Source organism: Methylobacterium sp. J-088, from assembly GCF_022829295.1.
Lineage (GTDB): Bacteria > Pseudomonadota > Alphaproteobacteria > Rhizobiales > Beijerinckiaceae > Methylobacterium.
Genome location: NZ_JAKSYH010000179.1, coordinates 1 through 109,871, shown reverse-complemented (window position 1 = coordinate 109,871; position 109,871 = coordinate 1). Strand labels below are relative to the sequence as shown.

Here is a 109,871-nt window from a genome sequence, read left to right as displayed (position 1 = left end):
CTGCGGCTGGTGCGCGGCGTCAGGAACGGCCCCTCCCCGGCCTGGATGCAAGCCCGGCTGCGGGCCATCGGGTTGCGCCCGATCAACGCGCTGGTCGACATCACCAACTACGTCACCTTCGACCGCGGCCGCCCGCTGCATGTGTTCGACGCCGCCAAGGTCTCCGACAGGCTCGTTGTCCGCCGGGCGCAGGACGGCGAGAGCCTGCTCGCCCTCGACGGCCGCACTCACACGCTCTCCGGCGATACCGTGGTGATCGCCGACGGGAACGGCGTCGAATCCATCGCCGGCATCATGGGCGGCCAAGCGTCGGGCTGCGATGAGACCACCACGGACGTGCTGATCGAATCGGCCCTGTGGGATCCGACCAACATCGCGCAATCGGGCCGGCGCCTCGGCATCATCACCGATGCCCGCTACCGCTTCGAGCGCGGCGTCGATCCGGCCTTCGCGCTCCCGGGACTCGATCTCGCAACTCGCCTCGTGGTCGACCTCTGCGGCGGCACGCCGAGCGTAGCACAGATCGCCGGCGAACCGCCCGAATTCGAGCGGATCATCGACTTCCCCTGGACCGAGGTTCGCCGCCTCGCCGGCCTCGACGTCCAGCCCGGCGAGATGCAGCGAATCCTGGAGACGCTCGGCTTCCACGTCTCCGACACCGGCGAGCGGGTGCAGGTCCACACCCCGTCCTGGCGGCCCGACGTGGAGGGCAAAGCCGACCTCGTGGAGGAGATCGTGCGTATCGCCGGCCTCGACCGAATCGTGGCGACGCCCCTGCCGCGTCTGGCCGGCATCGGCGGTGCGCTGCTCACGGTGATGCAGAAACGCACGCGGACTGCCAAGCGCGCCCTGGCGAGCCGCGGCCTGTTGGAGGCGGTGACGTGGTCCTTCGTGTCGCATGACGATGCCGTGCTGTTCGGCGGCGGCGGCGCCGACCTTGCCCTAGCCAATCCGATCGCCTCCGACCTGTCGGACATGCGCCCAAGCCTCGTGCCTGGCCTGCTGCGCGTGGCGCAGCGCAACGCGGACCGCGGCTACCCGGATGCCGCCCTGTTCGAGGTCGGCCAGTGCTTCGCCTCCGACGAGCCGGAGGGCCAGACGATCCGCGCGGCGGCGATCCGCCGGGGCAGCGCGACCCTGTCGGGAGCCGGGCGCCATTGGGATGGCGCGACCGAGACTGTAGACGCGTTCGACGCCAAGTCCGACGCCCTGGCGCTGCTTGGCAGCCTCGGCGTGCCGACGGGTGGGCTTCAGGTGACGGCCGGCGGACCGTCCTGGCTGCATCCCGGCCGCTCGGGGACGCTGCGGTTTGGGCCAAAAACCGAGATCGGCTGGTTCGGCGAGGTGCACCCGCGGACGCTTCAGGCCCTCGATCTCAAGGGCAGCCTCGTCGCCTTCGAGATCGTGCTCGACGCGCTGCCGCTCCCCAAGCAGAAGCCGACCAAGGCCAAGCCGGCGCTCGTGCTCGCCGAATTCCAGCCCCTGTCGCGCGACTTCGCTTTCGTGGTCGGCCGCGACGTGCCGGCCGGCGACCTCGTCAAGGCGGCCCAGAACGCTGAGCGCAAGCTGGTCACGGCGGTCGATGTGTTCGATCTCTACGAGGGCCCAGGCGTGCCGGAGGGCGCGAAGTCGGTGGCGATCGCAGTGCGGCTGCAGCCGGTGGACCGCACGCTGACCGATGCCGAGATCGAGGCCGTGAGCGCCAAAATCGTCGCCGAAGTTATGCGCCGGACCGGCGCGACGCTGCGCGCCTGAGGGGAACCGCATGGACCGGACCGCCCTGCTCATCGCGGATCTGACGGCGGCCGAGCGCCGGCCGACCGCGGCTCTGCGCGAGGCCGTGAAGCATCCAGCCGCGATCGCCGAGGCGACGCTGCCGCTGCTCGAGAAGGCGGCAGACGAGCGCGAGCTGACCCCGGAGGAGGCCAACCTCCTGTTCTGGGGCCTGCACGTCATGGCCCAGGCCCGGGACACGCGGGCCCTCGCGCCCCTTCTGCGTCTCCTGCGGCAGGACGAGGAGAGCCTCGATGCCGTGCTGGGCGATGCGCTGACCGCGACCCTGGCCAAGGTGCTGGCGAGCCTATTCGATGGCGATCCGCAGCCGCTGTTCCGCCTGATCCTCGACAGCACCGTCGACGATTTCGCCCGTATGGCGCTGCTCTGCGCCTGCACCTTCCTCACCCTGGAGGGCCGCATCGACCGCGCCGCGATGCACGACCTCCTCGTCCGCTTCGACGACGCGCAGGCCGCCGTCGAGGAGGCTCCAGCCTGGACCGGCTGGGAGGAGACGATCGCGCATCTCGGCTTCCGGGACCTCGCCCCCCGGGTTGCCGCGGCCCGCGCCGACGGGCGCATCACCGACGAGGTTAGCGACGCCGAGTGGTTCAAGGAGGCCCTGCGCAAGGCCGAGGCGAAGCCCCACGACCGGGAGCGGCTCGGCCCCTATCAGTACGGTTACTTGGACGATGCGATCGACGCCCTCGACTGGACCGTGGAAGGTGCCGGCGAGCCGCAGCGCAATCCGTTCAAGGATGTCGGGCGCAACGATCCCTGCCCCTGCGGCTCGGGCAAGAAGTTCAAGAAATGCTGCCTCGGCAAGGAGCAGGCCGAAGGGCCCTGGATGCCCCCCGGGCCCCTATTCGGCTGACGTCCCGCTGCCGCTGAGCGGATTGTCCGGATCCCACGCATAATGCAGCGTCTCGAACCGCATCGCGCGGGCATCGACCATCAGCAGGCGCCCGACCAGGGGCTCGCCGAAATCCGCCACCGCGCGGATGACCTCCATGGCCATCAGCGAACCCATCACGCCTGCCAGCGCTCCGAGAACGCCTGCCTCCGCGCAGGCGGGCACGCTGCCGGGGGGCGGCGGGTTCGGGAACAGGCAGCGATAGGTTGGATTCGGGTTCCCGTCCGGGCCGGTCTCGTGCGCCCGGATCGTCGTGAGCGTGCCGTCGAACCGGCCTAGAGCTGCCGTCACCAGCGGCCGGCCCGCATGGAAACAGGCATCCGAGACGGCGTATCGGGTGGCGAAATTGTCGGACCCATCCGCCACGAGGTCATAGCCGCGGATCAGGTCGACCGCGTTGTCGGGTGTGATCCGGGCCGGATGGGGGCTTACGGCCACATGCGGGTTGAGGCGGGCCACGGCATCGGCGGCGCTCTCGACCTTCGGACGACCCAGGTCCGGCGTACCGTGGATCACCTGCCGCTGAAGATTTGAGAGGGCGACCACGTCGTCATCGACGATACCGATCGTGCCGATCCCGGCGGCGGCGAGATACTGGATCAGCGGGGCGCCTAGGCCTCCCGCCCCGATGACCAGCACCCGAGCCGCCTTCAGGCGCGCCTGACCGGGACCACCGACCTCGGCAAGGACGAGGTGGCGGGCGTAGCGTTCGATCTCATCGGGAGCGAGGGCCATGCGCAGGCCATAGGCCGTCCCGGCGGCCGGCGGAAGCACCGATCCGGCGGGTGTTCCATGTCCGGTCGGACGCCGAAACGGAGCGCGGACGATCAACAGCGCTGGGACCAAACCGTCCCAGGCCGCGAATCAGGATCATGACGAGCAGGGCCGCGGCTCGATCAGCGCGGGGCCAGAATCATGATCATCTGCCGACCTTCGAGCATCGGCTCGCTCTCGACCTTGGCAATCTCGGCCGTCTCGTGCTTCACACGCTCCAGGAGGCGCAGGCCGATATCCTGGTGAGCCATCTCACGGCCACGGAAGCGCAGGGTCACCTTGACCTTGTCGCCCTCCTCGAAGAAGCGGTGAACCGACTTCATCTTGGTGTCGTAGTCGTGCTTGTCGATGCCGGGGCGGAGCTTGATCTCCTTGACCTCGACTGTCTTCTGCCTCTTGCGGGCCTCGTTCTGCTTCTTCTGCTCGTTGAAGCGGAAGCGCCCGTAATCGAGCAGCTTGCAGACGGGCGGCACGGAATTTGGCGCGATCTCCACGAGATCGAGGCCGGCTTCCTCGGCAAGAGTCAGCGCGTCGAAGAAGGCAACGACACCGCGGTTCTGGCCGGTATCGTCGATCAGCTGCACCTCTCGCACACCGCGAATGTCGCGGTTGGCGCGCGGCCCGTCCTTCTGCGGGGCCGGCATGGCTCTCATCGGTCTACGAATGGCTTTGGTCTCCTGCTGCAACGACGAAATGGCGGACCCGACAATCCCCTGAAGGATTACCTGGCCGCCGGCCGCTCCGGTCTCTTCCGGACATACTACGTTGGGGGAAGCGCGGCCAGAGTCAACGGCTGACCGAGGCGCGGACTGAAAATAAAGAGCCGATGCCGCGCGTCATCCGTGCCCCCAAACCGGGCTTTGATTAACGGGCTCCCCCGCGCAATTCGGCATAAACCGCGAGGGTGTCTCCCACCATGCGATCCAAGGAGAAGTGGGTCTCCACATGGGTCCGCGCTCTGCGCGCCATGGCGTCCCGGGCACTCGCGCCGAGCGAGAGGGCTTCAGTCAGCGCCGACGCGAGAGCGGCGGCATCGCCCGGTGGGACGCGCCAGCCGGTGCGCTGTCCGGCCGGGACATCCGGCGGTGCCAGAACGGTCTCGGGGACAGCCCCGAGATCCGAGACGACCACCGGTGTCCCGAGCGCCTGCGCTTCGACGGCCGACCGCCCGAACGCCTCGGGCTCGATCGACGGCACGGCCACCACGGAGGCGGCCCGGAAGGCCGCCGGCATGTCGGTACAATGCCCGACCCGGCGGACGACGGCACCGAGATTCCTGGCCGCAATCAGCGCGTCGAGTTCGCCCTCGTAGGAGGTTCGGCCCTGGGCATCGCCGGCCAGCACGACAGCGATATCCGGCACGCCCCGGTCGCGCATCTGCGCGGCCGCCTCGATCAGCACGCGATGCCCCTTCCAGGCGGTGAGGCGGGCCGCCAGCAGAATCACCCGCTCGTGGGGCGCAACGTTCCAGGCTCGGCGCAGGGCCTCGACCCGGCCGGCACCGACTGCCACAGGGTTGAAAACGGCGAGGTCGGTACCCCGGTGGATCACCCGCACCCGGTCTCCGGCCTGCTCAGCATGCATCCGCGTAATGAGATCGGCCGTGTAGCGCGAGTTGGCGATCACCACGTCCCCGCGGGCCATGACGGAATTGTAGAGCACCTTCACGCTGGTCCGGCCGGAATAGCTGCCGTGATAGGTCGTGACGAACGGCAGGCCGAGCCGGCGCGCGGCAGCAAGCGCCACCCAGGCCGGCGCGCGCGAGCGGGCATGGATGAGTTGCACGCCCTCGCGGCGGCAGAGCATCATGAGCCGCACGACGTTGACCGCCATCGCCGCCGGGTTCTTCGAGGCCGCTGGGAATCGGAGCCAGTGGCCGCCCTTCGCCTGTAGCTCGCCGACCAGACGCCCGCCCTCGGTCGCCACCAGGGCACGCGCCCCGACGGACGCCAGGGCGCCCGCGACATCGACCGTCGTGCGCTCGGCGCCGCCGGCTTCGAGTTCGGGGATGATCTGGAGGATCCGAGCGCCCGCCAGGACACCCACTTCGCTGGGAAAGCCCGTCAGGCCGCGCGACTCGGCGCCCGTCCGCGGTCCCTCGGCCAGGACGCGCATGCCGCCCGCCGGTATCTGCCAAATGCTCGCTGCCATTGCTTCAGCATCACAGCCGCGCTTTACGGTCCGGTAAACGGATGTTGAAGCGAACCGTATCAAGGACGGTGTTTCTTCACGCTTGGATGGGGATATCGAAGATCAGGATGCCCGATATGGAGCCAAGCTTCCTCACAGTCGGCACCGGCGACACGCAGCGTCGTATCGCAGTGCGCGCGCGACCCGGCTCGGGGCCGCCGGTGGTATGGCTGGGCGGTTTCCGCTCGGACATGAAGGCCACGAAGGCAACCGCCCTCGATCAATGGGCTGCTCAAGCAGGGCGCGCCTTCGTCCGGTTCGATTATGCAGCCCACGGCGAGTCGAGCGGCACGTTCACGGATTGCACGATCAGTTCCTGGCTGGAGGACGCGCAGGCCGTGTTGGGTACCCATATCGGCGAGCCTCCGATCCTGGTCGGCTCCTCGATGGGCGGCTGGATCGCCTGCCTTGCAGCCCGCGACCGGGCAGCGGGTGGCGCGCCAAATGCGGGCCTCGTGCTCATCGCCCCGGCTCTGGACTTCACCGAAGATTTGATCTGGGAACGCCTCACCGAGGCGGGGCGCGCCATGCTGATGCGCGACGGTGTCCTGCGCAGACCCAGCCACTATGCGCCCGAACCGGACCCGCTCACTCTGAAGCTGATCGAGGATGGTCGCCGGAACTGCATGCTTGGGAGCCCCATCGATCCGGCGTGCCCGATCCATATCCTTCAGGGCATGCGCGACACAGATGTACCGTATGCCCACGCCCTCAAGATCCTCGGCCGCCTGCCGGCCGAAGGTACGGTGATGACGCTGATCGCGGATGGTGACCACCGCCTGTCGCGACCGCAGGATATCGCACGGCTCGTGGCGGCGGTGGCCGAGATAACCTGACGGGCCGGAGCCCGCTTGGTTCAGTGCAGACTGACCGGCTGCAGATCCTGCGCGGCAGCATTGGCCAGAACGACAGCACGGGAATCGGCAAGCATGATCGGTGCACCGCTCGCCGAGAGCAGCGCGAACAGATGGAGTCCGGGCGTCAGTTCAGGGGCCTGCGGGAAGAAGCGGCGCACCTCGTCGGACCGGATCGGCCGCACGTAGGCGATGTGCCCCTCACCGAGCGCCGCAAGATCGGCCGGCTGGAAGTCGGCGGGATCGAGATCGGCGGGGGTCAGGGGCGACGGATTAGGAACGGTCATCAATGCCCTCCTGGCTGGCAGAGCGTCCGCGGCCGGTCCCGAAGGCACCGACAGCACCAAGCTCATGTGGGGATTGCTGCCGTCCGATCAATCTCAACCGCGCGCGCCGATATCGATCTTGCGCACAATTCGATCCGGCTCTGGGCGAACGAGGTCAATCGACAGCAGGCCATTGGCCAGATCCGCGCCCAGCACCTCCATGCCGTCAGCAAGGAGGAAGGTGCGCTGGAACTGCCGCGCCGCGATGCCGCGGTGGAGGAAATGACGCTCGCGCTCGTCGACCTGCCGGCCGCGCACCACGAGCTGGCTGTCCTCCAGCATCACGTCGAGCTGCTCGCGGGTGAAACCCGCGACCGCGAGCGTGATGCGGAGCCTTTCAGGCTCGCTCTCGGTCCGAGGCAGGCGCTCGATATTGTAGGGTGGATAGCCATCGTTGGTGGCTTTGGAGACCCGGTCGAGGGCCTGTTCGATCTCGTCGAACCCAAGCAGGAACGGATGCCCGAAGGGCGAAGTGCGCGTCATCGCGGCCGTCATCCAGAAAGCGAGGCCTCTGCCCCCGGGGCCTGCCGCCGCCCCGCAATGCCCAAGCACCTCGTCGACAGGGAGCCCACCGGGGCAGCGCTCCGCCGGACGAGACGCTGCCGGCAGTAGAGCGATATGGCCACGGTGGTGCTGGCCATCAAGGGACGCCTCTCGTTTAGTCCACCACCGGTCGGCACAGCCGTGCTGGGCATATTCGGCAATGATAGTTAGGGAATACTGGCAAGTTTTTGAGCCGTCACGCTTCCGACTAACAGTTTGGAACTGCTCTGATTTTTGAGCTGGGCCTTGATCAAGGCCGCGCCGGTGGCTTACTGCCGCGGCTGGCGATCGGACGATCACATCGGGCGATCGCTCGGATTTCAGCTGCGACGCGAGGCAAAGCGCCCATGGACGCGCCCCAGACCCTGTCGGACCGTGCGGCGCTGCAGCGCGTGGTCGACGTGTGCGGCGACGAGGCCGAGATCCTGGCCTTGGCAGTGGCTCGTTTCGTTGCAGCCGGCTACATGACCAGCGATGTGGCCTGTTGGAATGCTGCGTTCGACGGGGCCGAACAACTACTCGGGCCGGCGGAAGGGTGCCGGTTCGTGGCCTGCGTGGTGGCGATCATCCGTGCGCTACGAGTGGAGCGCGAGGAGGATTGGTCGTTCATGCCGGCGAGTTGCTGCCGCGTGACCGGTCATGAATGCGCGCTGGTCAACCTGATCAACCGGGGCCGGAAACGGCTCTGGGCGGATCTCGAGGAGGCGGCAGCGGAGATCACCGGGCGGGACACGGCACCGCGGCTCGTGGCGGCGGTCCGGGCGGCCGTCGATCCGCTCGATGCGGCAGCCGAGCGCTTGGCGCCGACATCCTGCCGCGGTGGCGTTGTACTTCACTGAATCCCCTCCGGGATCGGGCGGGAACGGCGGGCGCAGGCCCCAGGACGAGGAAGAGGATGACGGTTCGGTGCTTGCCTTGAGCGTTCCCCTGTACCGCCGGCGGATCGGGCGTATCGCCCTCGACACGGCGGCCTGCGTCGCGCTCTCGGCGCTCCTCGTGGTCTCCGCCCTGGCGCAAGACGCGCCCGAGAAGGCCGGGCCGCTGAAGCTGCAGCTCAACAAGGTCGAGACGGCCGCTGAGGCGTGCCGCATCACAATGGTGATCGACAACACCAGGGGGGCGAGTCTCAAATCCTACAAAGTCGATCTCTTCGCCTTCGATACGGACGGAGTCGCACAGAAGCGTGTGGCGGTGGAACTCGGTCCGCTCCCACCCCGGAAGACCCTCGTGAAGATTTTCGATTTCCCCGGGATCGCCTGCAACAAGGTAGGGCGCGTCCTGTTGAACGACGTCCTGTCCTGCGACGGAGGCGACGCCGGCCGCGAAGCGTGTCTCGAACGGACCGAGACGGATTCGAAGGCCGGCATCCCATTCGACCGCTGATCTCGCGACCGCTGATCCCGGCCGCTGGACGGACGAAGCGGTGAGACCGTCCGGCGGCAGGTATCGCCGGGCGGTCAGCGGCATTCGCCGCACCCCGATAGGACGGCGGCGCAACGCCGCGTGAGACCAAGACGCCAGGAGCCCGCGATGGACCCGACACAAGCGCCGATCGAGGCCGCCCACGACTTCTCGTTCCTCGGCCTGTTCCTTCAGGCCGATCCGATCGTGAAGGTTGTGATGATCCTCTTGGTCGTCGCCTCGATCGCGTGCTGGACCGTAGTGTTCGAGAAGATCATCCGCCTCGCCGCCGCCCGGCGTCAGGCCAAGGAATTCGCCACGCTGGTCCAATCCGGCGGCAAGCTCGACGGCGAACTCAGCGGCATCGCCGGCCACATCGCGCGGGCCGGCATCGATGCATGGCGCGATCAAGACACCTCCGAGACCCGGGCGGAGCGCCGCGAGCGGATTGAGCGGGCGATGAAGGGCGCGCTCACGATGGAGGTGAAGCGCCTGCGCACCGGCCTGTCCCTGCTGGCGACCTCCGGGTCGACCGCACCCTTCGTGGGGCTATTCGGCACCGTCTGGGGCATCATGAACTCGTTCTCGTCGATCGCGCGCAGCCAGGACACGTCGCTGGCCGTGGTGGCGCCGGGCATCGCGGAGGCGCTGTTCGCCACCGCAATCGGCCTCGTGGTCGCCATCCCGGCCGTCATGGCGTTCAACAAACTGTCGGGCGACGTGGGCGCGATCCAGAGCACCTTCTCGTCCTATATCTCGCTGCTCGGCAACCGTCTGGCGCGCGACCGCGCCGGCACACCGCACCGCGCCGCCGCCGAGTAGACGCCTCCCACAGAACGCCCGCTGCTCCGTCGCGCGCAGAGGGAGGGCTCCCGGTGATCGGGAGTCTCGTGAGAGGCTCTGAGCCGCTTGAATAGGACCGCCCACGCGTGGGCTGAACGCACCGAACCGGAGACGCCCGATGGCGATGGGATCCATTCGCGCGAGCGACGACGACGATCTCGAAGACATGCCGATGTCCGAGATCAACGTGACCCCGATGGTCGACGTGATGCTCGTGCTGCTGATCATCTTCATGGTCGCAGCGCCGTTGATGACCACGGGCGTGCCGGTGCAGCTGCCCAAGACCGCGGCCCCGAAGGTGGCGCAGTCGAAGAAGCCCCAGGAGGTCACGGTCGACAAGGACGGCAAGCCCTCGATCGCCAAGGAAATCTTTACCATGGAGAGCTTGGTGCCGCGCCTGCGCGAGATGGCGGCGGCCGACAAGGATCAGGTCATCCTCGTGCGCGGCGACCGGGACGTCCCCTACGGCAAGGTCATGGAGGTCATGGGACTGGTGGGGCAGGCCGGCTTCACCAAGGTCTCGCTGATCGCGCAGTCGCCCGGCGGCGCATCGGCGCCCCCGTCTGTGCCGGCCGCTGCCGCCCCTGCCGGGACCGCCCGCTGAGCCGATGAACACGTTCGTATCGACGGATGCGCCCGAGGGGTTCGGGCAACGCCGCCCATCCGGGCTGGTCGTGGCCTTCCTGGTCGCTCTGGGGCTGCATGCCCTCGTACTGGCCGCCGCGATGGTCCTACGGCTTGCGCCCCCGACGCCGCCCGGCGAGCAACAGATCACCGTGGATCTGGCGCCGATCATGACGGAGGCGCCGACGGAGGCACCGTCCGAGCAGCAAATGAGCCAAGCCGCGCCGCCGGAGACGAAGCCCGTCGACCTGCCGCCCGACGAGGCGGTCCAGCCGCCGCCACCGACCGAGATGGCCGAAGTAAAGCCGGACGAGACCCCGGTGGTCGAGCCTCCGCCGCAGGCCGAGGCGGTCGAGACCCCGAGCCAGGTGATCACGTCGAGTTCGGAGGAGGCACAGCCGCTGACGCCCCCGCCCGCCGAGATCGCTAAGACCGAGGAGCCGCCGAAGCCCGAGCCCGATCCCGCCAAGCTCAAGGCCGTGCGGGAAGCGAAGATTCGCAAGATCCGGGAGGAGAAGCTCCGCGAGCAGAAGCGCGAGGAGGCGCGTCAGGAGCGTCTGGAGGACATTCGCGAGGCTAAGGCGAAGGCCGCGCGGGAGGCCAAAGCCCGTCAGGCGAAGGCTCAGGAGGGCGCCGAAGCGCGCAACTCCGCCTCGGCGTCACGCCAGAACGCGGCGGGCCGCGCCGCGGCCGGTAGCGATCCGAGCGCCCTGCGCCAATGGACGGGTGCGATCAGTGCGGCGATCCACGGGCGCATGAATGCGGGCGCCGCCAACGGCACCGGAGGCGGAACGGCGGTGGTCCGCTTTACCGTGATGCGCTCAGGCCAAGTTACGGCTGCAGGCCTCGCACGCTCCAGTGGCGTCGGGCAGATCGACAGCGCCGCGCTCTCGGCCGTCCGCGGCAGCCTTCCGGCCGCACCGGCAGGCGTGACGCAGCCTAGCCTGTCCGTCTCCATCCCGCTCAACTTCCGAGTGAGATAAGCCTTGCCTCACAACGCGTGGATAAGAACGCCGGAATCTGGACTGGTCTGAGCTTCCGGTGATCCTGGCGAATATTGTGCGCTGGCATACCCGGCGAGCGTTGCAGATTCGCCTTCGACCCGACGGGCATGCTAAAGCCAGCTTGAACACGCGTCCGTGTGCCTTCGGCGACGGGACACGGGTGTGAAGATCCGGCCTTGCCCTCCCCCTCCAACAGGCCGGACCTGCCCAGTCGCCGTCCCGCGCAGGTTGCGAAGGGTCGGATACGCTGCGCTGGGGCGAAAGGGACAGGATGAGCGACGAGACCGAGTTCGACCTCGACGAGGAGAATGCAACGCGCGACGCGGAAGCGGAGGCGAAGACACGGGCCGACAATCGCATCGAGCGGGCCGAACGCGCCGAGCGGATGGCGCGCGAGGGTGCGCAGGCGATGGCGGAGCATCACGCGGCGATCAAGGCTGTCGATGAGAAGACCGTCAAGTTGCGGGCGCTTCGACTGGCCAAGGAAGAAGCCGAGGCCCAGACCAAGGCGGCCGAGAAGGAAGCCAAGGCTGCCGCGAAGGTCGCGGCCAAAGGTGCTGGGAAGGGCGCAGCCAAGAAGGCTGCGCCGAAAAAGACCGCCGCAAAGGGTTAGAGGCCGATGGCCGAAGATCGCAATCGCCGCCGCTTCACCGATCCGCGCGCGGCAGCCGAGGCGGCTTTCCGTGCCGCGACGTCTCCGAAGCCGGAGGCTCCCCCGCAGCAGGCGGCACCCAGGACCGCAACGCCCCCCGGTACGCGGGAGACGGTGAGCCTTCGCCTCGACAGTGCGGTACTCGCCCATTTCCAGAAGGATGGGCCGGGCTGGCAGGACCGCATCAACGCGGCGCTCAAGACGCTCATTCCTGCCGCTCAGGACTAACGCAGGATTTGAGCTTGGCGCGTTGGCGCCCGCGCATCACGCGTCGCGGGGGCGCTCGCGGAGAATCCGGTTCACCGCGCGATCAAGAGCCGACAGGAAGGCCGACCTGTCGGCGCGCGAGAATGGTTTCGGACCGCCGGTGATCGTCCCGGCCTCTCGCAGGGACTGCATCAGGTCGCGGGTCGCGAGCGCCATGCCGATCGACGACTCGCTGAACGGCTTGCCGGTAAAGGCCAGCACCGTCGCGCCGGTTTTGACGCACCGTGCGGCGAGCGGCACGTCGGCTGTGAGGACGATGCTTCCAGGGCCGGCACGCTCGGCGATCCAGTCATCGGCAGCGTCGAGGGCAGAGCCGACCACGACGCGCACGATCCAGGGTTCGTGCGGCAAATTCAGGATGCTGTTTGCGACCACGTGGACGGTGAGCCCGTAGCGGGCCGCCACCCGGTAGGTCTCGTCCTTGACCGGGCAGGCATCGGCATCGAGGTAGATCGGCGGCCCCGCCGTATCGGCGCTCACGGTCGCGGCACGAGCTTCGACGTGAAGCCCGCCACGATCAGGAGCACCCCCAGGGCGAATTGCCAGTGCTCGATATCGCCGCCCACCGAGATCAGGATGGCGTGTCCGAAAACCAGCAGGCCGAGCAGCGGCAAGCCGAAGCGAAGTCCCATCTTCGCGGTCGTCAGGATGGCGGCTCGGGGTGCCTCCGTGCGGGGCATCAGCGGGCTGCCGCCACGCGACGGGGTTCCAGATCCGTGACGGGCAGCATATCGCCGTGACCGCGCTCGAGCGTAGCGACCGCGAGCGGAGCGCCGCGCCCTCGCAACGCGTGGGCACCCAGCGAGCGGGCGCGAACGCCATCCGGAAGCCGCGTCAGCCGGTCCAGGAGATCCTGCGAGATCAGAATGCCGACCCCGAGCGGACGGCATAGGGCTTCGATCCGCGAGGTAACGTTCACGGCATCGCCGAAATACGCGATCTTGTGTCGGTCGACTCCGACTTCGGCCGTGACGACCGAACCGCCGTGCAGGGCCGCCCGAAGGCGCGGCACCGTTCCGAACCGGGCCGTCCAGGCCTCTGCATCCGCCTCGATCCGGTCGAGGACGTCGAACAGGCACGTCACGCAGCGCGCATCCTTCAGGCCCCGGGCGATCGGCCAAGTGATGATGGCCAGATCCCCGACATAATCATCGACGGAGCCGCCGTTGCGGCGCACCGGCTCGGCCAACGTCGCGAAGACGGCGCCGAGATATTCCTGGGCTCGGAGGTCGCCGTGCGCCTCCGCGAAGGCGGTCGAGCCGACCACGTCGAGGAACAGGAACACCCGCTCCTCCGCCACCGGCTTGTGATAGCGGCCGATCATAAAGTTCACGAACACTTCGCCGCCGATCAGGTCGCGCATTCGGATTACGAAGACGAGGAGGCCGGACACGGCCAGGGCATAGGCGAGCACCCGGGCGGTCATGCGTGTGGCCGAGGTGAGGTCGTCGGTCGTCAGCGCAAACGCCCAGACCAGCAGGCCACCGAGCGCGTTGCCAGCCATGATCATCAGCACGTAGGCAAGTTCGGCCGCAACTACGTAGAGCCAAGCCGGAAAACGGCGGATCCGCGCCTGCAGGCCCGCCAGGATCAGGCCGCGGTCGAAGGCCAGCACCGTCGCGCCCATGCAGAGGCCATACGTGAATCCTGCAAGCGGGGACGCGCCCGCCACGAAGATGATGTTGTAGAGGAGCCCGGCGCCGGCCGCCGCCAGCAGGATCAGGACCCAGAACATGCGGTGAGCGGGCAGCATCGGCGCAACTCCAGCATGGCCAACCGAGCGACCGCGCACCGGACCGGGTTTCACGGGTTTGACCCTATAGCGCAGGCACGGCGAGCCCGCGCAGCATGACAGCAGGCCATGGCCTGAAGTGCAGCGCCGTCTTTATGCGCCCTGCCTTGCTCAACAATCCATGATGGCGCGAGTAAGGCGTGGAACGGCAGGGTCGCGGCGCCGGTGCCCATCGCCGGGGTCGCTCTCGGAAAAGCGCCAAGACAGGGAAGGGAACGACGCCATGCAGGCCAGGAGCTTTGGTGCAGCCCGCGCCCCGGTCTCGGTGATCGGCCAGGGAACGTGGCACATCGACCGGTCGGACCGCGGCGATGCGATCGCCGCGCTTCGGGCCGGGATCGATGCCGGCATGACCCATATCGACACGGCCGAGATGTACGGCGACGCGGAGGCGATCGTCGCCGAGGCGACCGCCGATTGCCGCGAGGAGGTCTTCCTCGTGTCGAAGGTCGTGCCTGGAAACGCGACCCGCCGCGGTGTCGTGCGCGCCTGCGAGGAGTCGCTGCGGCGATTGCGGACCGACCGGCTCGACAGCTACCTGCTGCACTGGCCCGGCCAGCACCCCCTGGAGGAAACCATCGCGGGGTTCGAGGATCTGCGCCGGGCCGGGAAGATCCTGTCGTGGGGCGTCAGCAACTTCGACATCGAGGATCTTGATCGTGCCCTGGCGATTGCCGGGCCGGACCGCATCGCCTGCAACCAAGTGCTCTACCATATCAACGAGCGGGCGATCGAACACGCCGTTCTGCCCTGGTGCGAGAAGCACGGCGTCGCGATGGTCGGCTACTCGCCGTTCGGCAGCGGCGAGTTCCCGGATCCGGCTAGCACCGGCGGCCGGGTGCTGGCGGGAATTGCCGAGGCGCACGGCACGACCCCGCATGCGGTCGCCCTCGCCTTCCTGACCCGGATGCCCCTGACCTTCACGATCCCGAAGACCGGGCGCCCGAGCCGCGCGGTGGAGAATGCCGGCGCGGCTGAGCTGCATCTCGGATCCGCCGAGATCGCCATGATCGACGCGCATTTCCCACGCGGCCCGCGCCCCCGGATGCTGCCGATGCTCTGAGCATCGACGAGCCGGCGTGCGATGCCCTCTCGTCTGTGCTCAGTCGCCGATGCCGAACAGCTTCTCGATGAAGTTGCGATCGTCCTTCGGCGCCCGCCGGGCCGCGGCGGCCGGGCGGGATGAAGCCGCCTGCGGATCGCCGAAGATCTGGCCAAGGACGCCGCCCGGCGCCTCTTGGCCGGCGCTGGCCACGGAGGCCGTCGTCTCCGGTGCCCTGCGCCAGCGGTTCATGTTGGGGAGCGGAACCGGATTCTGACCCTTCAGCGCCTGGGTCATGTAGCCCTTCCAGACCTCCGCCGGCAGGTTGCCGCCCGTCACCTTCTTGGTCAGCTCGCCATCGTCGTTGCCGAGCCAGACCCCGGTCACCAAGCTGCCCGAGTAGCCGATGAACCACGCATCCCGGTAATCCTGGGTGGTGCCCGTCTTGCCCGCGAGGTCCCAGCCCGGAATGTCGGCCTTCTTGGCGGTGCCGCTGACGAAGGTCTCGTGCATCATGGCGTTCATCATGCCGTCGGCATCGGCGCTGATCACCCGGCCGAGCCCGTTCTCGGCCCGCTTGTAGAGCACCTTGCCGTCCTGCCCCTTCACGGCCGTGACCACGTAGGGGATCACGCCGGTGCCGCCATTGGCGAAGGCCCCGTAGGCGCCGACCATCTCCAGCAGCGTCACTTCGGAGGTGCCGAGCGCGATCGAGCCGTTGGCCTGGAGCGGCGAGGTGATGCCGAGGCGTTGCGCGGTCTGCACCACCGCCTTCGGGCCGACCTCCTGGCCGAGGCGCACCGCCACGGTGTTGAGGGAATGGGCGAGCGCCGTGCGCAGGGTGACCGGCCCCTCGTAGCGGTGCGAATAGTTCTCCGGCGCCCAGGTGCCGATGCGGATCGGCGCGTCGTCGCGCACCGTGTCGGGGGTGGCGCCGTGCTCCACGGCGGTCAGGTACACGAATGGCTTGAACGAGGAGCCGGGCTGGCGCTTGGCCGTGGTAGCGCGGTTGAACTGGCTCTGCGCGTAGTCACGCCCGCCGATCAGCGCGCGGATCGCCCCATCGGGGCGCATCGAGACGAGTGCACCCTGGCCGACGTTGAAGCGCGCGCCCTTGGCGTTCAGCTCCTCGGTCAGGGTCCGCTCGGCGGTGGCCTGGAGGGCGGTATCGACCGTCGTCTGGACCGTGATGTCGGTTTCGAACTTGCCGACGTAATCGTCGAGTACGTCCATCACGAGGTCGGCGACGTAGTTGGCCGAGCCGCCGCCGCGGGCGTTGGCGGGCTTAGCCGGCTGGGCGAGCGCCACCTTCACGTCCTGCGCGGTCGCGAAGCCGAGATCCTGCATGGCGGCGAGCACCTGCGCGGCGCGGGCCTGCGCGGCCGGCAGGTTGCGGTTCGGGGCGAGCCGCGACGGCGCCTGGACGAGGCCGCCGAGCATGGCGGCCTGGGCGAGCGATACCTCCTTGGCGGGCTTGCCGAAATAGCGCTGCGCCGCCGCCTCGACGCCGTAGGCGCCGGCGCCGAAATAGACGCGGTTTAGGTAGAGTTCGAGGATCTCGTCCTTCGTGTACTTGTGCTCCAGCCAGAGCGCGAGGATCGCCTCTTGGATCTTGCGCGAGGCCGAGCGCTCGGGCGTCAGGAAGAGGTTCTTGGCGAGCTGCTGGGTGAGCGTCGAGCCGCCCTGCGCAACGCCGCGCCGGGTCACGTTCTGGCCGACCGCGCGCAGGATGCCGACCGGATCGACACCGAAATGCTGGTAGAAGCGCCGGTCCTCGATCGCCACGAAGGCGCGGGGCAGATAGGGCGGCAATTCCTTGATCGAGACCACCCGGCCGCCGGTCTCGCCGCGGTTGGCGAGCAATGTGCCGTCGCTCGCCAGGATCGCGATATTGGGCGGGCGCTTCGGGACCGCGAGCTGGTCGATCGGCGGGAGCTGGGAGGCATGGTAGGCGATGAGCCCAGCGAGCCCGATGACGGCCCAGAGGCCGAGCACCACCGTGCCGTAGACGATCCGGCCGAGCCACGAACGGCGACGCCGCTTCCGGCCCGCGCTCGCCGACCGTGCCGACGCCTTGGCCGGCTTGCGTGCCGGCCCACCCGCTCGATTCGCCACGCCCTCTCCTGATCCAGAACGATCGTCACGGGACAGGCGCAGGTCGAGGTCGCCACGATCCCGCGCGCGCCCCTCCGGCAAATCGAAGTTCGGCTCAACCCTGCCGCGCCCCTTGCCTGGACCGTTGCCTTGCCCCTTGGCCATGCATCCCGTCTTCGATTGATCCGGACCGGCGCGCCCCTCAGAGGCGACGCCGCACGGTTGTCGTTCGCCTCAGGCTGCGGCATCCGCCCCGACACAGGACAGGACGCGGCAGCCGCGCGTCCGCCTTGTCGAATCCGTTTGTGACCGCATCGCGGTGATGCTGGACGAGAAGGCTCGCCAATCCGTTAAGACCGCATCAACCTCTACGCCTCGGGCGCCGGGTCGGAAGGTTGCCCGACACCCATCACCCGCCGCGCCTCGGCAAGCAGCACCGGGTGACGGGCTGATTGCGGACCGGAATCCGGCGTCTCCCGACCGAGCCGAGCGACGCGTGCCAGGAACAGGCGTCGACGCAGACCGAAGCGCCGGAGGCTCATCAGCAGCGCCTGAAGCACGAGGCGGACGGCTTCGGTGCGCTCGCGCTCGAGGACGATCTCGGTCTTCAGGGCCTCCTCGCGCCGGAGCGCGGCCTCGAGTTCGCCGCGGACGACCGTGCGCGCCGCCTCGTCCTGGCGCGCGCCCGCCAGCGCGATTCGGCATTCCTGCAAGGCGCTGAGCAGAAGCAGCTCGTGCGCGGACGAATCTTTCACTCAGTCCTCCCGATGCGTCGCGGTCCGCCGCCGACCGATGCGACCCGTCCCCACGCCATCAACATCGTGAGCCGACGCCATAGCGAGCACGGCCGCTGGCCGGAAGCCGCCATCCGGATTAATCGGCCCCAGCAGGACGCATCACGGGGGAATCGTGGACGTGAAGATTCGGATTGCCTCGGCCATCGCGGCCGGCTCGCTGGGGATGGGTCTGCTCGCGCTCACCGCGGCCCAAGCCTATCAGCTCGACACGGTGAACCTGATTGCGTGCGCGCAGGAGGGGGGTGTCTGCCGGATGCCCTATCCCACCAACGTCTATTTCGGTGTTCCCGGCCGCACCAACGGTCGGCCGTTCCCACAGGGCGGTGTGATAGCCTGTAACGCTCAAACCTTCGGGGATCCCGCCCCGGGCCAGCCGAAGAGCTGCTGGTACGCGCCGCGTATCAATGCGGGCGGATCGAACGACCGCCCCCGGTACGAGGGCTATGACCGCCGCCGCGACGATGACCGCGACGATCGCGGCTACGACCGCGATTATGACCGCACGCCGATGCGGCGCCCTTACGACGAGGATTACGACCGGCCCGCGCCGCGGCAGTACCGGGACTACCGGGACGATGATTGATCTTCCCCCGATAGCCACGCCCTCCCGCCGTATTCAGCCTGTTAACGGCGATCCGCCATGGTTTCGGGCATTCAGGTCCGGTTCGGCGGGCGGGTGCGGCCGAGGGAGAGTCTCATGACGGAGGACCGGCGCGGCACGTTCCGCAGGAACGCCTTCACGTTCGGCTCCCTGCTCCTCGCACACGGCGAGGTCAGTTGCCTGGTCTGGGACGCGACCGAGACGGGCGCCCAGATCGAGGTGGAGAACGATCAGCCGGTGCCGGATCGTTTCCCGCTGCGCCTGACCGCCGACGGCGATCCGCGTCCGGTTACGGTCGCGTGGCGGCGAAGCCGCCGGATCGGCATCGCGTTCGAGGGCTGAAGCGGCTCGTCAGGTCGCCTGCAGGGCCGGACGCGCCGACCTGCGGGGGGGCGCCAAGTGGAACCGTGCGGGCCGGACGAACAGGATCTTCAGTGGCGTGCCGCGCACGAGCCGTTCCAGGGCGAGCGGCAGCAGCACCGCGGCCACCATCACGAACAGGCTCACGGCACCGATATCCGCGATGATTCCGGTGCGCACGAGGATCTCCCGGGTCGCGGCCATCGGCAGCGAGAACGCGAGGTAGATGACGATCGAGCGCCGGCCGCAGACGCGTATCGCGTCCGCCAGGGGGCCACCTGCCCGGCCGATCAGGGCGGCCGCCACCACGATCGCCAAGGCTCCGGCGGCGCCGAGGGCGAGGCTCACCAGGGGCAGGCTCGTCATCGTCGGATGGGCGGGATCGCTCGTGGGTGTCATGGCAAGCCAAGCGTCTAGAGCGGCCCAGACGGCAAGTCCGCCGAGCACCGGCCCGACATGGCGACGCGCCGTATCGGCCAGGGTGAAGATCCGGTCGGCGAACAGGTATCCGGCCACGAAGTAGACGTAACGGGCGCAGAACTCCTCGATCAGGGTCGAGTCGTTGCGGATATCGGCGATCTGCAACAGCGCGGCCGCAGCCAGCAACATACCGCCCGGCAGGCGGCGCAGCACCTTGGTGACCACAGAGAACACAGCCAGCAGGTAGATGAACCACAGGCTGGAATAGGGCTCGATCAGGGCGTGCGCGAGATGGGCCGCGAAGTCCGCGGGGCCGCCATCGCCGACGATCTTTCCGTATCGGGCCGCCGACTGGATCACGAGCCACAGCAGGTAGAAATAGGCGAAGTGGACCACGCGCCGGTCGGAGAACAGGCGCCAGTCGCGGTCGATCACCCGCCCCATGAACAGACCCGACAGCAGGAAGAAGTCCGGGATCCGGAACGGCTTCGCGAAGGCGACGACCGGGTGGAGGAAACCTTCGCCGCCCATGGCGTCGCCAGTGCCCGTCACGGCATGCATCATCACGACCAGGAGTATGCAGATCCCCTTCGCGATATCGACCCAGGCCAGTCGATCCCGTGCGTCCGCTGCTCCGGCCATCATCGCATCCCCGATACAGGGATGATCCTGGACCCCATGTGGTTGACGGCAAGATTCGAGACGCGATCGTTCTACCGACGTGGCCAAGACTTCGTAAATATTCGCCGCTCAGACCTTGCGTCGCGAGGTCCGCCGGTCGCGGGTCATGCGCGTTGCGGCGTGAAAATCATCGGGCTTGCCACGGACCCAGGCGAGAAATCGGGCGATCTCCGGATCGGTGCGCAGCGCATCAACCTCGGCAAGTCGGTTGGCGATCTCGGCCTCGCTGTAGCGGGCGTGGATCGCCGAGTGACAGATCTGGTGCAGCCGGACAGTGCCACGATGGGTTCCACCCTTCAGCTTGGGCGTCAGATGATGGAGGCTGGAGCGGGCGCGGGGTGGGATCGGACGCTCGCACAGCGGGCAGACCGGATCGACCCGCGCGGCGACGCCCGGCTGCTCGGGATCATCGGCATTCCAGCGCCGGGACCGCCGTCCAACCACGCACGCCCTCCTTCAACCGTCCACTACCCCGCCATCTCGGCCGCCGCGCAGCCCCGGCCGACACGCGCGCCGAACGTTGCCTCCGCTTCGCGATCCCGGAGGCCCAGGATGGAGACGTGATCGCCCGGTACCAGCTCGATCCGCGCCCGGGGTCCGGCCGCGGCGGCGAGCGCCAAGGCGAGCTTGGCCGGCACCACCGGATCGTCGCGGCCCTGGACGATCAGGACCGGCGCCGTCCCGGAGCGGATGCGCAGATCCGAGCGGTAGGTGTCGCGCAGGAGCCAGGCGGGTGCCAGCGGGGCATGCAGCCGCACCGTGTGGGTCATCGAGTCGAACGGCGCTTCAAGGTAGAGCCCGATCGCGGAATAACGCTCGGCGACCGCGACCGCGATGGCCGCCCCGAGGGAATGGCCGTGCAGCAGGATCGGCGCACCCGGCGCCCGCGCCGCCGCCTCCGCCACCGCGGCCAGACCGTCGCGGATCAGGCCGTCTTCGCTGGGATGGCCGGTCGAACCCGGATAACCGCGATAGGCCGGCGTCAGCACGCCCCAGCCGGCTGCGCGCCAAGGGTCTGCGGAGAAGCGCGCCGCATGCGGTTCCGGGCGGCCACCGTTGCCGTGAAAGCTGACCACGATGCCGCAACCCGGCCGCGGCGCGCGCCAGAGGGCGTGAAGGGTTTCCCCGTCGCCGGTGGCGAACGTGATCGGCGCGACCTCCGGCGGCACCGGCGCGAGGGGCGGTGGATGATAGGCGCCCGGATAGAGAAAGCGGCGTTGTCCCAGGGCGAGCGCGGCGAGCGCCAGGCCGCAGAGCAGGATTACGGTGAGCGCGAGACCGGCGAGAAGGCGCATTCGAATCGTCGGGTGGCGAAGTGGTCGGCGTGGGAGCCCTCTCCTAGGCCCGCTCCGGACGCCGTTGCAATCAGGGCCGCTTGGAACGCCGCCAGACCATCCGGAGCGGATGTCGTTCGGACGTTTTACGCAGCATTGACAAAGGCACCGGCAACCGTGAGTCTTGAATCGTTCCGAGGGGAGCCCCGCAGGGGGCTGAGATTGGGCATCCGGCCCTGACCCTTGAACCTGATCCGGCTCATACCGGCGGAGGGACGGGAACCTGCGGCTGCGCGCCTCGCGGCCGGCTCTCTCATCTCACCCATCGCGTGGACCGGACCGCTCCGAAGCGAGGAGAGGCCCACGATGAACGCACCCGTTCGCCCCAAGGACGTGACAGGCAACCCCGAGGCCGTGACCACCGGTCCGGTCACCGGATCGCGGAAGGTCTATGCGAGCCCGGACGGCCGGTCGGACATCCGCGTGCCCTATCGCGAGATCGCCCTCTCCGACCCGAAGGAAGCACCGGTGCGGGTCTACGACCCGTCGGGCCCCTACACCGAGACCGACGCGCGCATCGACCTCAGCGCCGGCCTGACCGGCGTGCGCGAGCCCTGGATCGCGGCCCGCGGCTACACGGCGGTCGAGCCCCGGGCAGTCAAGCCAGAGGATAACGGTTTTGCCGGCGACAAGCTCGTGGCCCCCTGCCCCGCCGAGCGGACCATCCGCAAGGCGGCGCCCGGCCAAAAGGTGACGCAGTACGAGTTCGCCCGCGCCGGGATCATCACCGAGGAGATGATCTACGTCGCCCACCGCGAGAACGCCTGCCGCGAGCAGATGCTGGAGGGCGCCGAGGCTACGCTCGCCGACGGCCAGAGCTTCGGCGCTTCGGTACCGCCCTTCATCACCCCCGAATTCGTCCGCGACGAGATCGCCCGGGGCCGCGCGATCATCCCGGCCAACATCAACCACACCGAGCTGGAGCCGATGGCGATCGGCCGGAATTTTCTGGTCAAAATCAACGCCAATATCGGCAACTCGGCTGTGACGTCGTCGGCTGCCGAAGAGGTCGAGAAGCTCGTTTGGTCGATCCGCTGGGGCGCCGACACGGTCATGGACCTGTCGACCGGTCGCAACATCCACAACATCCGCTCGTGGATCATCCGCAACAGCCCAGTCCCGATCGGCACGGTGCCGATCTATCAGGCGCTGGAAAAGGTCGGCGGCGACCCGCTCAAGCTCGACTGGGAGGTGTTCAAGGATACCCTGATCGAGCAGGCCGAGCAGGGCATCGACTACTTCACCATCCATGCCGGCGTGCGCCTCGCCCACGTGCCGCTGACCGCCCGGCGGGTCACCGGCATCGTCTCGCGCGGTGGCTCGATCATGGCCCGCTGGTGCCTCGCCGGGCACCGGGAATCGTTCCTCTACGAGCGGTTCGACGAGATCTGCGACATCATGCGGGCCTACGACGTGTCGTTCTCCCTGGGCGACGGCCTGCGCCCCGGTTCGATTGCCGACGCCAACGATGCCGCGCAGTTCGGCGAGCTCGAGACCCTGGGCGAACTGACCAAGATCGCCTGGGACAAGGGCTGCCAGGTGATGATCGAGGGCCCCGGCCACGTGCCGATGCACAAGATCAAGGTCAACATGGAGAAGCAGCTGAAGGAGTGCGGCGAGGCGCCGTTCTACACCCTCGGCCCGCTGACCACCGACATCGCCCCCGGGTACGACCACATCACCTCCGGCATCGGCGCCGCGATGATCGGCTGGTTCGGCACCGCGATGCTCTGCTACGTCACCCCGAAAGAGCATCTCGGCCTGCCCGACCGGGACGACGTGAAGACCGGCGTGATCACCTACAAGATCGCCGCCCACGCCGCCGACCTCGCCAAGGGCCACCCGGCCGCGCAGTTGCGCGACGATGCGCTCAGCCGTGCCCGGTTCGACTTCCGCTGGGAGGACCAGTTCAACCTGGGCCTCGATCCGGATACGGCCCGCCGCTACCACGACGAGACCCTGCCCAAGGACGCCCACAAGGTCGCGCATTTCTGCTCGATGTGCGGGCCGAAATTCTGCTCGATGAAGATCACGCAGGATCTGCGCGCCGAAGTTCTGGCGATGGAGGAGGCCGGCGAGGTCGTGGGCGCGGCACCCGCGATGACCAAGGCGGAGGCCGAAGCTGGTATGAAGGCGAAATCGCAGGAATTCCTGGCCGAAGGCGGGAAGCTCTACGTCGACGCCGCCGAGTGAGGCGACGGCACGCCCGGTCCGTTCAGGATGCGGGCGTGCCACAGGCGACGACCGGATCGTCGCCGGAGGGAGCTTGAATCTCGATGACGGACCCGGGGCCGGCACCGTAGCCGTCGTGCAAGGCCGCGAGCATCAGATCCGCCGCGATGGTGACATCCGGCGGGTCTCCGATTACGACGTCGCGAGCGAAGTTCTTGCTTGGGCTCGCCTGGACATAGCCGAGCGCGTTCAGAGCCGCCCGCTCGGGCGGGCCGAGCTGCAGCTGCCCTTCGCCGGTTGGGCCGTAGGCGCCGGACGAGGCCTCGCAGAACATCCGCGTGTTGCGATCCTGGAAGATGCACTGGACGTAGCGCTGCGGCGCGCCGCGCAACGCCACGACGATGAAGCGGTCCCGCGATTCTTCGATCGGGCCACGCTGATGCATGATCTCGAGGTGCTCCACGATCGCACACCGATGCCGCGCGATGAAACTCGTCCGAGACGCCGCTGTATCGCTCATGTCCGCCGCGGCGAGCGGCGACGTGACGGTGATCATCAGAACGGCGCAGGCCCAGTGCATCCAGACTTCCTTCCGCGGGCGCTTGCGGGTGGGATGCTCCGGCCCCTGCAGAAGCCGAAATCAGCACGAATTTGTGTCGGTGCGGTAACGGAATGTTCAGTGCATGCCGGATCGCCATTCGGCCCCCGGTGGATGACCGACCAGCGTTAAGGAACGCTTAGGCCATGAGGCGGCTGAATCCTCCGATCACAGGATTGCAGGAGAGCAGCCATGGAGATCCGCCCGCTCGCGGCCCCGCCGCCGGGACCGCAGGGCCTCGATGCCCTCGGCGCGACAGCCGCCCCCGCCGAAGCGCAGCAGCCGTCCGAGTCGCCTGCGAGCTCCACCACATTGGAGCCTGCGGTGAAGCTCGACATCACCGCCACCAACGGCAAGGCGCGGTACATCAAGGATCTCGATACCAGCGCCATCGTCTTCCAGGTGGTGGACACCACGTCCGGCACCGTGATCGATCAGCTGCCCAGCGAGACCGCGCTGCGGAACCGCGCCTACGATTCGGCCCGCGAGACGCACAAACTGCCGGCCGGTGGCGTATCGCGGGTCGCCTGAATTCCGTGACCGCATGCTGCGGACGATCCGTTTGACGCCGTCGCGGTCCGGCTGCTAGATCATGCCCAAGCATGAACGCTTCGGGTTCGGGCTGAGCGGTTACTCCGCTTTTGCCGTTTCGGACGCCGTTTATGTGGGCGGGCGTAGTTCAGTGGTAGAACGTCAGCTTCCCAAGCTGAATGTCGTCGGTTCGATCCCGATCGCCCGCTCCAACTAACTCGCTGAAGCATCAGCCTTTCTGACAGTCTGCCGCTGATCTCGCGTTCCCCACGTTCCCCGTCGCGTTCCCTATGGGCTGTTCAGGCCCCGTTCTTCGCGGCCCGATGGGCGAGCCTCAGCTCAGCCACCGCCCGCGACTTCCCGACCGCGCCGCGCGAGTAGCGCTGCGTCGTCGAAACCTGTGTGTGAGCTGCGGCCGACCGGATGTGGTCGAGGTCGGCCCCCGCATCCTCGGCTTCCGTGATCGCCCCGGCCCGCGCGTCCATGTTCCAGACGTGATCCGGCACGCCGGCTGCGCGGGCCACGATCCGCCACTCGCGCCCGTAGGCTGATTCGGCGTAGGGCCGCCCGGCGGTCTCATCGAGGATGAGCGGGCCGACGCGCCGATCGGCTGGCACGCGGTCCAGCAGAGCCAGCACCAGCGGGCAGAGCTTGAGATCGTGCGCTGCGAATGCACCGGTCTTCGTCGTGGCCTTCCGCACTACCAGGTCGGCCGCGAGGTCGGACCAGGTGAGACCGTTCGCCCATCGGCGGCCGTTCAGTAGGATGCCCGAGGCCCCCTGCTTCTTCGGGATCGGCTCCCACTCGCCGATCACGTCCTTTTGACGGAGGGCGGTCTCGAACTGGATCGCCGTGCCGAGCGCCAGCGAAAGCCGTTCGAGATCGATCGCCTTCGCAACAAACGCTTCGACGTGGCCGAGCTCCATCGCGATCCGGCGGCGTGCCGGCTGAGCGAACCGGGCGTGCTCCAGCACCTCGTACAGCCGGCGGCACTCCGGCAGCTCGGCCATGATGCCGAAGGCGAACAACTCGCGCAGCTTCTTGATGATGCCGTAGGCGCGGCGCACGCGCTCCATGCCGCCCGGGACCTTCGGCTTCTTGGCCGCCTCGTACCACCGGTAGAAATCGCCGATCTTGAGCGCGGCAAGCGATCGCGTGCCGAACGCCTTTTCGATCAGGATGAGCGTGTAGGTGTCCTTGGTCCGGGTGTTGTGCTTTAGCCGCCTGAACGGGCTAGCCTCGTCGATCTGGTAACGCCGTGAGAGGCCAAGGATCGTTCCGTCGAAGGCATCGGCGCCACGGCGGCGGCCAGTAGACCATTCCAGCATCTCGGCCTGCAAGCGCAGGCACGCGGCCTCGATCAGAGCGCGATCGTCCGGCGCGTCGAGGTTGTAGGACAGCCGCACGGTCTCAGGGCGATAGCCGGCCTTCACGAGATCGGGCCTGGCGCACCAGTAGAGGCGGCGACTGCCATCGCGGTTAGGCCTCGTCTTGAGGCCGGGGGCGTTGAGGTCAGAGGGCATCGAGGTTCTCCTGTCCGTCGAGGGCAGACGCCTCGACGCGGGAGAGACCGTAGCGGCGATTCCAGTAAGCCTGCACAGCCGGCCAGTAGCGGGCCCCCATGAGCGGATCGATTTTCGGCAACCCATCTCGTTCGAGGACGATGGCCATGGCCGACCATCGTGCCGGATCTTGGCTTAGGCGGCGCGCAACCTCAGCCTCGGACGGAAACAAGCCCTGCTCCTGAGCTGGGCGACGGGGCATCAGTCGCGCCTTTCGCGACGCGCATTGTTGCCTCGCTCCTCGCCGAACAGCTCGACGCGTTTCACGATAGGATCGAGAGGGAGCCACGCGCCGGGGACCAGGCCGTTCCCATCGAACTTCACAGCGAGTTCAGTTGCTGTAGTGGTACGTTGAATGCGCACGATGCGCCCAACGCCTTCGTCGCCGTGGAACACCAACCAAGTGAAGTCCGGTTGACCGAACGTCCGCCCAGGCTCTCGCAGCTTCCCACCATTGTCCGGCGTCGGCGATCCCGACGCGAAATCAGTGAAATTGGCAGCGAGTTGTGCCGCCCGGGCCGGTGCCTGTCGGTGTGCTCGAATCAATTCGTACATTATGGCGATCTGGATCACCCGACGAAGCGTCAGGAGCCGAGTCCCCCCGGCGGGAGCTGCCTCGTCCATTTTCCTCAGACCGATTAGCCCGTGGTGCATGTGTGACCGGAGGGTGTTCACGGATGTGCCTGCCACCTCAGCGGCATCGGCAACGGAGAACAGCGGGATGTCGAGTTCTGGCACGGGGATCTCCTTGTGCGCGCTCACAAGATGGCATTCCTTGCGAGCGCGCACAAGCTGTTTGACCGCGATGCCTGCGAACCCTTGTTGATACCCCGCAACCACACTCTCCGCGGGCGGCGGGGCTGAGAGTCAGTGCAGGGCGCGGACGCGCGCGGCGAGGCAACCCGCCTCGTTCATGCGCCGCTCGGCCGCGTCGAGCGCATCTTGCGCCTCACGACGCAGGCGATCGCTGCGAGCCATTTCAGCGAGCGCCCATTGAACATTCGCGCGAGCGAGGAGGAGCAGGATTAGGCGCATCGTGCGTCCTCCACGATCAGCTCTTCCACTGCTTCGAGCTTCGAGCACGCGGTCTCCGCGATGGATTTGACGTGTCCGGTAATGAAGTGAACGTTCTGGAACTGCTCGTCTGTCAGCAGGACCGTGATGTAACCCTTGGGCACCCTGAGACTGTGCGAGAGCAGCGATGGCTCGATCTCGGTGATGGCGCGTTCGAGAACCAAGACGGCGATCGACGAGAGCTGTGCGAGATCGCGGATCGCGATGCTCATTTCCAGGAAGTCAGGCCTTAGGTCTAAGCGTTCGTGGACGAGCATAAGCACCCCCCGTAGCCTGCAAAGCCTTGCTCGACCGCCGCGTCGTGATCGACGATGCCGCTGTCGTCGGTCAGACCTTCGGCGTCGTGGCCGTCCTCGGCATCATCGTAGCCGGACCACTCGAACCCTCGGCCAACACGCTCCAGCGCGGTAAGCTCGGCCTCCGGATCGGGGCTGAGCGCGTCCAGCAAGGCGAGGTCCGCCTCGATGCGATCGGAGATCCGACGGCGTAGGTCTCTGACGCGCTGACGGTCGGCGCTGTCCGCCTCGACGAAGTAGCGGATCAGCCCCTCGCGGATGGCCTCGATCGCAACGTCGGTGGGCGGGAGCGGCTCGGCCGCCCGCATCGCGCGGATAGCCTGGGTGACGGGGCCCGGCTGCCGGCCGGACCCCTGACGTAATAACGGGTCACGGTGGCTGGTAGCGGATAATAAGGCAGGCGTGATACGGGCGTGGACAGCCATGCCGCTCTCCTCAACAGAGTGGTGGGTTAGGGCCGCGTGCGAGGGGTCCAGCCTTGCTCCGGCCCGCCTTTTCTGTCATTAGAAAAGGATGGCGTCAATACCTGATGACAGAAAATCGCGAGGACGTCCGAAAGTGGGCGCGACGCACGTCGGCGTGCGCATCCCGCCAGACCAGCTGCAACCCCTCGACGCCTGGATCTACGCCCAGCCCGAACCCAGGCCATCGCGACCGGAGGCGATTCGACACGCGCTAGCGGATTGGCTCACCGGCCAGGGCTTCGTGCGGCATCGCGAGGATCCTGAAGAAGCGAATTGATAAAAGCGTGAGAAACCTCGATCGCCGCATAGCTTGCAAGATTTCTGCGACAGTCCTCGGCGTTCTGTCGGCGGGCATAGGTTTCTGGTCTTCGCAAGTTGAGGTGCCGCAGGTGGGGACGGTCTATGCTGATGGCTATGTCGATGCATCGCGAGAGATTTTCGCAGCCCTCAAGCAACAGGGTAATCTCAGCGCATGGGCTGCCGTAGCTGCTGCCGGCGCGGCTATTGCCGCGGCATTCTCATAGCTGTCCTTATAGCCCTAGGTTTGGTCGTGATACCGAAAGACGGATGAGGCGAGGTGCACAAACAAAGAAGTTTTCTTAACAATTTCGAAAGTTAAGTCTTACAGTTACTCTAATTGGGCCATCTAAATATGACCGAACAATACGATTTAGCAGCCTGGCGACATCAAGGTACAGCAGATCATTTGCTAAACAACAGTGAGTTTGATGATGCCGGATATCACTATGGTATTGTTGGCGAAAATGCTCTGAAGCATGCCATGCGCATCTCCGGAATTGAAGCACATTTTCTAGCTAATCCGCCTCGAGGAAGGAATGGTCGTCGGCAATCTGGCGACCCACTCAGAGGTACGCCACTTCGAGGCCATTTCCCGAGCCTGCAAACCTTGGCGCAACGAGCGCAACAGGTTGTGTCGCTCTACGCAACTGGACGAGTTGCAACCTCCCTTCAGACGGAAATTGGTAGTGCAAATTTCAGCATGCGGTTTCAGAACTGGAATATCGACATAAGATACGCTTCGACAACGTGCACTCCGGTCTCTGAAACGGCCTGTAATGCCTGGAAAAAAGATGCCGAGGATCTGATTCTTAGTCTTGTGATATAGGGCATCAATATGTCGGCTCGTTTTGATACCAGCTTATACATCTTACTCGACGTCTTGGCCGTACATAACGTCGGCATAGACCATGACTCGATAATAGTCAGAGATGGCGCCGGAAGGCTAACATTCGTCAAGGAAAAGATTGCGAAGCCAGACGCCGTCGTTAAAGACCTGCGGGAAGCACTAGGGGCGTATGCCGCACCGATGCCAATTGTCGGGGGCTCCTTGGCATTGCGTTTGAAGCAAGATGCTAGACTTAGACAGGCGCTGGTCGAACATAACGGAACAGTGCTAAAGTTCTTGTATGCGGACCGCCGGATCGTCGGCGCTGACTGGATGCTGGCTCCACAAGCTTCGCCTACTGGCGCCAAGCGACTTGTCTTTTCATCCCTGAAAGGGGGCGTGGGAAGATCCACTGCGCTTGCGGTTCTTGCCGCCGATTTGTCGCGCAGGGGAAAGAGAGTTCTTGCGATTGATTTGGACATAGAGGCGCCGGGTATAGGTTTTATGCTACTACCGACCGGAAACGGAGACGATGATCCTGATCTTAGGCCTGATTTTGGAGCTATAGATTACCTAGTTGAAAATGGACTAAATGGCATTGATGATTACGATCTTGATAAATTTATTGGCGTCAGTCCGTTTGCCGACGGATCTATTGACGTTGTCCCAGCAATCGGTCGAGTAACTGATGAAAATCCTGCGTCAATGATAGCTAAATTATCGAGGGCTTTAGTCGAAGATAGCACACCTCTTGGGCCAAAAGGTTTGGCGCAACAGGTTCGCGAAATGGTTGACAGATTCTCATCGGCAAAAGATTACGACGTCGTATTGATCGATGCTCGGGCGGGGATGGCAGAGGTCAGCGCTGCCGCACTTCTCGGCCTTGGTGCAGAAATTTTGTTTTTCGGCACAGATCAGCCTCAGACATTCAGAGGGTATCGTTACATACTATCTCACTTGGTAGAGACTGCCGGCTTCTCTCAGAGTGATGCTATTGAAGATTGGAGAGAGAAGATAACGTTTGTGCAATCTAAGGCGTCGCCTTCTGCGATCGCTAGAGGTCAGTTCAAGGAACGACTATACTCTATGTGCGCTGAACTTATTTATGAATCCGAGTCCTTGAACCCGCAAGGGATGGTCGAGTTTGGGGCCTTCAATCCTGCGCCTGATGCAATTGGGCCCGGAGTTCCGCATGACGCAATTTATGTGGATCACCACCCGGCCTATGAAGCGTTCGATCCGCTAAGCGATAGGGCCACTCTCGATGCGGATGTATACAGAGGTCCGTTTGGACCGTTCGTTGAGCGTTGCTGGGCCATCTTGGACCTTGAGTCTGATGCTCTGGTGGATGGGGATTGATTTTGGATATCCAGACTGCTCTCAGGGGGTCTCTTCGCGATTTGCCAATTTTGGCTGCACATGGGACCGGTATGTCTCCAGACGCGAGCAGCATCTATTTTCCGGAAGGACACGCCGATGCCCTGGATCCGGAAGTCGCATTGGTCATTGGCAATCGCGGAATGGGTAAAAGTTTTTGGGCTAGTGCTTTAGCGGACCCAAAAAGTAGAAGGGCTATCGGATCTGCTTACATGGGTAGAACGCGCGCTCTTCGCTCAAAGAATTTAGATGTTCATTTCGGATTTGCCGATGCAGAAGGTGCAAATGGCTCCGTATCGCGCATCCAATTAGATAGTTTGCCTCCCGAGATACCCGCGGATGTGATCTGGAGATCTATAGTAGTCCGCATATTGTACCCAGATGATGCGAGATTTCCTGCAAAATTCTCCGAATATGTACGGTGGGCTGCGAGAAACCTAGAGGAGCTACAGTCGCTGCTCAGATCTATCGATAGAAAGCTTTTCGAGGATGGGAAGCAAATTTTGGTGCTCTTCGATCAGCTGGAGCAACTCGCAGATGATTGGCCGAGGATCCAAAATCTTACGCAGGGTTTGTTGAAAACGGCACTTGCAATGAGGAGCTATCGCTCCATCAAAGTGAAGATCTTTATGCGTCCAGATCAGTCCGAAAATCGGGATCTATTCCGCTTTCCTGACGCTGCGAAAATTAGTGGTAGTAGTGTTCGCCTACGGTGGCGTCCAATTGATTTATTTGGTCTGCTATATTTCCATATATGGAGAGACGAAGCGGGATGTCAGGCGCTGCAATCTCTGATGAAACAGCTGAATCTTCGTACTAACGAAGCATTTAGCTCTGATCGCATCCCGGGAATGCTGGCATACGATGAGACTGCGCAGAGAAAACTGTTTGAGCAGTTCGCAGGCCAATTTATGGGAGCAAACGCAAAGCGCGGGCGTCCTTATACTTGGATTCCGGTACACCTGGCCGACGGGCGCCTGGAAATATCACCGAGAACCTTTCTACGAGTAATCAAAACTGCAGCGGACCTAGGAAATACTCGTAAAACTGCGATAGACTATACGGGAATTCAGCAGGGAGTGCGCCAGGCTTCGGAAAATCGTTTGACCGAGTTGTCCGAAGATTACCCTTGGGTGCAGGAAGCTTTGGCTCCGCTCTCGGGTTTGCTCGTGCCTGCGGAGCCTGATGAGATCGTGTTTAGGTGGGTTGGATCAGATGCAATTGCTCGAATTCTTGAGCAATATTCTGGAATGTCCGCTCCATTAGATTTAGCCTTAAGTGCAGGATCCCAGGAGCCCGAGGTTGCCTGCTATAGTCTTTTAAATCTTTTGTCGGAGATTGGCGTCTTCGAGGAACGAGTTAATGGGAAAGTCAATGTACCCGATATTTTCCGGGTTAACGCAGGAATCAGGCGTCGTGGTGGCATAACCCCTGAGCAGCGCCGCTTGCTGGGACGCGTGATAAACTAAACCCGAAAAACGAGGTCAATTCGTCCGGCGCATCTTCGCCACGCTGCGCTGCAGGGCGCTATATGTCCCTGCTCGTCGACACAGCCACCGCGTTCTGCGCCTGCTGCGCCTGCGCCGGGGATCTCGTCTCCAAATCGATCTGCCGCTGTGCCTTCGCTGCCTCCGCTTCCCGCATGGGTGTAGCCCGGTTCGCGCAAACTTTCTTCGCAGCGCTCCCTCTGTAGGTGCTTGCTTCGGACTTGTCCTGCGGGGTGGTCAGCTTGTCGAGGGAAATGCCAATGGCATCGACCTTCACCGCCGTCTAACTCCCGCCTTCCGCGGTATAGCGGAAAGCGTATTCATCGGCGGGCTATTCAACGGCGGCCATTTCAGCACCTCACGGATGAAGCGGACGAAGGGCGCGAGGAGTTGCTGCGCCTCTGGCGAGGCTAGTTTATCAATCGTCACCTCACGACTACACCTCATCCCAGCACCAGCAGATCGGCGTCGAAGTCGTCCGCCTCGAAGTAGCTCGGCTCCGCGGCCGGCGCTGACGTGAGCCCGATCGCCATGCCGCAGGCCACCGCCACGTCGATCGCCGCCGAGCTGCGGGTCTTCGACAGGAAGAACAGGTTGTTCTCGAAGGTCCGCGGAACCGCGTTCAGCACCGCGTGCCGCAGGACGGGCGCGCCGCCGTGCCGGAACCGCCGCGAGATCATCGCCCGCTGCATTTCGACATACATCGGCGCGAGGTGCGCGGGCGTCTGCGGGCATTCCAGTGCCGGCAGACCGTCGGCGTGCAGCCGCCCCATGATCCGGCCGGCGAACTTCGGATCGAAGCCAATGGCCACGGCGCCGTAGAGGCCGTGCAGCTCGCGGACCTTCGCCTCGATCACGTCCTCCGGGATGATGTCTCCCGGCATGACGGTGAGCGCGCCGCTGTCGCGCCAGCCCTGCCAGTCGTATTCCGGCGCCGCTGCCGAGCGGCGCTTGAACGCCGTCTCGGGCAGGAAGGCGAACGCCTGGACGGTGTAGCCGCCATCGTCGTCGGAGAACGCCGCCACGATGCCGGTCATGTCGTATGTCCGGCTCATGTCGACCGCGACGGCGCACCGCCGGCCCATCAGCTCGTCAGGGTCGATCTCGGCGGCACCCTGATCGTAGACCGCCGCCTCGATCCAGCCGGACGCTGTGCCGTCGCCCCAGATGTTGAGGTGCGTCTGCCGGAAGCCCGCGGCCAGGGCGGGGATCTCCCGCGCCTGCATCGCCTCCGAGCGCAGCGCCGCCAGATCTGGGAAGCCCGCGGACAGGCCCGGGTTGACCGCGTGCCACAGCTTCTCGTCCAGCCATTCGGCCTTCTCGTCGGCCTGGAAGATAACCGGCAGAAACGATGGGTCCCGGCCCGGGTCGGCCAGCACCCGCAGGGCATACTTGTACAGGTCCCAGCAGACGCCCTGTGATCGCTCGCCGGCCGTGGTGGTGATGATCGTGAGCGAGCTCGCCGTCTTCGAGGCGCCGGTCCGCAGGGCGTTCCAGAGCCCGTAGCCGCTCCAGACGTGCAGCTCATCCGCGTGCAGGAACGAGACCGTCTTGCCGTGCTGCGCGTCCCCGTCGGCCGAGATGGCGACATAGGTCGAGCCGGACCGTTCATGCCGGATCCGGTTCTTGGCCTCGGTGAGGTGCGAGGCTGCCACCAGCCGGGCATCCTGCATCCGCATGGCCGCCGCTTCATCGAAGGCTTCCCGGGCCTGCGAGCGCTGCGAGGCCGCCACGATGACCTGGCCGCGCGGTCGCTGAGCCGGGCCCATCGTATGCCCGAGGGCGAGCGCCGCCGTGAGCGTCGTCTTCCGGGCGCCGCGCGGCAGCAGCATGAATACGGTCCGCACCTGCCGCTCGCCCATCTCATCGGACGGACCGTAGATCCGCTCGATGATCCGTCGCTGCCAACGATGCGGCAGGGGCCTGCGGTCCCCCGCCTCGCTCGCGGGGTGCCGCAGGATGTCCACGAAGCGCAGCATCCGCTCAGCGCGGCCATGCGGGTCGGGGATCGGGGACTGATCAGATGCCCAGGTCGGCGTAAGGGTCGGCATCGTCCCCTCCCTTCGGGCTGGAGGGGGCCGGCGTGCCGCTGCCGATGATGCCGAGGCGCTTGGCGAACTGGAGGGCGTTCTGCGATGCCCGGTTGCGAGCGCCGACCAAGGGATGCACCCGCGGGATGCCGTTCGCGCCCTTGATCGTGAGCTTCGCGCCCCGCAACTCGCGATCGATCTCCGCGATCATGCCGATCGCGCCGACGTAGGCCACCAACAGGGGCTCGGTCTCGGCCGTGAGGGTCCCACGTTGGCGTAGGACGGGCGCCAGCCGCTTCCACTCCTCACGGGCAGCCTTGCTCAGCCCGCGCGGCACGGCGACGACTGGCGGCTTCGGCACGAGGGTGAGGACGCGGGCGGCACTCATCCAAACGCCCACTGACGGTAGGGATCGAGGCCGGAGAAGTCGAGCGCCGCTGCCCCGGCGGACGCCTCGCGGTTGACGTAGAGGCTGCCGACGCTGCGGATGATGGCCGTCCGGATCGGTTCGGGCACGTCCTGGTAGCCGGCGGTGAACTCGATCGCCACTGCGCCGGGCTCTGCGAGCACGGTCGGCCAGATCGTGCGCGCCCGGAGCACGGCCGGGTCTGTGCCGACGATCACCACATCGGCAAGGTCCACGGTCCGCTCGATGCCGGCGGCGTCGAGGTAGCGCACGGCCTGGACGCTCAGCAGCGGCGGCAGCGGCATCTCGATCCCGTAGCAGAACTGATCGCGCTCCAGGCGCCAGCGCTGCGGCATGAGGGCCCGCCCGAGCGCGCCGTCGCGACCGTCGAGGCTCGCGGTCGCGCTCGCGATGAGCCGCGCTAGCAAAGCGTCCTCTTCCGTGTGCGTGATGCGGAGATTCGCCTTCACCTCGTCCAGCGTCACCACCGGATCGGGCTTAGAAAGCGGCGTCAGCCGGTCCATTTCGCTGCCCCAAAATCACGATTTCGCAGCCGGAAAAAATTTCGTGTGTGACGCGTCACGGTCCCCATGCGGTCCGTGCTCCCCCTCGCCGTCGTTCGGACCCTCCCCCCGGGTGGGGGGTGGTTTCGGAGCGCGACCGAACCCGCCTTCCTCGCGCACCGCCTTTCGGCTGTTGCAGCCGCGGGCCATCGGCTGCCAGTTGGACCGGCGCCAGAACAGATGATGATCACCGCGGTGGGCCTCGCGGTGGTCAACCATGTCGGCCTTGCGACCGCAGCCGCAGGCGCAGCGCTCGTTGCCGGGCAATGCGAGGAACGCCTTACTCTCGCGCTCCCACTTCGAGCTGTAGCCGCGCTCGCGGGCGGTCGGTCGCTGCGCATCGGCAGCAGCGGCGCGCCTACGCTGGCACGGGCACAGCGCACCGGGATCGATGCGGTGGCCGCAGGCACAACGGCGAGGCGCGCGCTGCATGGTCAGGCGATCGGCGCTTGGCGGAAGGATCCCAGCAGAGCCGTCACCGAGATCGGCGTGCCGCTGCTGTGCGAGCCCCCGAAGACGGCCCGCACTCGGACGTAGCGGCGCTCGCCGGCATAGCCGTCGACATAGCCCTGCCGGTTGACCGTCGCGGCCGGGTGCGCCTGATTGATCAGCAGGAACGTGTCGATCCCGGTGTCGATCGTGGCCGTTCCGTCCGGGTTCTTGAGCAGCGGCGCGAGGTTCGACAGCAAAACCGCGTTCCAGTTCACGCCGTCGTCGCTGTCCTCCATCTTGAACCGGATGTTGTTGGCATCGGTGAAGGTGATACCGCCGACGCCGATGCTGATCAGGAACGTCACCGACTCGAAGCCGGCGCGGTCGATCGAAGCGGCGTCCGGATCGGCTTTGTAGATGCCCGGAGCGATGGCGCTGAGCGCCTGAATCTTGGAAGCGAGGTCGCGCATCGGCGCCGTTCCTTCTGCGAGAGGTTGCGGGGCGAACGGCGCCGGTCTGGCGCCGATCGGGATCAGGCGGTGACGCTGAGGCCGCGATAGGCCTCGGTCTGCACGGGGGCCGCACCGACGCGCATCCGAGCATGGAAGCGGGTCTGACCCACGGTGGCGAGCGTGTACGGATCGCGGAGGAAGCTGACGCCGACGCGATCGTAGATCCGGTATCCGCGCTGGAAGTCGCCGAACAGGATCGGGATGTTGCCGGCCGCCACGTCGGGCATGTCTGGCGCCTCGATCACCGGCCGGCCGAGCAACGTCGGCGGCTCGCCGGCGGCCAGGGACTCCTGCCACAGGAAGCGGCCGGTCGTGTCCCGCATCCCGCGGATGAGGCCGATGGTCGGGCCGTTCATCATCCACGCAGCCCGCGACCGGTAGAAGATCGGCAGGCTGTACATGAAGGCCACCAGGGCATCGGCGAACGGCGCCTGCGTGCCCTTTGCGGGTGGGGCCGCCAGGATCGCAGCGGCCGAGAAGGGCACCACCGGAACAGTGTTGTCGGCCAGCAGACCCAGGGGCTTCTTCACACCGTTGCCGAGGATGAAGCTCTGGCCCTCCAATCGCCCGAACTCCTCGCCGAAGTCGAAGGCGAGCTCGGCGCCAATGTCGATCGCGGCGTCCTCCAGCAGGGCGTTGCTCACATCGACGTAGGCCGCGGCCTCGTGCGCCACCACCTCGATCTGGCCGAACTGCGGCTGCGTCGGGCTGCGCGTCTCGATCTCGCCGACCCACCGGGCCGTGACGTTCTGCGTCCGGCGAGGGATGTAGAGGCTGGCTGCCGACATGCTGCCGACGCGGGCCGCGGCGCGGACCGGGCTCATCTGCACCAGGTTGCGAATCATCTCGGTGGTAAACTCGGGCGGGGCGAGGTAGCCGCCGGACGGGCCATCCGCGACGCGGAGCATCTTCAGCTCCTCCGCGGTGAGTGCGTCTCTGCCGGCGCGGATCAGGCCGAAGAACGCCTTCTGCTCGCCCGTGAGCTGAGGCGCGCTGCCCTGGGCGGCCTGGCCGCCCGGACGGTTCATCCGCACCTCCAGCGCGTCGGCGCGATCGTTCGCCGCCTTCAGGTCCCGGCCCATCTCGGCCATCTTCGTGTCGAAGCCGGTCTGGAGCCGCGCGACGGCGGCGGCCACATCGGTCTCGCCTTCGCCGCCACCCTCGCCGCCGCCAGCGCCGCCGGTCTCGTCCTTGAACTCCAGCCCGATCAGGTCGGGATCGAAAGCGCCTCGCGTGTCCATGATCAGTTCCTTCCGAGTGCCGCTGTGGCGCGGTCGAGGGCCTGCACGAGGCGACGCGCCTGTGCGGGGTCGTTGAGGGTGTGCTTCACGTGCGAGACCGTGGCGGCCTCGTTCATCGGGAAGCCGGTGAGGCTGATCTCGCGGAGGTCGAGCGCCTCGAGCAGGCGCTCGCCGCTCTTGCGGTCCATCCGGTGCCGAACGGTGCGAAAGCCGATGGACAGGGAGTCGAGCGCGCCCGCCTTCATCAGCGCGTGCGCCTCGCGGCCCGCTTGCGTCTCGACGATGACCCGGCCCTTCACGTGCAGCCCGCGGCCATCCTCGGCCATCGCGGTCCAAACGCCGATGAGCTGCCGGGGATCATGGTCCCGCAGCATCTTCACCCGCGCTGCGCCGCGGATGCGCAGGCTCTCGGCGAAAGCGCCGGGCAACACGCGGTCGCGGCCCTGGTCCACGCCGTACGTGCTGGCGTAGCCCTCGAACTCGCCCGTATCCCCGATCGCCTTCGCCTCGATCGGCAGGACGGCGCCGGCCTTGTTCTCGCTCATGGCACCGGCTCCGGGGTTGGCGCGGGCGGCGTGGCCGGCTGCGCGATGGGTTGGGGCTGATCCACCGGGCGGGTGTTGAGCGGTACGAGCAGCGTGTCGCCGCCCTTCACCGGCTGCTCGCCGATCCGCCGCCGGGCGTTGTTCGGGGTCAGCACGCCGCCGACGACGCCCTTCTGCATGGCATCGAACAGCGCCTGCGTATTCGGTCGCAGCAGATCCGAGTAGTCGAACTCGATGAAGTACGTGTTCCGCTCGTCGTCGGTGAACAGCACCCGCTCATGCGCTTCCGTGAACAGTCCACAGAACGGCGCGATGCAGAACTGCACGAACTGAAGGCCAAGTTCCTCGGCATTGCTGTGCGTCGTGCGCTCCAGATCCTGAAGGAACTGCGGCGGCACACCGAACGCCCGCGCGATCTCCAGGATGGCGAGCTTCCACAGGTCGAGGTACTGCGCATCGACGCTATTCATCGCCAGCGACTCGTAGGACACGTCGGCCGGCAGCGCGGCGGTCTTCCCGGCGCCGCCGCCGCCGAAGGTCTTGCTCCAGACCTCGGCCACGCGCTTAAGCACGGTCGGCGACACGGTCTTCTCGCCTGGCGAGGGCTTCACACTCAGGATACCGCCGGGCTTGGCCCCGTTGGCGAACAGGCGGGCGCCGTGCTTCTGCAGGACCCCCGCGAACCCGATGCCCTCCCGGGCGAGATTGACGATGCTGGTCAGCTCGCCGTTGTCGGACGGGATCGGCTGGACGTGCACCACGTCCTGCCAGGGGTAGACCCGATCGCCGTAGCGATAGGACGGCTCGCCCGTGTCGAGGTTCAGATCACAGGCCAGCGACCCGGGCCGGATCCGGATCAGCTCGCGGACCTCGCCTCGTAGCCGGTTCGCTACCGCGTAGCCGACGCCGTGCTTCAGCGCGTCGAAGGTGAGCGTCTGGAAGTACGTAAATCGGCCCGACCACGGGGCCGGCCGGGCGAGGATTGCGTTGGCCGGATGTTCGAAGTCCTCCAGCGCCACGCCATCGGCCTGAAGGCGCATCACCCTGACATCGAGGCTGGCGACCGTGTTGGCGATCACGCGGACCGCGGCCAGTACCGCCGGGACCCGCAACGCCGAGTTGGGCCCGACGCTCTCGCCCGACGCGGTGCCGGTCCCGTATCCGCCCGTCAGCAGCAGGTAGAGCTCGTCGTCGGGGCTCGACAGCGTGGCGCGCTCGACCGCGGGCGGCGCTGCCTTGGTCTCGTCATCAAGGATCGCGGGGGCGGCCTGCTCTTCGCGGGCGGTGAAGGGCCACATCAGCGCACGCCCTCCCGCAGGAGCGGCAGCAGCTCAGGCGCTGCCATGCGCGCCAGCGCGAGCCCATGCTCGAACTGTTCCTCCGTCAGGCCGGGCAAAATCCCGATCGCCATGCCGAATAACGCCTCGCGGTCGATCGCGTCGATGCCACGCCCGCCGCTCGCGGTGAGCGCCAGGAAGGCGACGCCGCGGACCATGCCGTCTTTCGAGGGATGTGGCTTTGGCCGTTCAGGCATCGGGCGATCCTAGAGGTGCAGGACTGCCGGACCGTTCTGGATCATGTCAAAGGAAAAATTCGGTATTTTTCGGTACTCAGCGGTACTGTGCGGTAATACTCGACGTTTCCTGCGTGGTTATCCACCGCATGATCGCGCTTTTCCTGGCGCAGATCCGCCCGCCGATCCGAAAGAACGGGATGTGTCCCGCATGGATCGCCCTTTGTGCTTTGCGCTTGCTGCCACCTGGGCCGTAGAGGAACCGAGCGATGGCGTCGGTGCCTTCAAGCAGGTCGTCGGCGAGGGGCTGATCGGTCATCATTGTCGTCTCCCGCCGGACGGCTCACTGTGCAGTCGCGGGCGGCTCCATGCCGCGCGCCGTCATCGCCGAGTTGATCAGGTCGCCAGCCGCCGCCATCGCCGTATCGGCATCCAGGGCCAGCAACAGCGACGGCTCGCCGTCAGCACGCTCGAAGATGATCACCACGTGGCGTCCGCCTTCAGCATCGGCCAGGGTCAAGACGTTGAAGCTCTTGCAGCCCATGTCGACAGAGTCTGTCATTTCAGTTCCTCTCGCCAGTTCTTCGTATTGATCACCAGCCGCCGCAATCGCGCGGCTTACGAGCCGGTGGCGGCAAGCTCTCGGCTTCCCGGATCGCCGCTACTGCCTCCATTCGAGTTTGCAGCACCAGCGACGCCATTCGCGCGGTGGCTCTGTATTGTAATTGAACCTTGCGGCAAGCCTCTATGACTTCGCATATCTCTGGAATGAATGCTGTCGTCTCTCGAAGTCTCTGACATGCTGCGGCGACTACCGCGGGCTGAAAGCCCAGTCTCACGAGGTCGCTGCACAAGATGCTGAGGTAAGTGATCGGGTTCGCTGGCTGCCGAGCCCGGCTATCAAACAAAAGGGCGACCGCTACCGCGGTTACTTTCGGATCAGGATCCGTTTGCAGCGCGTCTGTAGTGTTTTCGACCAGACTCAGCAGCAAATTTGCATCGGGTCCCGCATCAACCTGCTCGCGAACTCGCTGCAGCTCCCGCGAGTTTCGAGCCAAAAAGCTTGCGTCTGGGATCGAAGTCGTGAAGCTAATCATGTTTACTTGGCCCAGTCTCGCGAGGAGAACCTCAACACTGAGCTGGCGGTCCAAGTTGGGCAGCGCGCTGTTGCGGCTGAGCGAACGTGCTCGGGCGGTGGTGATCTCATTCGTCATCGCAGAGATTCCTCCGGAGGGCGTCGAGGGCACTGAACGACTGCCGGCCGTTTGCAACTGTCACCGTGTGGCGGGGCGCGGGTTCGTCGGCCCAATGGCCTCCGTTCAGCCAAGTGGTCGGGACTTTCGTGAATTTCGGATCCTGGCCGGCCCGGGAATCGGCGTAGCGGCGGGCTCCGGCGATCAACTCCTCGACCGTCGCAGCTCGATCCTTCAGCGCTCGATCGAAGGCCTTCCGGGCAGCGATCTTCCCATCGCGCCGCGGGTACGTCTCCCACCACTCGTCGAAGGCTGAGGGGGTTGGGGGAGACTCTTCCCTGTTTCCTTTCCCTGTATCTTTCCCTGAGTTGGGTGTCTCACCAGACACTGGGGGGAGTGCCTCACCAGACACTCCGGGGGTGTCTTGCGAGACACCGGGGGGAGTGTCTCCCGGTGCACCGGGGGGGAGTGTCTCATCAGACACCGGGGGGAGTGTCTCACCGTGCACCGGGGGGGACTCGTTGGACCGGTCGAAATTGATCCGGAATCCGTTCGTCACGAACCCCTGAGCTGCGGACGGATCGCCGCCCTTGACCCGGCTCACGATCAGCCAGCCGCGAGCTTCGAGATCCTGTACCGCCCGGATCACGGCTCGACGCTGAAGGGCGATCCCATCGGCCACTGTTTGATACGAGGGCGAGCAGCGGCCGGTCTGTGCGCTGTGGTGATAGAGCAGCCGGGCCGCAACCAGCTTCGCGGTCGCCGGCAACTCAGCGTCCGCCAGGATCGCCTGCAACAGCTGCCATTTCTGGAGGAGCGTGACGGCTGCCATGGGTCAGGCCTCCCGCGCCATGCAGTCGACCGCGATCAACTCGTCAGCGATCTCGATGGCGCGTAGGGCTTCCTCTCCGGAGCAGTCGGGCCAGGTCCGGAAGATCCACAGCACCGTGCCGTTGGTGCTCATCGGCTCCGGCGGGTTCTCTACCAGCACTCGGGCGATGATCGGGGCGAGGTCGCGGCGCGTCATGCGCAGCCTCCCCGTAGGTAGGCCCGCGCCTCGACGCGGCTGCTGACGACCGCCAGCACCATGCCGCGGCAGTCCAGGACAGCTGTCAGGGCGCTTGCCACGGCGGCCCGATCCGCCCTATTGCTGACCCCGGTTCCTTTGCGGGTGCCGATCTGTTTTGCGCCGTTGCGGGCTCCAACCCCCGCGACGGCGTTTCCTTTTCGATGAGCCACGACACGTTCCTTTCGTCGCCGTGCGACGAGGAACATGGGTCAATCAGATCAGCGGCTTACCTGTGCTTCCCAAGCTGAATGTCGTCGGTTCGATCCCGATCGCCCGCTCCAGTCCTCCCTCCGCCTGACGCCGGTTACCCTTTCTTGGGGGCTTAGGCCGACGAGGGTTCAGGAGGCGCAAACGATGGCGGCCGCCCACCAGACGTGGCGCTTCAGGTCTACAGCCGCGACAGGCGCAGGCGCCAAGACCCATCATCGGCGGCGTCGGTTGCGGCCGCATGTGGGGCGGACGTCTGAAGCAGTGAGAGCGGCCCGAGCGTGGCCCGATCGACCGGATCCGCCTGCACCATCGTGCAGCCGCCGAGCGCCAGCGCGAGCGGCAACGCCAGTAGTGCCCGGCGGAGCCAAACGCCCCCGGAGCGCGATCGCGGCGACATCGGGTCGAAGAGCCACCCGGCACTGTACCGCGGGCCGGTCAGCTGAACCGCATTGGGACCGAGGGCGCGCACGGGTCTGAACCTCCGACGAAATCCCTCAGGCCGCAGCCCGCCGCTCGCCCGGAACCAAGTCCCGGCTCGCCTGCTCGATCCGCACCAGCCAGCCCTCGGCCGCCTCGGCGCGGCGCTCGGCGGCCTGGACCCGCGCCTCCATGGCCTGCAGCTTCGCGGCAGCCTCCGCCTGGATCTTTCCGATTTGCGCCTCGACACGCGCGCGGAGTTCAGCGGCCTTCGCATTCGCCTGAACCTGAACCTCGCGCACCAGCTGCTCGAAGGCGCGGGCCTCCTGCTGCGACCGCTTCAATTCCTGCAGAAGGGCGTCCTGCTCGGCGGCCTGTTCGCGCAGGCGCGCCTCCTGCTGCTGGGCGGCGCTCTTGGCCGCCGTCAGGGTATCGAGAACACCGGTCCAGTCCGAGGCCACGCGACGGGGCACGGGCGGTGCATCGCTCACCACGGCGAGCGCCGGCGCGGGCGGGGACGGAGCCACCGGCGGCTTGTCCTGGCCGTCCGGTCGATGCGCCACGATATGCGCGTCGAGAGTGGCCCAGAACGCCTCGTCCATCGCTGGCATCGCCATTCCCTTCTGCCCGTAGGTGTCTCAAGACGGCGGCCCGGCGACACCGCGTCGGATGTTCGCGCGGAGCATCCGTTACGGCTTATCCGACCTGCGGCAGCTCCCGCGGATCGGGAGCCAAGCAACTCAATCTCAGGTGCCCGATGTGCCGGTCCTGCGCGCGGCAGGCTCAACGACGAATTCGGACTCGATCGTCTCAGAAATCCGGCGCAGCCACTCCTCGGCCGACGCCGCACGCTCTTCCGCGAGACGGGCCCGCTCATCGGCGGCCCGGATCAGCATTGCGGCCTGCGCGTGGGCCTCTTCGGTGCGTTGATCGGCGGCGCGGACCTTCGCGTCGGCGTCCCGGAGATCGGCCTGGACCTGCTCGACCAGCTCCTGAACCCGCACTTCGTAATCCTGCGCGCGATCCTCGACTGCGCGGATGTAATGCGCTGCGCCACGCACCCGATCGAGCAAGCTCGACCATTTCGTGGCCGTCGGCACCGATCCCAGGACGACGACCTTGGACTCGGATCCGGCGCCATGCTCGCCCGATGCCAAAGCGTTCACCGGGTCGGACTCGATCCGTCTTGACTGGTCCATGGTCGATCCTGAAGCCGGGGCGGGAACGAAGACATCGGGACGCTCGTCCCTCAGCCTTCGAACTGGACCTGACCCATATGGCCGCCGAGCAGAAGTGTCTTGGCCGCCGCATCAATCCGCGAGAGCCACTTCTCGGCAGTGTAGGCCCGCAGGTCGGCGACCCGCACCTGCTCCTCGGCCGCACGAACCCAAGCCTCGGCCTCGGCCTGCAGGGTGCGCACCCGCGCTTCCGCCTCGGCGCGAATCTCCTCCACCTGCGAGTCGGCATCCGCCTGAACGCGCTGGAGTCGGATATCGGCCCGCGTCTGGATCTCGTGTGACCGCATCTCGGACAGCTGGAGCCGCTGCTGGGTCTCCTTCAACTCGCGCTGCAGCGTCTCGATCAGCACCTCGTGGGAGGCGCTCTGCTCCCGAAGGCGCTTCTTCTGCTCGTCGGCGAGGCCGACCATGCCGTTGATGATGTCGAGGGTCGTCATCCAGTCCGCGACCGCATCGGTCTGGGCTTCGGAGGACGACGGCATCGACGCTTCGCTCAGAGCCATCGTGGGCGCAGCGACCGGCTCCGCATCGTTGACGGCCGGCTCCGGCATCATCGCGGCGGGGCCTTCGTCGGTGTCCAGGCTCAGGCGCAGCGCCGGCATCTCGCCGTGACCGGAACTGGGTTTGAGCCTTAAGATCTCAGCCGAGGGCTTCTCGGAAATACGGTCCAGACTTTCCGCGACCTGCGTCAGAATGTGGGACCAAGAGGCTGTGGGCGCCGCGATCATGCTCATTGCTGCCTTTCCCGGGGCGAACATGGGATGATAAAGCCACAGACGTGGTTAATGAGCCGTTAATTGTGTATTCGCCCGCTAGCTTTTCATAAGCTCCTCCTAACCATAATTAATCTTCGTCGCCTTCGGCGGCACCAGAGATTCTTGGGTGGATTCGGCAGCTGCAGGTTGGCGATTCGTCTGGATTTCCTGGTCGTTAACGACCTTTTCAATCAGTCGATCGGCAGATATTTGTGACACCAATCGATGATCATTGGCTTATAATAAGACGAATTACGGTCAATTTTAGTATTTTCTGCATCAATTGCCACACAATATGGTATAATCGTTCTAAAGTTTTGAAAAAATATCCATCATTTCAGGTATTTGTCCGAAATTCAAAGAACTCTTGCATCGAATATTGGGATGGACTTCCAATATTCTGCACTTAATGGCGCGAACCGTGTTCCGAAGCGACCCACTCCGGCATCGATCCGGTGGGATGCCGCGGACGCGATTCTCACGGGTGAGCGGGCATCGACGCAGGGTCAGCGATCCGCGCCGGACGGAAGCGGGCGAAGCGCTCGGCCAGGATCGGGAGCACCAGAAGGTTCAGAACCGTAGAGCTGACGAGGCCGCCAAGGATCACGAGCGCCATCGGCCCCTCGATCTCCCGGCCGGGCTCCCCCGCGCCGAGGGCGAGCGGTAGCAGGCCGAGGCCGGTGACCAGCGACGTCATCAGGATCGGTACCATCCGGTCGGCGGCGCCTTCAGCGGCGGTGGCGGCATTCCAGGAACGGCCGTCCCGGTTCACCATCTGCTCGTAATGGGCGATCATCATCACGCTGTTGCGCAGTGAAATACCCGCCAGGGTGACGAAGCCCACGATCGAACCGAGCGATAGTACGCCACCGGTCAGCGCGGCCGCCGCGACGCCGCCCACGAAGGCGAAGGGCAGGTTGACGAGGACGAGGATCAGGTTCGCCGCGGATCCCGTGACGATCGCGAGCAGGACCACGATGCCGAAGCCCGCGAGACCCGCATGGAATAGGAGATCGCGCCGCGCGGCTTCCTGCGCCTCGGCCGCGCCCGAAAAGGTCACGTACACGCCTTCCGGCAAGCGGACCTCCCGGGCGATCTTGCGCTTGGCCGCCGCCACGAAGGTCGCCACGTCGCGGCCCGCGACGTTGGCGGTGACCGCCTGCATCCGCTGCGCGCCGAGGTGCTGAACCTGATAGCGGCCGGCGCTCTCGTAGACATCGGCGACCTGCGACAGGCGCACATAGCGCCCGCCAGGCGCCCGCAGGGGAAGGTCGCCGACGGCGCTGAGGCGGCCCCGCACCTGCGCGTCGAGGATCACCAGCACGTTGACTACCGCGTTGCCCCGATAGCTCTGGCCGACGACATCGCCCTGATAGGCGGTACGCACCGCCTCCAGCACCTCCACCGGGTCGAGCCCCCAGTGGCGCAGATCCACCGGACGCAAGGCTACGGTCACCTGCGGCAAGCCGGCCGGCGCGGCCTGCTGAACATCGCGGGCACCCTTCACCTGGGCGAGTTCCCGGGCGACCGAGCGGGCGGCGGCCTCGATCCGGTCGAGGTCGCTGCCGATGACGTTGATCACCACCGAAGCGGTGAATCCCGAGACCGTCTCCTCGATGCGTTCGGTCAGGAAGGACTTGAGCGAGAAGGCGGCGCCGGGAAAGCCCGCGATCACAGTCCGGATCTCCGTCTCGACCTTGCGCTGGGCGGCTCCGTCGAGGCCGGGCTCCAGATCGATGTGGATCTCGCTGTAATGCGGCCCCGCCGTGTCCTCGCCGGCCTCCGCGCGTCCGATCTGGGCGGCGACCGCCCGCACCCCCGGTATCGCTTTCAGATCGGCGGTGACGAGGCCGCTCAACCGCTGCGATTCCTGCAAGGCGGTGCCGGGTATCGCCACCATGTGGAGGATCATGTGGCCCTCCCGGAGGTCGGGGAGGAACACCGCTCCGAGGGTCGGTAGGATAGCGGCACCGCCAAGCGTCACCAGCACGCTCGTCAGGATCGCGATCCGCGGCACCCGGCCGATCCGCGCCAGCAGTCGGAGATAACCCGCGCGGCTCCAGCGTACGACCGGGGGCTCACGCCGGGCTCCGTCGCGGGTCGACCGGCCGCCGAGCAGGAGCAGCACGAGGGCCGGTGTCACCGTCAGGGCCACGAGGAGCGAGGCGACGACCGCCGCGACGTAGGCGAGCGCGAGCGGTCCGAACAGGCGCCCGGCCACCCCGGTGAGCGCCAGGACCGGCAGGAACATCAGGAGCACGGCGAGTGTCGCGTAGGCGACGGAACTACGCACCTCCAGCATGGCGCTCAACACGACGCGGGCACCGCCGCGCCCCTCGGCCCGCGCCGCCCGCAGTCGGCGGGATGCGTTCTCGACGCCGATCACCGCGTCGTCGACCACCTCGCCGATGGCCAGCGCCAGTCCCCCGAGCGTCAGGGTGTTGAGACTCTCGCCCCAGGCCTGAAGCGCGAGCGCGGCCGCGATCAGCGACAGGGGGATGGCCGTCGCGCTGATCAGGGCGGCCCGCCAATCGGCCAGGAAGACCAGCAGCACGATCACCACCAAGACGCCGCCGAGGGCGAGCGCCTGGATAACGTTGCCGGTGGCGACATCCACGAAGTTCGCCGGCCGGAACAGGTCGGCGCGCAGGGTCACGCCCTCCCGCTGCAGGACCGGGCGCAGTTCATCGAGGGCCGCCTCCAGGCGGGCCGTGACCGCCCTGGTATCGACGCCGACCTGGGCGCCGACCATCAGAAGCACGCCCGGCGCGCCGTCCACGAGGGCGGCGCTGATCGCGGGTTCCGGGGCCGCCGTCACCGTGGCGACGTCGGAGAGCAGCATGCTCGGGCCGCCATCGTTGTGCAGCACCGTCTGCCCCAGAGCCTCCGGGGTGAGCGACTGCCCCTCGGTCCGCAGCAGGACGCGTTGGTTCGGCGTGTCGACGAAGCCCGCCCCCCGAACGCCGGTCGCCTTCCGGGCCGCCGCCAGTACGTCGTTGAGGCCGATCTGGTAGCGGATCAGGTCGTCCGGGCGGATCTGGACCTGCAGCGAGCGCACCGCCCCGCCGTAGAGCGACACCTGGGCGATGCCCGGCACCGCCTGGAGGCGGCGGCGCACGGTCCATTCGGCGAGGTGGCGCAGGTCCATGGCGTCGCGCGAGGCCGAGGTCAGGCCGACGAGGAGCACGGTGAGCGTCGATGACGTGAGCGGCGTCATGGCGGGCGCCGCGACTCCGTCCGGCAGGCGCCCGGCCAGCGCCGCCAGCCGCTCGTTGACCCGCTGGCGGACCCGGTCGACGTAGCTGCCGGCCTTGAACACCGCGGTGATCACCGACAGTCCCTGGATCGAGGTCGAGCGCAGCGTCTCCAACCCGGGCAGGCCGCCGACCGCGACCTCGACCGGCTGGGTAACCAGCACTTCCACCTGCTCCGAGTCGAGGCCGGGCGCCTCGGCCTGGATCGTCACGGTCGGGGGCGCGAATTCGGGAAAGACGTCGTAGCGCGCGCCCGCCAGGGCGTAGAGGCCGAACACCAGGAGCGCGCAGGCCAGGGCCAGCACCACCCGCGGATGCCGGACGGCGAAACCCAAGAGAGCAACCTGCGGCCCGCGAGCCGCCTCCTCCGGCGGCTCAGTCATCGTCGTCGCCCACGACGCGGATGCGGCTCTTCATCTCCTCGGAGAGGAGCGCCTGCCCGCCCCGCAGCACGATCTCGGCGCCGTCCGGCAGATCCTCGACCACGAACGAATCCGCCGACATGGGCGCGTCCGGCCGGATCGCGTGCCGCACGAACGCGCCGTCGCCGGTGCCGCGATACACCCAGGTCCCCCCCTCCCCGTGGACCACCGCGTCCTCGGGCACGAGCACGCCGCGGACCGACCGCTCGGCCGGCAGGAAGGCCATCGTGCTGGTTCCGGGCAGGAGGCCGCTGTCGCCGGAGACGAGATAGAAGAAGCTCTGCCCCTGGATGCGGGGATCGGTCCGGGTCGCGGCCGAGACCAGCAGCATCGCGACCCGCACGCTCTGCGGCGGGACCTCGGCGAAGGCGGCCTCGGGCGGGGTCGCGAGGTTCTCGCCGGGCGGCAGCGTCACCTGGACCAGGAAATCGGCGCGCTCGATCAGGCGGGTGACGAGGGCCGTGCGATCGATGATCGCCTTGCCGAGCACCGAGCCCCATTCCTGTCGCGCGGTCGCGCTGAGCGTGCGCACCTGCGATTCGGCCGCCGTCTGGGCGGCGCGGTCGGTGAGCAGGGTGCCCTCGGCGGTCTCGATCTGGGCGACCGCGACCACGCCCGCGCCGAGATTGCGGGCGCGGCGGGCGGCGCTGGCCGAGACCTCGACACGGGCCTGCGCCATCTGCAGCGCCGCGACGGCTCCGGCGTAACTGTTGGTGAGTTCGGTGATACGGGCGATGTCGACGACGGTGCCGTAAGCGGTCAGTTCCTGCCGGTGGGGTACGGCCGGACGGGTCTCGGCGACCAAGCCGATCCGCGCTTGCTCCGGTCGGGTCAACCGGACGAAGGTGCGCCCGTCCTCGACGGCGGTACGCGGGGCCGCCGGGCGCATGTCGGCCGTGGGCGCTCGGTGCAGGTCAGGTAGGAGCGTCTCAAGCTGCGCGCGCAATCCGTGCAGAAAGGGGGCAGCCCCAGCCGGCAGGATCGCGTCCGGCGCAGCAATGGCGGCGCCGGTAGCCACGATCAGCACGCCGCCGACGATCAGGCGCCCTCGCATACGCACGCCATGCCCCTCCGCGCCATTGCCGAAATGTCCCGGCTCCGATGCCGAATACACCCGGATGGGCTCGGCTCAAACTCGGTTGCAGCCAAAGGTGGGGGATGGGGGCAACGCGGGGACACGCATCTCGATGCGGCGCCTCATACCAGCCGGAGGCAATCACCGCTCACATACGAAAGCCCGCCTCGGCGATGCGAGGCGGGCTCTCGTGGAACGGGTTCGCGCTGCGGTAGCTTAGCAGCCGTCATCCTTCACCGGGGCGGTATCCCGATCGGCCACCGCCTTGTTCATGGCACCCACGGTGCCGGGGGACGCCGGCTGCTGGCCACCCGCGAGGTTCGCCGCACCCGGATCGGTCGAATTCGACTTCGCGCCCGGCGTGGTCTTCGCTTCGCGGTCCGCCGTCTGCGTGGCGCCTGCGTTGTTCATGGCGCCGACCGTGCCGGGCGAAGCGGGCTGATTGCCGCCGGCCAAGTTCTTGCTCGACTTGTCGACGTCCGAACTCTTGGGGTTGGCGGCGTGCTGATCGGGCGTCTTGGGCATCGTCGTCCCGGTCGCGCACGGAGCAGCGAGGGCGGGGCTGGCCGCGAGGGCCAAGAGCGCGACGGCGCTGACCAGGCGTGTGACCTTCATAAACGTTCCTCCAAATATTTTTACTCGGGGCTAATTGCCAAATCCACCTTGAAGTTCCGGTACGAATGCCCGGAACTTTGCCTTGTTGCAGCGCGAGCTGAGAATTCGCGCGCTTTGGCAGGCTGAATGTCTCTACAGCCGCGCTTCGTCGTCAGGCTTTCCGCGAGCCGCATCCGGCGACGATTCCGCGCCCTGCGCGGATGCGGTGCGGGATCGCCCTTGCACACGCCGCCGGCCTGCTCAAAAGTCCCGCCGGGCACTCCGCCGGAGGCGCGAGTCGGATCATCTCCGGCAGCGCGATGGCGTCGCGAAGGAGTCGATCCGTTGACGCGCGTGGACCTGAATTCCGATCTCGGCGAGGGCTACGGCGCCTATACCTGCGGCGACGACGCGGCGATCCTCGACATCGTGACCTCCGCCAACGTCGCCTGCGGCCTGCACGCGGGGGATCCCGAGATCATGGCGACGACCTTCGCACTGGCGAAGGCGCGCGGCGTCGCGGTGGGGGCCCATCCGGGTTTTCCGGACCTGTGGGGCTTCGGGCGCCGGCGGATCCCGTTCAGCCCGGGTGAGATCGAGCGGCTGGTGGCCTATCAGGTCGGCGCCGCGCAGGCGCTCGCCACCTATGTGGGCCACCGCCTCACCTACGTGAAGACCCATGGGGCGCTGGGCAACATCGCCGCCGAGGACCAGTCCGTCGCCGATGCCGTGGCGCGGGCCGTCAAGGCGGTCGATCCCGGGCTGGCGCTGCTGGCCATCGCGCTGAGCGCCCAGGTGCGCGCCGGCGAGGCGGCGGGCCTCGAGGTCCATCAGGAAATCTTCGCCGACCGTGGTTACACCGAGGCGGGGCTGCTGATCCCCCGCAGCGAACCGGGCGCCTTCATCACCGATCCGGCCGAGGCGGCGGACAGGATCCTGCGCATGGTCCAGGGCGCGTTCATCCTGACCGCATCGGGCCGGGAATTGTCGACCCCGATCCGCTCGATCTGCGTGCATGGCGACTCGGCCCACGCGGTCGCCACCGCCCGGGCGGTCCGGGATCGGCTGGAGGGCGCCGGGGTGACGCTGGCACCGTTCCGGCCGTGAGCGCGACCCCGGACGAGCCCCGGCTCCTCGATGCGGGCGAGGCCGCACTGGTGGTCGAGTTCGGCAGCACGGTCGATCCCGCGATCAGCGATCGGGTCCTGGCGCTGGACGACGCCCTCGGCGCCGATCCGCCCGAGGGCCTGCGCGAGCGCGTCCCGACCTACCGGTCGCTGATGCTGCACTACGATCCGCTGGTGCTCGATCGCGCGGCGCTCGTCGAACGGGTCCGGGCCCTCGCGGCCGGGACGACCGAACGCACGGCCAACACCACCCTGTGGACGCTGCCCTGCTGCTACGCGGCCCCGCACGGCGAGGACATCAGCCAGGTCGCCGAACGCACCGGCCTCTCGCCCGACGCGGTGGTGGCGACCCATGCGGGGGCGACCTACCGGGTCTACATGTACGGCTTCGCCCCGGGCTTCGCGTATCTCGGCGGTTTGCCGGAGGTTCTGGCCGTGCCCCGCCGGGCGAGCCCGCGCCCGCCTCACCCGGCCAACGCCGTGGTGATCGGCGGCGGTCTCGCGGCGGTCGCCACCGTCCCGATGCCGACCGGCTGGTACGTGATCGGAGCCACCCCGGCCCGGCTCTACGCGCCGGAGCGCGATCGGAGCTTCTTCGTCGGCGCGGGCGATCTGATCCGCTTCGAGCCCGTGGATGCCGCGACCTTCGACGCGCTGTCGGCGCGGGAAGCCGCCGGCGAGCCGGTGGCCCGTCGCTGGGAGTCGCGGACATGACGGCGCTCGTCATCGCGGCCGCGGGCCCCGGGATCACGCTGCAGGATAGCGGCCGGAACGGCTACCTGCGCTACGGCATCACGGCCGCGGGGCCGATGGACCCGCTGCTGCACGCCACCGCCAACCGGGCGGCCGGCAATGCCCTGGACGCCACAGCCATCGAGATCTCCACGGGCGGCGTCACGCTCTCCGCAGAGGGCGGTGCGATCGGGCTCGCGCTCATCGCGCCGGGCTTCCGGGTCGCTCTGGACGGCGCGGCGCTGCCCGATCGCACGGCAGTGACCCTGGAGGCCGGACGGACGCTCGTCGTGCGGGCCGGTGATGCGGGGTCCTGGGGCTATTGCGCGGTGAGCGGCCGCATCGCGGTGGCGCCGGTGCTCGGCTCCACCGCGACCCACACCCGCTCGGGCCTCGGCGGCCTCGACGGGCGCGGACTCTCGGCCGGCGACCGGCTGCCCGTGGACGAGACCCGATCCGGCGATGTTGCCCCGCAACGCCTCGTCATGCCCTGGCTGGACCGGGACCCGCGGGTGATCCGGGTGGTGCTCGGGCCGCAGGACGATTACTTCGCCGCAGATCAGATCGACGCGTTCCTGGCCGGGCCCTGGACGATCTCGCCCCGGGGCGACCGCATGGCCTGCTTCCTCGACGGGACGCCCCTGACGCACGCCAAGGGCCACGACATCGTCTCCGACGGGGTCGCCATGGGGGCGATCCAGGTGCCCGGCAACGGGTTGCCGATCGTGCTGATGGCCGACCGGCAATCCACCGGTGGCTATCCGAAGATCGCGACGGTCATCGGCCCCGATCTCGGCCGCCTCGCCCAAGTGCGCGGCGGGGCGCGGATCGCCTTCCGGCAGGTCACGGTGGCCGAGGCGGTGGCGGCGCGCCGTGCCGAGCGCGATGTCTTGCACGAACCGGTGGCGCGGGAGCCGGTGGTGCGGACGGATTTCGCCTCGGATTTCCTGCTCGGCCTCAACCTCGTCGGCGGCGTCGCCGATGGTCGCGCCTGACGATGCGACGCGCTATGGGCGGAGCGGCCCCGGCCGGGACGACAACGAGAAAGGCTCCCACGTATGGCTCACGCGGTCACCGCCTCGGGCACACCGCCCACGCGCAGCAACGAACCGCTCAACGCGGACAGCGTCCGGAAGGCCCGGATCGACCTCGCCGCCTGTTTGCGCTGGGCCGCGCGCAACGGGCTTGAGGAAGGCATCTGCAATCATTTCTCGGCCGTCCTGCCGGAGCGGCCCGACCTGTTCCTGGTCAATCCCTACGGCCTCGCCTTCGCCGAGGTGACCGCCTCGAGCCTGCTGCTCTGCGACTTCCACGGCAACGTCGTGGAGGGTGATGGTCAGCCGGAGGCGACGGCCTTCCACATCCATGCCGAGTTGCACCGGCTCAAGCCCCGCGCCCGCGCCGCTTTCCACACCCACATGCCCTACGCCACCGCGCTCGCCATGCTGGAGGGGCAGCCCCTGGTCTGGGCCGGCCAGACAGCCCTGCGCTTCTACGGCCGCATCGCGGTGGACGAGGATTACAACGGGTTGGCGCTGGATTCCCAGGAAGGCCAACGGATCGCCGCCAGCGCCGGGGAGGCCGATGTGGTCTTCCTGAAGAACCACGGCGTGATGGTGCTCGGCGAGACCGTCGCGGAGGCCTGGGACGACCTCTACTATCTGGAGCGTGCCGCACAGGCGCAGGTTCTCGCCCTCAGCACGGGGCGGTCGCTGAAGATCGTGCCCGAAGGTATCGTGAAGCACGTCGCCGCCCAGGAGGCGGCCGGCCGCGCCGAGAGCGCGCGGCTGCATCTGGAGAGCGTCAAGCGAGTCCTCGCCCGGGACGAGCCGGCCTTCCTGGCTTGAGCCGTTCGAGCGCCGGAAGGTCTTGATTTCAAAAGGTCGAGACCCTTTGCGGGTGCAAAGCAGAGCCCTGCGATCGTGTCAGGGCATTGCCCTGACGGCCCACCAGTGGGCACAGCCCTTTGGAAATCCAGGACCCGCCCATTCCGAACCGGGCGAGCTTCTTCAGGGCGCCCCCCGGATCCGCTCCAGCAGCGCGGCGTCAGCGTAGCCATCGGCCGGCAGGCCAATCGAACCCTGGAACGCGCGCAGTGCCGTCCGGGTCTTCGGGCCGATCTTCCCATCGATGCCGCCGGTGGCGAAGCCGTGCTCGGTGAGGCGGGTCTGCAGGTCGCGCCGCTCGTCCCCAGTGAGCGCCCGGTCCCCCCGGGGCCAGTCACGGACGAGGCCGGGATCGCCGCGCAGGCGGTCCGACAGCAGCGCGACGGTCAGTGCGTAGGCGAGCGCCGTGTTGTAGCGCAGGATCACCGCGAAGTTCGGTCGCAGCAGGAAGGCCGGGCCGCGGATCCCGGCGGGCAGGATCAGGGTCGCCTCCGCGGTCTCGTCTGGGATCGCGCCCGGACGAGCGGGCCGTACACCGAGCGCCTGCCACGCGGCGAGGCTGCGCGGCGTGGTCTCGTCAGCCAGGGCGGCGTCGAAGCCCTCGGGCAGCAGCGCCTCGGCGCCCCAGCCTTCTTCGGGCTTCCAGCCGTGGGCGCGCAGGTAATGCGCCGTCGAGGCCAGCGCATCCGGCACCGAGGTCCAGATGTCACGCTTGCCGTCTCCGTCGAAATCAACCGCATCGCGGAGGTAGACGCTCGGCATGAACTGGGTATGGCCCATCGCCCCCGCCCACGAGCCGGTGAGGCCAGCGGGCATCCGGTCGAGGGGCGCTTGGTTCCAGGCCAGGATCTGGAGCGCGGCCGAGAGCTCGTTGCGCCAGTAGGGTGCGCGAGCGGGATCGCCGCAGGCCAGCGTCGCCAGGGATCGCACCACCGGCTTCACCACAGCGAGGTTGTCGAGCACTGCGCCGAAGCTCGATTCCACGCCCCAGAACGCCGCCAGGATGTAGCGGTCGACCCCGTAGCGGGCCTCGATCGTCGCGAAGGTCTCGGCCTGCTCGGCGAGCTTGGCCCGGCCCGCCTCGATGCGGGCCGGAGTGACGCTGGCCTCGATGTAGTCCGAGAGCGGTCTTACGAATTCGCCCTGGCTCGCGGTGGCGGCCAGAACGTCGGGATCGGGCGTCAGGTTGGCGAGTTGGGCGTCGGCGAGGGTCTGCGGCACGGCCTGCGTGGTCGCGAAGGCGATGAGGCCGGCGCGACAGCTTTCGAAGGGCATCACGGGCGGGATTGCGTCGGGCGCCGCAACCGCGAGGGTCGGCATCAGGGCGCAGAATAAAACGGCTCTGCGGGTTCCCGGACAGGGGCGTGTCGGGCTGCTCATCGGCGCTCTGGGCTCGCATTCTGTAGGGGTGCCCAGCATACCCGGCCGATCGGGGCGGGTTCCAGCGGAGAACAGGCCCGCTTCGAAGTGTCGGTATCGCGCCAACGTGATTGCGCGGCCCTGCCGGATGGAAGACGACCCGGGCATCCTTCCTCAGGAGGGTCCAAAGGAGATCGACCGATGAAGCGGATAGCCTTCGCCACGATCGCTGTGGCTACACTCGCCGCCGGTCCCGCGCATGCCCTGGAGGTCATCCGCAGCCGCGACCTCCCCACACCCGCGGAGGCGGTCTGGGCGCTGGTCGGCGATTTCTGCGCCATCCAGTTCTGGCACCCGCAGGTCGAGCGCTGCATCCTGTCGGCCGACGACGACGATGACGGCATCCGCGCGCAGATCCGGGGTCTCGTGGTGAAGGGTGGGCTCGGCACGATCGTGGAGGTCGAGACCGCCCGCGACGAGACGGGCCGGAGCTACAGCTACGGCTTGATCCAGGGCCCCCTGCCGGTGCGCGCCTACAACGCGACCCTGGCGGTCCGGCCGAACGGCACCGGATCCACGGTGATCTGGAGCGCGACGTTCGACGCCGAGGGGATGAGCGATGCCGAAGCGGTCGCCGACATCGCCGGTGTGTTCGAGGCGGGGCTTGCCGGGATCGCCCGCGAGGCGTCCAGATAGCGTCCGGCCGAATCGGGCGGCCGCGCGATCAGATTCCCGGTCGGCGGCGTATCCCCCTCGTCCCGGCGCCAGCCGGCACCGATCTGAGCGGCGTCGGGGCAAAGGATCGCCCGGCTCGATTGCCAGAGGCAACCTCACGAGGCCGAGACCCGCATGCGCCGCCACCGCCACGCCAAGATCGTCGCCACCGTGGGCCCCGCCAGTTCGGCGCCCGACCAGCTGAAAGCCCTGTTCCTCGCTGGGGTCGATACCTTCCGGCTGAATTTCAGCCACGGCACGCAGGAGGACCACGCCCGCGTCCACGCTGCGATCCGCGCCCTCGAAAAGGAGGTCGGCCGGCCGATCGGCATCCTGCAGGATCTGCAAGGACCCAAGATCCGAATCGGCACGCTGCAAGGCGGCCGACTGGATCTCGAGGCCGGCGAGCGGGTGCGCTTCGTCCTGGAAGGCACCGACGGCGACAAGCAGACGATCCCGCTGCACCATCCGGAGATCTTCGATGCGGTCGTGCCCGGTCAGGAATTGCTGATCGACGACGGGCGGGTGCGGGTGCGGGTCATCGGACCGGAGCGCACTGCCATCATGGCCGAGGTGGTGACCGGTGGGGCGATCTCGAACCGCAAGGGCGTCAACCTGCCGGGCACGCTGCTCGACCTGTCGCCGCTCACCGAGAAGGACCGGGCCGACCTCGCCTTCGGGCTCGATCTCGGCGTCGACTGGGTGGCCCTGTCCTTCGTGCAGAAGCCGTCCGACGTGATCGAGGCCCGGGGGATCATCAGCGACAGGGCCGGGATCATGTCGAAGATCGAGAAGCCGCAGGCGCTGGAGCGGATCGACGACATCATCCGGCTCTCCGACGCCGTGATGGTGGCCCGCGGCGATCTGGGGGTCGAGATCCCGCACGAGGACGTTCCGGGCCGTCAGAAGGAGTTGATCCGCGCCTGCCGGCTCGCCGTGAAGCCCGTGGTGGTGGCGACCCAGATGCTCGACTCGATGGTCAGCGCCCCCGCACCGACCCGGGCCGAGGCCTCGGACGTGGCGACCGCGATCTACGACGGCGCCGACGCCGTCATGCTCTCGGCGGAATCGGCCACCGGACGCTATCCGGTGGAGGCGGTCGCGATGATGGACCGGATCATCCGCAGCGTGGAGGGCCATAAGCTGTACCACTCCATCGTGGCGGCCTCGGAGCCCGGCGAGGAGGAGACGCCGCCCCACGCGGTCGCCACCGCGACAGCCGACCTCGCCGAGGCGATCCATGCCGCCGCGATCGTGGCCTACACGTCGAGCGGAACGACGGCGGCCCGGGTGGCGCGCAAGCGCCCCGCCGCCGCGATCCTGGCGCTGACGCCGAACCTCGCGACCTCACGCCGGTTGAGCCTGTTGTGGGGCGCCCACAGCGTCCTCACGGACGATGTCGATTCCTACGAGGAGATGACGGCAAAAGCCTGCCAGCACGCGCAGGAAGAGGGTTTCGCCAAGCCGAACGACATCATCGTGGTGGCCGCGGGCATCCCGTTCCACACGGCGGGCAACACGAACAACATCCGGCTGATGCAGGTCTGAGTGTTACAAGGCTGACGGCGGGCTCCGCGGGTGGAACGCGGCCCGCTTCCCATCGTTGACTTGGAAGCTGCGCCGTTTTGGCGCGAAACTGAAGGGCCATCCCATGAACCTGATCGGACGCCTCGTCACCAAGCTCCTCGGCAACGAGAACCGCCCCATCGACCGCGACGACCGGAACGCCAGCACGGCGACGCCGATCGGCCGCCTCGTCACGAAGATCCTGGGCAAGTAAGCATCGACGCCGCGCGCCCCGGGCGCGCGGCTCCCGGCGATCAATCAGTTCGCGACCGCACCCGCGACTTCCTTGACGGTCGGCGCCGCCGGCACGGTGTGCTGCCAGAACGTCCCGGTCCGGCCCTTGGCGAAGCCCTCGTCGTAAAGGCTGCGCATGTAAGCGGTGTCGAAGCCCTTCGAGGCCGGTACCTTCGGACCACCCTCGTCGATGTAGGTCAGGTTGAAGCCGATGCCGTTGCCCCGCGCCAGCGCGTAGGTCGCGGTCAGCGTGGCCCGCGAGCGGGCGCGGCTCGCCGTCGTGAAAGAGCGCTCTACGATCGAGAGCGTGTTGTCCTTCGTCACCTCGAAATCTGGCTCCAGGCGGCCGTTGATCACGACGTAGATCTCGGCCTTCCCGCCCGTGCGGATTCGCCCGTCGCGGAGCAGAAGGGTCTGCGGCAGGGTGAAGACCGGCGTCACCACCGAGCCGTCGACATGCATCTCCTGGAAGCGCGCGTCGCCGGCCGAGACATCGATGAATTGCGGCGGGAACACCGCCGGGATGCTGGCCGAGGCGGCCAGCACGTCGCGGAACAGCTCACGGGCATTCGGCACGCCGCTCGCCGCGATGGCGCCCATGTTCCAGATGACGGCCCGCTGGGAATCGAGGTTGGTGGTCACCACGAGCAGGCGCCGGCCCTTGGCGTGCTCCTCGGCCACCGCCCGGATCAGATCCGGCGTGACGTAACGGTCGATAAGGTTGCGCAGACGCCCGTCACCGAACAACCCGGAGCCGAACAGCACGTTGGCGATGTTGGGCGAGGCGACCAGCTCGCCGGCGACGCCGCTGGTGTAGAATTCGGTGAGATAAGCGTCGTAGCCGGACCCCAGGAACGCGAATGGCGCAATCAGCGCCCCGGTCGAGACGCCGGACACCAGGCTGAATTCCGGCCGCTGGCCCGAAGCCGTCCAGCCGTTGAGGACACCGGCTCCGTAAGCCCCGTCGCCGCCGCCACCCGACAACGCCAGGTAGTTGAAACTCTTATTCCGCCGCTGCGGGTTAGCGGCAAGTTCCGCGATCGTCTCCACCGAGGCGTCCGCGTAGACGCGCGCGCCGGGGATGCCCGGAACGCTCGCAAATGCGGCCTGCTCAGCGCTGTAAGGCGTCCGCGGAAGGCTGCCGCAGGCCGCCACCTGACCCGCCAGCCCGAGCGCGGCCAGCGCCCGCAAGCCTGTCCGACGGAAACCCATCCTCGTCACCTTGATCCGTGAAGCCCGGCCACCCTGCCACATGAAACGAGCTTGGCTGTGACGTACGTTCCGTCTTTGCCGCCCGGTGGGCCGGATAAAGATCTGCTGTTGCGCCCAGGTCACGATCCCACGGGATCGCGGCGCAAGCGAGGCCGGACGCGGTTTGGGTGGCAGCGGGGCCCGTTCGGTGTGCGACGATGCCCGGGCAGCGTGACGTTGGCAGCATTTGCGAACCCGATCGCGCCATTGCCGGTGGACAGGGATTGCGGGGAACGGGCGAGCACCCTTGCAACGTTCGTCAGCGCCGCGCTAGGGTTCCGTGCGGCCTGGCGGGACAGGGTGTCGCACCGCGGCTCGGCCCGCCGTGATCCGATGCGCGGTCCGCGCCTTGGCGTGATCCGCCGTTGGACGGGTCGTTGGACCCGGGATGCGCGCGCCGGACCTTGGCGCAGCGCGGGCTGCAGGGGGCGGAGGGGTAGATGGAAGCGGCAGTAGGCTGGACGGATGATCGCGTGGCGCTCCTGCGCCGGTTGTGGGAGGACGGGCAGAGCGCGAGCAAGATCGCGGCGCAGCTCGGCGGCGTCACGCGCAACGCGGTGATCGGCAAGGTCCACCGCCTGGGTCTGGCGGGCCGCGCCCGGGGTGGGGAAGAAGCCCCCGTCGCCGCGGTCCAGCCGGCGAAGGCCATCGAAATCGAGACGGCCATCGCGGTGGTTGAGATGCAGGCCCCCGAGCCGGTGGCGATCCTCTCGCATCGTCCGGCGCCGGCCTTCCCGGCGGCAGCGCCGGCCGCTTCGCCGACGCCCCTTGCGGTCTCCCAGCGCGTCACCATCATGGACCTGCGGGAATCTATGTGCCGCTGGCCGCTCGGCGATCCGACCACGCCGGAATTCCGGTTCTGCGGCGGCCGGTCGATCACCGGGCTGCCTTACTGCACCCATCACGCCGAGATCGCCTATCAGCCGGCGGCCGAACGGAAGCGGGATCGCCGCGTCGCCTCGTTCCGCTGATCGGCGGCTCCATTAGGGCTGGACCAGCCCGGCTGCGCGGAGATAGCGCGCGGTCGCCGGATTGATGCGATCCGCCGGCACGAGGCCGATCAGGTTTTTCGGGTGCGTCGTGGCGCCCCTGTCGCGGCCGAGCGCGCGGACGATCCGGTCGGCCGCGTCGCCCTCGAAGTCCCGGCGCGCCAGGATGAAGCTCCACGAGCCCACCGTCTCGATCGACTCTGCCTGTCCGGGGAAGCTGCCGGCCGGAACGGTCAGACGCTTCAGCGCGGCGTCCGGCTGCGCCAGACGCACGATCCCAGCTTCCGAGGGGCCGAAGAAGCGCGCCCCGCCCGGAGCCCGGGCCATGGTGGCGAAGCCCGGCCAGTCGAGCCCGCCGCCCCAAAGCGCATCGGCCTGACCATCGCGCACTAGCGTAGGGCCATCACCGGCGCGGTCGAGCAGGACCGGGCGGATGTCGCGCGCGGGGTCGAACCCCGAAGCGGCGAGCGCGCTGCGGGCCATCACGGTAAGCCCCGACAGGTGCGTGCCCAGCACGACCGTACGCCCGCGCAGATCCGCCACCGATCGGATCGGGCTCGCCGCCGGCACGACGAACAGACCGGGCGTCGGGTACATCGGAGCCAGCACGGAGATGCCGCCGGCGGCCGTGAACGCGGGATAGGCGTACTCCCCCTGCACGAGACCCAGATCGACGTCGCCGGCCTGCAGGAGGCCGAGATTCGCGACCGAGCCGCCGCTGGCGCGGGTCTCGATGATCAGGGCCGGGTCCGCTTGCCGAATCGTATCCGCGAAGGCCGCACCGAAGGCCGGAAACCCGCCGCCCGGCGTCGCGGTCGCCAAGACTACGCGAACAGGCTCCTCGGACCGGGCCCGTCGGGGCGCGAGGAGACTCAGCGCTCCGAGGAGCGTCATCCGGCGGGTTGCCATCTTAATTCCCGAAGCTGGCACATGCATCGCCATCAACACTCTCGTCGCGCCGGCGCGCCGGACCAGCGCTGATCGGGAGAATAATTTTCTATTGGCTTCGCGACAGCCAGCAAGGCTGTTCCACGGCTTGGCAGAGATCGCAGCGAAAGCGGAAAGAACTTTTGATGTGGGCACTTAGCCTGATTGCCCCCGTGGCGGCAACGCGATATCGCAGCCTCCCGTCCGGGCCGATCCAAAACCTCCCGCCCGGGGGCTTGGTCTCGACCGACCGGACCCACATCTCACCGATCCCACTACGAGCAGGAGCTCCGCGATGGCCGATTCCCTCAACGCGCCGGCGAAGGTCGGCCATGGCCGTGTCTACGGCTCGATCACCGAGACGATCGGCAACACCCCCCTGGTCCGGCTGAACCGCCTGCCGAAGGAGCACGGGGTCGACGCCGAGATCCTGCTGAAGCTGGAGTTTTTCAACCCGATCGCGAGCGTCAAGGACCGTATCGGCGTCAACATGATCGACGCACTGGAGGCGTCCGGTAAGCTTCAGCCGGGCGGCACGCTGGTGGAGCCGACTTCGGGCAACACCGGCATCGCGCTCGCCTTCACGGCAGCGGCACGGGGCTACCGCCTGATCCTGGTCATGCCGGAGACGATGTCGCTGGAGCGGCGCAAGATGCTGGCGTTCCTGGGCGCGGAACTGGCGCTCACACCCGGCGCGCAGGGCATGAAGGGCGCGATCGCCAAGGCCGAGGAGCTCCTGAAAGAGATTCCCGGCTCGGTGATGCCGCAGCAATTCTCGAACCCCGCCAACCCCGAGATCCACCGGAAAACCACCGCCGAGGAGATCTGGAGCGACACCGGCGGCCAGCTTGACGCGTTCGTGGCGGGCGTCGGCACCGGTGGTACCGTGACGGGCGTCGGCGAGGTGCTGAAGCCTCGCCTGCCGAACCTGAAGGTCTTTGCCGTCGAGCCGGAGGATTCTCCGGTGATCTCGGGCGGCCAGCCGGGGCCGCACAAGATTCAGGGTATCGGCGCCGGCTTCATCCCCGACAATCTCCACACCGACATCCTCGACGGGGTGCTGAAGGTCTCCAACCAGACCGCATTCGAGACCGCCCGGGCGCTCGCCCGCCTCGACGGCATCCCGGGCGGCATCTCGACCGGCGGCAACGTCGCCGCCGCCCTCGAGCTGGCGAAGCGGCCGGAATTCAAGGGCAAGCGCATCGTTACGATCGCCTGCAGCTTCGCCGAGCGCTACATCTCGTCGGCGCTCTTTGAAGGGATCGGCTAAGCCGAACGCAGCCCGTTCCGCGACGGAACGGGCTCTGGCTCCGCTCCGGATCGAACGGCGCGGAGCCCTACCACCGGTGGATCCGATCGCGGGCGACCCTGCGGCGAACCGTACGCCGCTACGTTTCGCGTGGATGGCGTGGCTTGAGTTATATATTTCTACTGAAAAATTGGCGGCGTCACATAGATTTACCGCTGAAAATGCCTACCAATTTCGATATCGACGGCGATTATTTCCAATAAGATACAGATTTTTTCTATCACTTTTATCGATCAACGTTGCATCTCCAGCCTGGATCTTCCTCGATCGTTCCGGTACCGCGAAAAGCGTGATCGGCCGGGGGTTCTGTCATGCGTTGTTTCGTCGTGATCTTGTGCTGCCTCTGGTCGCAAGCCGTGCTGGCGCTGGGTTTTGCGGTCCACGATCTCACGCCGCTGGCTGAGGACGCCCGCACCGCCCTTGACAAGGATGCCACCGCGCAGGCGCAACCGTTCCAGCTCATGCTCACCTGCCCTGGCTGCGACGGCGCTCCGACGGTCGCGCTGCAGTTGGGCCGCCTCACGGACGGCACCGAGGGCCGAATCCGCACTGGCAAGACCACGATGGGCGCGCTGGAAACGATGTGCGTTAAGAAGAACCCGGATTGCCGGCTCACCACTCTGCCGGCCGGCCCGGGGGTCGCGTGGATCACGTCTTACGTCTTCGAGACGGGCGCCGGCGCGACAGCCATCGTCCTCCGTGACGGCGATCTACTGACGATCGATGCCCGGTCGATCGACCGCGGCGCGGCGGAGGATACGGTGCTGCGCCTGGCCCAGAAACTCCTGCCCCGCATCATCGGTCGCTAACGCCCGAACGCTGTTGCCCGCGCCCCATCGCCCGAGGGGCGCAACTCTCCCGCGCCGCCCCGGTTGTTCTGCGAAGACACGGAAAGGCGCGCCATGACCGGCCAGACAGGACGACCGTCCCTCAAGGACTTCGACGCGAACGCGGACCGAAACGGCCAGGATCTCGGACAGGATTCGCCGCTGGATATCGGCTCGGCTGCCCGCACGCAGGCGGACTTGAAACGGAACCCGGCGGGCGATGCCGAAGCCGCGCGGATCGCCTCCGGCACCCCCGGCTCCGATGCCACGGATGCGACCGAGGCCGAGACGCCGCGCGAGAACCTCGACAAGCTGAAGGGCACGTCCAGCGAAAACGCATCCGGCAGCGGCTCGGATCTGAGCGAGGCGATCGACCGCGCAACGGCCGCCGTCGGCCAAGACGACGGGAAGCGCTGATGGCCCGCCCGACCAGCGAATCCGGAACCGTCACCCGCAAGCCCGACGATGCGGTCGGGTCCCGCGGCGATCCGCCCGCCGGGGGCGGCCACCAGACGGCCGAACAGGCGGCCATCACCAACATGGGCGGGGGCGAAAAGCCCCAGCCGGAACCTGGCGAGGGTTGGCGCGACACCGGCGAGCCTGGGCGGTCGCCGCCGGCGATCGGGGGCTCGTCCGGTGGCCATTCAGATCAGAAAGCGTCCCGCGGTCCAGACGCCGGCGAGACGGTTGCGGACGGGCATTACCGGTCGGAACGGGAGAACCATGAATGAGCGAGCGCGAGGACACGGGTGCGAAGCCCGAGAAGCCGAAGAACGTCGCACCTGACGCGGTCAAGGATCCGAACGAGAAAACCGAGGGTCATCCCGGAGCCGGGCCGTCGAGCGGCGGGAGTCAGAACGACGAGACCGACCCAGGGAGCAGCTGACGCCGCCCGGACGGCTCAGGCGAGCCGGAACGGAATCGGATCTGTGGCCAGCTTCACGGCGTCCGGCCGGCAGCCGCTTTCGACACAGGCGTAGCGGATTGCATCCTGGCGGCTGCGGAAGATGCCCCCCGCACGCCCGCCGGTCTCGACAGCCACCCAATGGCCTGCGCCGTCCTGGCCGACGAGATAGGACAGGGGCGTGCCGGCGGTGGCCGGCAGGGATGAATTCAGTGCGACGGTCATGGTCGTCTGGGGGTTCACGCGGACCTCTCGGGTACCGCTATGCCAAGCTATGAAGGCCGGCATAAGGGTTCGATGGACTCGAGAGCGATCCGGAATAAGGGCTGCATCAGCAACCGGGCCTGAGCACCCGGTTGCCGGCCGTTCACGTCCGGTTGCCGGCCGTTCAGCTCAGGCCGCGCTGTCCTTGGAGGAGCGCTCGACGCGCTTGCGGTCGTTCGGATCCAGCACGGTCTTGCGCAGCCGGATCGACTTCGGCGTGACCTCGACCAGCTCGTCGTCCTGGATCCAGGCCAGCGACTTCTCCAGGGTCATCCGGATCGGCGGCGTCAGGCGCACAGCCTCGTCCTTCGAGGTGGTGCGGATGTTGGTGAGCTTCTTGCCCTTGAGCACGTTCACCTCGAGATCGTTCTCGCGGTTGTGCTCGCCGATGATCATGCCCTGATAGACCTTCCAGCCGGGCTCGATCATCATCGGGCCTCGGTCTTCGAGGTTCCACATGGCGTAGGCCACCGCCTCGCCCTTGTCGTTCGAGATGAGCACGCCGTTGCGGCGTCCGGCGATCTCGCCCTTGAAGGGCTCGTAGGCCTTGAACAGGCGGTTCATGATCGCCGTGCCGCGCGTGTCGGTCAGCAACTCGCCCTGGTAGCCGATCAGGCCGCGGGTCGGGGCGTGGAATACGAGGCGCAGGCGGTCACCGCCCGACGGCCGCATCTCCAACATGTCAGCCTTACGCTCCGACATTTTCTGGACGACGACACCCGAGTGCTCCTCGTCCACGTCGATCACCACCTCCTCGATCGGCTCGAGCAGGTTGCCCTCCTCGTCCTTCTCGAAGACGACTCGGGGGCGTGAGACCGCGATCTCGAAGCCCTCGCGGCGCATGGTCTCGATCAGGATGGCGAGCTGAAGCTCGCCGCGGCCGGACACATAGAACGAGTCCTTGTCGGTCGCCTCCTCGATCTTGAGCGTGACGTTGCCCTCGCCCTCCTTGAACAGGCGGTCGCGAATCATCCGGCTCGTGACTTTGTCGCCCTCGGTGCCGGCCAGCGGCGAATCGTTCACGATGAACGACATCGTTACGGTGGGCGGATCGATCGGCTGGGCCTGGATCGGCGTGTCGACCTGCGGGTCGCAGAAGGTGTCGGCCACCGTGCCCTTCATCAGGCCGGCGATCGAGACGATATCGCCCGCCTCGCCGACGTCGATCGGCGCACGCTCCAGGCCGCGGAAGGCGAGGATCTTCGAGACGCGGCCGGTCTCCACGACCTTGCCGTCGCGCGAGAGCACCTTGATCTGCTGGTTCGGCTTCACGGTGCCGGAGGCGATGCGCCCGGTGATGATCCGGCCGAGGAACGGGTTGGCCTCGAGCAGGGTGCCGAGCATCCGGAACGGCCCCTCCTCCACCTTGGCGGGGGGGACGTGCTTGAGCACGAGCGCGAACAGCGGCTCCAGGCCCACCGACGGGTCGGCATCCGGGCTGTCGGCCATCCAGCCGTTGCGGCCGGACCCGTAGAGGATCGGGAAATCGAGCTGGTCGTCGGTGGCGTCGAGGGCGGCGAAGAGATCGAACACCTCGTTCACCACCTCGGTGATGCGGGCGTCCGGCCGGTCGACCTTGTTGATCGCCACGATCGGGCGCAGGCCGATTTTGAGGGCCTTGCCGACCACGAACTTGGTCTGCGGCATCGGCCCCTCGGCGGCGTCGACCAGCACGATCACGCCGTCGACCATCGACAGGATGCGCTCGACCTCGCCGCCGAAATCGGCGTGGCCGGGGGTGTCGACGATGTTGATGCGGGTGTCCTTCCAGACGACCGAAGTCGCCTTCGCCAGGATCGTGATGCCACGTTCCTTCTCGAGGTCGTTCGAGTCCATCGCCCGCTCCTCGACCCGCTGGTTCTCGCGGAAGGTGCCGGACTGGGCCAGCAGCTTGTCGACGAGCGTCGTCTTGCCGTGGTCGACGTGAGCGATGATGGCGATGTTGCGCAGATTCATGTCGGCCCGAAACGGGTTGTGCCGGCTCCCTGGCGGCCGCGCGGCGCGGCCGTCCGCGCCGGTCCAGGTACGGAGTCGTGGTGGTTGCGTCGCAATATAAGGACACGCGCTCCGGGGCAAGGCCGACGCGTGCATGGTTGTATCCTGCCAAGCCCCTAACTTGCCGGATGGCGAGGGCTCGACACCTCAGTGGGGAATAGCGGAACGCGCAAAATGCGCGCCCCTCCCGCAGAGGGAAAAAGGTGTGGGGGAGAAGGCCCGGACCGCCGGACCCGTCGAGACGGCATTGCCTGAGCTCGGAAAATCACCGGCGGTGGCGATTCGCCGCCCCGGCTTCTTCGAAGCGACTGAGACGAGCGAACGACGACGGGCGGGAAAGGGGCGCTCGTGACAGCGGGGGGCAGTGGCATGGCGGCGGCGGCCGCCCGCAAGCCGGCGGAGGACGGTTTCGCCGTCGCGATCCTTTCGTCCGCCGGCAAGGGCGAAGCGCTGGCCCAGAAGCTAAGCGGATTCGGCGTGACCGGCTCAAACCAGTCCCCGAGGGCCTTCAGCACGTCGTCGACGGAGCCATAGCGCGCTGGGACCGAATTGATGTCCTGGTCAATAGCGCCGGCCACGGGCCCCGGGCGCCGCTGCTCGACATCACGGACGCCCAGTGGCACGCCGGTTTGGACATCTGGCTGATGAACGTCGTGCGCTCGCTCCGCCTCGTGACGCCGATCATGAAGGCACAGCGCGCCGGGGCGATCATCAACATCTCGACCGCCTGGGCCTTCGAGCCGAGCCCGATGTTCCCGACCCCGGCGGTGTTCTGCGCGGGGCTCGCGGCCTACACCAAGCTGTTCACCGACAGCTACGCCGCCGACAACGTCCGCATGAAAAACGTGCGCCCCCGCTGGATCGACAGCCTGCCGGCCACGGAGGAGCGCCGACAAAGCGTACCGATGGGCCGCCACGGACGCATCGACGAGATCGCCGCGACGATCGCGTTCCTTGCCTCCGATGATGCCGCCTAAATCACCGGCCCAAACCTGCGTTTGGACGGTGGCCTGACCGCGCGGTCGCCCTGTTCAACCCGGACGATGCGGCTGCGCGGCAGCCATGCGATCGAAGGCGCCGGCCTTCTCCCTATATGACGGATCGATGACGCCGCAACGCGGTCCACCAGTTCGCGCAGGGCGGACCTCTCGGGTGCATTGGATGAAACCAGACCGCTGGGCTACCGTGTTGATCCTGAGCCCACGCATGAGCGCGGCGAACCAGTATGACCTCCGCTCCGACGGCTGCCCCATGGAACGAGCCGATGCGCGCGCTTGAGCCGCGGCTGTTTCCGTACATCTGGCGCTATTCGAAGGCAGACCAGTTCCGGATCTGCGCCGTCGTCCTGGCCTCTCTGCCGTTTTACTTCGCCTCGCTCGACCTGCCCAAGCGCATCGTCAACGACGCAATTACCGGCAAGGCCTTCTCCCACGGCGAGGCGACCGCTTCGTTCCTAGACATCACCCTGTCATGGCCTCAGCTGCTCGGTGGCGGGACGACGCGGCTGTTCGAGGGGTTCCAGGTCGACCGGTTCGAGCTGCTGCTCGGCCTTTCCACCCTGTTCCTCGGCCTCGTGCTGATCAACGGGGCCTTCAAGTTCTGGATCAACCTGCAGAAGGGCATCTTGGGCGAGCGGATGCTGCGGCGCCTGCGCTTCCAGCTGTTCTGCCTGATGCTCCGCTTCTCGCCGGAGACGCAGCGGGAGGTGAAATCCTCCGAGACCGCGACGATCATCCGCGACGAGGTCGAGCCGATCGGCTCCTTCATCGGCGATGCGATCGTGGTTCCGGTGTTCCTTGGCACGCAGGCCGCAACCGCGCTCGCCTTCATCCTGATGCAGAACCTGTGGCTCGGCCTCGCAGCCGGCGGCATGGTCGCGGTGCAGATGACCGTGATCCCGCGGCTGCGACGGGAGATCATCCGTCTGAGCCGTCGCCGTCAGATCGCCTCGCGCGCCCTCGCGGGCCGCGTCGCCGAGGTGCTCGACGGGCTGCCGGCGGTGCTGATCAACGATACCGGCCGCTGGGAACGGGCGGAGATCGGCGGGCGGCTCTACAGCCTCTACGACCTGCGCCTGCGGATCTACCGGCGGAAGTTCGCGGTCAAATACCTCAACAACCTGCTGGCTCAGGTGACGCCGTTCCTGTTCTACGCGATCGGCGGCGTCTTCGCCCTGAAAGGCGAGCTCGATATCGGCCAGCTCGTGGCCGTGCTCGCCGCCTATCGCGACCTGCCCCCGCCCCTCAAGGAGCTGATCGACTGGGATCAGCAGCGCCTCGACGTCGAGGTGAAGTACGAGACCGTGGCGGCGCATTTCGGACCACAGCGTCTGCAGCCGGCCGAGCCGGAACTCGGTGAGACGCCGCCGCCGCTCGGTGGCCCGCTCCGAGTGGAGGGCCTCACATTGCGCGATCCGCAGGGCGGTGGCCCAATCGAGGTCGGCGACGCCGAGGTGCCATTGCCGACGCGGCTCGCCCTCATCCCGCCCGGCCCGGCAGCCCAGGAATTCGCCCGCGTCCTCGCTGGCCTGCAGACGGCGCCGGGCGGCACGATTCGGATCGGCAAGCACGACCTGTCGACCCTGCCGCGGCCGGCCCACGCCTATCGAATCGCCTTCGCGGGCGTGGAGCCGGTCCTGTTCCCGGGAACCTTGCGCGACAACGTGCTCTACGGCCTGCGCATCCGGCCGCTGCGGACCGGTAGCCTCGATCTCAGCAAGATGCGGATCAACGAGGCGGTGAAGACCGGCAATCCCTGCGACAGCATCAACGACCCGTGGATCGACTATCGGCACCTCGGGATCTGCGACGTCGGAGAACTCGACCCCCACCTCCTCGATCTGCTGGGCCGGCTCGATCTCGGCGACGACCTGTATCGCTTCGGCCTCGGCGCCCTCAGCTCGGTCACCCACGAGACGCCGGTGGGCCAGCGCATGATCGCGGCCCGGGAGCACCTGCGCACGCATTTCGTCGACAAGGGTCTCGCCGACCTCGTGATCCCCTTCGCCCGCGGTCGCTACAACGATCAGGCGACCGTCGGCGAGAACCTGCTGTTCGGGGTCCCGCGCGACCCGACGCTGTTGGACCCGCAGCGCCTCGCCGCTGCCCCGCTGTTCCGCGAGGCGCTGGAGGAGGCGCACCTCCTCGACGACCTCGACCGCATGGGTGTGGCCATCGCCACCAGCCTCAAGGACATCTTCGCCGACGTGCCGCCCGGCCATCCGCTGTTCCGGCGCTTCTCGCTGATCACGCCGGATGCCCTGCCGGATTATCTGCGCCGGCTCGCACGCCTGCCCGAGGATGGGCGCCTCAGCGAGGCCGACAGCGTGGCGTTCCTCGCCCTCACCCTGGCCTATGTCGAGCCGCGGATGCGCTTCGGCCTGCTCGACGAGGCGCTGAGCCAGCGGATCGTCGGCGCGCGGACCATCGTCCAGCGCCACATGCACGGCGACCACGGCTGCGACGTCGAATCCTACGATCCCAACCGGATCAACCCGCGCAGCACCGTGCTCGATAACCTGCTGTTCGGCCGCATCGACACGGCGCGGATGCACGGCGAGGCGATCATTCAGCGGGAGGCGCGGGCAGTGTTCCGGGAGTTCGACCTGGAGCGCCCGATCCAGCTGCGCGGTCTGGATAAGGAGGTCGGCAATCGCGGACAGCTCCTGACCGAGCGCGTGCGGGTGCGGATCGGCCTCGCCCGGGCCATCCTGCGCCGGCCGGAGGTCCTGGTGGTCGACCGGGTTGACGAGTTCTTGGAGCATGGCATCGACACGCTGCTGGATGTCGCGGAGGCCACCCTGCCCCAGGCGAGCTTGGTGGCCAGCCTGTCGGCAGAAGCGGATGCCGCCCGGTTCCCCGCGCGGCTGCCGCTGCGCAAGCCGGAGGAACGCCTGAAGGCCGCCGAATGATCGCGGCGTGATCCGAGCACGGGCTTGCGGTTTACAGCCTAGCCCGTCTCCGGCACAGGATGGCGCCCATGCCCGTTCTTCTGGACGCGACCGTGACACAGGCCGGCACCACCCCGAGCCTCGCCGGATTGCCGCGCGTGGTGCCTCCGCACCGCACGCCGCCGGAGCGGGAATTGCCGATCTGGGACTATCTGCGCTCGATCCGCGACAACAGCCTCCGGGGTTTCCCCCGGCGCGCCTTCGAGGAACCGGTGACCCGCCGGGGCCTGCTCGGCCGATCGAGCTTCATCCTGAACGAACCGGAGGCGATCCGCCGGGTCCTCGTCGAGAATCAGGCGAATTACGCGCGCACCACCGGGACGATCCGGATCCTGCGTCCGATCCTCGGCGACGGCCTCCTGATCAGCGAGGGCTCGGCCTGGCGCCACCAGCGCCGGACGCTGGCCCCGGCCTTCACGCCGCGGGCGATCGACGGCCTCGTGCCGCACATCGCGACCGCCATCACGGAGGGGCTGGATCACATCGCCGCGGAGGCAAAAGCGGGCCCGGTCGACCTGTTCACCGCGTACTACCGACTCGCCCTGGAAGTGGCCGGGCGCGCCATGTTCTCGGTCGGCATGGACGAGCACGGGCCGGAGTTGCGCCGGCTCATCGCCGCGTACGGCGAGCGGATGGGCCGGCCGCACCTGCTCGACATCGTGACGCCGCCGGGCTGGCCGGTGCCGCTCGACTGGGCGCGGGGGCGCTTCCGCCGCCGCTGGATCCCGTTCCTCGACCGGATCATCGCGGCCCGCCAAGCCACCGACCGGAGCCAGGCTGGGTCGGGCGACCTGCTGGACCTGCTCGCGGCGGCGCGCAATCCCGATACGGGCACCCCGTTCTCGCCGGCCGAGCTGCGCGATCAGGTCGCGACCATGATCCTCGCCGGCCACGAGACCACGGCCGGGACGCTGTTCTGGGCCTCTTACCTGCTGGCCCTCGCCCCGGAGGTGCAGGAGCGCGTCGCCGAGGAGGCACGGAGCGCGGACCTCGCCGACCCCACCGGCTGCCAGAGCGACGGGCGCCTCCCCCTCACCCGCGCGGTGATCGACGAGACCCTGCGCCTCTACCCGGCGGCCTTCGTGGTGGTGCGCCGGGCGCTTGGGCCCGACACGGTGGCGGGCCATGCGGTGAAGACAAGCGACATCGTGATGGTGAGCCCGTGGGTGCTCCACCGGCACCGGACGCTCTGGTCGGACCCCGACGCCTTCGATCCCGGTCGGTTCCTGCCGGGGTCGCCCCCGCCGCCGCGCTTCGCCTATCTGCCGTTCGGCGCCGGCCCGCGGGTCTGCATCGGCGCGCAATTCGCGCTGAGCGAGGCGGTGATCGCGCTGGCGCACTTGCTGCGGCGGTTCCGGTTCGTGCTGGACGATGCGGAGCCGATCCTGCCCCAGGCTGTGGTGACCACCCAGCCGGAGCGGGCGGCCCGATTCCGGCTGATCCCGCGGGATCCGTTCGGCTCCTGAGGTTCGTTGCGGATTTGGTCTTCGAGTTTGTTCGACCGCGTAACCCGATCTCTCCGAAAAGAGGAACGCCTCCGTTTCTCTCCCTCCCCCCTCTGCGGGGGAGGGTGGCCCCCAGAGGGGGTCGGGAGAGGGGAGCGACAGTGCAGAACGGAGTACCGGCCTTCATGCCGGTCACGCCCCTTCCTGAAGCCGGGTCTCCTCTCCCGGCCCCTGCTCACGCAGGCGCCACCCTCCCCCGCAGAGGGGGGAGGGAGAATGCGCGTGCGCCCAGGATAGCGTCGACCGGATACAGCCTCGCGAACACGACGAAACCGCACCCGGCGGACCGGGCGCGGCTTCTGGATTGCATGCCGGCGGGAGCGACTCCGCTGAGGCTCAAGCGGCTTTCTTGGAAGAACCGAGCCGCCCGCCCTTGTTGGCGGCGACCTCGGCAAGCTTGGCCGCGAGCTTCGCGTCGAGCTTGCCGGCGACACCGAGCGGAAGCTCGATGTCGAGACCGAGGGTCGAGACGCCCTCGCCGCGCTCCAGGGTGACCTTCACCTTGTCGGCTTCCACCGACACGTGGTTGGCGATCACCGCCAGGATCTCGTCCCGGAGCTGCATCACGAGATCCGGACGCCCGGACTCGGCCCGCTCGTGGGCGAGGATCAGTTGCAGGCGGTCGCGCGCGACCGAGCCGGAGTTGCGCTTCTGGAAGAGGCCCAGGATGCTCATGCCGCCCTCCGCATGAACAGCTTGTCGAGGAACGACTTGCGCTCGACCGGCAGGCTCATCGGAACCTCCTCGCCCTTCAGCCGGCGCGCCGCGTCGGCATAGGCCCGCGCCGGGGCGCAGAGGGGGTTGTTGAGGGTCACCGGGCAGCCGAGGTTCGAGGCGCGCAGCACCTCCTGGCTCTCCGGGATGATCGCGAGCAGCGGGATCGACAGGATGTCGAGCACGTCTTCGGTCTTGAGCATGTCGCCGCGGTCGGCCCGCAGGGGGTCGTAGCGGGTGAGGATCAGGTGCTTCTCCATCTCCTCGCCCTTCTCCGCCTTGGCGGTCTTGGAATCGAGCAGACCGATGATCCGGTCGGAGTCGCGCACCGAGGAGACCTCGGGGTTGGTCACCACCACCGCCACGTCGGCGTGGTGCATGGCGAGCTGGGCGCCGCGCTCGATGCCTGCGGGCGAGTCGCAGATCACCCAGTCAAACTTCTCGCGCAGCTCTTCCATCACCCGGGCGACGCCGGCGTCGGTGAGCGCATCCTTGTCGCGGGTCTGCGAGGCCGGGAGCAGGTGCAGGGTCTCGACCCGCTTGTCCTTGATCAGCGCCTGCGTCAGCTTGGCGTCGCCGTTGACCACGTTGATGAGGTCGTAGACCACGCGGCGCTCGGCGCCCATGATCAGGTCGAGGTTGCGCAGGCCGACGTCGAAATCGACGACGCACACGCTCTGCCCGCCCTGCGCCAGGGCCGCTCCGAGGGCCGCGGTCGTCGTCGTCTTGCCGACGCCGCCCTTGCCCGATGTGACGACGAGAACCTTTGCCACGCGTCGATCTCCCTAAATCCAGAGCTGAATTAATCTAAGCTTGCCATTCGGATGTTGCCGCCATCGAGCCAGACCTGGGCGGCCTTGCCGCGCAGGGCCGTGCCCATGTCCTCCGCCGTCCGCACGAGGCGGTCGATCCCCAGCAACTCGGGCTCGAATTTGCGGCAGTAGATTCGTGCGCGCGGGTTGCGCGCGGCTCCGGCGATCGCGCGACCGCGCAGGGCGCCGTAGACGTGGATCGAGCCCCCCGCCAGGATCTCGGCCCCCGAGGAGACCGAGCCCATCACGGTCACGTCGCCGGTCGGGTTGATGATGCTCTGACCGGAGCGGACCGAACCCTCGACGGTGATCGAGGTGACCACCTGCGGCTCCGGCTCGGCCGGGACGCTCGGGATCTCGATCTTGTCGGACGGGTGTCCCTTGACGAGGAGCGGCGGCAGGCCCTCGCCGACGAGGTCGGTGCCCTCGATCCCCAGGACCGCGATGCCGCGGGCCTTGAGTTCACGCATGAGCGTCTCGAGGGCGTCCGGCTCGGGCTTGAGCTGGGCGCAGTCCAGGATGACGGCCCGGCCCTTCAGCAGGGCCGGCGAGCGCTTGAGCGCCGCGTCGAGACCCGCGAGCCACTGCGGAAGCGGCGGTTCGGGGGAGAGGGCCAGGGCCTTGAAGGCCCGCCCGCGCAGGCTGAGCGGCCGGGGCGCGGAGGGAGATGCCGCCTGGGCGGTCTCCGGATCGATTGGCTCGGGGTGGGTCTCGCTCATGTCCGCCCGTTAAGAGTCCTTACCGGACCATTGACGGCGGGTATGGTTACCGAAGGGTTAAGTTTCTGATCCGGTCGGCAAATTCTGCCGGGATCCTGGTATCAGTGCGCTGGAAGACGATTGCGGGCGGTCTATCGGTCGGGCACCGGCCACCATCGTGCAATCTCTGGATTGGCGCCGAAGGTATGTTCACCGCGAATGCTGCGAGCCACGCAGGACCGTAAGGTGATGGTGAGGACGCAGCGCCGACGCGCTCCTCCCCCCTTGCGGGGAGGAGTTGGAGGTGGTGCAGGATCGAGCGATCCGGCGCCCTTCTGTACCACCCCCACCCCTGGCCCCTCTCCGCAAGGGGGAGGGAAATGCGCTATCCTTTCACAGCGTCCAGCCGCGGGGACAGACGATTGGATCCGCAAGCCTACATGGCAAAGGGAACCCGCACCTCGGCCGGAAAATCCACGAAGCAGTCGTCACCATAAGCCAGTGAGCTTCACAACAACTGCTGTGCCGGTACGCTCGTCCATTGACGGATTGGTGGGCAAATTCAGGCGCAAGCGCTGCCGATCGCAAACCGCGGATGCCGCGAAGACGACGCATGGCATTCGGGCGCGGGGCGCTCGTTCGCGTCTCCCCAGCGCGACGACCAGTGCTCGACCTCTTCGGCCGTCGCATGAAGGCCGGTCACCTGGGCTTCGTTCCAGGCCTTCAGGGTGTCTTGCCGCAAGATCTCCCGTTTCTCCGCGCGGTCGAGATACTGAGCGATGGCTTTGCGCATGATCCCGTCAGGCGTACGGCGACGGATCTCGGCCAGATGCTCGACCCGCCCCCTGAGCGTGTCGTCGAGCTCGATGGATGTGGACACGGCCATGCTGTGAACTCAGGGGGACGGTTCTGCCGCGCCCACAATAGTGGACCCAGCCCGTTCATCGACACGGCCAACCCCATTGAACGACGCGCCTATCCGGTGCCCCTCAAGACAACGGTCGAGACAACGGTTAGCCCCGCTCGAATAGGTTCAGCTTGATCGCGTCCTCGAGCAGCCGCACCTCCACGGCCTGCCCCCGGAAGGCCGGATCGAGATCGTCGGCGGCGCGGTAGAGGCCGTCGATCGCCACCAGTTCCGGCTCGAACTTGCGGCACCAGATCCGCGCCGTTGGGTTCCCGGCGGCTCCCGCGATCGCCCGGCCGCGCAGCGCGCCATAGACGTGGATCGAGCCCCCCGCGATCACCTCGGCCCCCGAGGCCACGGCGCCGAGCACGGTCACGTCGCCCTCCAGATGCAGCACGGTCTGGCCCGAGCGCACCGGCGTATCGAGGATCAGCGAGCGCGCGGCCTCCTTGGGCTGAGCCTCTGTCGGCGGCGCTTCGCCGGACGCGGACGTGTCGATCTCTCCGGCGGCGCGCCCGCCCGACAGGGCCGGCGGCATCCCGGGCCCCAGCAGCGCCGACGATGCGCCCTCGATCCCCAGGATGGCGATGTGGCGCGCCGCGAGATCGGCCAGCAGCCCGTCGAGATCCTCCCGCGTCAGCCGCAGGCCCCCCAGGTCGAGGATCACCGGACGTCCCGCGAAAAAATTCGGCGCGCGCCGGTTCAGGGCATCGAGGTCGCCGAGCCAGTCGGCCACGGGTGGGATCGGCGCCAGGACGGTCGCCATGAAGGACCGGCCGCGGAAACGGATCGGCGGGCGGACCGGCTCGGATGTCGGCTGGGTCACGGGTATCTTCGATGTCGCTGCAATCGTCGCCTGCATCCATGCTGTGCCGGCGCGCGCTGGGCAATCCCGCAGAGGCCCGTGTGACGCCCTGGCGAGGTCGCCGCTGCGTTTCTGTTGTAGAGAGGTGCCGCAGCCGATCCGGACGAGGCCCTTGAGCAGCATCCCAGTCCAGAAACCCTTCGTCGTCGACGACCTGACCCGGGCGAACCAGCGCCGGGCGGCCGATCCGCGGGCCTCGGCCTGGGTCTCGGCCAATGCCGGCGCCGGCAAGACCAAGGTGCTCACAGACCGCGTGGTGCGCCTGCTGCTCGACGGGTCGCCGCCCGGGCGGATCCTGTGCCTGACCTTCACCAAGGCGGCCGCCGCCAACATGGCGATCCGCGTATTCCGGCTGCTCGGGCGCTGGGTGACCCTCGACGACGCCACCCTTGCGGCGGAACTCGCCGAGCTCACCGGCGAGCGCGCGGATCCCGAGCGTCTGCGCATGGCCCGCCGGCTCTTCGCCCGGGCGGTGGAGACACCGGGCGGCCTCAAGATCGAGACCCTGCACGCCCTGTGCGAGCGGCTGCTGCACATGTTCCCGTTCGAGGCGAACGTGCCGGCCCGCTTCGTGGTGCTGGACGACACCAAGGCCCGGGAGATTTTTGAGATCGAGATGGCCAACGTCTTGGCCGACGCGGTCTCGAACGGCGATACGCCGCTCAGCGCCGCCCTGGCCCGGGTCACCCCTGAGGCGACGGGCGATGCCCTGCGGGCGGCGATACGGTCCGCGCTGCGGGCCAGGGGCTTCATCGGCGACGCGGCCGGCCTGGAGGCCGCGTTCGGGCGCCTGCACGGGGCGCTCGGGCTCGCGGCCGAGGAGACGGCCGAGCGGATCGAGGCAGCGATCCGCGATGGCGGTCCCGGATGCGCGCCGGAGGACAGGGCCGGCTTGGTCGCGGCGCTCCGCACCGGCAAGGCCAACGACGAGAAACTCGCCGACGCTCTGGCGGAGGCGGAGGCGGAGGCCGAACGCGCCCGCTCCGAAGGGTTTCCGGACCGCGCCGAGGCGCTGGCCCTCTACCGGTCGGTCTTCTTCACCCAGAAGGACGAGCCCAAGGCCGACAGCAGCCTCGGCACGAAGGCGGTCCCGGCCGCCGCGAAGGAGGCGCTGATCGCCGAGCGCGACCGGCTGGATCCGCTGTTCGATCGGCTGCGCGCCGCCCGGGCCCATAGCCGCACACAGGCGCTGTTCCAGATCGCCGCGGAGATCCACCGTCGGATCGAGGCCCAGAAGGCCAGGCTCGGCGCCCTCGACTTCGACGACCTGATCCACAAGGCCCTCGACCTGCTCGGGCGGGTCGGCGCTGGCTGGGTCCTGTACAAGCTCGACCGGGGAATCGACCATGTCCTGGTCGACGAGGCGCAGGACACCAACCCGGAGCAATGGGCGATCCTTCGGGCCATCACCCAGGAATTCGCCGCCGGCGAAGGGGCCCGGATCGGGAACCGGACCCGCTTCGCGGTGGGCGATCCCAAGCAGTCGATCTACGGCTTCCAGGGTGCGGAGCCGCGGGAATTCGCGCTGACGCGCGCAGCTTGGATCTCGGAATCGCGCTCGGCCGGCCTGACCTTCGAGGACGTGCCGCTCACCCTGTCGTTTCGCTCGACCAGCCTCGTGCTGCAGGCCGTCGATGCGGTCTTCGCCCTCGATGCCCACAACGAGGGCCTGTCCTTCGAGGACACGGTGCGCCAGACCGTCCATGCCAGCGCGCGGCCCGGCGCCCCCGGCGCCGTGGAGTTGTGGCCGATCGCCGAACCCGAGCCCGCAGCCGAGCCCGATGCCTGGACGGCTCCGGTCGACGCCCCGGAGACCAGCGCCCCGGCGATCGTCACGGCCCGCCGGGTGGCGCAGGCGGTGCGGACCTGGGTTACCCGGGGCGATGCGACCGGCCGCGTGTGGCGCCCCGGCGACGTGCTGATCCTCGTGCGCAAGCGCGGACCGGCCTTCGAGGAGGTGATCCGGGCCCTGAAGGGCCTCGCTGTCCCGGTGGCGGGCCAGGACCGGTTGGAGGTCTCGGCCCATATCGCGGTGGCCGATCTCGTGGCCGCCGGCCGGGCCGGCCTGCTTCCCGCCGACGACCTGACGCTCGCCACCGCGCTCAAGACGCCGCTGGTCGGCTTGACGGACGAGGATCTGGTTCGGATCGCTGCCCGCCGCGACCTGTCGGAGACGCTGGAGGATGCCCTTCACCGCCACGCCGCTGCCGGCGACGCGGCGGCGCTTCATGGGCTCGCCACACTGACAGAGTGGATCGCGCTGGCGAGCCTGCATGGTCCGTTCGGCTTCTATGCGCGACTGCTCGGGCCGCTGGGGGGCCGGGCCAAGCTCGTCGCTCGGCTCGGCGGCGAGGCGGGCGACGCCATCGACGTGTTCCTCGCCGCCGCCGCGCAGGCCGAAACCGGTGAGGATGCGCCCTCGCTCGGCGGCTTCCTGGCCCGCTATGTCGGCGCCGAGGCCGGGCACACGGTCAAGCGCGACCTCGAATCCGGGCGCGACGAGGTGCGCGTCATGACGGTTCACGGGGCCAAGGGCCTGGAGGCGCCGGTCGTGGTCCTTCTCGACGGCTGCGAGCCCCTGGGCCGGAACGACCCGCCGCTGTTGCCCCTGCCGGCGACCGGACCCGCACTGCCGCCGGTCTGGTCGGGCGGCCGGACCCAGGATTGCGCCGCCACCGAGGCCGCCCGCGCCGCCCTGCTCGCCCGGGCGCGGCAGGAGCACAACCGCCTGCTCTACGTCGCCATGACCCGGGCAGCCGACCGGCTCATCGTGGCGCCATTCCGTGGCCACGAGCGCGAGACCGAGGCCGCGTGGTGCCGCATGGTCCAGGCCGGCCTTGAGACGACGCTGGGTGCAGGCCAGACCGTCGAACTCGCCTACGGCCCAGCCACCGTGTGGCAGGAGGGGGCCGAGGCGCCCCGCGAGCGCGAAAAGCTGCCCCCGGCCGCGGTGCCCGTACCGGAGCCCGGCTGGCTGCGCAGCCCCGTTCCACCGGAGCCGGAGGCCCCGGCGCTCAACCCGTCCGCGGCGCTTGCCGCGGCGGACGGAACCCGGGTGCCGCCGCCACGCCTCGCCGATGCCCAGGCACGGCGCCGCGGCATCCTGATCCACGCCCTGCTGCAGCACCTGCCCCGCGTCGAGCACCAGCGGCGTGAGGCGGCCGGCCTCGCCTTCGTCCGGTCCCGGGCACCCGGCCTGCCCCGGCCCGCCCACGTCGCGATCGTGCGCTCGGTCCTGCGGATCATCGACGATCCCAACCTAGCGCCCCTGTTCGCCCCGGACGCCCGCGCGGAGGTGAGCCTGTCGGGGCGGGTACGCACGGCTGCCGGCGAGCGCGTGGTGCAGGGGCGTGTAGATCGTCTGAGCGTCACCACCGATACGGTTCGGATTGCCGACTTCAAGACCGGGCGGCCTCCGGATCCGGATACCCCACTTCCGCCCGCCGAGGCAGGACAGATCGCCCTCTATGCCCGGCTGCTCGGCCAGATCTATCCCGGCCGCACGATCCGCCCGATGCTGGTCTGGACATCGGGGCCGGTGATCCGCGCACTCGATGCGGCCGACATCGCGGCAGCCCTGGAGCGGGCCGGGATCGCGGCTTGAGCCGCGTCTCCGATCCCGCCAGGCTTATCTGGGCCCGATCTCCGGCCAATGAACCGCGCGTCATGGCGAAGGCGCTTATGCGAAAGCGCACATCTGAGAGGCATGTCCCCATATCGGATCATACCGGCGCGTCCGCTCTTCTTGACCACGCCCCGACCCGTCGCCAATTCTGAGCGAACCGCGCGGGCCCCTGCCCGTCCGACACCGCCCCTCTGGCGGCGACTTCCGAAGGGTGACGTTATGGCGACCATGAAGGTGACCGACGCGAGCTTCGAGCAGGACGTTCTTCAGTCCGCCGAGCCCGTCGTGGTGGATTTCTGGGCAGAGTGGTGCGGCCCCTGCCGCCAGATCGGCCCGGCCCTCGAGGAGATCGCCACCGATCTGCAGGGCAAGGTGAAGATCGCTAAGGTCAACGTCGACGAGAACCCGCAGATCGCCGCCCAGTACGGCATCCGCTCGATCCCGACGCTGCTGCTGTTCAAGAACGGCGAGCGCGTGGACCAGAAGGTCGGCGCCGCCCCGAAGGGCGACCTGTCGCGCTGGATCGGCGCCCAGACCGCCTGACCCCAGAGCTCTGATCACTTATGGAGAGCCCGGCCATGCGGCCGGGCTTTCTCCGTTTCATGGCTGATTTATTTTCTCTGATCCGGCGTCGAAGCCCGAGCCCGATCGTCCAGTCGCAGGAGGAGCCGTTCGGGCCGGCGCCGATGACAGTGAAGGCGTTCGCATCCCGGTTGGGGCCGGCGACAGCATCGACCGACAGGAACACGCCATTGACGGCGGCGTCAGACCGGCGGGGTGTCGTTGGCGGCAAGGACTAACCCGGCCAGGTAGAGCGAGCCGCAGATCAGGATGCGCGGTGGCCGCTCGAAGGCGATGTCCTTGACCATCGCCAGGGCCGCTTCGATGCTCGGGGCCGCATAGGTCGAGAGGCCGACGCCCTCGCCGATCCGGGCGACTTCTTCGGCCGGACGCGCCGCCAGCGTGCCGCTGATCGGCACCGCCACGAGGGCGCGCGCCAGTCCGACGAAGTTGCGCAGGAAACCGTCCGCGTCCTTGGTGCCGAGGAGCCCGACGATCAGCACCAGGGGGACATCGCTCTTCTCGCCGAGATCCGCCATGGCGGCGGCGAGGATCCGGCCTCCGTCGATGTTGTGGCCGCCATCGAGCCACAGCTCGGTGCCGGGATCGAGCTGTGCGGCCAGCCGCCCGCGCCCCAGGCGCTGCAGCCGGCCCGGCCAGTCGACTTCGGTGAGGCCCTTCTCCAGGGCCGTGTTGCCGATGTCGCCGAAGCCCGCCGCCCGCAGGGCCGTGATCGCCGTGCCGGCATTGACCAGTTGGTGGCGCCCGGCGAGGCGGGGGCGCGGCAGGTCGAACAGGTCGGTCTCGTCCTGGTAGACGAGCCGGCCGCGCTCCTCGTGGACCGAGAAATCCTGGTTTCCGACGAAGATGGGCCCGGCCCCGATCTCCTCGGCGCGCCGGCACAGCACGGCGTCGGCCTCGGCGTAGTCCTGGGCGGCGATCACCGCCGGACAGCCGCGCTTGAAGATCCCGGCCTTCTCGGTCGCCACCGATTCCACCGTGTCGCCGAGATACTCCGCATGGTCCCGGCCGATCGGCGTGACCACCGCGCAGGCGGGCTGCGCGATCACGTTGGTTGCGTCGAGCCGGCCGCCGAGCCCCACCTCCAGCAGCAGGACATCGGCCGGGCTCTCCGAGAACAGCACCAGGGCCGCCGCCGTGGTGATCTCGAACATGGTGATCGGCGCGCCGGCGTTGGCGGTCTCGCAGCGCGCGAACGCGTCAGCCAGCCGATCCTCGTCCACGAAATGTCCACCCCCGATCCCGCCGATCCGGATCCGCTCGTGGAAGCGCACGAGATGGGGCGAGGTGTAGACATGCGCGGCGAGCCCCCCGGCTTCGAGGATCGCGCGCATGAACGCGATGGTCGAGCCCTTGCCGTTGGTGCCGGCGACGTGGATCACCGGCGGCAGGCGCCGCTCCGGATGGTTGAGCTGGGCGAGCAGCCGCTCGATCCGGCCGAGCGACAGATCGATGGTGCGGGGATGAAGCGCGAGGAAACGCGCCATCAGGGCATCGGATGAGGCCATCGCGCGGGCTTTACGCCGCCTCGTCGGCCGTGACCGGGGTCGCCGGCGCGGCGACGTTGGTCAGGAGGCCGCAGAGGCGGGCGATGGTCTCCTTGAGCTGGTGGCGGTGGACGACCTGATCGACCATGCCGTGCTCACGCAGGTATTCCGCCCGCTGGAATCCGTCCGGCAGCTTCTCGCGGATGGTCTGCTCGATCACGCGCGGACCGGCGAAGCAGATCAGCGCCCCCGGTTCGGCGAGGTGCACGTCGCCCAGCATGGCGTAAGAAGCGGTGACGCCGCCGGTGGTCGGGTTGGTCAGCACCACGATGTAGGGGAGGCGCGCCGCATTGAGCCGGCGCACCGACACGGTCGTGCGCGGCATCTGCATCAGCGACAGGATGCCCTCCTGCATCCGCGCCCCGCCCGAGGCCGCGAACAGCACGTAGGGCGTGCGCTTTTCCAGCGCCGTCTCGGCACCGCGCACGAAGGCCTCGCCCGCTGCCATGCCGAGGGAGCCGGCCATGAAGCCGAATTCCTGCGCGGCCAGCACCATCGGCAGGCCGCCGACCCGGCCGAAGCCGATCTTGAACGCGTCCTGCAGACCGGTCTTGGCGCGGGCCTCCTTGAGCCGGTCGACGTAGCGCTTCTCGTCGCGGAACTTGAGCGGATCGGTCGGCGCCTCGGGCAGCGCCACGTCGATCCACGTGCCCTCGTCGAACATCATCTTGAGGCGCGCCTGGGCGCTCATCTTGAGATGATGCTCCGAGCCGGGGATCACCCAGTTGTTGGCCTCCACCTCCTTGTGGAACACCATCTGGCCCGTATCCGGGCATTTGACCCAGAGGTTCTCGGGCGTTTCGCGCTTGAACAGGGTCTTGATCCGGGGGCGCACCACCTCCGAGATCCAGTTCATCGGTTCGACCATCGCCTCGCGTCCGTCCGCTTCGAGCCCGCGACAATATCAGGTGGCGGGCGCTTCACCGCCAGGGTCGGCATGGATGGCGGCTCAGGCCGCCCGCTCCACCGAAGCGGCGCGCACGCCCTCGGCCAGTTCGCGCACCAGCCCCGCCACTGCCGGGACACTGCCCGCCTGCGGACGGCCCTCGGCGTCGAGCGAGCGCACCAGCGCGTCCACCAGGGCCGAACCGACCACGACACCGTCCGCACCCTTCGCGATCGCCGTCGCATGCGCGCCGGTCTTCACACCGAAGCCGACCACGACCGGCAAGTCGGTGTGGCGGCGGATGCGGCCCACCGCCTCCGAGACCTTGCCGAAATCCGGCGTGGCGGTGCCGGTGATGCCGGTGATCGACACGTAATAGACGAAGCCCGCCGTATTCGCGAGCACCGCCGGCAAGCGCCGCTCGTCGGTGGTCGGCGTCGCGAGCCGGATGAAGGCCAGCCCTTTGGCGAGGGCCGGCAGGCACAGCTCGGAATCTTCCTCCGGCGGCAGATCGACCACGATCAGCCCGTCGATCCCGGCCGCCACCGCGTCCTCCAGGAACCGGTCGACGCCGTAGGTGTGGATCGGGTTGTAGTAGCCCATCAGCACGATCGGCGTGGCGTCGTTCTCCGCCCGGAAGCGGCGCACGAGGTCCAGCGTGCCGGCGACGGTCTGCCCGGCCTTGAGCGCCCGCAGGCCGGCCGCCTGGATGGCCGGGCCGTCCGCCATCGGGTCGGTGAAGGGCAGGCCGAATTCCAGAATGTCGGATCCGGCGCCCGGCAGGGCCTTCAGGACCTCCAGGGAGGTCTCGGGATCGGGGTCGCCCGCCATCACGTAGGTGACGAGGACGGCCCGGTTCTCCGCGCGGGCGCGGGCGAAGGTGGCGTCGATGCGGCTCGGCATGGGTCGGCAGGGTTCGCGGTTGCGGGCATTCGGAGCCCGGGGTTGCACCCGCGCTACACCAAAGCCGGCGGCCCGTGAAGCGGGCGGCGCTCGGCTCCCCTGCGCACACCCGGGTTGCTGCCGTGGCGGCCCGCCGCTAGCGCTCCGCCATGACGATCACGCTCCCGACGCGCCGTTTGGCCGCGCTGCTGTTCGACATGGACGGCACGCTCATCAGCTCGATCGCCTCGGCGGAGCGGACGTGGTCGCGCTGGGCCGTGGCGCACGGGCTCGACGTGGCCACGTTCCTGCCGACGATCCACGGCGTACGTTCTGTGGAGACGATCCGCCGCCTCAACCTGCCAGGGGTCGACCCCGAGGCGGAGGCCGCAGCGATCACGCGGGCCGAGATGGAGGATGTCGGCGACGTCATCGAGATCCCGGGGGCGCGGGCCTTCCTGGCGACGCTGCCGCCGGATCGCTGGGCGATCGTGACCTCGGCCCCCCGAGCCCTGGCCCAGCGCCGACTCGAAGCGGCCGACATGCCCACCCCCACCCTGATGATCGCCGCCGAGGATGTCGCGCAGGGTAAGCCCGCACCGGACTGCTTCCTGCTGGCCGCGCGCCGACTCGGGATCGCCGCGGCGGAGTGCTGCGTGTTCGAGGATGCGCCGGCCGGGATCCGCGCCGCCGAGGCCGCGGGCGCGTCCGTAATCGTGGTGACGGCGACCCATCGCGAACCGGCGCCGGCCGGGCATCCGGCGATCCCCGATTACCGCCGGCTCCGCGCGGTGGCAGGCCCGGACGGTATTCGCCTCTCCACGGACCGTTGAGGCAATCACGGCCGAGCCGTTGACTTTCGTCGCCGGCCACGCCGCCCTATTCAGCGTGGGAACGCCGGACGCGGAGCAGCGTGCCTATGACCAAGCCCGACGGTGTGACGACACGCCTCTTCGAGACCGAAGAAGGCCTCCGGCTGGTCGCGGCGCGCAGCGATCCGGCTTGGCGCCACTGGGGGCCGTATCTCAGCGACCGGCAATGGGGCACGGTCCGGGAGGATTACAGCCCGGACGGCGAGGCCTGGGATTATCTGCCCCACGATCACGCCCGGTCCCGGGCCTATCGCTGGGGTGAGGACGGGATCGGCGGCTTCGGCGATCGGCACCTCAACTGGTGCCTGTCGCTGGCCCTTTGGAACGGCCGCGATCCGATCCTGAAGGAGCGGCTGTTCGGCCTGACCAATCAGGAGGGCAACCACGGCGAGGACGTCAAGGAACTCTACTACTACCTCGACGGCATCCCGACCCACGCCTTCATGCGGATGCTCTACAAATATCCGCAGGCCGAATTCCCCTATGAACGGCTCGTCGCGGAGAACGGTCGCCGCGGCCTCGACGATCCGGAATTCGAGCTGCTCGACACCGGCGCCTTCGAAAACGGCCGCTATTGCGATGTGGAGATCGCGTACGCCAAGGCGGCGCCCGACGACATCCTGATGCGGGTCACCGCCACCAACCGGGGGCCGGAACCCGCCGACCTGATGCTGCTGCCGCAGCTCTGGGCGCGCAACACATGGTCGTGGAAGCAGGGGACGCCGAAGCCGGAGCTGATGGCCGGATCCGACGGATCGGTCTGGGTACGCCATCCCGACATGGCGCCGATGCGCTTCTTCGCCGAGGACGCCGCCGAGCTGCTGTTTACCGAGAACGAGACCAACACGCACCGCCTGTTCGGGGCCGGGCCCGCCGGGGGCTTCTACAAGGACGGGATCGACGCTTGCGTGGTCGGCGGCGATCGGGCCGCCGTCAATCACCTGTCCGGCACCAAATGCGCCGCCCGCTACGGGCTCCATCTCGGCCCCGGCGAGAGCCGTACCTTACGCCTGCGCCTGCGCGCCGAGACCGCCCCGGGGGAGCCCTTCGCGGATTTCGACACGGTCTTCACCCAGCGCGAATTCGAGGCGGACAGCTTCTACGCCGCCCTGCAGGCACCGATCGCCGATCCCGAGATGCGCCACGTCCAGCGGCAGGCACTGGCCGGCATGCTGTGGTCGAAGCAGCTCTATCATTACGATGTGCGCGAGTGGCTGGCGGGCGACCCTGCACAGCCCGCCCCCTCCCCTGCGCGCCGGCACGGGCGCAACGAGGACTGGGCGCACCTGCGCGCCAACGACATCATCTCGATGCCGGATGCCTGGGAATATCCCTGGTTCGCCTCCTGGGACCTCGCCCTCCAGGCGATCGTCTTCGCGCTGATCGACCCGGACTTCGCCAAGAACCAGCTCCTGCTTCTGGTCGACGAGGCCTACGCCCATCCGAACGCGGCCCTGCCGGCCTACGAATGGGGGTTCGGGGACGCCAACCCGCCGATCCACGCGCTGGCCGCCTGGCGGGTGTTCGAGCTGGACCGGGCGCTCACCGGCACCGCGGACCACGCCTTCCTCAAACGGATCTTCAACAAGCTGACCCTGAACTTCACGTGGTGGGTCAACCGCAAGGATGCCGACGACCGCAACCTGTTCCAGGGCGGCTTCCTCGGTCTCGACAATATCGGGATCTTCGACCGCTCGAAGCCGGTGGGCGACGGCGCCACCCTCACCCAGTCCGACGCCACCGCCTGGATGGCCGCCTACGCGCTGGCCCTGATGCGCATCGCCATCGAGCTGGCGCTGCAGGACCCGACCTACGAGGACATGGCGGAAAAGTTCTTCGAGCATTTCCTCCTGATCGCCGCGGCCACGGGCGATGGCGTCTGGGACGAGGAAGACGGCTTCTTCTACGACGTGATCGAGACCCGCGACGGGGCGCGCCTGCCGATCCGGGCACGCACCCTGGTCGGCCTGATCCCGATCTTCGCGGTGGCGACGATCAACGAATGCGACCTCGCGAAGCTGCCCGCGTTGCGCAACCGGATGCTGTTCTTCCTGAAGAACCGCCCGGACCTCGCCTCCCTGGTGTCGCGCTGGAACGAGCCGGGCCAGGGTCAGACCGCGCTGTTGTCGCTGCTGCGCGGCCATCGGCTGAAGGCGCTGCTGCACCGCGCCCTCGATCCGGCGGAGTTCCTGTCCGATCACGGCCTGCGCGGGGTGTCGCGCGTCTATGCGGACCACCCCTTCTGCTTCGCCTGGGACGGGCGTGATCTCGGTCTCGCCTACGAACCCGCGGAGTCGCGCTCGCGCCTGTTCGGCGGCAATTCGAACTGGCGCGGGCCAGTCTGGATGCCGGTCAACTATCTGCTGATCACCGCCCTGAACCGGTTCCACGATTATTACGGCCCAGACTTTCGGGTCGAGGCACCGACCGGCTCGGGGGGGACGTCCTCCCTGCGCGAGATCGCCCTCGACCTGTCACGTCGCCTGATCGCTCTTTCGACGCGGGGTTCCGACGGGCGCAGGCCGGTCTACGGGGAAAGCCGAATCGAGCAGGACGATCCGCATTTCCGCGACCTCGTGCTGTTCTACGAATATTACGACGGCGATACCGGCCGCGGCGTGGGCGCCTCCCATCAGACCGGCTGGTCCGGGCTCGTGGCCCTGCTGATCCAGGACGTCGCCACGGCTTCGGCGCCGGACTGAGCGGCAGCGCGCGCCCCGACGGTGCCCTTTACTCGGCCGCCGTCCTCATTCGGAGCCGCTGATCGGCCCCGATCTGGCGCGAGATGTCCGAGCGGCGGGCGCTGTAGATCGCCGACACCAGGGGGTAATCGACCGGCAGGCCCCACTTGGCCCTGTAAGCCTCCGGCGTCAGGCCGCGGAGGGTCAGATGGCGCCGCAGGGTCTTATAGGGTTTTCCGTCCTCGAAACTGACGATCGCGTCGGGCCGGATCGAGGCCCGGATCTGCGCGTCGGTCGCGCGTCGGGTCGGCGCTTGCGACGGGCGGTCAAGACCCACAACCGCGCCGTGTACCGTTGTCAGCAGATCCGGCAGGATATCGGCCGGAACGCTGTTGCGCGTGACGTAAGCGCTCGCGATCCGCGCGGCGATCTCGACACTGGGCGGGATGATCCGCATGGCCGCCTCCTCCGTACCGTCCGATTTCGACGGGGGTTTATATTCGCGTTGCGACGGCGACCGACCGGAAGGGTCTGATCAGTCGCACACTCGACACAACTAGAGAGCGAATTAGTTTATGAATCACTCTACCTAAAATATATAAAGGTCGTCAACGCCAATCCAGCATGCGCGCCTATCGGGGACGGCGTCGATGCCGCCGGGCGTGTCGTTCGGCGACGGCGGGCCAAGTGTCGAGGCGGGGCGTGTCAGGATGCTCCGGACAGGGCGGCGCGCACGAGTCCGGTCGGCATCCGGGTGGATCGCGCGTTGCCTGCGCGAAACCAGCCGGCCGCTCTGGGAAGGTGGCTCAGAACAGCAGATGCAGCGCCAATGGCGCCAGGATTGCCGTCAGGAAGGCGTTGAGCCCCATGGCGATGCCCGCGAAGGTGCCGGCCACTTCGCTCACCTGGAAGGCGCGTGCGGTGCCGATGCCGTGGGCGGCCAAGCCTGCCGCGAAGCCGCGGGCGCGCATGTCATGGATCTTCAGCGCGTTCATCATCGGCGTCACGAGAATCGCCCCGATGATGCCGGTCAGGATCACGAGGATCGCGGTGAGCGTCGGATCGCCGCCGAGCGCCTCCGCGATGCCCATCGCGACGCCGGAGGTCACCGATTTCGGGGCGAGCGAGACGAGAACCGGCTGCGGGATGTCGAGCAGCCGGGCCAACGCGATCACCACCGCCAGCGTCGTCGCCGCGCCCGCGGCCAGGGCCGTGAGCATCGGTACCAGCGCCCGCTTGACGGTAGCCCGCCGCTCATAGAGCGGCATGGCCAGCACGACGGTCGCGGGTCCCAGCAGGAAGTGCACGAACTGCGCGCCCTCGAAATAAACCGGATAGGCCGTGCCGCTCAGGGCCAGCACGCCGCCGACCAGCGTCACCGTGATCAGCACCGGATTGGCGATCGGATGCCGGCCGGTCGCGGCGGCGATCCGGTCCGCCAGGACGTAGGCGGTCAGCGTCACGGTCAGCCACAGCAGCGGCGTCTTGGCGAGGTAGACCCAGAGGGAGAAATCGCCGCTCACGCGTCAGGACTCCCCATCGCGCCCCGGCCCCTCCACCCGGGCCGCCACGGCGCGGAACACCAGCACGGTCACGAGCAACGAGAGCGCCGTCGACACCACCAGCACGATGGCGAGCTTCACGCCCTGCGCCCGCAGCAGGTCGAGGCGGCCGACGACGCCGACGCCCGCCGGAACGAACATCAGCGAGAGGTTCATCAGGAGCCCCCGCGCGGTGATCTCGAGGGTGCCGTCGGTCAGCGGCTTCGGGAGAAAGCGGGGCAAACCGAACCGCGGCGTGTCGCGCAGCAGCAGGAAGCCAAACATCAGCCCCATGCCGATCACGGGTCCGGGGATCGGCACGTGGGCCCCGCGGGCGATCGCCTCGCCCACGAGCTGGGCCAGCAGAATGAGCGCCAGGCTCGCGATCATCGCCGCGGCTGCCCTTATACCATCCCGGCCTGCCGCTGGCCGATGCGTCGCGCCGTTGCGATAGCGCCATCGTCGAAGCCGAGGAGCCGGCCCAACCTTTCGACCAGGGCCTCCTCGAATTCGTCGACTCGGCCGTCCGCCGCTGCGACCGACCACGCCATGGTCAAGAGCGCTTCGCGCTCCGCCCTATCGGCCTCGTGGGGGATCATCTCCACGAGGCTCACCACGTCGCGGGTCTCGGCATCCATCGCCGCCGCGCGCTCGATCAGCGCCCGCGCCGCGTCCGGACCGTCGGCGTAATGGCCCTGCACGAGGCGGGACAGGCGCTCGCTCTCGGAGGCCGCTAGAATCCCGTCGACCCGCGCCACGTGGACGAGGAGCGCAGTGGCGGCGAGGTGCGTGTCGTCCACGTCCTCATGTGCGCCCACGCCGAGGGCTTCGGCCGCATAGGCGCGCAGGCGTGCGATAAGGGACATGGGGGCTCCGAAGGGGGCACCGATCGATCGTGCCTCGCACAGTTCGGGCCGACGCCGAGCGTCGTCAAGCATGGCATCGCTGATGGAGGCCGGGCGTGGCCGCGCTGCATCGCCCCCGGTCTGACAGCCGTGACCGATCGCGTTGCAATCGGGCACGGCTCTCAGCCCTCGTTGTGACGCGCTCTCTTGCGCCGAACCGGTGTCCACTGCGGCGGAGAGCGCTCTAGCCCCGCGCCGCCGCGGTCGCCCCCGCGACCAGCTCCGCCAGGATCGCGTCCGCCGCACGAACCGCGGCGGGCCCGGCCTCCGCGGGGGTGCCGGCCCGGAACGGTGGGTCCGGGGCGTATTCGGCCACGAGCTGCGCGGTCTGAGCATAAGCGGGTCCGCGCAGGCGGGCGGCCAGTGCCAGCCCGAGATCGAGCCCCGCCGAGATCCCGGAACCGGTCATGCGGTTGCGATCGACGACGACCCGCTCCGCCACCGGCTCGGCGCCCAGGAGCGGCAGCACCGCGTCGCGCACGCACCAGTGCGATGTGGCGCGGTAACCCCGCAGCAGGCCGGCTGCGCCGAGGATCAGCGATCCGGTGCAGACGCTCGTCACCCAGGCGGCCCGTTCGGCACGATCCCGGAGGAAGGCCAGTAGCCGTGCGTTGCGCATCTGCGCGGGCGTGCCGTCGCCCCCCGGCACGATCAGGACGTCGAGGTCCCGCGGGCAAGTCTCGAAGGTGTGGGTCGCCAACAGCGACACGCCGGTATCGCTCGCCACCGGTCCGGCCACCTCGGCGACGAGGTGCAGGCTGCCGGGCGCAAGCCCTGCGAGCAGCTCCTGCGGGCCGACGAGATCGAGGGCGGTGAGGCCCGGGAACAGCACCATCGCGATCCGGACCGGTCTTTCGTCCGGGATCGGGCCTGGACCATCATCCGCCCGAGCGCGGAGCGGCCAAGCGGCGCCCGCCGCGGCCGCGGCGGCGATGAGGTCCCGGCGGCGCGGACCCGCCGGCCCGGTCACGAAAGGCGCGTCACAGCGGCCAGTCCGCGTCGCGGTAGGCGCTATCCCAGAACATCCATTCGAGGCGGGTAGCCTGGGTGAAGGCGTGGTGCATGCGTTCCCGCTGGCCGGCGGTGACGTCGTCCGCCGCCCGGTCGGTGGCGGCGATCATCGCGGCGACGGCCTCGGCGAAATCCGCGCCCGCATAGGTGTCGATCCAGGCCCGGTAGGGGTTGTCGGATGCGGCGCGGGCGAAGATGTCGTCGCCGACTTCCTTGTAGATCCAGAAGCAGGGCAGCAGGGCGGCGCAGACCACCGGGAACGGCTCGGCATAGGCGGTGGCGAGCAGGTAGTTCACGTAATGGTCGCAGGCCGGCGTCAGCGGCGTGGCCGCGAAGGTCTCAGGCCCGATGCCGTAATCGCGGAAGAAGCCGCCATGCAGGGCGCGCTCCACCACGATGGCCTCCTGGGCGGCGGCCGAAAACTGCACGATCCCGTCCGGATCCGGCGCCTTCGCGGCGGCGAGGCTCAGCGCTCGGCCGAAGCCCACAAGGTAATGCGCATCCTGCACGATGTAGTGGCGGAACCTGTCCTGCCGCAGCGTGCCGGCGGCGAGTTCCGCGTTGAACGGCATCGACCGGATGGTCTCGTAGGCGGCGGCGTTGCGCGCCCAGGCCTCCTGCGAGAACGTCCCCTGTCCGGCATGATCGGCCATAGCTGCATCAGCCATATCAGCCCTGCCGCTGGGCGTGCGTGACGGCGACGTGGATCAGTTCGGCCAGTGTTCGCACGCCGAGCTTCTGGCGCATCTGCGAGCAGGCATTCGTGACGGTCTTGTAGCTCACCGACAGGTCGGTGGCGATGGCGCCATAGGACCGCCCCTGGGCGAGGCGCGCCAGGATCTGCTGCTCGCGCGGGGTGAGCTGCGATTCCGGCGTGCGCCGGGCGTCCGCCCGCAGCATCGCGACTTCGGTGGCCAGCCGCCGGTCGAGATAGACCTCCCCGATCCGCACCTTGCCGAAGGCCTCGAACAGCTCGGCCGAGGCATGATCCTTCAGGACGTAGCCGAGCGCCCCGGCCTCCAGGGCGCGGGCGACGATCACCGGATCGTTGTGCATGCTGAACACGAGGATCCGCGTCTGCGGCGCCACCGCGCGGATCCGGCGGATCAGGCCGAGACCGGCCATGCCGCTGCCCTGGAAGGTCAGGTCGCAGATCACCACCGGCGGCCGGAGCCGGTGGAAGATCCGGTATCCGGCGACCACCGAGGTCGCTTCAGCGATGGTTTCGACGCCGGCATCCTCCAGCACGCGGCGACAGCCCTGCAGCACGATCGGATGATCGTCGATCACGAGAACCGGCAGGCGTGTGGCGGCGATGTCGATCTGGGAGGCGATGGCGTTCATGCGCTCGGCGCGTTGTTCTCGTCGCCCCGGTCCGGCGGGACGGGGATCATGATCCGGACGATTGCGCCGGGGCCGGCATTGTCAAGGGCGAAGGTGCCGCCCAAAGCCTCGACGCGCTCGCGCATCCCCGAAAGACCCAGCCCGGTGCCGGGCTCGGCCGGGGCGCCAGGACCCGGGAGCCCGGTGCCGTTGTCACGGATCGTCACGGTCAGGTGGTTCTTGGATTCCGTGGCTTCCGCCTCGACCCGGGTGGCGGCGCCATGCCGCACGGCGTTGGTGGCGCTCTCCTGCACGCAGCGGAAGACGGTGAGGTCCACGAGGTCGCCGTAGCCGCGCGCCAGGCCGTCGAACCGGCCGACGAGATCGAGGCCGGGATGGCGCTGGGCGAAGCCCCGCAGGAGCAGATCGAGGCAGGTGGCGAGCGGCGCCTGCCCGAGCCCGTGTGGCCGCAGACGGTTCAGCAACTCCCTGTTGACGGTCTGGACCTGCCCCACGATGGCGCTGATCTCGGCCGCCCGCGCGGCGAGCTTCTCGCGGCTGGGCTCGGTCGGACCCGAGGCGATCCGGGCGATCGAGGCGGCATTCGCCTCCAGTGCGAACAGGCAAGGGCCGAACTCGTCGTGCAGTTCGAGGGCGGTGCGGCGACGCTCGTCGTCCTGCGCCGTCAGCAGCTGCCGGTTGAGGCGCCCGTTGGCGGCGCGGACCTCGCTCAAGGCCGCCGCCACCTTGTTGAACCGCTCGGCGATGACCGCGAGTTCCTGGGCGCCTGGGGGCTCCAGACGGGCGGTGTAATCGTGGTGCTCCAGCTGCGTCAGGCCGGCGCCGAGCCGCCGCAGCGGCGCCAGGATGCGGCCGAGGGCGATGTAGAGCGCCATCAGCATGGCGACGTTGATCGCCGCCGTGGTCAGCGAGAGCGCCCGCGCGTAGCCCCAGATCTCGTCGATCTCGTCGAGGGGCTGGGTGGTGATCTGCGCCGTGCCGAGTTGCTGCCCCTTTGCCGTGATCGGAAGGGTGTGGCGCTCGATCGGCGGCCTGATCAGGTCGGCGAACCAGCCCGGTGCTTCCCGCACGGTCCGATGGGTCGGGACCGCGCTGCCGACGCGCGCGCCGGCATCGTCGAGGACCGCGACGCGGACGTGCCGCAGCACCTTGAAGCGCAGGTCGAGGGTCTGGAGCAGGCTCTCGGGTGGGGTCGTCTCGGAGAGGCGGATCGTGTCGGCGACCAGCGACTCCACCGTCGCAAGCGAGGCCCGTGTCTCCACCCGCACCGCCGTCCGGGCGTTGAGCACGATCACGCCACACGAGATCAGGGCCGCCAGGGCGTCGATGAACAGCACTACGGCGATGAGCCGCGCCCGGGTCGACCACGTCGACCAGGGCCAGCGCCCGGCCCGGCTTGCGGGAGCTGCGGGCATCGGGAGATTTGTCGGTCGTGTATCCACTCCGAGACCCATAGCGGGCACGCGGGCGAAGTCCATGCGGCGCCCGTCGACCCTGACGTCTCCAATGTGCCGGTCGATGACGGATCGTTAAGCCGTCGCTGCATATCTTGTGGATAGACGTGGATCGACTGGCCCCGCCCAGAATTCAGACCGACATCTTTGCGCCGTATTGCGGCTCCTCTACTGGCAGCCGAGTTGAACCGCCTCCGGCTCGCCGGAGGAAGGCGATCGGTCATGGGGGGGCCGGTCGCGCGTCGTGCCTCGTGTCAGAGACCCCGGACCATGATCGACCTCGCTCTGGACCCGTCAGACACTCGAGAGAACCGGATTCCGGCAGCGCCACCGCGCCGTGCGCTCGACCTGCGCATCGTCCTGTTCGGGCTGGCCGGGATCGGCGTGCTCGGCGGCTTCGGGGTCGCCGCCTCGACGCTGATGGCCGGGCTCGCATCGCCGCCCCCGATGAAGATCACCGCCGCGCCTGGCCGCGCCCAGGACTGGCCCGACCTGAAGGACGGGCTTCCGGCCCTGGCCGGAACCGTTGCATCCGCGACCCCCGAGGCGAAGCCGGCCGAACCGGTCGCTCAGGCCCCCCGCATGGCATCCCTGCCCGACACGTTCACCCCAGCGGCGGCGCCCAGCAAAGCGCCGGTCGCGACCCCCGCCAAGGCCACCGACGCATCCGTTCCGCCGACCCGGCGCATCCCGACCCCGACACCGGTCGCGCCGCTCGCGGCGAGCCGACAGGTCGTGCCGCTTCCGCCGAGCCGCACGGCGGCGCTCCAGACGCCGCGCGCGTCCGAGACGGTGCGCGCCCGCGTGCTGAGCGAGCCGGCCCCGAAGCCGGTCGCGGCGGTCGCACCGGCGGAGAAGTCTCCGAAAGCGACGCCCAAGGCTGTCGCCGCGAAGCCGACGCCGCCGACGAAGACCGCCGAGAAGGCCAAGCGTACGGCCCCCACCGCCGTCGCGCAGGCCGAGCCCGCGGAGTCGGAGGAAACGGAGGTGCTCGGGATCAAGCTCCCGTCGCTGGCGCCCGCCGGACGCAAGCTGAAGGAAAGCGTCGACGCCATCGGCGACGCGGTGAAGAGCGTGTTCTGAACGGCTGGACCGCTCGCGCGCCCTCCCTCGCTTCACTGCGGGCTACGAAGTTCACACAATCGTGCCGACACGCTCTCCCCCCTGGCGACCCCGGGCTTGCTCGGGATCGCTCAAGCTTGCGGGAAGGCGTTCGAGAAGGGTGTGGCATAGAAGGCGCCGCTGCGCCTCATCCTGCGCCACCCCCACCCCTGGCCCCTCCCCACAAGGGGCAAGGAAAAGCGCTTTCTTTTAAAAGTCTTGAGCCTGGAGCGAGACGTGTAAATCCGCAAGCCAGCGCCGGCGGACGCTTCGGCCTCAGCCGCGGCCCGTATGGCGGCCCGGCTTGTGCTCGGGACGCGGGCCGGACTGCTCGGCCTTGCGCTGATGCTTGCCGGCGCGGGGGCTCGCGTAGCCCTTCGGGCCACCGGGACCAGCCGAACGGCCCTGACGCTCAGTCGGTGCGGCATCCCCCGCGATCGCCTCGATCTGGATCTCCGGCGAGCCGTTGCGGGCGAAGGCTTCGGCGAAGCGTGCCGCCGCGTTGCCACGCACCTCGAACTTGGTCTCGCGATCGAAGATCCGGATCGCCCCGATCTCCTGGCGGTCGATGCCGCCCCGGCGTGTCAGCATCGGCAGCAGGCGGCGCGGATCGGCATTGTCGCGGCGGCCGAGATTGAGCCGGAACCAGACCGCAGGCCCCATGGAGGCGATCCGCTCGGGATCCATCGGATCGTAGGGCGGACGCTCGCCCCGGGGGGCCCGGCCCTCGCCGGGGTCGCTGACCTCCTCGGGGGCCGGCAGGCGGGTGCGGTAGACGCGGGCCAGCAACGCCGCCAATTCCTCCGGGCTCTTGCCGGCGAGCAGCGTCTCGGCCAGCGCGATATCCTCTTCGGCGGGGGGCTCGGCGAAGAGCGGGTCTTCGAGCATGCGCTCGCCGTCGAGACGCCGGATCTCGTCGGCCGAGGGCGGCCCCGACCATTCAGGGCTCACCTTGGCCATGGCGAACATCTGCTCGGCCCGGCGCCGCCGGGAATTCGGGATCAATAGCACCGAGGTGCCCTTGCGTCCGGCGCGGCCGGTGCGGCCGCTGCGGTGCTGCAGCACTTCGGCATCGTGCGGCAGGTCCGCGTGGATCACGAGACTGAGCGACGGCAGGTCGATGCCGCGAGCGGCGACGTCGGTGGCGACGCAGACCCGGGCGCGACCGTCGCGCAGGGCCTGGAGCGCCGCGTTGCGCTCGCCCTGGCCGAGTTCGCCCGAGAGCGCCACCACCGAGAAGCCGCGCTCGGTCAGGTTCGCCTGGAGATGGCGGACGGCGTTGCGGGTGTTGCAGAACACGATCGCAGTCGCGGCATCCGCTTCGCGCAGGAGGTTGAGCACCACGTGCTCGGTCTCCCGCGGCATGATCCGTACCGCCCGATAGGCGATGTCGGCGTGACCCCGGGTCTCGCTCTTGATCGCGAGCCGCAGGGCGCCGCGCTGGTAACGCTCGGCCAGCGTTTCGATCGCCTTCGGCAGGGTCGCGGAGAACAGGTAGGTCGCCCGCTCCGGCGGGGTCGCCGAGAGGATGAACTCGATATCCTCCCGGAAGCCGAGATCGAGCATCTCGTCGGCCTCGTCGAGGACCACGGCGCGCAAAGCGGTCGGATCGAGATTGCGCCGCTCCAAGTGATCACGTAGACGCCCCGGCGTGCCGACCACGATGTGGGTGCCGTCGGCGAGCATCCGGCTCTCCCGCCGGGGATCCATGCCGCCCACGCAGGCGGTGATCCGGCCACCGGCCGGGCCGTAGAGCCACAAGAGTTCGCGCTGCACTTGGAGCGCGAGCTCCCGGGTCGGCGCGATCACGAGGGCGAGCGGGGCCGCCGCGGGCGGGAGGGCCTCGGCGTCGCCCATGAGCATGCCGGCCATGGCGAGGCCGTACGCCACCGTCTTGCCGGAGCCGGTCTGAGCCGAGACGAGGAGGTCGCGTGCACCGGCTGCCGCCTCCAGCACCGCGGCCTGGACCGGGGTGGGATCGGCGTAGCCGCGTTCGGATAGGGCCCGCGCGAGGGGGGCGGGCAAGGTCGGGAAAGGCAAGTTTTAGAAACTCTCAACGGCCGCGCCGCACTCGGCTGCGCGCCATCGCGCGGCGAAGAGTTCTGGCACCGGACTTTATTCGGGTCGCCTTACGGTAACGCCAACCGGGCCCGCTGACCACTCCCGCCGCAGCATGGGGCGGTTGCACCGGCTCAATCCAGGGTGCGAAGGTCGGTTTGTCTGAAATCCCGGCCGACAAAGAGCAGTGGGCAATCCTGTTCCTTCGCGAGGTGATACGCGAAGCAATCGCCGAAGTTGAGGCCGGCCGGATGAGACCCTTTCCCCCAGCGCCGATAGAGTCCGGCAATGCGGCGCTCCGCAGCGGCGGTCACCGGCACGATCTCGATGGCGAGCGCTTCGATGAGGGTGTTCATCTCGTCGTCGATGCTCAGACGGGCAGAGACGATCAGGGCCTCGGCCAACGTGGTCGCCGACATCAGAAGCCGCTCTTCGCGCTGAATGATGGCGCTACACCGCTCCGCCTCCGGCTCTCTCAGGAGAATCGCCATCAGCGCCGATGTATCGATGACGATCATCCCGGCAGGCCGTCGTCCCCGTAAAGGAAATCCTGGCTTCGGGCTGCGTCGGGCGCCGGTGCGAGCTTGGCGGCAGCCGCGGCTTGCAGGGCCGCGATGATTGCGCCGCGTGCGGCGAGATCGGGCTTCGGCACCACGGTGGTCAGGCGAACCACGGGCTGGCCGTGCCGGGTCAGAATCATGTCGTCGCCGGCCTCCGCGCGCCGGACCAGTTCGGTGAGCTGTGCCTTGGCGTCGGTCACGGATACCCGCATCGCATCCTCCCGGATCGCCTCTGGTCGCGTCACGCAAATGGACTAAGACATGGTCCAATCGTGGAGGTGGCAGGGCCAATGCGGCCGGTCAGGAGAACGGCACGGACATGATCGGACTCCTGCGGGTGGCGGTGGCCTGGATGACGGTTCTCGCCTTCGCGTGGTTCGGCAAGGGCTGGCTCGCCGACCTGTCGCAGCCGCTCGTCGCCGGGGCGCTGTTCGCGTGGCTGCTGGGGGCGATCGTCTGGGCAGCCTTCGGCGTCGTGCACGAGGCGGAGGCGATTGCCCACCGGCTGGGCGAGCCGCTCGGCACCCTGGTGCTGACGCTCGCCATCGTGATCATCGAGGTCGCGCTGATTTCGGCCGTGATGCTCTCGGCCAAGGACGCGCCGACGCTCGGCCGCGACACGATGTTCGCCGTGCTGATGATCGTGCTGAACGGCGTGGTCGGGCTCGGGCTGCTGGTCGGCGGCCTGCGCCATCACCAGCAGCGCTACAACCTGCAGGGGGCATCCGCCTTCATGGCGGTGATCATTCCACTCACCACCATCGCACTCGTCATCCCGAACTTCACCAGCTCGACCAGCGACGGCACGCTGACGACCCTCCAGGCCGTGGCCTTCTCGGTGTTCACCCTGGCGCTCTACGGGGTGTTCCTGCTGATTCAGACCGGCCGGCATAGCGAGTTCTTCATCGACGCGGAGGCCCGGGACGCGGAGCCACCGGCCGGTGCCGCCTCCGAGTCGGGCGGCAGCATCGCCAAGCCGATCGGCCTGCTTCTCGCCAACGTGGTGCCGATCGTGATCCTGGCCAAGAGCCTGGCGGTGATTCTCGATCACGGCATCGCCGCGCTGGGCGCTCCCTCGGCGCTCGGCGGCGTGCTGATCGCCGCCATCGTTTTCACCCCGGAGGGAATCTCGGCGCTGAAGGCGGTGGCCCGCAATGAATTGCAGCGGGCGATCAACCTGTGCCTGGGCGCGGCGACCTCGACGGTCGGCCTGACCGTGCCGGCGGTCCTGGCCATCGGGCTGTTCACCGGCCAGACGGTGGTGCTCGGCCTCAAGCCCACCGAGATGACCTTGCTCGCCGTGACGCTGATCCTCAGCGCCCAGACGTTTTCCGGCACGCGCACCACGGTGCTGGAGGGCGCGGTGCACCTCGTGCTGTTCTTCGTCTACCTCGTGCTGATCTTCAGTCCGTGATCGGCGGACTCACGCCCCGAACCGCTCGGTGCGGATGATTCCCGGCGCCACGCCGGCCGCCACGATCAGGTCGGAGGCCGCCGCCACGAAGCGGTTCGAGCCGCAGAGGAACACCTTTCCGGGCGGCCCAGTCCGGCGCAGCGCGTCTGCGACGAGGGCGGCATCGATCCGCTTGCCCCCCGGCTCGCGCGTCGTCGCGAGGTGAAGCGAGAAGCTCGCGTCCTCCGCCGCCAGCCGCTCCAGCTCAGTGAGCGCGATCGCCTCGGCCCGGGTCCGGACTGAGTAGATCAAAGCCGCTGGGATCTCCCTCCAGCCCTGGGCCCGCCGCCGCAGCATCGCCAACAAGGGGACCACGCCGGAGCCGCCGCCGCCCAGGAGCACTGGGCCACCATCGGGTCCATCCCAGGAGAACGAGCCGCCGATCGGCCCACGCAGCTCAACCTGATCGCCCACCGCGGCGATTCCGGTGAACCAACCCGAGACCTCGCCGTCCGGCAGGCCTTCGATCAACAGTTCCAGGGTGCCACTGCCATCCGGCGCCGAGGCGATCGAGTAGCTGCGCTGCGCCTGATACCCGTCCTCGGCGGTGAGCCGGACATCGACATGCTGGCCGGCGCGATAGGTTTCCGCCAGCGGACAGCGCAGCCGGACGCTCGTCACGTGGGGCGTGACCGGCGCGATCGCCGTGATCGCGGCCCGGTGCCAGCGGAAGACGATCGCCTCAGTCACCGGTGTAGCGCTGCTCACGCCAAGGATCCCCGTACATGTGATAGCCGCGCAGCTCCCAGAAGCCGGCGGTGTCGGTCTTGGTGAAGCGCAGGCCCTTCACCCATTTGGCACTCTTCCAGAAATAGAGATGCGGCACGAACAGCCGCGCCGGGCCGCCGTGGTCCGGGTGGATCGGCTGGCCGGCGTAGCGCGTCGCCACCAGGGCCTGCCCACCGACCAGATCAGCCACCGGCACGTTGGTCGTGTAGTCGTCATAGGATTCCGCCAGCAGGAACGGCGTCGGCGCCGCGATCCCGGCATCGGCCAGCAGGTCGTCGAAGCTCACGCCCTCCCAGGCGGTGTCGAACTTCGACCATTTGGTGACGCAGTGGATGTCTCCGTTCCACGTAGTCCGGGGCAGCGCCTCGAACGCCTCCCAGCTCCACGTTTTGATCGGGCGGGAGCCCTCGCGCAGCGTGAACTGCCACGTGGCACGATCGACCGTCGGGTTCGGGCCGATCTGCAGGATCGGAAAATCATCGGTCAGATACTGCCCCGGCGGCAGGCGCGCGCCGGTCTCGGGCGGCTGCCTGCGCCCGACGAAACCCCGTGTCACCATGCCGGCCTCCGCTGCGCGCCCGATCGAGCCGGTGTGGTGCGGCGGAACACCCCACGTCAAGCCGCCCAATCCGGTCATGTGCGGCCGAACAAACGCCCCAAAGCTCAGGCGTGTTAGCAGGACTGTGCCGATGTTCGGCACGAATCGCCTGCTTCCAGGGGGATGTCATGAAGTACCTACTCGCGACGAGCCTCGTCGTCGGGAGCCTCGCCACGTTGGCGCCGGCCGCTCAGGCCCGCGACGGCATCGGGGCCGGCGGCGCGGCTGCGCTCGGCGTGCTCGGCGGCCTCGCGGTCGGCGGCGCCATCGCGTCGTCCAACAACGGCTATTACCCGGGCCGCCCGGTCTACCGCGCCCCGCCGCCGGTCTACGTCGAAGAGGATTACGGCCCGGTCTGCCATTTCGAGCGCCGCCGGACGGTCGATCCCTACGGCGACGTCTACATCCGCCGCGTCCGCGTCTGCGAGTAAGTCGCCCCCGGCGCGGGCTCGACGGCCCGCCTCGGCTTCAGCCGCTCGGCGCACGCAATGCCGCCGAGCACCAGCGCCAGGGCGATCCCTTCCGTCGCTCCGAACGGCTCGCCGACCAGCAGGACGGCGAGGATCGCGCCGAAGATCGGCACGAGGTTGACGAACAGGCCGGCCCGGTTCGGGCCGATCAACTCAACCCCGCGCATGAAGAAGAGCTGCGCCAGGAGCGAGGGCCCGAGGCCGACGAAGGCCACCATGGCCCAGCCCTCCGGGCCCGGCCAGACGGCGTGCCCGCTCGCCCATTCGACCGCCAGCGGCGGCAGCGAGGTCAGCAGGGCTGCGACCGCCATGGCGGCGAAGAAGGCCAGCCCCGGGACCTTCGGCCGGGTCGGCAGAAAGATCGTGTAGCCCGCGTAGAGCAGGCAGGCGCCGAAGACGAGCACGTCGCCGCGGTTGAACGCAAGGTGCGTGAGCACGGACAGGTCGCCATGGGTCGCGGCCAAGCCTGCGCCGATCAACGTGAGAACCACGCCCGCCATCTGCCCGGCCGTGACCGGGACCCGGTAGGCCACGCGGTTCAGGACGATCACCAGCACCGGGATCGCCCCCTGGAACAGGGCGAGGTTGATCGCCCCGGTATAGGCGCCGGCGGCGTAGAACAGGCAGTTGAAGGCCGTATAGCCGAGGCCGCCCATCAGCAGGATGCGCAGCCAGTGCGGACGAAGCAGCGGCCATGCCGCGGCGAGCTTGCGCCCGGCGAAGGGCACCAGCACCGCACAGGCCACGGCCCAGCGCAGCGTCGTGATGACCTGGGGCGAGATATGCCCGGGTGCCCAGCGGCTGGTGACGGCGTTGCCGGCCCAGAGCAGCGCCGTGAGTGTGAGCAGGCCGTAAGCGGGTGCGGCCACGTGGGCCGCCCGCTCCGAACTCAACGGCGGCGGAACTGGCCGCCGCGCACCTGCGGCCGCGGGCCGGAGGAACGCTCGTCCTTGTGGCGGAACACGAGGCGGCCCTTCTCGAGATCGTAGGGCGACATCTCGACGGTGACCCGGTCCCCCGCCAGCGTCTTGATGCGGTTCTTCTTCATCTTGCCGGCCGTGTAGGCCACGATCTCATGGCCCTGGTCGAGCTGCACGCGGTAACGCGCATCCGGCAGGATCTCGATGACGAGACCATCGAACTGCATCAATTCTTCTTTTGCCATGCACCTTCTCCAGTCGGACCGTCCGGCAGCAGGCGTTCCGGCAATACGTCTCGGTTTATGATCGAGCTCGGGAAACGCCGCAGGGCGCGGATCCGATCCGACGGACCGCCCGCGCCAGCTCAGCGGCACGCCCGCATGTAGTCGCCGCGGGAACCGGCCGCAAGTCGCGGCAGCGACTCAGAGTTCCGTCATCGACACAATGCGCCGGCTTTCAGGGCTCGGCGGGTTCGTGCCCGGCATAATCGAGGCGGCCGTCCGGCGTCCGCCGCCACACCCGCAGCACGATGGGACCGCCGGTGCGGTCGCCGATCCGATCGCCCCTTGCGTCGAAGCCGACCGCCCCGAGCACGGTGCGGGCCGTCTGACCGTTGCGCAACGCCTCGGCCACCTTGCGACCGTCGGCAATCTTACCCGTCTTCGGATCGGCCGCGCGGGCGCGCTCGCCCGCCTGGGCGAGTAATTCCACCGCCGCGTAGGCGCCGGCCGCGACGCTCTCCGCCTCGGGGCTGCGCGGGGCCACCCGGCCGCCCCGGGGATCGGGCAGGCGCGGCGGATCGGGGGCGAGCGTCATGACGGTGCCCTCGCCCGCCGGGCCGGCCGCCGTCGCGAAGCCAGGATCGAGGATGCCGTCGCTCGCCACCAGGGTGGCGCCGAGCCCGGCCTGCCGCATCGCATGCAGCAGGGTCGCGGCCTCGGGGGAGAGACCGCCGAAATAGACCGCCTCGATCCGCGCCGCCTTCATCCGGGCGATGAGATCCGAGAGGTCGCGCGTGCCGCGGGGAAAGCTGTCGAACAGCACCTCCGGCGCACCGGCCTCCTTCAACTGCGCCGCCACCGCGTCGGCGAGGCCGCGGCCGAAGGTCGAGCGGTCGTTGAGGATGCCGACCCGGCGGCCGGCTAAGGTTTTGGCGAGGTAAGCCCCGGCGGCCCGGCCCTGCTGCGCGTCGCTGGGCCCCAGCCGGAATGTGTTCCAGAGGCCGCGGCCGGTGAGCGGCGAATAGCTCGCGCCCGTCGTGACCAGCACGGCGCCGGCCTCCTCGTAGACGGGCGAGGCGGCGGCGACCGCGCCGGATTCGAACGGCCCGACCACGAGACGCACCCCGTCGGCCATGAATTTCCGGGCTACGGAGACGGCCTGCCGGGCATCCCCGCCATCGTCGGCGGGCACCAAGACCAACCGAGGGCGCCCGCCGGTCGCCCGGTTGAGATCGGCCACCGCTTGCTCGGCCCCCTGCCGGAGGCCCTGGCCGAAGGCGGCGTCCGGGCCCGAGAGCGGGGCCGAGAGGCCGATCCGCACCGGCGCCTGCGCGGCGGCCGGCGTCGCGGCCGTGGCGAGGAGGCCGGCGAGGGCCAAAGCGAGGTGTCGGATCATGGCGGCACTCTACGGCCCGGCACTGGGTTTCCGAAAGAGGCGCTTCCTTTCGCTTCCTTTCCCTGCCCGGCCGAGGCCGTCCGGCCGGCAACGGGCTATGCACCCTGTGGGCGTGTCGGCATGCAGATACGCGCGGAAGCGCTGGCGGGCGGGCGCGATGTGCGGAATAAGGGCGTCGCCCCGGCCCGACGCCGGGCCTGCTGGCGCGCCGACGCGTCGCCGACCAAGACCCTCTGGGACGATTGACGATCATGACCTCGCTGTTCGCCGGCATCCAGGACGCGCCGCTCGATCCGATCATGCGCCTGTTCGAGGCGTTCAACGCCGACCCGAGCCCGAAGAAGCTCAACCTCGTGGTCGGCGTCTACACGGATGCGGACGGCAAGGTGCCGCGCCTGCGTGCCGTGCAGACGGCCGAGAAGCGCTGGATCGAGAAGGGCCTGCCGAAGACCTACCGGCCGATCGAGGGCACCAAGCCGTTCCGCGACGCGGTCCAGGAGCTGTTGTTCGGCAAGGGCGCGCCGATCCTATCGCAGAACCGCACCGCGACACTCCAGAGCATCGGCGGCACCGGCGCGCTGAAGACCGGCGCGGACGTGCTGGCCAAGCTTTATCCGAACGCCCAGGTGGCGGTGAGCAACCCGAGCTGGGAGAACCACAAGGCGCTGTTCACCCAGGCCGGGTTCACCGTGGTCGACTACCCCTACTTCTCGGCCGAGACCGGCGGGGCCGACTACCCAGCCATGAAGGCCTATCTCCAGGATATGGCAAAGGGCTCGATCGTGGTGCTGCACGCCTGCTGCCACAACCCGACCGGCGCCGATCTCAGCCTCGATGAATGGCGCGACCTCGTGCCCCTGATGGCCGAGCGCGGGCTGATCCCGTTCCTCGACATCGCCTACCAGGGTTTCGGCAACGGCCTCGACGCCGATGCCGAGCCGGTGCGCCTGTTCGCCGAGTCGGGCCAGGAATTCCTTGTGGCCTCCTCGTTCTCGAAGTCGTTCTCGCTCTACGGCGAGCGCGTCGGCGCGCTCACCATCGTCGCCGAAAACCCGGCCGCGAAGGCGAAGGTCGAGGGCTTTGCCAAGCGGCTGGTGCGGGCGAGCTACTCGAACCCCCACACCCACGGCGCCGCCATCGTCGAGATCGTGCTCACCGATCCGGAGCTGCGCGCCGACTGGGAGCGGGAACTCGCCGAGATGCGCGAGCGGATCCGCGCGATGCGCGAGCGGATGGCCGACAGCCTGCAGCAGCGCCACCCCGAGCGCGGCTTCGACGCCATCAAGACGCAGAAGGGCATGTTCTCCTACACGGGCCTGAGCCCCGCCGAGGCCACCCGCCTGCGCGAGGAGCACGAGGTCTACGCGCTTGAGACCGGCCGGATCTGCGTGGCCGCGGTGAACACCCACAACATCGACCACGTCATCGACGCGATCGACGCGGTGGTGAAGGGCTGACCCTGTGGCAGCCCTCAAGCGCGTCTGCCGGTTCAACGTCTGGATCAACCCGGTCTTCGACGAGCGGCTGAGGGCCGAGCCTGACATCGACCTGCAGGTCGGCGATCTGCAGGGACCGGAGGACGCGCTGCTGGGGCTTTTGCGCGAGGCGCACGTCTTCCACGTTTCGCCCGCGCGGGACGAGCTGCCGCGCCGCTGGCATGTCACCGACGCCCTGCTGGCGGAATGCCCGAATCTGCTGGCCGTCTCCTCGGGCGGCGCGGGCTTCGACACGGTCGACGCAGACGCGTGCACCCGGGCCGGCGTCGCGGTGGTCAATCAGGCCGGCGGCAACGCCCGGTCGGTGGCGGAGCTGGCGATCGGCCTGATGCTCGCCGTCTCGCGGAAGATCTGCGTCTCCGACCGGCTGCTCCGGACCGCGCGGGGCTTCTCGCGGGAATCGCTGATGGGCCACGAGATCGGCGGCGCGACGCTGGGTCTCGTCGGGATCGGGCATACCGGCCGCGCGGTGGCCAAGCTCGCCCGCGGCTTCGACATGCGGGTCCTGGCCTACGATCCGCTGCTGGCAGATGACGAGATCCGGGACCGCGGGGCGGAACCGGTGGAGCGGGCGCGGTTGCTGGCCGAATCCGACATTGTTTCCCTCCACTGCCCGCTCGACGACACGACCCGCGGCAGTTTCGACGCCAAGACCTTCGCGGCGATGAAGCCGGGGGGGCTGTTCATCACCACCGCGCGGGGCGGCATCCACGACGAAGCCGCGCTCGCGCAAGCGCTGACCTCCGGACATCTGGCCGGTGCGGGGCTCGACGTCTGGGCGCCGGAGCCGCCGCCGCTGGGCTCGGCGCTGCTTCAGCTCGACACGGTGGTGGCAACCTACCACACGGCCGGCGTCACCCACGAGGCGCGCCGCAACGTCGCCGCCTGGGGCGCCGAGCAGATCATCGGTTTGCTGAGGGGCGAGTTCCCACCTCGATTGGTCAACCCGGAGGTCTGGCCGGCGGTGCTGAAGCAGCGGGCGCGGCTACTGGGCTGAGCTACAGGCGGCGACCGTCATAAGGCGCTGAGCCATCCGTCCACCTCGCCCTGAGGTGCCCGCGTCAGCGGGCCTCGAAGCAGGGCTCCAGGGATCGTAGTGCTATCTGGAGGGCTCCTTCGAGGCCTCCGTTGTGCTCCGGCGCCCTCGGGATGAGGGTGGGATTTGGAGTTCCTAAATCTGGCGTCCCGCTAGTGCATCGATCCAGACGGAGGCGTCAGCCGAGTCTGGAAAAATTAATGCAAAACCAAAGAACTAGTGCTCACTCGCATGAACAAAGTGAATGCGTCAGAGCACTAGAGCGCAGTCCGCATCCACCCGAGCCCCGCCTCGGTCCCCGCCTGCGGATGATACTCGCAGCCGACGAAGCCGGCATACCCCACCTCATCCAGCGCCGCGAAAATCGGGTCGAACGCGATCGTGCCGGTCCCGGGCTCGTGCCGGCCGGGATCGTCGGCGATCTGGACGTGGGCGATGAGCGGCGCATGCGCGCGGATCAATGCCGCCGGGTCGTGGCCCAGGCAGACGCAGTGAAAAGCGTCGAACAGCAGCTTGACGTTGTCACGGCCGATGGTTCGGATCGCATCTACCGCCACCAGCGGATCGTCGATCACGTAGTTGCCGATCGAACCCGGGCCGATCGGCTCGACGATCACCGTCATGCCGCGTGCCTTGGCGGCATCAGCCGCGAAGGCGAGGTTTTCAAGATATGTGCCCCAGAGCTTCGCGTGGTCGACCCCCGGGGGCCGGACGCCCGCCATCGGGTGGACCATGCGGCAGCCGAGCTGCTCGACGTAGTCCAGCGTCGGCGCGATCGTGGAGCGGTAATACGCCACCTTGTCGGGCAAAGCGGCAAAACCTTTCTCGCCCTTGGAGGCGTCGCCCGCCGGGAAGCCGGTCTGGACCAGCGGGACGCCGGCCCGCTCCAACCAGCCTGCCACCTCCCTGGCCGGCGTCGCGAACAGGTTCGGGTGCTCGACCGCCCGGAAACCGGCTTTCGCGGCCGCTGCGAAGCGCTCAGAGAGCGGCAGCTCCGTGAACAGGAAGCCGCAATGGCCGCTGAGGCGGTCCTGGAAGGCACCGAGCTTCATGGGTCAGGCGCTCCGGCCGGTCTCGAGCGTGGCACGCATCCGGTCCACAGCGGCGTGGGGCGCGGTCAGGACAGGGACGGACACGGCCTTCCGCACCGCGTCGGCGGCCCGGGAGGTGGAGAAATGCGCCAGCATAATCGCATCGCAATCGGCCAGTTCCGGTGCACGCTCTGCAATCAGGCGATTGTGCGTCTCGGTATCGCCCGCCCGCAGGCGCGCCATGGCGTCGTCCACCAGGATCGTCCGCAGGGTGGCCGGACGCCCCGACTGGCCCACGAACTCCTCGAACTCGTCGGTCATCGTGCCGATGGATGGGCCAAAGGTCGCCAGCATGCCGATGCGCTGCCCTTTCGCGATCGCAGCGCGGAACATCGCCTCGTTGGGCTTGAGCACCGGAACCGGCACCGTCTCGATCAGCCGGTCGATCGCCGGCCCGAAGGCCGAGCAGGTGATCAGGATGCCGTCCGCGCCCGTGTCGTGGCCGTAGCGGCCGAACCGCACGAAGCGCTCGATCATGCCCTCCGAGATGGCGCCGGGCTCCTTCGCTCGGTCCGCCGACAGGCCGTCATCGAGGAGGTTCACGGTCTCGGCCTCGGGCCATTTTTCGGCGAACGCGGCCTGGATCGGCGCCATGGCGACCGGCGTCGCGTGCAGGAGGACGATGCGGGGCGCCATCAGATCTTCCGGGTTAAGCGCGGGGGGCGGCTCACGCGTTGTAAGCGATTTCAAATCGGTGGCACAATAGCGCACATTACCCGTCGCCGTGCCGGGGCGGCGCCGTGCTGGCGCGTAGGATCAGCTCTGCGTCGATCTCGGTGAGCCGCACCACCGGACGCCCCTGGATCCGGGCGATCAGATGGTCGCCGGCGGCATGGCCGATCTCGGCGGAGTGGATGCGGATCGTCGTCAGCGGCGGATCGAGAAATGGCGAAAAATCGGAATCGTTGTGGCCGATCACCGACAGGTCGCCCGGCACCGAGAGCCCGCGGGCGCGGGCCTCGATCATCGCCCCGAAGGCGATCTGGTCGGTGCCGCAGATGATGGCGCTTGGCGGCGAACCGCCCGCCAGCATCTGGCGGAAGCCATCCCGACCGCCGCCGATCCCGTAGGAGATCTCGATGTCGTGCTCGGGCGCCAGCCGCAGGCCGCGGGCGGCGAGTGCCTGGGCGATGCCGGTCACGCGGGCGCCGCCGCGGTCGTTGTCCTTGCGCAGGCCGGAGATCACTCCGATCCGGCGATGGCCGAGATCCATCAGGTAGTTGGCTGCCCGCGCCGCAGACCCGGCGTTGTCGAACCCCACGCAGGGATGCTCCCGCGACAGGCTGAAGGTCTGCACCATCGGGATGCCCGAGCGGGCGATCCGCGCGTGGAGATCCGGGTGGTGGATGTCGCCCACCAGCATCAGCCCGTCGATGCCCCGCTCCAGCAGGAAGGTCGCCTCGCGCAGCTCGTCGTCCAGGTCGTAGCCGGCATTGGCGGCGATGAGGGTGTAGTCCGCCTGCCGCAGCCGGTCCTGCACGCTCGATAAGACGCGGACGAACGCCTCGTTCTCGATGTTGGGCACGACCGCGCCCACCGCCATGAACCGGCGCGTCGAGAGCGCCCTTGCGGCGCCGTTGGCGACGAAGCCGAGATCCTGCGCGGCGCGCATCACGGCCTCGCGCTTGTCGGCCCGGACCCCGGCGGAACCGTTCAACACCCGGGAGACCGTCGCGGTGGAGACGCCGGCGCGGCGGGCCACGTCCCGCGCCACCGGGCTGCGCCCCAGCGGTTCGAGGATGTCGTCCGGCAGATCCAGCACCGATTTCTTCTCCCCCCTGCTTCGGCTTGTCCAGCACTATATTGACACTCTCGCGCCCGGCTGGCTATCTGAAAGCGCTTTCAAAACCGCGCCTCGCGGCGGCCCTGAGGGAGGACCCATGGCGACGCTCGACCACCCGGCCTCCAGACACGGAGCGCCCGAACGCGAGGCGCCGACCGTGGGTGGGGCCGACGCCGCCGCGCCGGGCATCGCCGGGCCGCAGGCGCTCGTCACCAGCCTGAAACGCAGCGACGCGGTCACGCCCTACCGGTTCCGCGACCTGCTGGCGCTCGACGATTTCGAGCGGCACGCCAAGCGACTCCTGCCGCCGATGATCTTCCAGTACGTCTCCGGCGGGGTCGAGACCGGATCGGCGCTGGCGCAGAGCCGCGGCGCCTATGCCGACTATGCCCTCGTCCCCCGGCTGATGCGGGACACGTCGGCGCGGGACACCGCCACCACGCTGTTCGGCCAGACCTACGCGGCGCCGTTCGGGATCGGCCCGCTCGGCGGCGCCGCCTTCATCGCCTACCGGGGCGACCTCGCGCTTGCCGAGGGCGCGCGGCGGATGAACCTGCCGATGTGTCTCAGCGCCTCCTCGCTGATCAAGCTGGAGGACGTCTTCGCCCAGAACCCGCAGGCATGGTTCCAGGGCTACCTGCCGGGCGACCAGAACCGGATCGACCGCCTCCTCGATCGGGTCGCCGCCACCGGCTACCGGACCTTCGTGGTCACCGCCGACACGCCGACGCTCGGCAACCGCGAGCACAACACCCGCAGCGGCTTCTCCATGCCGATCAAGGTCACGCCCAAGGTCGCGTGGCAGAGCGCGACCCACCCGCGCTGGCTCCTGGGCACCGTCGCACGCACCTTCCTGAAACACGGCGCGCCGCATTTCGAGAACACGGAGGCCGAGCGCGGGCCACCGATGATGTCCCAGGGCGCAGTGCGCAACACCATCGCGCGCGACCAGCTCTCGTGGAAGAATCTGGAGGCGATCCGCAAGCGCTGGACCGGCAATCTCTTGGTGAAGGGCCTGCTTGCGCCCGAGGATGTCGAGATCGCCCGGGAATGCGGCGCCGATAGCGTGATCCTTTCCACCCATGGCGGCCGCCAGCTCGACTACGCCGTCGCGCCGCTGGACGTGCTGCCGGAAATCGCGGCCCGGAAGGGCGGGCTGAAGATCATCGTCGACAGCGGCATCCGCCGGGGCACCGATGTGATGAAGGCCCTGGCACTGGGCGCCGATTTCGTCCTGCTCGGCCGGCCCTTCATGTTCGGCGCGGCGCTCGGCGGGGCGGCGGGTGTCGAGCACGCCATGCGGATCCTCAAGGAGGAGCTCAACCGCGACATGGCGCTGATCGGGATCAACCGCCTGTCCGAACTCAATCCCGATTTCCTGCGCCGCGTCCAACGCCGGACCTGAACCGGAGTGCCGCATGAGCGATCCAGCCCCCCTCGGACTCGCCTTCGTCGGCTGCTTCACCACCGAGCGGCGCCGGGCACGCGGCCAGGGCATCGATGTCTACCGCACCGGGAACGGGCTGGAGGGCTGGACGCATCTCGGCCGGGTCGAGGGACTCACCAACCCGTCCTTCCTGATCACGGACCCTCGGCGCGCAGCGCTCTACACGGTGCAGGGTGACGGCGCGGAAGCGAGCGCCTTCGCGGCTGCCCCGGACGGCACCCTGGGCGCCCTCGGCAGCGCCGCCACGGGCGGCACCAACAGCGTGCATCAGGCCCTCGACCCGACCGGGCGCTTTCTGATCGTTGCCAACTACGCCAGCGGCTCGGTCGCCCTCCTGCCGATCCGTCCCGATGGCGGGCTTGAGCCAGCGTGCCACGTTCTGCCGCTGCCGGGCGATCCGGGCCCGCACCGAACCGAGCAGGCCTGCGCCCACCCACACCACGTGGTCCTGTCGCCGGACGGGCGGCACGTGCTCGTGCCCGACAAGGGTGTCGACCGCGTCTTCGTCTTGGCGGTCGAGGGCGAGCGGCTGGCAATCGTGTCGGAGACCGCGATGCGGCCGGGCGCCGGGCCGCGCCACATCGCGTTCCATCCGCGAGTCCCCCTCGCCTTTCTGGTCAACGAGCTGGAGTCGAGTATCGCGACCTGCCGCTGGGATGCGGAGGCTGGGACGCTCACGCCGCTGCATCTCACTCCGACCCTTCCGCCGGACGTCTTCAGCGCCAGCACGGCCGCGGCCATCGTGGTCACGCCGGACGGGCGGTCCGTCTACGCGTCGAACCGCGGCCAGGACGGCATCGCGCGCTTCCGGGTGGATGCCGAGGCCGGGCGGCTCGATCCCACCGGCTGGACGCCCGCGGGTGGGCACGACCCGCGCTTCATGACTCTGGCGCCGGATGGACGACACCTCCTCGTGGCCAACGAGCAGGGCGACAGCCTCGTGGAATTCGCCATCGATCCCGTCAACGGGGACCTGACCAAGACGGGCACGCGCCCGAGCCTCAGTCCCTGCACGATCGCGTTTTTGTAAGAAGCACAAGTACTTATCAGGCGCGCGATGGAGATCTGCACGGTACACGACACAGTGGCGGCGGGCGGCGCGCCGTGGTGGACTGAGGGATTCCTCGCCAAAGGGATCCCCCCATGTCCGCTTGTCTGCGCACCGCCCTGATCGAGAGCCTATCGGCGCATCTGGGCCTGGGCAAAT

The 109,871-nt window shown here is 68.4% G+C and carries 120 protein-coding genes, 1 tRNA gene, 1 pseudogene and 1 riboswitch (1 of these 123 running past the window's edge); of the genes and pseudogenes, 49 read left to right on the top strand and 73 right to left on the bottom strand.

Features of this window, described 5'->3' with window-relative positions:
- Both pheT and MKK63_RS20570 read left to right on the top strand, forming a co-directional pair.
- Positions 1-1,755, top strand: the 3' portion of a protein-coding gene (pheT, locus tag MKK63_RS20575; protein ID WP_244005066.1) for a phenylalanine--tRNA ligase subunit beta. 666 nt of this gene lie to the left of the window's left edge; the window shows 1,755 of its 2,421 coding nt (coding positions 667-2,421); its start codon lies off the left edge, out of view; it ends in the stop codon at positions 1,753-1,755.
- A gap of 10 nt (positions 1,756-1,765) precedes the next feature.
- Positions 1,766-2,647 carry a DUF1186 domain-containing protein gene (locus MKK63_RS20570; protein ID WP_244005064.1) on the top strand — a complete coding sequence of 294 codons (882 nt, stop codon included), beginning with the start codon at positions 1,766-1,768 and terminating at the stop codon, positions 2,645-2,647.
- Here the strand turns inward: MKK63_RS20570 and MKK63_RS20565 are convergent.
- The 3 genes from MKK63_RS20565 to MKK63_RS20555 all read right to left on the bottom strand — a co-directional run bounded on the left by MKK63_RS20565 (position 2,636) and on the right by MKK63_RS20555 (position 5,611).
- The gene (locus MKK63_RS20565; RefSeq protein WP_244005099.1) at positions 2,636-3,421 is read right to left on the bottom strand and encodes a HesA/MoeB/ThiF family protein; all 786 of its coding nucleotides are present in this window, start codon (positions 3,419-3,421) and stop codon (positions 2,636-2,638) included. The genes MKK63_RS20570 and MKK63_RS20565 overlap by 12 nt on opposite strands.
- 161 nt (positions 3,422-3,582) lie before the next feature.
- Positions 3,583-4,104, bottom strand: coding sequence for a translation initiation factor IF-3 (gene infC / locus MKK63_RS20560; protein WP_243924932.1), 522 nt, complete (start codon positions 4,102-4,104; stop codon positions 3,583-3,585).
- A gap of 220 nt (positions 4,105-4,324) precedes the next feature.
- Positions 4,325-5,611: a glycosyltransferase family 4 protein gene (locus MKK63_RS20555; protein ID WP_244005062.1), complete on the bottom strand. Its 1,287-nt coding sequence runs from the start codon at positions 5,609-5,611 to the stop codon at positions 4,325-4,327.
- A 107-nt stretch (positions 5,612-5,718) separates the two neighbouring features.
- Here MKK63_RS20555 and MKK63_RS20550 point away from each other — a divergent pair, with 107 nt between their 5' ends.
- Positions 5,719-6,486, top strand: coding sequence for an alpha/beta hydrolase (locus MKK63_RS20550; protein WP_244005060.1), 768 nt, complete (start codon positions 5,719-5,721; stop codon positions 6,484-6,486).
- 20 nt (positions 6,487-6,506) lie between these two features.
- Here the strand turns inward: MKK63_RS20550 and MKK63_RS20545 are convergent, their stop codons facing one another.
- Both MKK63_RS20545 and MKK63_RS20540 read right to left on the bottom strand, forming a co-directional pair.
- Positions 6,507-6,791 (bottom strand): DUF1150 family protein, encoded by a 285-nt coding sequence (locus tag MKK63_RS20545; protein ID WP_244005059.1) that lies wholly within the window; start codon positions 6,789-6,791, stop codon positions 6,507-6,509.
- 93 nt (positions 6,792-6,884) lie between these two features.
- The gene (locus MKK63_RS20540; protein ID WP_243924936.1) at positions 6,885-7,313 is read right to left on the bottom strand and encodes an Hsp20 family protein; all 429 of its coding nucleotides are present in this window, start codon (positions 7,311-7,313) and stop codon (positions 6,885-6,887) included.
- A 407-nt stretch (positions 7,314-7,720) separates the two neighbouring features.
- Here MKK63_RS20540 and MKK63_RS20535 point away from each other — a divergent pair, with 407 nt between their 5' ends.
- From MKK63_RS20535 to MKK63_RS20505, 7 genes are all read left to right on the top strand, one after another.
- Positions 7,721-8,212, top strand: coding sequence for a hypothetical protein (locus MKK63_RS20535; protein ID WP_244005057.1), 492 nt, complete (start codon positions 7,721-7,723; stop codon positions 8,210-8,212).
- 67 nt (positions 8,213-8,279) lie between these two features.
- A complete protein-coding gene (locus MKK63_RS20530) occupies positions 8,280-8,756 on the top strand; it encodes a Tat pathway signal protein (protein ID WP_244005055.1) in 477 nt (158 codons plus the stop codon).
- Between the two features lie 147 nt (positions 8,757-8,903).
- Positions 8,904-9,596: a MotA/TolQ/ExbB proton channel family protein gene (locus MKK63_RS20525; protein WP_244005054.1), complete on the top strand. Its 693-nt coding sequence runs from the start codon at positions 8,904-8,906 to the stop codon at positions 9,594-9,596.
- Between the two features lie 139 nt (positions 9,597-9,735).
- The gene (locus tag MKK63_RS20520; RefSeq protein ID WP_244005052.1) at positions 9,736-10,221 is read left to right on the top strand and encodes an ExbD/TolR family protein; all 486 of its coding nucleotides are present in this window, start codon (positions 9,736-9,738) and stop codon (positions 10,219-10,221) included.
- Positions 10,222-10,225: 4 nt separating this feature from the next.
- Positions 10,226-11,224: a TonB family protein gene (locus MKK63_RS20515; RefSeq protein WP_244005050.1), complete on the top strand. Its 999-nt coding sequence runs from the start codon at positions 10,226-10,228 to the stop codon at positions 11,222-11,224.
- 292 nt (positions 11,225-11,516) lie between these two features.
- Entirely contained in the window at positions 11,517-11,858 is a 342-nt protein-coding gene (locus MKK63_RS20510; protein ID WP_244005048.1) for a hypothetical protein, read from the top strand.
- Between the two features lie 6 nt (positions 11,859-11,864).
- The gene (locus tag MKK63_RS20505; protein WP_244005046.1) at positions 11,865-12,125 is read left to right on the top strand and encodes a BrnA antitoxin family protein; all 261 of its coding nucleotides are present in this window, start codon (positions 11,865-11,867) and stop codon (positions 12,123-12,125) included.
- Positions 12,126-12,161: 36 nt separating this feature from the next.
- Here the strand turns inward: MKK63_RS20505 and MKK63_RS20500 are convergent, their stop codons facing one another.
- From MKK63_RS20500 to MKK63_RS20490, 3 genes are read right to left on the bottom strand one after another with little or no spacing between them, the layout of a single operon-like run.
- Entirely contained in the window at positions 12,162-12,644 is a 483-nt protein-coding gene (locus tag MKK63_RS20500) for a YaiI/YqxD family protein (protein WP_244005044.1), read from the bottom strand.
- Positions 12,641-12,844 carry a hypothetical protein gene (locus MKK63_RS20495; protein WP_244005042.1) on the bottom strand — a complete coding sequence of 68 codons (204 nt, stop codon included), beginning with the start codon at positions 12,842-12,844 and terminating at the stop codon, positions 12,641-12,643. The genes MKK63_RS20500 and MKK63_RS20495 overlap by 4 nt, the downstream gene beginning before the upstream one ends.
- Positions 12,844-13,917 carry an adenylate/guanylate cyclase domain-containing protein gene (locus MKK63_RS20490; protein ID WP_244005040.1) on the bottom strand — a complete coding sequence of 358 codons (1,074 nt, stop codon included), beginning with the start codon at positions 13,915-13,917 and terminating at the stop codon, positions 12,844-12,846. Before MKK63_RS20490 ends, MKK63_RS20495 begins: the two co-directional genes overlap by 1 nt.
- Positions 13,918-14,179: 262 nt before the next feature.
- Here MKK63_RS20490 and MKK63_RS20485 point away from each other — a divergent pair, with 262 nt between their 5' ends.
- A complete protein-coding gene (locus tag MKK63_RS20485) occupies positions 14,180-15,019 on the top strand; it encodes an aldo/keto reductase (protein WP_244005038.1) in 840 nt (279 codons plus the stop codon).
- A gap of 39 nt (positions 15,020-15,058) precedes the next feature.
- Here MKK63_RS20485 and MKK63_RS20480 read toward each other — a convergent pair whose 3' ends face one another.
- Both MKK63_RS20480 and MKK63_RS20475 read right to left on the bottom strand, forming a co-directional pair.
- Positions 15,059-17,257, bottom strand: coding sequence for a transglycosylase domain-containing protein (locus MKK63_RS20480; RefSeq protein ID WP_244005036.1), 2,199 nt, complete (start codon positions 17,255-17,257; stop codon positions 15,059-15,061).
- 203 nt (positions 17,258-17,460) lie between these two features.
- Positions 17,461-17,847 carry an ATP-dependent helicase gene (locus tag MKK63_RS20475; protein WP_244005034.1) on the bottom strand — a complete coding sequence of 129 codons (387 nt, stop codon included), beginning with the start codon at positions 17,845-17,847 and terminating at the stop codon, positions 17,461-17,463.
- Positions 17,848-18,007: 160 nt separating this feature from the next.
- Here MKK63_RS20475 and MKK63_RS20470 point away from each other — a divergent pair, with 160 nt between their 5' ends.
- Together MKK63_RS20470 and MKK63_RS20465 are read left to right on the top strand one after the other, a co-directional pair.
- Entirely contained in the window at positions 18,008-18,472 is a 465-nt protein-coding gene (locus tag MKK63_RS20470) for a hypothetical protein (RefSeq protein WP_244005032.1), read from the top strand.
- A 114-nt stretch (positions 18,473-18,586) separates the two neighbouring features.
- Positions 18,587-18,832, top strand: coding sequence for a pilus assembly protein PilZ (locus MKK63_RS20465; protein ID WP_243924951.1), 246 nt, complete (start codon positions 18,587-18,589; stop codon positions 18,830-18,832).
- A 9-nt stretch (positions 18,833-18,841) separates the two neighbouring features.
- Here MKK63_RS20465 and MKK63_RS20460 read toward each other — a convergent pair whose 3' ends face one another.
- The 3 genes from MKK63_RS20460 to MKK63_RS20450 form a co-directional block, all read right to left on the bottom strand.
- Positions 18,842-19,912 (bottom strand): acyltransferase family protein, encoded by a 1,071-nt coding sequence (locus tag MKK63_RS20460; RefSeq protein WP_244005097.1) that lies wholly within the window; start codon positions 19,910-19,912, stop codon positions 18,842-18,844.
- A 108-nt stretch (positions 19,913-20,020) separates the two neighbouring features.
- Positions 20,021-20,395 carry an HNH endonuclease gene (locus tag MKK63_RS20455; RefSeq protein WP_244005030.1) on the bottom strand — a complete coding sequence of 125 codons (375 nt, stop codon included), beginning with the start codon at positions 20,393-20,395 and terminating at the stop codon, positions 20,021-20,023.
- Positions 20,396-20,418: 23 nt separating this feature from the next.
- The gene (locus MKK63_RS20450) at positions 20,419-21,246 is read right to left on the bottom strand and encodes an alpha/beta hydrolase (RefSeq protein WP_244005028.1); all 828 of its coding nucleotides are present in this window, start codon (positions 21,244-21,246) and stop codon (positions 20,419-20,421) included.
- 166 nt (positions 21,247-21,412) lie between these two features.
- Positions 21,413-21,518, top strand: a riboswitch (TPP riboswitch).
- A 73-nt stretch (positions 21,519-21,591) separates the two neighbouring features.
- Here MKK63_RS20450 and thiC point away from each other — a divergent pair.
- On the top strand, positions 21,592-23,478 hold the full coding sequence (gene thiC, locus MKK63_RS20445) for a phosphomethylpyrimidine synthase ThiC (RefSeq protein WP_244005026.1): 1,887 nt from the start codon (positions 21,592-21,594) through the stop codon (positions 23,476-23,478).
- Between the two features lie 22 nt (positions 23,479-23,500).
- Here the strand turns inward: thiC and MKK63_RS20440 are convergent, their stop codons facing one another.
- Entirely contained in the window at positions 23,501-24,037 is a 537-nt protein-coding gene (locus MKK63_RS20440) for a TY-Chap domain-containing protein (protein ID WP_244005024.1), read from the bottom strand.
- A 210-nt stretch (positions 24,038-24,247) separates the two neighbouring features.
- Here MKK63_RS20440 and MKK63_RS20435 point away from each other — a divergent pair, with 210 nt between their 5' ends.
- Complete coding sequence (locus MKK63_RS20435; RefSeq protein ID WP_244005022.1) at positions 24,248-24,586, top strand: flagellar protein FlaG; 339 nt, start codon at positions 24,248-24,250, stop codon at positions 24,584-24,586.
- Positions 24,587-24,723: 137 nt separating this feature from the next.
- Positions 24,724-24,798, top strand: a tRNA-Gly gene (locus tag MKK63_RS20430).
- Between the two features lie 87 nt (positions 24,799-24,885).
- Here MKK63_RS20430 and MKK63_RS20425 read toward each other — a convergent pair.
- The 6 genes from MKK63_RS20425 to MKK63_RS20400 form a co-directional block, all read right to left on the bottom strand.
- Positions 24,886-26,109, bottom strand: a complete 1,224-nt coding sequence (locus tag MKK63_RS20425) for an integrase (protein WP_244005020.1) — start codon at positions 26,107-26,109, stop codon at positions 24,886-24,888.
- Entirely contained in the window at positions 26,099-26,257 is a 159-nt protein-coding gene (locus tag MKK63_RS32010; protein WP_313901785.1) for a hypothetical protein, read from the bottom strand. The genes MKK63_RS20425 and MKK63_RS32010 overlap by 11 nt, the downstream gene beginning before the upstream one ends.
- 92 nt (positions 26,258-26,349) lie before the next feature.
- The gene (locus MKK63_RS20415) at positions 26,350-26,886 is read right to left on the bottom strand and encodes a hypothetical protein (RefSeq protein WP_244005016.1); all 537 of its coding nucleotides are present in this window, start codon (positions 26,884-26,886) and stop codon (positions 26,350-26,352) included.
- A 129-nt stretch (positions 26,887-27,015) separates the two neighbouring features.
- A complete protein-coding gene (locus MKK63_RS20410; RefSeq protein WP_244005014.1) occupies positions 27,016-27,183 on the bottom strand; it encodes a hypothetical protein in 168 nt (55 codons plus the stop codon).
- Positions 27,174-27,434 carry a hypothetical protein gene (locus MKK63_RS20405; RefSeq protein ID WP_244005012.1) on the bottom strand — a complete coding sequence of 87 codons (261 nt, stop codon included), beginning with the start codon at positions 27,432-27,434 and terminating at the stop codon, positions 27,174-27,176. The genes MKK63_RS20410 and MKK63_RS20405 overlap by 10 nt, the downstream gene beginning before the upstream one ends.
- A 23-nt stretch (positions 27,435-27,457) precedes the next feature.
- The gene (locus tag MKK63_RS20400; protein ID WP_244005010.1) at positions 27,458-27,943 is read right to left on the bottom strand and encodes a hypothetical protein; all 486 of its coding nucleotides are present in this window, start codon (positions 27,941-27,943) and stop codon (positions 27,458-27,460) included.
- Between the two features lie 133 nt (positions 27,944-28,076).
- Between MKK63_RS20400 and MKK63_RS20395 the strand changes: the two genes are divergently transcribed.
- The 5 genes from MKK63_RS20395 to MKK63_RS20375 all read left to right on the top strand — a co-directional run bounded on the left by MKK63_RS20395 (position 28,077) and on the right by MKK63_RS20375 (position 31,954).
- Positions 28,077-28,259: a ribbon-helix-helix domain-containing protein gene (locus MKK63_RS20395; RefSeq protein WP_244005008.1), complete on the top strand. Its 183-nt coding sequence runs from the start codon at positions 28,077-28,079 to the stop codon at positions 28,257-28,259.
- Positions 28,260-28,266: 7 nt separating this feature from the next.
- Entirely contained in the window at positions 28,267-28,506 is a 240-nt protein-coding gene (locus MKK63_RS20390; protein ID WP_244005006.1) for a hypothetical protein, read from the top strand.
- Positions 28,507-28,634: 128 nt separating this feature from the next.
- Positions 28,635-29,108, top strand: a complete 474-nt coding sequence (locus MKK63_RS20385; protein ID WP_244005004.1) for a hypothetical protein — start codon at positions 28,635-28,637, stop codon at positions 29,106-29,108.
- Between the two features lie 9 nt (positions 29,109-29,117).
- Complete coding sequence (locus MKK63_RS20380; protein ID WP_244005002.1) at positions 29,118-30,467, top strand: ParA family protein; 1,350 nt, start codon at positions 29,118-29,120, stop codon at positions 30,465-30,467.
- A complete protein-coding gene (locus MKK63_RS20375) occupies positions 30,464-31,954 on the top strand; it encodes a hypothetical protein (RefSeq protein ID WP_244005000.1) in 1,491 nt (496 codons plus the stop codon). The genes MKK63_RS20380 and MKK63_RS20375 overlap by 4 nt, the downstream gene beginning before the upstream one ends.
- A 58-nt stretch (positions 31,955-32,012) precedes the next feature.
- Here the strand turns inward: MKK63_RS20375 and MKK63_RS20370 are convergent, their stop codons facing one another.
- The 21 genes from MKK63_RS20370 to MKK63_RS20270 form a co-directional block, all read right to left on the bottom strand.
- On the bottom strand, positions 32,013-32,249 hold the full coding sequence (locus MKK63_RS20370; RefSeq protein ID WP_244004998.1) for a hypothetical protein: 237 nt from the start codon (positions 32,247-32,249) through the stop codon (positions 32,013-32,015).
- A 166-nt stretch (positions 32,250-32,415) separates the two neighbouring features.
- Positions 32,416-34,023, bottom strand: coding sequence for a terminase large subunit (locus MKK63_RS20365; RefSeq protein WP_244004996.1), 1,608 nt, complete (start codon positions 34,021-34,023; stop codon positions 32,416-32,418).
- A complete protein-coding gene (locus MKK63_RS20360) occupies positions 33,992-34,390 on the bottom strand; it encodes a P27 family phage terminase small subunit (RefSeq protein WP_244004994.1) in 399 nt (132 codons plus the stop codon). Before MKK63_RS20360 ends, MKK63_RS20365 begins: the two co-directional genes overlap by 32 nt.
- Positions 34,387-34,932: a phage head-tail connector protein gene (locus MKK63_RS20355; protein ID WP_244004992.1), complete on the bottom strand. Its 546-nt coding sequence runs from the start codon at positions 34,930-34,932 to the stop codon at positions 34,387-34,389. The genes MKK63_RS20360 and MKK63_RS20355 overlap by 4 nt, the downstream gene beginning before the upstream one ends.
- Positions 34,933-35,405: 473 nt before the next feature.
- Positions 35,406-35,873, bottom strand: a complete 468-nt coding sequence (locus MKK63_RS20350) for a hypothetical protein (RefSeq protein ID WP_244004990.1) — start codon at positions 35,871-35,873, stop codon at positions 35,406-35,408.
- 62 nt (positions 35,874-35,935) lie between these two features.
- Complete coding sequence (locus MKK63_RS20345) at positions 35,936-37,156, bottom strand: phage major capsid protein (protein WP_244004988.1); 1,221 nt, start codon at positions 37,154-37,156, stop codon at positions 35,936-35,938.
- Positions 37,157-37,158: 2 nt separating this feature from the next.
- Positions 37,159-37,701 carry an HK97 family phage prohead protease gene (locus MKK63_RS20340; RefSeq protein WP_244004985.1) on the bottom strand — a complete coding sequence of 181 codons (543 nt, stop codon included), beginning with the start codon at positions 37,699-37,701 and terminating at the stop codon, positions 37,159-37,161.
- Positions 37,698-38,999: a phage portal protein gene (locus tag MKK63_RS20335; RefSeq protein WP_244004983.1), complete on the bottom strand. Its 1,302-nt coding sequence runs from the start codon at positions 38,997-38,999 to the stop codon at positions 37,698-37,700. Before MKK63_RS20335 ends, MKK63_RS20340 begins: the two co-directional genes overlap by 4 nt.
- Complete coding sequence (locus MKK63_RS20330) at positions 38,999-39,235, bottom strand: hypothetical protein (RefSeq protein ID WP_244004981.1); 237 nt, start codon at positions 39,233-39,235, stop codon at positions 38,999-39,001. The genes MKK63_RS20335 and MKK63_RS20330 overlap by 1 nt, the downstream gene beginning before the upstream one ends.
- A gap of 76 nt (positions 39,236-39,311) precedes the next feature.
- A complete protein-coding gene (locus MKK63_RS20325) occupies positions 39,312-39,536 on the bottom strand; it encodes a helix-turn-helix domain-containing protein (RefSeq protein ID WP_244004979.1) in 225 nt (74 codons plus the stop codon).
- 21 nt (positions 39,537-39,557) lie between these two features.
- Positions 39,558-39,776, bottom strand: a complete 219-nt coding sequence (locus MKK63_RS20320; RefSeq protein ID WP_244004977.1) for a hypothetical protein — start codon at positions 39,774-39,776, stop codon at positions 39,558-39,560.
- Between the two features lie 31 nt (positions 39,777-39,807).
- Positions 39,808-40,428, bottom strand: coding sequence for a hypothetical protein (locus tag MKK63_RS20315; protein ID WP_244004975.1), 621 nt, complete (start codon positions 40,426-40,428; stop codon positions 39,808-39,810).
- Positions 40,418-41,239, bottom strand: coding sequence for a helix-turn-helix domain-containing protein (locus tag MKK63_RS20310; RefSeq protein ID WP_244004973.1), 822 nt, complete (start codon positions 41,237-41,239; stop codon positions 40,418-40,420). Before MKK63_RS20310 ends, MKK63_RS20315 begins: the two co-directional genes overlap by 11 nt.
- A 3-nt stretch (positions 41,240-41,242) precedes the next feature.
- Positions 41,243-41,434 carry a hypothetical protein gene (locus tag MKK63_RS20305; RefSeq protein ID WP_244004971.1) on the bottom strand — a complete coding sequence of 64 codons (192 nt, stop codon included), beginning with the start codon at positions 41,432-41,434 and terminating at the stop codon, positions 41,243-41,245.
- Positions 41,435-41,864: 430 nt separating this feature from the next.
- Positions 41,865-42,155, bottom strand: a complete 291-nt coding sequence (locus MKK63_RS20300) for a hypothetical protein (protein ID WP_244004969.1) — start codon at positions 42,153-42,155, stop codon at positions 41,865-41,867.
- A 25-nt stretch (positions 42,156-42,180) separates the two neighbouring features.
- Positions 42,181-42,714 (bottom strand): hypothetical protein, encoded by a 534-nt coding sequence (locus MKK63_RS20295; protein WP_244004967.1) that lies wholly within the window; start codon positions 42,712-42,714, stop codon positions 42,181-42,183.
- 135 nt (positions 42,715-42,849) lie between these two features.
- Positions 42,850-43,302 carry a hypothetical protein gene (locus tag MKK63_RS20290; protein ID WP_244004965.1) on the bottom strand — a complete coding sequence of 151 codons (453 nt, stop codon included), beginning with the start codon at positions 43,300-43,302 and terminating at the stop codon, positions 42,850-42,852.
- Positions 43,303-43,352: 50 nt separating this feature from the next.
- On the bottom strand, positions 43,353-44,075 hold the full coding sequence (locus tag MKK63_RS20285) for a cell division protein DivIVA (RefSeq protein WP_243921858.1): 723 nt from the start codon (positions 44,073-44,075) through the stop codon (positions 43,353-43,355).
- A gap of 499 nt (positions 44,076-44,574) precedes the next feature.
- Positions 44,575-47,733 carry an efflux RND transporter permease subunit gene (locus MKK63_RS20280; RefSeq protein WP_244004963.1) on the bottom strand — a complete coding sequence of 1,053 codons (3,159 nt, stop codon included), beginning with the start codon at positions 47,731-47,733 and terminating at the stop codon, positions 44,575-44,577.
- Positions 47,726-48,826 (bottom strand): efflux RND transporter periplasmic adaptor subunit, encoded by a 1,101-nt coding sequence (locus MKK63_RS20275; RefSeq protein WP_244005095.1) that lies wholly within the window; start codon positions 48,824-48,826, stop codon positions 47,726-47,728. Before MKK63_RS20275 ends, MKK63_RS20280 begins: the two co-directional genes overlap by 8 nt.
- Positions 48,827-49,063: 237 nt before the next feature.
- Positions 49,064-49,462 carry an exopolysaccharide production protein YjbE gene (locus tag MKK63_RS20270; RefSeq protein WP_244004961.1) on the bottom strand — a complete coding sequence of 133 codons (399 nt, stop codon included), beginning with the start codon at positions 49,460-49,462 and terminating at the stop codon, positions 49,064-49,066.
- Between the two features lie 324 nt (positions 49,463-49,786).
- Between MKK63_RS20270 and MKK63_RS20265 the strand changes: the two genes are divergently transcribed.
- The 4 genes from MKK63_RS20265 to MKK63_RS20250 all read left to right on the top strand — a co-directional run bounded on the left by MKK63_RS20265 (position 49,787) and on the right by MKK63_RS20250 (position 53,147).
- Positions 49,787-50,548, top strand: a complete 762-nt coding sequence (locus MKK63_RS20265) for a 5-oxoprolinase subunit PxpA (RefSeq protein WP_244004959.1) — start codon at positions 49,787-49,789, stop codon at positions 50,546-50,548.
- Positions 50,545-51,282 (top strand): 5-oxoprolinase subunit B family protein, encoded by a 738-nt coding sequence (locus MKK63_RS20260; RefSeq protein ID WP_244004957.1) that lies wholly within the window; start codon positions 50,545-50,547, stop codon positions 51,280-51,282. The genes MKK63_RS20265 and MKK63_RS20260 overlap by 4 nt, the downstream gene beginning before the upstream one ends.
- Positions 51,279-52,295, top strand: a complete 1,017-nt coding sequence (locus tag MKK63_RS20255) for a biotin-dependent carboxyltransferase family protein (RefSeq protein WP_244004956.1) — start codon at positions 51,279-51,281, stop codon at positions 52,293-52,295. The genes MKK63_RS20260 and MKK63_RS20255 overlap by 4 nt, the downstream gene beginning before the upstream one ends.
- A gap of 63 nt (positions 52,296-52,358) precedes the next feature.
- Entirely contained in the window at positions 52,359-53,147 is a 789-nt protein-coding gene (locus MKK63_RS20250; RefSeq protein ID WP_244004954.1) for an aldolase, read from the top strand.
- 162 nt (positions 53,148-53,309) lie between these two features.
- Here MKK63_RS20250 and MKK63_RS20245 read toward each other — a convergent pair whose 3' ends face one another.
- Positions 53,310-54,566, bottom strand: coding sequence for a lytic murein transglycosylase (locus tag MKK63_RS20245; protein WP_244004951.1), 1,257 nt, complete (start codon positions 54,564-54,566; stop codon positions 53,310-53,312).
- Between the two features lie 180 nt (positions 54,567-54,746).
- Here MKK63_RS20245 and MKK63_RS20240 point away from each other — a divergent pair, with 180 nt between their 5' ends.
- The 3 genes from MKK63_RS20240 to MKK63_RS20230 all read left to right on the top strand — a co-directional run bounded on the left by MKK63_RS20240 (position 54,747) and on the right by MKK63_RS20230 (position 57,039).
- Positions 54,747-55,241: an SRPBCC family protein gene (locus MKK63_RS20240; RefSeq protein ID WP_244004950.1), complete on the top strand. Its 495-nt coding sequence runs from the start codon at positions 54,747-54,749 to the stop codon at positions 55,239-55,241.
- Between the two features lie 153 nt (positions 55,242-55,394).
- Positions 55,395-56,807: a pyruvate kinase gene (gene pyk / locus MKK63_RS20235; protein WP_244004949.1), complete on the top strand. Its 1,413-nt coding sequence runs from the start codon at positions 55,395-55,397 to the stop codon at positions 56,805-56,807.
- A gap of 103 nt (positions 56,808-56,910) precedes the next feature.
- Complete coding sequence (locus MKK63_RS20230) at positions 56,911-57,039, top strand: TFIIS helical bundle-like domain containing protein (RefSeq protein ID WP_192706684.1); 129 nt, start codon at positions 56,911-56,913, stop codon at positions 57,037-57,039.
- Between the two features lie 44 nt (positions 57,040-57,083).
- On the opposite strand, the gene MKK63_RS20225 is transcribed toward MKK63_RS20230, so the two are convergent.
- Positions 57,084-58,271 (bottom strand): patatin-like phospholipase family protein, encoded by a 1,188-nt coding sequence (locus MKK63_RS20225; RefSeq protein ID WP_244004947.1) that lies wholly within the window; start codon positions 58,269-58,271, stop codon positions 57,084-57,086.
- A gap of 479 nt (positions 58,272-58,750) precedes the next feature.
- On the opposite strand from MKK63_RS20225, the gene MKK63_RS20220 reads away from it, so the two are divergent.
- Positions 58,751-59,281: a GcrA family cell cycle regulator gene (locus tag MKK63_RS20220; protein ID WP_244004946.1), complete on the top strand. Its 531-nt coding sequence runs from the start codon at positions 58,751-58,753 to the stop codon at positions 59,279-59,281.
- 12 nt (positions 59,282-59,293) lie between these two features.
- On the opposite strand, the gene MKK63_RS20215 is transcribed toward MKK63_RS20220, so the two are convergent.
- Positions 59,294-60,208, bottom strand: coding sequence for a TAXI family TRAP transporter solute-binding subunit (locus tag MKK63_RS20215; RefSeq protein ID WP_244004943.1), 915 nt, complete (start codon positions 60,206-60,208; stop codon positions 59,294-59,296).
- A gap of 313 nt (positions 60,209-60,521) precedes the next feature.
- Between MKK63_RS20215 and cysK the strand changes: the two genes are divergently transcribed.
- The 5 genes from cysK to MKK63_RS20190 all read left to right on the top strand — a co-directional run bounded on the left by cysK (position 60,522) and on the right by MKK63_RS20190 (position 63,248).
- Positions 60,522-61,496, top strand: coding sequence for a cysteine synthase A (gene cysK / locus MKK63_RS20210; protein ID WP_244004942.1), 975 nt, complete (start codon positions 60,522-60,524; stop codon positions 61,494-61,496).
- Between the two features lie 395 nt (positions 61,497-61,891).
- Entirely contained in the window at positions 61,892-62,344 is a 453-nt protein-coding gene (locus MKK63_RS20205) for a hypothetical protein (protein WP_244004940.1), read from the top strand.
- Between the two features lie 93 nt (positions 62,345-62,437).
- Positions 62,438-62,779 carry a hypothetical protein gene (locus MKK63_RS20200; RefSeq protein ID WP_244004938.1) on the top strand — a complete coding sequence of 114 codons (342 nt, stop codon included), beginning with the start codon at positions 62,438-62,440 and terminating at the stop codon, positions 62,777-62,779.
- Positions 62,779-63,093 carry a hypothetical protein gene (locus MKK63_RS20195; protein ID WP_244004936.1) on the top strand — a complete coding sequence of 105 codons (315 nt, stop codon included), beginning with the start codon at positions 62,779-62,781 and terminating at the stop codon, positions 63,091-63,093. Before MKK63_RS20200 ends, MKK63_RS20195 begins: the two co-directional genes overlap by 1 nt.
- Positions 63,090-63,248 (top strand): hypothetical protein, encoded by a 159-nt coding sequence (locus MKK63_RS20190; RefSeq protein WP_244004934.1) that lies wholly within the window; start codon positions 63,090-63,092, stop codon positions 63,246-63,248. Before MKK63_RS20195 ends, MKK63_RS20190 begins: the two co-directional genes overlap by 4 nt.
- Positions 63,249-63,263: 15 nt before the next feature.
- Here MKK63_RS20190 and MKK63_RS20185 read toward each other — a convergent pair whose 3' ends face one another.
- Entirely contained in the window at positions 63,264-63,491 is a 228-nt protein-coding gene (locus MKK63_RS20185) for an RAG2 PHD domain containing protein (RefSeq protein ID WP_244005094.1), read from the bottom strand.
- A 168-nt stretch (positions 63,492-63,659) separates the two neighbouring features.
- Positions 63,660-65,486 (bottom strand): translational GTPase TypA, encoded by a 1,827-nt coding sequence (gene typA, locus MKK63_RS20180; protein WP_244004931.1) that lies wholly within the window; start codon positions 65,484-65,486, stop codon positions 63,660-63,662.
- A 408-nt stretch (positions 65,487-65,894) separates the two neighbouring features.
- Between typA and MKK63_RS20175 the strand changes: the two are divergent.
- From MKK63_RS20175 to MKK63_RS20165, 3 genes and pseudogenes are all read left to right on the top strand, one after another.
- Positions 65,895-66,502: pseudogene (locus tag MKK63_RS20175) on the top strand (SDR family oxidoreductase).
- A 287-nt stretch (positions 66,503-66,789) separates the two neighbouring features.
- Positions 66,790-69,435 (top strand): ABC transporter ATP-binding protein, encoded by a 2,646-nt coding sequence (locus MKK63_RS20170; RefSeq protein ID WP_244004929.1) that lies wholly within the window; start codon positions 66,790-66,792, stop codon positions 69,433-69,435.
- 68 nt (positions 69,436-69,503) lie between these two features.
- Complete coding sequence (locus MKK63_RS20165) at positions 69,504-70,940, top strand: cytochrome P450 (RefSeq protein WP_244004927.1); 1,437 nt, start codon at positions 69,504-69,506, stop codon at positions 70,938-70,940.
- A 375-nt stretch (positions 70,941-71,315) separates the two neighbouring features.
- On the opposite strand, the gene minE is transcribed toward MKK63_RS20165, so the two are convergent.
- The 5 genes from minE to minC (MKK63_RS20140) all read right to left on the bottom strand — a co-directional run bounded on the left by minE (position 71,316) and on the right by minC (MKK63_RS20140) (position 74,876).
- Entirely contained in the window at positions 71,316-71,654 is a 339-nt protein-coding gene (gene minE, locus MKK63_RS20160; protein WP_243925022.1) for a cell division topological specificity factor MinE, read from the bottom strand.
- On the bottom strand, positions 71,651-72,466 hold the full coding sequence (minD, locus tag MKK63_RS20155; RefSeq protein WP_244004925.1) for a septum site-determining protein MinD: 816 nt from the start codon (positions 72,464-72,466) through the stop codon (positions 71,651-71,653). Before minD ends, minE begins: the two co-directional genes overlap by 4 nt.
- A gap of 29 nt (positions 72,467-72,495) precedes the next feature.
- Positions 72,496-73,224: a septum site-determining protein MinC gene (minC, locus tag MKK63_RS20150; RefSeq protein WP_244004923.1), complete on the bottom strand. Its 729-nt coding sequence runs from the start codon at positions 73,222-73,224 to the stop codon at positions 72,496-72,498.
- Positions 73,225-73,765: 541 nt separating this feature from the next.
- Complete coding sequence (locus MKK63_RS20145) at positions 73,766-74,089, bottom strand: CopG family ribbon-helix-helix protein (RefSeq protein ID WP_244004921.1); 324 nt, start codon at positions 74,087-74,089, stop codon at positions 73,766-73,768.
- A 127-nt stretch (positions 74,090-74,216) separates the two neighbouring features.
- A complete protein-coding gene (gene minC, locus MKK63_RS20140) occupies positions 74,217-74,876 on the bottom strand; it encodes a septum site-determining protein MinC (protein WP_244005092.1) in 660 nt (219 codons plus the stop codon).
- 211 nt (positions 74,877-75,087) lie between these two features.
- On the opposite strand from minC (MKK63_RS20140), the gene addA reads away from it, so the two are divergent.
- Both addA and trxA read left to right on the top strand, forming a co-directional pair.
- Positions 75,088-78,579 (top strand): double-strand break repair helicase AddA, encoded by a 3,492-nt coding sequence (gene addA, locus MKK63_RS20135; protein ID WP_244004919.1) that lies wholly within the window; start codon positions 75,088-75,090, stop codon positions 78,577-78,579.
- Between the two features lie 240 nt (positions 78,580-78,819).
- Positions 78,820-79,143 (top strand): thioredoxin, encoded by a 324-nt coding sequence (trxA, locus tag MKK63_RS20130; RefSeq protein WP_243925026.1) that lies wholly within the window; start codon positions 78,820-78,822, stop codon positions 79,141-79,143.
- A 221-nt stretch (positions 79,144-79,364) separates the two neighbouring features.
- Here the strand turns inward: trxA and MKK63_RS20125 are convergent, their stop codons facing one another.
- The 3 genes from MKK63_RS20125 to trpA form a co-directional block, all read right to left on the bottom strand.
- Positions 79,365-80,690, bottom strand: a complete 1,326-nt coding sequence (locus MKK63_RS20125) for a bifunctional folylpolyglutamate synthase/dihydrofolate synthase (protein WP_244004917.1) — start codon at positions 80,688-80,690, stop codon at positions 79,365-79,367.
- Positions 80,691-80,700: 10 nt separating this feature from the next.
- Positions 80,701-81,597: an acetyl-CoA carboxylase, carboxyltransferase subunit beta gene (accD, locus tag MKK63_RS20120; protein ID WP_244004915.1), complete on the bottom strand. Its 897-nt coding sequence runs from the start codon at positions 81,595-81,597 to the stop codon at positions 80,701-80,703.
- Between the two features lie 81 nt (positions 81,598-81,678).
- The gene (gene trpA, locus MKK63_RS20115; protein ID WP_244004913.1) at positions 81,679-82,518 is read right to left on the bottom strand and encodes a tryptophan synthase subunit alpha; all 840 of its coding nucleotides are present in this window, start codon (positions 82,516-82,518) and stop codon (positions 81,679-81,681) included.
- A 149-nt stretch (positions 82,519-82,667) separates the two neighbouring features.
- Between trpA and MKK63_RS20110 the strand changes: the two genes are divergently transcribed.
- Together MKK63_RS20110 and MKK63_RS20105 are read left to right on the top strand one after the other, a co-directional pair.
- The gene (locus MKK63_RS20110; RefSeq protein ID WP_244004911.1) at positions 82,668-83,330 is read left to right on the top strand and encodes an HAD family hydrolase; all 663 of its coding nucleotides are present in this window, start codon (positions 82,668-82,670) and stop codon (positions 83,328-83,330) included.
- 86 nt (positions 83,331-83,416) lie between these two features.
- On the top strand, positions 83,417-86,071 hold the full coding sequence (locus MKK63_RS20105; protein WP_244004909.1) for an MGH1-like glycoside hydrolase domain-containing protein: 2,655 nt from the start codon (positions 83,417-83,419) through the stop codon (positions 86,069-86,071).
- Between the two features lie 28 nt (positions 86,072-86,099).
- On the opposite strand, the gene MKK63_RS20100 is transcribed toward MKK63_RS20105, so the two are convergent.
- From MKK63_RS20100 to MKK63_RS20065, 8 genes are all read right to left on the bottom strand, one after another.
- Positions 86,100-86,507 carry a MucR family transcriptional regulator gene (locus tag MKK63_RS20100; protein ID WP_244004907.1) on the bottom strand — a complete coding sequence of 136 codons (408 nt, stop codon included), beginning with the start codon at positions 86,505-86,507 and terminating at the stop codon, positions 86,100-86,102.
- Positions 86,508-86,856: 349 nt separating this feature from the next.
- The gene (locus MKK63_RS20095; RefSeq protein ID WP_243925033.1) at positions 86,857-87,573 is read right to left on the bottom strand and encodes an LrgB family protein; all 717 of its coding nucleotides are present in this window, start codon (positions 87,571-87,573) and stop codon (positions 86,857-86,859) included.
- Between the two features lie 3 nt (positions 87,574-87,576).
- A complete protein-coding gene (locus MKK63_RS20090; protein ID WP_244004905.1) occupies positions 87,577-87,981 on the bottom strand; it encodes a CidA/LrgA family protein in 405 nt (134 codons plus the stop codon).
- Positions 87,982-87,995: 14 nt separating this feature from the next.
- On the bottom strand, positions 87,996-88,457 hold the full coding sequence (locus MKK63_RS20085; RefSeq protein ID WP_244004903.1) for a TerB family tellurite resistance protein: 462 nt from the start codon (positions 88,455-88,457) through the stop codon (positions 87,996-87,998).
- Positions 88,458-88,680: 223 nt separating this feature from the next.
- Entirely contained in the window at positions 88,681-89,331 is a 651-nt protein-coding gene (locus tag MKK63_RS20080) for a DJ-1/PfpI family protein (RefSeq protein ID WP_244005090.1), read from the bottom strand.
- A 145-nt stretch (positions 89,332-89,476) separates the two neighbouring features.
- Positions 89,477-90,160: a thiaminase II gene (gene tenA, locus MKK63_RS20075; protein ID WP_244005088.1), complete on the bottom strand. Its 684-nt coding sequence runs from the start codon at positions 90,158-90,160 to the stop codon at positions 89,477-89,479.
- A gap of 16 nt (positions 90,161-90,176) precedes the next feature.
- Positions 90,177-90,851, bottom strand: coding sequence for a response regulator (locus tag MKK63_RS20070; RefSeq protein ID WP_243917968.1), 675 nt, complete (start codon positions 90,849-90,851; stop codon positions 90,177-90,179).
- Positions 90,848-92,329, bottom strand: a complete 1,482-nt coding sequence (locus tag MKK63_RS20065; RefSeq protein ID WP_244004901.1) for an ATP-binding protein — start codon at positions 92,327-92,329, stop codon at positions 90,848-90,850. Before MKK63_RS20065 ends, MKK63_RS20070 begins: the two co-directional genes overlap by 4 nt.
- A 246-nt stretch (positions 92,330-92,575) precedes the next feature.
- Between MKK63_RS20065 and MKK63_RS20060 the strand changes: the two genes are divergently transcribed.
- On the top strand, positions 92,576-93,388 hold the full coding sequence (locus MKK63_RS20060) for a hypothetical protein (RefSeq protein ID WP_244004899.1): 813 nt from the start codon (positions 92,576-92,578) through the stop codon (positions 93,386-93,388).
- 294 nt (positions 93,389-93,682) lie between these two features.
- Here the strand turns inward: MKK63_RS20060 and MKK63_RS20055 are convergent, their stop codons facing one another.
- The 3 genes from MKK63_RS20055 to MKK63_RS20045 all read right to left on the bottom strand — a co-directional run bounded on the left by MKK63_RS20055 (position 93,683) and on the right by MKK63_RS20045 (position 96,236).
- Positions 93,683-95,446 carry a DEAD/DEAH box helicase gene (locus tag MKK63_RS20055; RefSeq protein ID WP_244004896.1) on the bottom strand — a complete coding sequence of 588 codons (1,764 nt, stop codon included), beginning with the start codon at positions 95,444-95,446 and terminating at the stop codon, positions 93,683-93,685.
- 152 nt (positions 95,447-95,598) lie between these two features.
- Positions 95,599-95,982 (bottom strand): type II toxin-antitoxin system VapC family toxin, encoded by a 384-nt coding sequence (locus MKK63_RS20050; protein ID WP_244004894.1) that lies wholly within the window; start codon positions 95,980-95,982, stop codon positions 95,599-95,601.
- On the bottom strand, positions 95,979-96,236 hold the full coding sequence (locus MKK63_RS20045) for a type II toxin-antitoxin system Phd/YefM family antitoxin (protein WP_244004892.1): 258 nt from the start codon (positions 96,234-96,236) through the stop codon (positions 95,979-95,981). Before MKK63_RS20045 ends, MKK63_RS20050 begins: the two co-directional genes overlap by 4 nt.
- 107 nt (positions 96,237-96,343) lie before the next feature.
- Between MKK63_RS20045 and MKK63_RS20040 the strand changes: the two genes are divergently transcribed.
- Positions 96,344-97,438 (top strand): calcium:proton antiporter, encoded by a 1,095-nt coding sequence (locus MKK63_RS20040; protein ID WP_244004891.1) that lies wholly within the window; start codon positions 96,344-96,346, stop codon positions 97,436-97,438.
- Positions 97,439-97,447: 9 nt separating this feature from the next.
- Here MKK63_RS20040 and MKK63_RS20035 read toward each other — a convergent pair whose 3' ends face one another.
- Both MKK63_RS20035 and MKK63_RS20030 read right to left on the bottom strand, forming a co-directional pair.
- Entirely contained in the window at positions 97,448-98,185 is a 738-nt protein-coding gene (locus MKK63_RS20035) for an FAD-binding oxidoreductase (protein ID WP_244004889.1), read from the bottom strand.
- Positions 98,160-98,765 (bottom strand): sulfite oxidase-like oxidoreductase, encoded by a 606-nt coding sequence (locus MKK63_RS20030; RefSeq protein ID WP_244004887.1) that lies wholly within the window; start codon positions 98,763-98,765, stop codon positions 98,160-98,162. Before MKK63_RS20030 ends, MKK63_RS20035 begins: the two co-directional genes overlap by 26 nt.
- Positions 98,766-98,932: 167 nt before the next feature.
- On the opposite strand from MKK63_RS20030, the gene MKK63_RS20025 reads away from it, so the two are divergent.
- Positions 98,933-99,235 (top strand): hypothetical protein, encoded by a 303-nt coding sequence (locus MKK63_RS20025; protein WP_010682882.1) that lies wholly within the window; start codon positions 98,933-98,935, stop codon positions 99,233-99,235.
- Here the strand turns inward: MKK63_RS20025 and MKK63_RS20020 are convergent.
- The 3 genes from MKK63_RS20020 to MKK63_RS20010 form a co-directional block, all read right to left on the bottom strand.
- Positions 99,205-100,167 carry a DMT family transporter gene (locus MKK63_RS20020; RefSeq protein ID WP_244004885.1) on the bottom strand — a complete coding sequence of 321 codons (963 nt, stop codon included), beginning with the start codon at positions 100,165-100,167 and terminating at the stop codon, positions 99,205-99,207. The two genes, MKK63_RS20025 and MKK63_RS20020, sit on opposite strands and share 31 nt — an antisense overlap.
- Positions 100,164-100,439, bottom strand: coding sequence for a translation initiation factor IF-1 (gene infA / locus MKK63_RS20015; RefSeq protein WP_091781030.1), 276 nt, complete (start codon positions 100,437-100,439; stop codon positions 100,164-100,166). Before infA ends, MKK63_RS20020 begins: the two co-directional genes overlap by 4 nt.
- A 211-nt stretch (positions 100,440-100,650) precedes the next feature.
- Entirely contained in the window at positions 100,651-101,811 is a 1,161-nt protein-coding gene (locus MKK63_RS20010; protein ID WP_244004883.1) for a branched-chain amino acid ABC transporter substrate-binding protein, read from the bottom strand.
- Between the two features lie 120 nt (positions 101,812-101,931).
- Between MKK63_RS20010 and MKK63_RS31760 the strand changes: the two genes are divergently transcribed.
- Genes MKK63_RS31760 through MKK63_RS20000 form a run of 3 tightly spaced genes read left to right on the top strand, consistent with a single transcriptional unit; the run spans position 101,932 to position 104,304 of the window.
- Entirely contained in the window at positions 101,932-102,057 is a 126-nt protein-coding gene (locus MKK63_RS31760) for a hypothetical protein (protein WP_279574774.1), read from the top strand.
- 5 nt (positions 102,058-102,062) lie between these two features.
- Positions 102,063-103,268 (top strand): amino acid aminotransferase, encoded by a 1,206-nt coding sequence (locus MKK63_RS20005; RefSeq protein WP_244004881.1) that lies wholly within the window; start codon positions 102,063-102,065, stop codon positions 103,266-103,268.
- Between the two features lie 4 nt (positions 103,269-103,272).
- Positions 103,273-104,304, top strand: coding sequence for a hydroxyacid dehydrogenase (locus MKK63_RS20000; protein ID WP_244004879.1), 1,032 nt, complete (start codon positions 103,273-103,275; stop codon positions 104,302-104,304).
- Between the two features lie 296 nt (positions 104,305-104,600).
- Here MKK63_RS20000 and MKK63_RS19995 read toward each other — a convergent pair whose 3' ends face one another.
- From MKK63_RS19995 to MKK63_RS19985, 3 genes are all read right to left on the bottom strand, one after another.
- Positions 104,601-105,395: a hydroxypyruvate isomerase family protein gene (locus MKK63_RS19995; protein WP_244004877.1), complete on the bottom strand. Its 795-nt coding sequence runs from the start codon at positions 105,393-105,395 to the stop codon at positions 104,601-104,603.
- A 3-nt stretch (positions 105,396-105,398) separates the two neighbouring features.
- Positions 105,399-106,070 (bottom strand): aspartate/glutamate racemase family protein, encoded by a 672-nt coding sequence (locus MKK63_RS19990; protein ID WP_244004875.1) that lies wholly within the window; start codon positions 106,068-106,070, stop codon positions 105,399-105,401.
- Between the two features lie 76 nt (positions 106,071-106,146).
- A complete protein-coding gene (locus MKK63_RS19985) occupies positions 106,147-107,196 on the bottom strand; it encodes a LacI family DNA-binding transcriptional regulator (protein WP_244004873.1) in 1,050 nt (349 codons plus the stop codon).
- 118 nt (positions 107,197-107,314) lie between these two features.
- On the opposite strand from MKK63_RS19985, the gene MKK63_RS19980 reads away from it, so the two are divergent.
- Together MKK63_RS19980 and MKK63_RS19975 are read left to right on the top strand one after the other, a co-directional pair.
- Positions 107,315-108,622 carry an alpha-hydroxy acid oxidase gene (locus MKK63_RS19980; protein ID WP_244004871.1) on the top strand — a complete coding sequence of 436 codons (1,308 nt, stop codon included), beginning with the start codon at positions 107,315-107,317 and terminating at the stop codon, positions 108,620-108,622.
- Positions 108,623-108,635: 13 nt separating this feature from the next.
- Positions 108,636-109,694: a lactonase family protein gene (locus tag MKK63_RS19975; protein WP_244004869.1), complete on the top strand. Its 1,059-nt coding sequence runs from the start codon at positions 108,636-108,638 to the stop codon at positions 109,692-109,694.
- Positions 109,695-109,871: the final 177 nt, after the last annotated feature.

Coding starts and splice junctions, on each gene's coding strand:
- MKK63_RS20570 (WP_244005064.1), top strand. CDS start 1,766: ATGGACCGGACCGCCCTGCTCATCGCGGATCTGACGGCGGCCGAGCGC.
- MKK63_RS20565 (WP_244005099.1), bottom strand. CDS start 3,421: ATGGCCCTCGCTCCCGATGAGATCGAACGCTACGCCCGCCACCTCGTC.
- infC (WP_243924932.1), bottom strand. CDS start 4,104: ATGCCGGCCCCGCAGAAGGACGGGCCGCGCGCCAACCGCGACATTCGC.
- MKK63_RS20555 (WP_244005062.1), bottom strand. CDS start 5,611: ATGGCAGCGAGCATTTGGCAGATACCGGCGGGCGGCATGCGCGTCCTG.
- MKK63_RS20550 (WP_244005060.1), top strand. CDS start 5,719: ATGCCCGATATGGAGCCAAGCTTCCTCACAGTCGGCACCGGCGACACG.
- MKK63_RS20545 (WP_244005059.1), bottom strand. CDS start 6,791: ATGACCGTTCCTAATCCGTCGCCCCTGACCCCCGCCGATCTCGATCCC.
- MKK63_RS20540 (WP_243924936.1), bottom strand. CDS start 7,313: ATGACGCGCACTTCGCCCTTCGGGCATCCGTTCCTGCTTGGGTTCGAC.
- MKK63_RS20535 (WP_244005057.1), top strand. CDS start 7,721: ATGGACGCGCCCCAGACCCTGTCGGACCGTGCGGCGCTGCAGCGCGTG.
- MKK63_RS20525 (WP_244005054.1), top strand. CDS start 8,904: ATGGACCCGACACAAGCGCCGATCGAGGCCGCCCACGACTTCTCGTTC.
- MKK63_RS20520 (WP_244005052.1), top strand. CDS start 9,736: ATGGCGATGGGATCCATTCGCGCGAGCGACGACGACGATCTCGAAGAC.
- MKK63_RS20515 (WP_244005050.1), top strand. CDS start 10,226: ATGAACACGTTCGTATCGACGGATGCGCCCGAGGGGTTCGGGCAACGC.
- MKK63_RS20510 (WP_244005048.1), top strand. CDS start 11,517: ATGAGCGACGAGACCGAGTTCGACCTCGACGAGGAGAATGCAACGCGC.
- MKK63_RS20505 (WP_244005046.1), top strand. CDS start 11,865: ATGGCCGAAGATCGCAATCGCCGCCGCTTCACCGATCCGCGCGCGGCA.
- MKK63_RS20495 (WP_244005042.1), bottom strand. CDS start 12,844: ATGCCCCGCACGGAGGCACCCCGAGCCGCCATCCTGACGACCGCGAAG.
- MKK63_RS20490 (WP_244005040.1), bottom strand. CDS start 13,917: ATGCTGCCCGCTCACCGCATGTTCTGGGTCCTGATCCTGCTGGCGGCG.
- MKK63_RS20485 (WP_244005038.1), top strand. CDS start 14,180: ATGCAGGCCAGGAGCTTTGGTGCAGCCCGCGCCCCGGTCTCGGTGATC.
- MKK63_RS20480 (WP_244005036.1), bottom strand. CDS start 17,257: ATGGCCAAGGGGCAAGGCAACGGTCCAGGCAAGGGGCGCGGCAGGGTT.
- MKK63_RS20465 (WP_243924951.1), top strand. CDS start 18,587: ATGACGGAGGACCGGCGCGGCACGTTCCGCAGGAACGCCTTCACGTTC.
- MKK63_RS20460 (WP_244005097.1), bottom strand. CDS start 19,912: ATGGCCGGAGCAGCGGACGCACGGGATCGACTGGCCTGGGTCGATATC.
- MKK63_RS20450 (WP_244005028.1), bottom strand. CDS start 21,246: ATGCGCCTTCTCGCCGGTCTCGCGCTCACCGTAATCCTGCTCTGCGGC.
- thiC (WP_244005026.1), top strand. CDS start 21,592: ATGAACGCACCCGTTCGCCCCAAGGACGTGACAGGCAACCCCGAGGCC.
- MKK63_RS20440 (WP_244005024.1), bottom strand. CDS start 24,037: ATGCACTGGGCCTGCGCCGTTCTGATGATCACCGTCACGTCGCCGCTC.
- MKK63_RS20435 (WP_244005022.1), top strand. CDS start 24,248: ATGGAGATCCGCCCGCTCGCGGCCCCGCCGCCGGGACCGCAGGGCCTC.
- MKK63_RS20425 (WP_244005020.1), bottom strand. CDS start 26,109: ATGCCCTCTGACCTCAACGCCCCCGGCCTCAAGACGAGGCCTAACCGC.
- MKK63_RS32010 (WP_313901785.1), bottom strand. CDS start 26,257: ATGGCCATCGTCCTCGAACGAGATGGGTTGCCGAAAATCGATCCGCTC.
- MKK63_RS20410 (WP_244005014.1), bottom strand. CDS start 27,183: ATGCGCCTAATCCTGCTCCTCCTCGCTCGCGCGAATGTTCAATGGGCG.
- MKK63_RS20405 (WP_244005012.1), bottom strand. CDS start 27,434: ATGAGCATCGCGATCCGCGATCTCGCACAGCTCTCGTCGATCGCCGTC.
- MKK63_RS20400 (WP_244005010.1), bottom strand. CDS start 27,943: ATGGCTGTCCACGCCCGTATCACGCCTGCCTTATTATCCGCTACCAGC.
- MKK63_RS20385 (WP_244005004.1), top strand. CDS start 28,635: ATGACCGAACAATACGATTTAGCAGCCTGGCGACATCAAGGTACAGCA.
- MKK63_RS20380 (WP_244005002.1), top strand. CDS start 29,118: ATGTCGGCTCGTTTTGATACCAGCTTATACATCTTACTCGACGTCTTG.
- MKK63_RS20365 (WP_244004996.1), bottom strand. CDS start 34,023: ATGCCGACCCTTACGCCGACCTGGGCATCTGATCAGTCCCCGATCCCC.
- MKK63_RS20360 (WP_244004994.1), bottom strand. CDS start 34,390: ATGAGTGCCGCCCGCGTCCTCACCCTCGTGCCGAAGCCGCCAGTCGTC.
- MKK63_RS20355 (WP_244004992.1), bottom strand. CDS start 34,932: ATGGACCGGCTGACGCCGCTTTCTAAGCCCGATCCGGTGGTGACGCTG.
- MKK63_RS20350 (WP_244004990.1), bottom strand. CDS start 35,873: ATGCGCGACCTCGCTTCCAAGATTCAGGCGCTCAGCGCCATCGCTCCG.
- MKK63_RS20345 (WP_244004988.1), bottom strand. CDS start 37,156: ATGGACACGCGAGGCGCTTTCGATCCCGACCTGATCGGGCTGGAGTTC.
- MKK63_RS20340 (WP_244004985.1), bottom strand. CDS start 37,701: ATGAGCGAGAACAAGGCCGGCGCCGTCCTGCCGATCGAGGCGAAGGCG.
- MKK63_RS20335 (WP_244004983.1), bottom strand. CDS start 38,999: ATGTGGCCCTTCACCGCCCGCGAAGAGCAGGCCGCCCCCGCGATCCTT.
- MKK63_RS20330 (WP_244004981.1), bottom strand. CDS start 39,235: ATGCCTGAACGGCCAAAGCCACATCCCTCGAAAGACGGCATGGTCCGC.
- MKK63_RS20325 (WP_244004979.1), bottom strand. CDS start 39,536: ATGATGACCGATCAGCCCCTCGCCGACGACCTGCTTGAAGGCACCGAC.
- MKK63_RS20320 (WP_244004977.1), bottom strand. CDS start 39,776: ATGACAGACTCTGTCGACATGGGCTGCAAGAGCTTCAACGTCTTGACC.
- MKK63_RS20315 (WP_244004975.1), bottom strand. CDS start 40,428: ATGACGAATGAGATCACCACCGCCCGAGCACGTTCGCTCAGCCGCAAC.
- MKK63_RS20310 (WP_244004973.1), bottom strand. CDS start 41,239: ATGGCAGCCGTCACGCTCCTCCAGAAATGGCAGCTGTTGCAGGCGATC.
- MKK63_RS20305 (WP_244004971.1), bottom strand. CDS start 41,434: ATGACGCGCCGCGACCTCGCCCCGATCATCGCCCGAGTGCTGGTAGAG.
- MKK63_RS20295 (WP_244004967.1), bottom strand. CDS start 42,714: ATGCCAGCGATGGACGAGGCGTTCTGGGCCACTCTCGACGCGCATATC.
- MKK63_RS20290 (WP_244004965.1), bottom strand. CDS start 43,302: ATGGACCAGTCAAGACGGATCGAGTCCGACCCGGTGAACGCTTTGGCA.
- MKK63_RS20285 (WP_243921858.1), bottom strand. CDS start 44,075: ATGAGCATGATCGCGGCGCCCACAGCCTCTTGGTCCCACATTCTGACG.
- MKK63_RS20280 (WP_244004963.1), bottom strand. CDS start 47,733: ATGACTGAGCCGCCGGAGGAGGCGGCTCGCGGGCCGCAGGTTGCTCTC.
- MKK63_RS20275 (WP_244005095.1), bottom strand. CDS start 48,826: ATGCGAGGGCGCCTGATCGTCGGCGGCGTGCTGATCGTGGCTACCGGC.
- MKK63_RS20270 (WP_244004961.1), bottom strand. CDS start 49,462: ATGAAGGTCACACGCCTGGTCAGCGCCGTCGCGCTCTTGGCCCTCGCG.
- MKK63_RS20255 (WP_244004956.1), top strand. CDS start 51,279: ATGACGGCGCTCGTCATCGCGGCCGCGGGCCCCGGGATCACGCTGCAG.
- MKK63_RS20250 (WP_244004954.1), top strand. CDS start 52,359: ATGGCTCACGCGGTCACCGCCTCGGGCACACCGCCCACGCGCAGCAAC.
- MKK63_RS20245 (WP_244004951.1), bottom strand. CDS start 54,566: ATGAGCAGCCCGACACGCCCCTGTCCGGGAACCCGCAGAGCCGTTTTA.
- MKK63_RS20240 (WP_244004950.1), top strand. CDS start 54,747: ATGAAGCGGATAGCCTTCGCCACGATCGCTGTGGCTACACTCGCCGCC.
- pyk (WP_244004949.1), top strand. CDS start 55,395: ATGCGCCGCCACCGCCACGCCAAGATCGTCGCCACCGTGGGCCCCGCC.
- MKK63_RS20230 (WP_192706684.1), top strand. CDS start 56,911: ATGAACCTGATCGGACGCCTCGTCACCAAGCTCCTCGGCAACGAGAAC.
- MKK63_RS20225 (WP_244004947.1), bottom strand. CDS start 58,271: ATGGGTTTCCGTCGGACAGGCTTGCGGGCGCTGGCCGCGCTCGGGCTG.
- MKK63_RS20220 (WP_244004946.1), top strand. CDS start 58,751: ATGGAAGCGGCAGTAGGCTGGACGGATGATCGCGTGGCGCTCCTGCGC.
- MKK63_RS20215 (WP_244004943.1), bottom strand. CDS start 60,208: ATGGCAACCCGCCGGATGACGCTCCTCGGAGCGCTGAGTCTCCTCGCG.
- cysK (WP_244004942.1), top strand. CDS start 60,522: ATGGCCGATTCCCTCAACGCGCCGGCGAAGGTCGGCCATGGCCGTGTC.
- MKK63_RS20200 (WP_244004938.1), top strand. CDS start 62,438: ATGACCGGCCAGACAGGACGACCGTCCCTCAAGGACTTCGACGCGAAC.
- MKK63_RS20195 (WP_244004936.1), top strand. CDS start 62,779: ATGGCCCGCCCGACCAGCGAATCCGGAACCGTCACCCGCAAGCCCGAC.
- MKK63_RS20190 (WP_244004934.1), top strand. CDS start 63,090: ATGAGCGAGCGCGAGGACACGGGTGCGAAGCCCGAGAAGCCGAAGAAC.
- MKK63_RS20185 (WP_244005094.1), bottom strand. CDS start 63,491: ATGACCGTCGCACTGAATTCATCCCTGCCGGCCACCGCCGGCACGCCC.
- typA (WP_244004931.1), bottom strand. CDS start 65,486: ATGAATCTGCGCAACATCGCCATCATCGCTCACGTCGACCACGGCAAG.
- MKK63_RS20170 (WP_244004929.1), top strand. CDS start 66,790: ATGCGCGCGCTTGAGCCGCGGCTGTTTCCGTACATCTGGCGCTATTCG.
- MKK63_RS20165 (WP_244004927.1), top strand. CDS start 69,504: ATGCCCGTTCTTCTGGACGCGACCGTGACACAGGCCGGCACCACCCCG.
- minE (WP_243925022.1), bottom strand. CDS start 71,654: ATGAGCATCCTGGGCCTCTTCCAGAAGCGCAACTCCGGCTCGGTCGCG.
- minC (WP_244004923.1), bottom strand. CDS start 73,224: ATGAGCGAGACCCACCCCGAGCCAATCGATCCGGAGACCGCCCAGGCG.
- MKK63_RS20145 (WP_244004921.1), bottom strand. CDS start 74,089: ATGGCCGTGTCCACATCCATCGAGCTCGACGACACGCTCAGGGGGCGG.
- minC (WP_244005092.1), bottom strand. CDS start 74,876: ATGGCGACCGTCCTGGCGCCGATCCCACCCGTGGCCGACTGGCTCGGC.
- trxA (WP_243925026.1), top strand. CDS start 78,820: ATGGCGACCATGAAGGTGACCGACGCGAGCTTCGAGCAGGACGTTCTT.
- MKK63_RS20125 (WP_244004917.1), bottom strand. CDS start 80,690: ATGGCCTCATCCGATGCCCTGATGGCGCGTTTCCTCGCGCTTCATCCC.
- accD (WP_244004915.1), bottom strand. CDS start 81,597: ATGGTCGAACCGATGAACTGGATCTCGGAGGTGGTGCGCCCCCGGATC.
- trpA (WP_244004913.1), bottom strand. CDS start 82,518: ATGCCGAGCCGCATCGACGCCACCTTCGCCCGCGCCCGCGCGGAGAAC.
- MKK63_RS20110 (WP_244004911.1), top strand. CDS start 82,668: ATGACGATCACGCTCCCGACGCGCCGTTTGGCCGCGCTGCTGTTCGAC.
- MKK63_RS20105 (WP_244004909.1), top strand. CDS start 83,417: ATGACCAAGCCCGACGGTGTGACGACACGCCTCTTCGAGACCGAAGAA.
- MKK63_RS20100 (WP_244004907.1), bottom strand. CDS start 86,507: ATGCGGATCATCCCGCCCAGTGTCGAGATCGCCGCGCGGATCGCGAGC.
- MKK63_RS20090 (WP_244004905.1), bottom strand. CDS start 87,981: ATGATCGCGAGCCTGGCGCTCATTCTGCTGGCCCAGCTCGTGGGCGAG.
- MKK63_RS20085 (WP_244004903.1), bottom strand. CDS start 88,457: ATGTCCCTTATCGCACGCCTGCGCGCCTATGCGGCCGAAGCCCTCGGC.
- MKK63_RS20080 (WP_244005090.1), bottom strand. CDS start 89,331: ATGGTGCTGTTCCCGGGCCTCACCGCCCTCGATCTCGTCGGCCCGCAG.
- tenA (WP_244005088.1), bottom strand. CDS start 90,160: ATGGCCGATCATGCCGGACAGGGGACGTTCTCGCAGGAGGCCTGGGCG.
- MKK63_RS20070 (WP_243917968.1), bottom strand. CDS start 90,851: ATGAACGCCATCGCCTCCCAGATCGACATCGCCGCCACACGCCTGCCG.
- MKK63_RS20065 (WP_244004901.1), bottom strand. CDS start 92,329: ATGGACTTCGCCCGCGTGCCCGCTATGGGTCTCGGAGTGGATACACGA.
- MKK63_RS20060 (WP_244004899.1), top strand. CDS start 92,576: ATGATCGACCTCGCTCTGGACCCGTCAGACACTCGAGAGAACCGGATT.
- MKK63_RS20050 (WP_244004894.1), bottom strand. CDS start 95,982: ATGATCGTCATCGATACATCGGCGCTGATGGCGATTCTCCTGAGAGAG.
- MKK63_RS20045 (WP_244004892.1), bottom strand. CDS start 96,236: ATGCGGGTATCCGTGACCGACGCCAAGGCACAGCTCACCGAACTGGTC.
- MKK63_RS20040 (WP_244004891.1), top strand. CDS start 96,344: ATGATCGGACTCCTGCGGGTGGCGGTGGCCTGGATGACGGTTCTCGCC.
- MKK63_RS20030 (WP_244004887.1), bottom strand. CDS start 98,765: ATGGTGACACGGGGTTTCGTCGGGCGCAGGCAGCCGCCCGAGACCGGC.
- MKK63_RS20025 (WP_010682882.1), top strand. CDS start 98,933: ATGAAGTACCTACTCGCGACGAGCCTCGTCGTCGGGAGCCTCGCCACG.
- infA (WP_091781030.1), bottom strand. CDS start 100,439: ATGGCAAAAGAAGAATTGATGCAGTTCGATGGTCTCGTCATCGAGATC.
- MKK63_RS20010 (WP_244004883.1), bottom strand. CDS start 101,811: ATGATCCGACACCTCGCTTTGGCCCTCGCCGGCCTCCTCGCCACGGCC.
- MKK63_RS31760 (WP_279574774.1), top strand. CDS start 101,932: ATGCAGATACGCGCGGAAGCGCTGGCGGGCGGGCGCGATGTGCGGAAT.
- MKK63_RS20005 (WP_244004881.1), top strand. CDS start 102,063: ATGACCTCGCTGTTCGCCGGCATCCAGGACGCGCCGCTCGATCCGATC.
- MKK63_RS19995 (WP_244004877.1), bottom strand. CDS start 105,395: ATGAAGCTCGGTGCCTTCCAGGACCGCCTCAGCGGCCATTGCGGCTTC.
- MKK63_RS19990 (WP_244004875.1), bottom strand. CDS start 106,070: ATGGCGCCCCGCATCGTCCTCCTGCACGCGACGCCGGTCGCCATGGCG.
- MKK63_RS19980 (WP_244004871.1), top strand. CDS start 107,315: ATGGCGACGCTCGACCACCCGGCCTCCAGACACGGAGCGCCCGAACGC.
- MKK63_RS19975 (WP_244004869.1), top strand. CDS start 108,636: ATGAGCGATCCAGCCCCCCTCGGACTCGCCTTCGTCGGCTGCTTCACC.